We start from the raw sequence: 81,119 nt of genomic DNA on the forward strand, positions 1-81,119 counted from the left end.
ATGCCCGCGAAGTCGCTATCGCGGGCATGGCCCGCTCCTACGCTTAGAACTCTAGGGTGTATGACGCTCTTTCATCCACCATAAGGTCGCTGTGGGTGGATGGGTAAAGCGTCATCCACCCTACGCTTGCTCGCAGAGGCTCATGTAGCCCGGATGCAATCCGGGGATGAACCTTAACAACTCCCTGGCTTGCATCCGGGCTGCGACGCTGATTAATCCTGCCATGGCTCTGGTGCACCCAGCAGGCGGCCCATGGCACCGTATAGCCCCAACTCCTTGACCACGGCGAGTTCGCCCTCGGTTTCCACCATTTCGGCAATCAGCGGCAGGTCAATGCTGTTGGTGGCGCGGAAGACCGCTTCAATAAACATGCGCTTGTCGCTTTCTTGATCGATGGCGCGAATGTAGGTGCCGTCGAGTTTCAGGTATGCCAGTCCCAAATGGGTAAGGTTACCGATCAGGCTAAAGCGGCCACCGAAGTGTTGCAGGCCCATGCAGCAGCCGGTGTTGCGGATACTCTGGCTGAGCGCCTCCAGTTCGGCGGCGGGTGGCAAATGGCGTTCATCCACTTCGAGGGTCAGCAGGCGGGCTTGGAGCGGATGCTGCCTGAGTACCTCGATCATGCACTTGAGGGTGTCGCTGTTGCGCAAGGTGGCGGCTGACAAACTGAGGGCCAGCGGCGCCGGGTGCTGCGTGAGGTGCGTAAGGCTGTGTTCGAGCATGGCCAGGTCGAAGCGCTCAGTCCAGCCCAGACGTTCGATCCACGGTAGGAAACGGCCTGCGGCGATGGTGTCGCCCTCCGGATCAAGCAGGCGGGCGAGCACCTTGTGGTGCAGCAGTTGATCTTGTGCGGCGCACTGCAGCACCGGTTGGAAATACAGCTGCAGCTTGCCCTGGTTCAGCGCCGCATCGATCCAGCTGCGCCATGCGTGAAGATCCTGAGCCCGTTGTGCATTGAAATCATCCAGGCGCACCCATGCTCGGCTTGAGTCATTTTGCGCTTGGGCCAGAGCCTGATCGGCCCGGCTGATGACCTGGCTGGGTTCCTCGCCGGGACGAAAGGCACCTATGCCAATGTGGGCAACGGGCGTGCAGTCGCTGGCTCCGGTCTGGCGCAGGGTTTCCAGAGCGGCATGCAGCTCGTTGGCAAGCTGTTCCACTTCCTCGCTGCCGATGCCTGGCGCCAGTAGGCTGAACTCGCCGCCCCGGTTGCGTGAAGCCAGCCACTCGGCGCGGTTGCGTGAAGCCAGCCACTCGGCGCGGTTGGTTGGGCTAAGCAGGCGCTTGAGCAGCTCGCCGATGGCCGCGATCAAGGCGTCGGTGTGCGGGCCGCCGAGGCGTTGATTGAGCCCGCCGAGGTCGTTGATGCGCAGCAGTAGCAGGTAGCCTTCGGCGTTCTGTTCGTTGAGCGCCAGCTGGTGCGCCAGGTGGATATCAAATAAACGACGATTAGCCAGGCCGGTGATGCTGTCCTGATAGGCTTCTTCGCGGAGTTTTTCGCTGCGGGCAGCTTCTTCAGCGAACAGGGTTTTGAGTTTTTCCACCATTTGGTTCATAGCCGTGACCACGCGCTTGAGTTCAGGTGTGCGCGGCACGTTGGGCAGGGTGAGGAACTCCCGACGGCTAATGGCTTGGGCTTGTTGCACCATGGCGTCGAGTGGCCGCAGTTGGGTGCGCAGCAACCAGCCACCCAGGATTGCACTGACCAAACCGCAGAGCAATAGCCACAGCAGGCTGCCCACGGCACTGTCCCAGAGTTTGGCCAAAGCGAATTGTGGGTGGCTGAGCACTTCAACCCGTGCAGCTTGCTCCCAGCCACGCATGATCAGCGCATCGCCCGCTTGCGGCTGCAAATCCACCAGCGCGCTGAACCAGGCGGGCACGCTCTCGGCACTGGTAGTGGCGCTGAGCCGCTCGATCATCACGTGCTCATCGGCAATGCGTACCACACGAATGCGGGTGAAGTAGCCGCTGTCGAAAATCGAACTGACCATCAGCTCAACCATCGCGGGGTCGTCCACGTGTGGGGTCATCGACAAGCCCAGAGCCGTGGCTGCATCTTGAGCGTGAGAGCGTAACTGGCCGAGTAATTGTTCCCGCGAGCTTTCCACGCCGACAATAAAACTGCCGGTGAAGGCCACCACCAGAAACAGGCAGATGGCCAGAAACAGCTGTTTGAGCAAGGACATAGGTTCCTCCTAGCCTTCGCCGATGGCGAAGCCCTCAGCACGCATTTTTTTCAGCAGGTCCTGCCAGCGCGACAGTCGTTTGGAATCACTCTTTTTGCTGTTGGAACCCGGCAGGTAGAGCCCTTCAGCGTTGAAGGCATAAACCGGCAGCAGGTCGCGTCGTTGGGACGCGGGCTTGATCTGGTTGATCAGGTTGTCCAGCACCAGAGGCTCGGCGCTAGGCGTGGCGTAGTAGGTGAGTACCATGTGCGCCTGGTTGTAGTTGAGTGCCTTGACGTAGGTGATGCGCAGTTTTTCGCTGGGGATGCCCAGGCGGCGCAAGGTGAAATACTTGGCGATGGAGTAATCCTCACAGTCGCCTTCACCTTGAACCAGCATCTCAATGGGCGTGGCCCAGTAATCGTTTTGCCGCCAGATTTTAATGTCATCGGAGAAGCGGATTTGCCGGTTGAAGAAGCGATTGACCTCAATCAGCTTGTCTTCCTCGCTGCTGGTGCTGCTGGCCTTAATTTGCGCTTCCCAGGCCAGGATGCGCTTCTTGGCTGAGCCCAGTTGCCCATAGCGGCTTTCGGCTTTTTGCAGGATCGCAGCAAAATCCCAGTCGGCTAGAGCGCTGGTCAGCCCAATTAACAGGATGCAGCCGGCCAGCAAGCCTGCTGCGAGCCGTTTGAGGCATCCGTTGATGAGCTGACGGGGTTGCATGTACCGCGCCTCGGTCAGAGATGGGGGAAGTGTAGGAGCCGGTTTTGGCGTTTGCCGCGCTGAATATACCGAATGTATACCGGCTTTAGCGCCGGCTGGATTCGGTCGTGGCTTTGTTCAGGGTTTTCTGTTTGAGGATGTACACACTCACTAACACGGCGCTGGTCAGCATAAAGGCCCTGGCCCAGAACAACGGTACCAAGTAGGACGACACGCCAATGCTTAGCCACATCAGACTGATCGCGTACACCTTGGCTTTGAGCGGAATGCCTTCGCCTTGCAGGTAATCGACAATCCAGGGACCAAGGTGGCGGTGGTTGATCAGCCACAGGTAGAACCGCTTTGAGCTGCGCATAAAGCAGGCGGCTGCCAGCAGGAGGAAGGGCGTGGTGGGCAACACCGGCAGGAATATCCCGATAACCCCCAGGGCGACACTGAGCCAGCCAATGGCCAGCAGCGTAAAGCGGATGACCGGATTACGCTGTTCTCGAGTGGGCTGCACCACGGCGTGACTTAGTGGTGACGGGGTTTCAGTAGGGCGGGCTTTTCTTCCGGGGCGTTGCACAGCAAGAACAGTGCAGTCAGAAGTTCCGGGATCTGATCAACCATGCTGTCTACCAGGTCGCGATCACGGGCGATTTCGGCAAACTCGGGCTGCTCATCGAACAGACCGGACGCCACCATGATCGGCAGCAGCAGTTCGCTGACTTCATCTTCAGCGTCGTCAAACCACACCGCTTCGCGCAGGAAAACGCCTTCCATAAAGCCGATGCACCAGCCGCGCAGGTCGGAATCATCCGGCTCATCGCCCAGGTCAAGGTCGCACGGCACGTCCGGCTCGTCATCGCTGGCCAGTTGGCGAGCGATATGGCTTTGCAGCTGAATTAGAGTGGCCTCGATCTCTTCGCGTTCGGCATCACTGCGGTAATGCGGTGGCTCGGAGAACAGCGCATCAATCCACTCGCGCTCTGGCACCTGCTCGGGGCAGATCGACAGGGCGGTCAGGTAGCCGTGCGCGGCTATGTAGTCCAGTGCCTCTTCATGCAGCTCATCGGCATCGAGGAAGGCTTGCAGGCGGGAGAGTTGCTCGGCGAAGGACATCGGGGGCTACCTTGAGAGGAGTAAACGAGGCCAGATTTTAGCAGCCTGTGGCATTTAATGCTGGGTGAAAATCGGATCAAACGGCGTATCTGCGGCGCGTGTGCAGGCAGCACTTGCGTATAATGCGCTGCCTGTTTCGGAGACCCTTCATGCTCGAGCACGCGCAGCGCATCCTCAAAGACGTATTCGGTTACGACAGCTTTCGTGGTCGTCAGGGTGCCATTATCGAGCGCGTGGCCAATGGCGGTGATGCCTTGGTGCTGATGCCCACTGGCGGCGGCAAGTCGCTGTGCTTCCAAGTGCCGGCATTGTTGCGTGAAGGCTTGGCGGTGGTGGTTTCACCGCTGATTGCGTTGATGGATGACCAAGTGGCAACCCTCGACGAACTGGGTGTGGCGGCCGCGGCGCTGAACTCCACCTTGAGCGCCGACGCGCAGCGCGAGATTGCCGAGCGGATCAAGCGCGGCGAGATCAAGATGCTCTACCTGGCCCCCGAGCGGCTGGTGCAGCCGCGCATGCTGAGTTTTCTGCAGAATTTGGATATCGCCCTGTTTGCTATCGACGAGGCGCATTGCGTGTCGCAGTGGGGGCATGATTTCCGTCCGGAATACTTGCAACTGGGCCAACTGGCTGAGTTGTTCCCCAATGTCCCGCGTATTGCCCTGACCGCCACGGCAGACATGCGCACCCGCGAAGAAATCGTCCAGCGTTTGCACTTGCAGAATGCCGAACGCTTTCTGTCGAGTTTCGACCGGCCGAATATTTTCTACCGCATCGTACCCAAGGAGCAGCCGCGCAAGCAGTTGCTGAGCTTTCTCGGTGCGCGCAAAGGTGATGCCGGCATTGTCTATTGCCTCTCGCGCAAGAAAGTTGAAGAAGTGGCGGCGTTTCTCAGTGAGCAAGGTTTCCCGGCGCTGCCTTACCACGCCGGGTTAGCCAATGAGTTGCGGGCCTATCACCAAAAGCGCTTCCTCAATGAGGAAGGGCTGATCATGGTCGCGACCATCGCCTTCGGCATGGGCATCGATAAGCCCAACGTCCGTTTTGTGGCTCACCTCGATTTGCCCAAGTCGCTGGAAGCTTACTATCAGGAAACCGGCCGGGCAGGGCGTGATGGCCTGCCAGCAGATGCTTGGATGGCCTATGGCCTGCAGGATGTGATTTTCCTCAAGCAGATGCTCAACAACTCCGAAGGTGACGAGCGACACAAGCGCGTTGAGCAGCACAAACTCGATGCCATGCTGGCGCTGTGCGAGGAAACCCGCTGCCGGCGTCAGGCGTTGCTCGCCTATTTCGACGAAGAGATGCCGCAGCCCTGCGGGCACTGCGACAACTGCATCGACGGTGTGCAAACCTGGGATGCCACCGAGCCTGCGCGCCAGGCGCTCTCGGCCATTTATCGCACGGGGCAGCGCTACGGCGTGGGGCATTTGGTGGATGTGCTGCTGGGCCGTGACAACGATAAGATTCGTGCTGTAGGGCATCAACATCTAGCTGTATTCGGTATCGGCAAGGCCCTGAATGAAGGTGAATGGCGCTCGTTGTTTCGCCAGTTGGTGGCGCGTGGTTTGGCCGACGTCGACCTTGAAGGATTTGGCGGTTTGCGTTTGGCCGACAGTTGCCGGCCTTTGCTCAAAGGCGAAGTGAGCCTGCAACTGCGCCGCGATCTCAAACCGCAACAAAGCGCCAAAGCCTCCAGCAGCGCCGCCAGCCAGTTGGTGCGTGGTGAGGAACGCAGCCAGTGGGAAGCGCTGCGCACGCTACGGCGCAAGTTGGCGGAAGAGCATGGGGTGCCGCCTTATGTGATCTTCCCCGATGCTACCTTGCTGGAAATGCTGCGCAGCAAACCCAGTACCTTGGCAGAGATGGCGCGGGTCAGTGGGGTGGGGGCGCGTAAGCTGGATCGTTACGGCGAGGCTTTTCTGGACGTGCTGGGTGCTGCCGATGAAGCGCCGCGTGCTGTCCTTGATTTGCGCCACGAGTTGGTCAGCCTGGCGCGCGCCGGTATGACGCCTGCGCAAATAGCCGCACAGCTTAAATGCAGTGAAAAGAATGTCTACGGCATGTTGGCTGAAGCCATCACCCAGCAGCAATTGAGCCTGGAGCACGCGCTTGATCTGCCTGAGGCCTTGCTGGCGGAAATTCAGGATGCATTCCTCGATGGCGAGGGCGAACTGCCAACGGCGGCCGCGATTGGTGAGCAGTTTGCCGGGCGTGTTGAGTTGGGTGTGCTGCATTGCGTGCGTGCCGCGCTGCAGGCGGAATTTGAGACCTGAGATGCAGAGCGCTGCAGGTGAAAGCCTTCGGGCTGTCCTTGTGGCGCTGCTTTTCAGGGGCTAAGGTTTAACCAGCCATTCTGCTTTAGAGGTTTCTGTGTCCCTCCCCCCCGCGTGGCTTGATGATGTTCGCCCCAGCCCCTATGCAGACCAACTGGCTTTGGGCTTTCGCCTGTTGCGTTTCTCGCGCCCGTTGGAGCAGGAGTACCGCGACTACCTGCGCGATGACACTTTTGAACTCAAACGCATTGCCCTTGTGGTCGGTATTCTGGTTTGGCTGGCTTTCGCTGTTTTTGATTTTGTATTGATCAGTGGTCCAGAAGTCTGGTGGATGCTGGCCATCCGTCTCGCTGTCTTGCTGCTGCTGTGTGTGTTTGGCGTGCTGCTGATACAGGCTAAGCACACGCATTTATTGCAACCGCTGACTTTGGTCAGTTTGCTTGCCCTCGGCGCGGCGGCCTCTCTGGTGGTGGGCATCGCTCATCGTGTTGACCCCAGCTATCCCTATGAAGGCCTTCTGCTTGTGTGCATGGCGGCTTACTTCCTGGCGGGCCTGCGTCTACTGGAAGCGTTGGCTTGCTCGCTGCTGGTGTTGCTGGTTTATATCGCGGTGGAGTTGTTTGTGGCCCAACTGCCCAGTACACGCTTGATCAATAACGCCTTGTTTTTGCTGTTTGGCAATCTGATGGGAGCCGTTGGCTGCTACCTGTTGGAGTTCAAGTCTCGCGAGCATTTTCTGATCAGCCGACTGATGCGTGTATTGGCGGATCACGACAGCCTTACCGGGCTGCACAACCGGCGCAGTTTCAATCGGCATTTCGAGCGACTTTGGCGACAGGCCCAGCGCGAGAAGCGATGCTTAGGGTTACTGCTCTGCGATATCGACCATTTTAAAGCGTACAACGATCATTACGGCCATCAGGCCGGCGACAACGTGTTGCATCGAGTGGGCAGCGTCCTGCACGAGGCGGCCCGTCGACCTTTAGACATGGCGGTGCGCTTGGGGGGCGAAGAGTTTGCCGTGTTGCTTTACGACATCAGTGATCAAGAGGCCTTGCAACGTGCCGAGGCGCTGCGTTTGGCGCTGCAAAACCTAAAGATCGAACATGCCGGATCGAAAACCGCCAGCGTGCTGACCATGTCGATTGGCGTGGCCTGTATCCAACCGGATCAGGTCGATGCACTGGCTAAACTGTATGAACACGCTGACCGCGCCCTTTACGAAGCCAAGGCCTTTGGCCGCAATCAGGTGGTGGCTTAGCGTCTGTTGGTGTTTCGCGGCAACAGACTCCAGGGCGCGCTAAGCCGAGTCTAGACTAAGTAGCGCTGTTAAGTTGTGCGCTCTTGAGCTCAGCCTGCATATGAATGGCCGATTTTGCCGCTGAGCGTGGCGCGTGCGGTGAATGCTGGTGTTTACCCCTCGGTGCTAGCATCGAAGGCTTTCCATCCTGCGAATTGCCCACCCATGGACCGACTGATTCAGGCCAACGGCCAGCCACATTACGGCATCTTTCCCAGCGCGCCGGGGCTGATTAATTACCGCGACTTTGACTTTCGCTCACCCATGGGGCGCAAGCTCGGCGCGCTGGCCAAATGGCGGCGTTTTCACCAGTTTCAGTACTTTGGCTTGATCAGCGATGAGCTGATCGGCGGCTGCGCGCTGGCCAATCTAAGCCTACTGGGCGTGGGGTTTGTGTACCTGTTTCACCCAGCCAGCGGGCGGATGATCGCGCGTCAGTTCAAATTACCGCTGGGTTTTGGTAGCCATTTTTCGCAGGCGCCTGATCAGGGAGTGTGCGAACTGCGCGTTGGGCGCAATCTACTGCGCCTGGAAAATAGCGCCGCATCGAAGGAAAAACGCCTGCTGGTAGAGTTGGATGACGGCACGCGCATCGACGCTTCGTTTTCCGAAGCTGAACCGGCTTTTCAGCCGATGTACATCAATACGCCGACCGCCGTTAATGGTTGGGTCTATGCACAGAAGGTCGCCGGGGTGCGCTGTACGGGGCAGGTGCGCAGTGCTTTGGGGGATTTTGACCTGGCGCAGATTGCAGCGTTTGCCCATCACGATTGGTCGGCCGGTTATATGCGGCCTGAAACGCATTGGAACTGGGCGTGTCTGTCTGGTCAGGCCGGTGCACAGCGTGTGGGGTTGAACCTGTCTTGCGGGGTCAATGAAACCAGCTTTACCGAAAACTGCTTTTGGCTGGATGGCGAACTGCTCAAGGTCGATACGGTGCGTTTTGTCTTCGACCGCGATCAACCGCTGCAGCCTTGGACCATCACCTCTCATGATGGTCAGGTGCAATTGCAGTTTGCCGGGCATGGCCTGCACAAAGAGCGCTTGAACGTGGGTGTGTTGGCGAGCAACTTCAAGCAAATTTTCGGTCGCTTCAAGGGCGTCTTAAGGCCCTTTGGCCGGCCAGAAGTGCACATCGATAACCTGTGGGGCTTTGTTGAAGACCAATACGTAAAGTGGTGAAACGCTTGTGCCCGGCAGCAGGCTTGCCTCGATAAAGCGATTATGGTTAGCTGGCTAATAATTAGTTTTTTATAGTTAAGAGCCGCTGTCCATGTCGCATACCGATCAACACCGTTTTGCCATGCAAGTAGCCCAATTATCACGTGCCTGGCGCGCTGAACTGGATCGTCGTCTGGTCGAGCTTGGGCTTTCCCAGGCGCGCTGGCTGGTGCTGTTGCACCTGGGTCGTTTTGCCGAGTTGCCCACTCAGCGAGAGTTGGCGCAAAGCGTTGGGGTAGAAGGGCCGACCTTGGCGCGCTTGCTCGATAGCCTTGAAGCCCAAGGTCTGGTGACGCGGCAAGCTGTGCCTGAAGACCGCCGCGCCAAGAAAATTGCCTTATGTCCCGAGGCCAGGCCGCTGATTGAAAAAATTGAAGCCATTTCGGCTCAACTGCGCCAGGAGGTGTTCGCCGGTATCGACGAAGACGAACTGCGGCGTTGCCAGCAAGTGCATGCGCAAGTGCTGAGAAACCTGGAAAAAAGCTGATGGGTGTTGACCTGCAAGCATTGCAGCAACGCTTCGGCTCCCGCTACCCAGGGCTGCTGTTGGCATTGTTGATGGTGGCCAGCATGGCCATGATTTTGGCATCGACCAGCATCAATGTGGCCTTGCCGGCGATCATGCATGACTTTGCCATTGGCCGGCCGTTGGCTCAGTGGTTGTCCACCGGATTTCTCGCCGCCATGACCGCCGGGCTGCTGCTCTCGGCTTGGGCCCAGGCACGGTTTGGTGCCCGGCGCACGGTTCAGGTTGGCCTTCTATTTTTCATTATGACCTCGCTGCTGGCGCTGGTTGCTGGCGCCGCTTGGCAGCTCATTACGCTGCGTATTGTGCAAGGGTTGTGTGCCGGGATTATCCAGCCGTTAGCCATGGTGTTGATCTTCCGCGTTTATGCCGATGGCGGGCGTGGCATGGCACTGGGCATTTATGGCCTGGGGGTGATGCTGGCGCCTTCCCTGGGCCCAGCGGTGGGTGGTTATCTAGTCGACCATTTTGGTTGGGCGGCGATTTTCTGGATGCCGCTGCCGATGTGCCTGCTGGCGCTGGTGGTGGGGCAATGGCTGTTGCCTGATCAACGGGAACGCAGCACGCCGCGGTTGGATGTTCTGGCGTTTGTCTGGCTGTGCGTAGCAATCTTTGCCGCCCTTGGATTTCTTGCTGAAGCGCAGCGCTTTGCCTTGAATGCGCCTCGGGTTTGGCTCCCAGGGTGCGTTGCTGTTGTGGCTGGTGCGCTGTTTTTCCTGCATACACGTAAGGCCATTCAGCCTTTGTTGCCGCTTGCTCTTTGGCAGCATGCCGGATTTCGCAGTGCCAGTTGGGTTGCGCTCACCTTGGGCATCGGGCTTTATGGCTCCACCTACCTGATACCGTTGTACCTGCAAACGGTCGAGGGCTTTAGTGCCGGCCGTTCTGGCCTGCTGCTGCTACCTGCCGGACTGTTTATGGGGATGGCGGCGTTTATGGGCGGCTGGTTAAGTGACCGTTTATCAGCCGCTGTGCTGTTGAGTGTTGGGTTGCTGATCTTTGCGCTCTCCGCTGCCGGGCTGGGTTGGGTCGGCCAGGGCGCTTCGTTCTTGCTGCTGTGTTTCTGGGCCTGCGTGGGGCGAGTCGGGTTGGGTATTTTACTACCCGCGCTGAGCACCGGCTCGCTGGACATCCTTAACGCTGAAGAACTGGCCCAAGGCGCAGGTGCGATTACCTTTGTTCGCCAGCTAGGTGGCGCTTTTGGGGTCAATCTGCTGACATTCTTTCTGGAGTGGCGGCACCGTGCAGAAGGGACCAGCCAACTGGCCGAGTTGATTGCCTTCAAGCAGAGCTTCTGGCTGGTGGCGGTGATCTTCGCTCTCACCGTTGTGGCCGCAGTGGGCGTTAAGTCAACCAAGCGCTGAGCGCTCAGCGTTTTGATGGTTCATTTACCGCGACGCCATCTGTTTAGGCATGGGGCTGCGCATGAGCTCATTCACTTAATGGCTCGAGGTCAGGATGTGACGCGGTTGTCATTATATTGACTGTGGGCCTATGCTTAACCTCGGTAGCTTTTTAGCAAGCGGCGACTGTTTTACCTTCAACGCGCCGTCATTCTTATTGCCTGGCACCGGGTTGCACACGGAACGTACTCTCCCCAGGTATTTTTGCCACCTTCAACCACCATCACCAGCCCTTGATCGGGCGCAGTCAGGTGAGTGCAGGGTGTGTGTTTACCGGGAGCACTTTTTATGACCATTGTCCGTCAATTACTGATCGGTCTGGCTTCCAGCTCGGCGTTGTACTCCGGGCTGGTACCCGCTCTTGGCTTGGGTGAAATCAGCCTTAACTCGGCCTTGAGCCAACCGCTGGATGCTGAAATCAAACTGCTGGATGTGGGCAACCTCACCGATGCAGATGTGCGCGTTCGTCTGGCCCCGGCGGATGTGTTCAGTCGTTCGGGCGTTGAGCGCCTGTACTTCTTCAATGACCTGCGCTTTGAGCCGCTGTTGCGCGGTGACAGCAGCGTGATTCGTGTCCTGTCGACCCAGCCGGTACGCGAGCCTTACCTGAACTTTATCGTGGAAGTGGCAAGGCCAAGCGGGCGGTTGTATCGCGAGTACACCGTTTTGCTCGATCCGCCTGGCTCGGCCAGTCTTGTAACGGCAGCCAGTCCTGCTGCGCCAGCATTTGTGGCATCTGCGCGTCCTGTCGCGAGCGAGCGACCACGCCCGACTGCTATGCCCGCAGCTCAATTGGGCAATCGCTACAGCGTTGTGGGCGGCGATAGCTTGTGGAAAATCGCTACACGGCTGGCAGGCAATACCGGTTCATCGGTAACGGCCGCCGCGTTGGTGGATCACCTGTATGCGCTCAATCCTCAGGCATTTATCAATGGCGACGTGAGCCGCCTGCGAGTCGGCGCGCAGTTGTTACTGCCGGATCGCGTGGCACCTCTATCAACTGCGGGCACTGGCGCTTCTGCAAACCCAGCAGTTTTTTCCGTGGTGCAAGCCGAGGCCGTTGAGGCCCAAGCCCAGCCCGCAACTGCGCAGGCGGCGCTGGATCCTGCCGCAGAGCTGCAACGGCTGGAGCAGGCAAGGGTCGAGCGCGAGCTGGCCAGCCAGATCGCCGAAACCCTGCAATTGCAGCAGAGCCTTGCTGAGCTTGGCGTGCAGGTGCAGCAGTTGCAGCAACAGATGCAAGCACGTGATGAGCAGATTGCCGGCTTGCTGGCAGAGTTGGCCGCGCGCCGAACCGAAACTGATGCCACCCCAGTTGCAGCATCGTCCGCGGCTGTGAGCCCCGCAGCGGCTGCGGCCGAGCCGGGTAATCACTGGTTGGCTTGGATCACCGCCATGTTGGCCTTGTTATTGGCCGGTGTGGCTGGGTTGCTCTGGCGTGTCAGAAATCCCGGCGTGCCGCCTGTAGCCCTGGCGATTTCTCAACCGGAGCAACCCCCAGCAGCAGCGCTTGTCGCTGAGGCCTTGGCGCAGGTGGGGCCAGCAACACAGGCTCAAGCGAGCCCAGCAGTGCCGCGCACTGGCCCGGTTTGGCCGGCGGGTGATGAAGATGCCTTGCAAAGCGCCAATGTTTATATCGCGTATGGGCGCTTGAGTGAGGCGCTCGATACGCTGCGCAAGGCCTGGGACGCGCAGCCACAGCGTGGCGATATTGGCTTCCGTTTATTGGAAGTGCTGGCTTTGGCCGGTGATGCGCAGGGTTTTCTTGCACTGGAAGCGCCTGTGCGAGAATCGGGTTTTAGCCCAGTGCGCATTGACGAGCTCAAGGCGCGGCATGCCGATTTGCTCAATCAGTCGAATGCCAGCCTGTTAGACGAGGTGGTATTGGTGCTTGATGAGTCGCAAGTACCTCAGCCGCCGCAACCGTTAAACAGCGCGGCCAATGATGCCCAATTGAATCTGGATGACTTGTCGTTGGATGCCGACTGGGACTTGGTCAGCCCCTTTGCACCCGAAAAAAGGCCGAGCAAAACCGTTGTCAGTGAAACACTACCAGAGCTTGATGAGCCTGATTTTTTCCAGCGGTCTGATAACCACAACGTACGCAGCCCTTTTGCTGAAACCATGCTGGTTGAAGAAACGGATCACCCGGACTGGTCGGCGGGTGAGTTTCAGGTGTCTTTGTTGGATGACTTGGATGCCTTGGCCGGTGATCATGACAACCTGTCCAAATTGAATTTAGCCCTGGCTTACATTGAGCAGGGCAGCGTGGAAAGTGCCTGCCAGATTCTCAATCAGGTGTTGGTCGAGGGCGACGAGCAGCAAAAACAGGAAGCCCTGCAATTGCTCGCCAAAATCGCCTGACACGCTGGCCTTCTACCCGGCCGTGCCACTCTTGGCGCGGGCGCTTAGCCAAGGCAGCCCTTCGGCTGTCTGTGTCCAAACCCGGTAACGAGTGAATCCATGTCCCATGTCAAAGCCGAAGTGGTCATCACCTATTGCAGCCAATGCCAATGGTTGCTGCGCGCTGCCTGGTTGGCTCAGGAGTTACTTTCGACCTTCAGCGACGATCTAGCCCGCGTCAGTCTTGAACCGGGCACCGGTGGCGTGTTTCGGGTCACCTGCGACGGTGCGCAGATCTGGGAGCGTAAGGCCGATGGCGGCTTCCCCGAAGCCAAGGTGCTAAAGCAGCGCCTGCGCGATCAGATTGACCCACAGCGGGACTTGGGCCACAGCGATCGTCCGTCAGCCTGATTGACCTTTATCACCCGCTGTATCGAATGGCTTATCGAGCGCTGCGTGCCGAGATAAAAATCGCACACACAATCAGCGCGCCCCCGGCGAGCATGCGCAGGGTCGGCACTTCGCTGAACAGCAGCCAGGCGAAGGTGATGCCATAGATCGGTTCCAAGGCAAAAATCACCGCTGTGGTGCGTGCTTTGAGCACACGCAGGCTGGCGACAAACAGGCTGTGTGCCAGCCCGGTGCAGAAGATGCCGAGCATGGCCATCCACAACCAGTCTTGAGCCTGCACGCTGGGCAGCGTCGGCCAGGCCAGCGGCAGGAAGACCAATAGCACAGCAATATTCTGGTACAGCGCTGCCTGGATTGGCTCAATGCCACGGGTGCTGGCACGGTTTAGCAGGGACAACAGAGCAAACAACAGGCCCGACAACACCGCCCACAGCAAACCGCTGGTGGCCTCGCTGCCGAGGGTGAAATCCGGCGTGACGAGGATCAGCCCCAGGCACACCAGCACAACCATGGCGTATTCCATGGGCCGTGTGCGCTCACGGAACAGCACGCCTTCGAGCAGCACGGTAAAAGCCGGGAAGCTGGCAAAACCGAGGGTGGCAATGGCCACGCCTGAGAGCTGCACGGCTTCAAAAAAACTCCACCAATGCGCGCCAAGCAAGAGGCCGCCAAGGGCTAAGAGAGCGGTTTGCCGCAGGCTAAGCCGCACCAGGCGGGCGTTGCTGAACAACTGGGCGAATAGTAGTAATGCCGCAATGGCAAAAATCGCTCGTCCGGCGGAGATCATCTGCGGCGTGGTGTTGGCCAGTTTGCCGAAGATGCCAGAAAGACCGAACAGCAGCGCGCCCAGGTGAATGGCCCACAGTGCATTGCGCTGATTCATGAGTGTGACGCACCTGATCGATTGCGCTGCATAAGAGACTCCAAGGTTGCGCCGCGCAGTCTAGGCGTCATCGTGCGGTGTTGTCTGTCTTGGGAATCACCGATTTTGTCGTCAGGCTCGCATATGCTGTTGGCCTGTTAACGGTTGCGGCGCAGCTGCCTTGGGTTAACCCCAAAATGGCGCGAGAGGGCGGCGCTAAACGCGCTCTGCGAGCTGTAGCCGACCCGCGCGGCGATCTCACCAATGGCCAAGTTGCTGCCTTGTAACAGCTGACGCGCCAACTGCAAGCGGCGGCTGCGCACATAGTCCATGGGAGTTTGTCCGGTTTCATGCAGGAAGCGGGCATGGAAGCGCGCCACCGAAAGCCCACTCAGGCGCGCCAGGTCGCGGACCTGCAGCGGATAGGCCGCATGTTGGTCGATGTGTGCATCCAAAACCGTCAATGGCAGTGCCTTGTAGGCCGGAGCCGGGGCATCAACGCAGGCCAGGCTGGCCAACAACAGGGCCGAGCCTTGCTGAGCGATGACCGGGTCTGCAATCGGGCTGTTGGCCAGCCAGGCGACCAATTGGCTCTGGGCCGGTGTCAGGCTGAGGGTGGCGGGCTTTTCCAGCAATCGATGAGTGGCGTCCAGGTGTGGGCCCAGCTGCTGTTGTAACCAGGGCTGCGCAGGCACGTCGAGCACCAGGCACTGGCTGCCAGATTGGCTGGCGCAGGCATGCTGCGCAGTGCTGGGTACCACAGCCAAGGTTTGCCGGGTGATTAGCCTGCCTTGTCCGTTGATTTCGACATCCAGTTGGCCACTGATGCCAAACACTAACTGTGCATGATCATGGCTGTGGCTTAATCGTTCATGGCTGTAATGACGCAGCGAAAGCAGCGAAGACATGCTGGGCTCCTTGTTCAGGCGCTCAAGTCTACCTGCCTGCGGTGGTTTGGGTTGTCACCGAATTGCCATGCAGTTGTCATGCACGTTTCACCCCGGCTGCGCAGACTCAAGCAAACCCAGCCGGAGGTCGTCCATGACCAGCGCTCAGCTCGCCAAGCCCAGCCGCAAGCAACGTGTCCGTACCCTGTGGATTTCCGATGTTCATTTAGGTACGCGTGATTGTCAGGCCGAACACTTGGCGGCCTTTCTCAAGCGTTATCACACGGACAAGATCTATTTGGTCGGCGACATCATTGACGGCTGGAAGCTGCGCAGCGGGGTGTACTGGCCGCAATCGCACAGCAACGTGATTCGCCGTCTGCTGACCATGAGCAAGCGTGGCACCGAGGTGATTTATGTCACCGGCAACCATGATGAATTTTTGCGCCGCTACTCCAGCCTGATGCTGGGTAATTTGCAGTTGGTGGATGAGGCCGAGCACGTCACGGCCGATGGCCGCAGTTTGCTGGTGATTCACGGTGATCAGTTTGATGTGATCACTCGCTACCACCGTTGGCTGGCGTTCCTCGGTGACTCGGCCTACGAGTTCACCCTGACCCTCAACCGCTGGCTTAACTTCTGGCGCAGCCGTTATGGCTACGGTTATTGGTCGCTGTCTGCTTACCTCAAGCACAAGGTCAAGACAGCGGTTAATTTCATCAGCGACTTTGAAGAAGCCATCGTCCATGAGTGCGCCAAGCGTGGTTTCAATGGTGTGGTCTGCGGGCATATTCACCATGCTGAAATTCGTCCGATGGGCGATGTGGTGTACATGAACTGCGGCGATTGGGTGGAGTCCTGTACGGCGTTGATCGAACACCTGGATGGCAGCATCGAGTTGTATCGCCTGGCCGATGATCAGGCCCGTCAGGCGCAGCTCGAGCCGACGCCTGTGGTTGCTGCCGAGCCTGCGCTGTGAGAATCCTGATTGTTTCCGATGCCTGGACGCCACAGGTCAACGGCGTGGTCACCAGCCTGCAAGCCTTGATCAGCGAACTGCGAGGCTTGGGGCATCAGGTCAAACTGCTGTCGCCCGCCGTTTTTCGCGCCGTACCGTGCCCCAGTTATGCGGAAATTCCGCTGGTCTGGAACCTGTGGCGAGTAGGCCCGGCTATTCGCGCCTATCAACCGGATTGCGTGCATCTGGCCACTGAAGGCCCGCTGGGTTGGGCCGCGCGGCGCTGGTTGAGCGCGCGCGGGTTGGCTTTCTCCAGTGCCATCCACACGCGCTTTCCCGAATACGTACACACCCGCTGGCCCTGGGTGCCGTTGCGCTGGGGTTATGCCTTTTTGCGCGCGTTTCATCGGCCAAGCCAGGCGGTATTGGTGACCACTGAACGCATGCGTGATGAGTTTGCAGGGTGGGGCTTCAAGCGTCTGGTGCTGTGGCGCAAGGGCGTCGACACACGGTTATTTCGTCCATCGGCGACATCGCCCTGCCGGGTTGAACCGGTATTTCTGTATGTGGGGCGGATTGCCCCGGAAAAGAACATCGAAGCTTTCCTTACCCTTGATTTACCGGGGGAGAAGCGCGTGGTCGGCGATGGCCCGCAACGCGCCGCTTTGCAGGCTGCTTATCCGCAGGTGCGTTTTCTCGGCTATCAGCATGGTCAGGCGCTGGCCCAGGCTTTTCAACATGCCAGCGTGCTGGTGTTCCCCTCGCGCACTGATACCTATGGTTTGGTGATGCTGGAGGCCATGGCTTGCGGTACGCCGGTGGCTGCCTTTCCGGTGGCCGGGCCATTGGATGTGTTGCAGGCGGATGTAAGCGGGGTGATGGATGAGGATTTGCGCGCGGCCTGTCTGGCAGCCTTGGACTTGAACCGTGAGCGCTGCGCCACTGCCGCCGCGCAGCAATCCTGGCGAGCCTCGGCGCTGGAGTTTTTGGCGCAGCAGCCTTTGCTTGATGGTGAGCTATGCATGCCCGTCAGGCCATGTTCACAGCGCGCAACGGGCGAGCAGGCGCTTACATAATGACTTTGTCGCGCAGCTTGTTAGCGGCGTGATCAAGTGCCTGGATGACTTTTTCTTTGTCGAAGTTCTGGATGCCATTAGTGTCCAGATACATGGAAAAACCCGGCAACTCATGTTCGACATAGCTCGATGTCGCGCCCAAGTCACGGCGGAAGTCCACCACCTGATAAATCTGCACCGGACGGGTAAAACCTTTGACGGTGATCTGGCCTTTATCGCGGCACATGATCACGTCTTTGACCAGTGAGTAGGTCTCGTGAGAAATCAGGATTTCACCTGATTCCGCAGCGCTCTCCAAACGGCTGGCCAGGTTCACGTCGCGACCGATAATGGTGTAATCCATGCGCGTGTCAGCGCCGAAATTACCCACGGTGCAGTAACCGGTGTTCAGCCCCATGCGGATTTCCAGTGGCTTGGTGATGCCCTGGGCTCGCCACTGTTGGCGCAGTACTTTCATGTGTTTGCGCATGGCGATGGCCATGGAGACTGCATTCACCGCATCTTTCTTAGCGCCTTTGCTGCTCGGGTCGCCAAAGAAAACCATCACACAATCGCCGACGAACTTGTCGATGGTGCCGCCGTATTTCAGGCAGATCTTCGACATTTCGTTGAGGTAAGTGTTGAGCAAATCGGTCAGGGCTTCGGCTTCCAGTTCTTCAGAGAGTTCGGTAAAGCCCTTGATGTCGGAGAAGAACACCGTGAGTTTTTTGCGCTGGGTTTCCAAGCGCACACTCTTCTTGCCGGTGAAGATCGATTCCCATACTTGAGGTGACAAGTACTTAGCCAGGTTGCGTGCCAGGCGCGCGGCCTTTTCCTGTTCGCGACTGATCTCCGCCCGCACCTGCGCCAGGCGCAGCCCTTGCTGGTGGACGTAGTAGGCGGTGATGCAGATGTACAGTGTGGTGAACCCGATGCTAACCAAGGCAACCAGAGCGGGGGTGTGGATGTTGGGCGTGATACCCGTCAAGGCCAGGGTGAACACCGCGCTGCTTGCGGCGATCAGGCTGGCGAGCCCTAGGTAACGCAAGCCGCCAATCACCAGGGCGCTAAAGGCCATTATCAGCAGGGCCATTAGGCTCGGCACCACAGAAAAACCAAGTAAGGAAAGCGTGGCGCCGCAATGTAAAGCGTCGACAAATAACAGGCTGAGGGTGGTGCGTTGCGGGTGATCGCGCTTGAAGCGCAGGCTTAAATGATGAGCCAGATGCGGGTAGAGCAGGGCGTAGGGCACCATCCACAAAATCACATAGCTGAAGTGCTGGGTATAGGTGCCGGCCGCGATGCTGGCGGCCATGGCGATATAAGCGAGCACGCGTGTGTAGTATTCGCGCAGTGGCGGGGCGGGCAATTCAGAAAGACGCGGGGTGCTTTTAACGTTCATCCGGGTGAGCTGTCCCTACTGCTAGCAGATGCGCCGTTGGCCGAGCGCCGGGTTTGCAGACGCCATCTAGCCTGCAAAGAGCCGGGATCATAACCAAGCACAGGACAAGCGCCAAGGGTATCGGCTCAAAGGTGTGCGATCAGTGACGGTCGGCCAGCCCAACCTTTATTCGAGTATGCCGCGTAAGGCGTGCGCGCGGTTGTTAGAACTTGATTCGGCCGGTGAACGCATCCTTGAGCATCACCCAGTCCCCCAATAGTGAATAGAGCGGGTAATCGAAGGTTGCGGGGCGGTTCTTTTCAAAAACAAAGTGGCCGATCCAAGCAAATCCATAGCCAATCACGGGCAGGGCCAGCAGCCATAACCATTGTTGCGTCAGCAGGGTATAGGCCAGCACGCTGAGTACGAGCAGGCTACCTACATAATGCAGGCGACGGCAGGTGGCATTACTGTGCTCTTGCAGGTAATAAGGGTAAAACTCGGCAAAACTTTTGAAGCGGTCAGCAGGCGCGGTCATCGGTTGCCTCCGGTTTTATGCGAGTGGCTGCTGCGCGGTATTGCTTTGATGGCAGCTTGGTCTGAGTCTAGGTCGGCGGGCGCGCTAAGCCACTGACATTCGGTGCCAGTTTAGTATCCTTGGGCCGTCCTCCCTTTTGCCGACAATAAGAATAACCATGAGCGAACGAACCACTTCCTCCAGTTGGGCTTCTGGCATTGTCGCTGCGCTTGAGCTGGGCGGCGTTGATTGCCGCCAGTTGTTTGCCCAACTGGGTCTCGATTACGCGGCATTGACCAACCCTGATGCGCGCTTTGCGCAAGATGCCATGACCCGCTTGTGGCACCGGGCGGTTGAGGCTTCGGGTAATCCGGCCATTGGCTTGAACATGGCGAAGACGCTGCGTCCATCCTCGTTCAATGTGGTCGGTTATGCGGTGATGAGCAGCCGCAATCTGCAGGAGGGGTTTACCCGCCTGGTGCGCTACCAACGGATTATTGGTGAGGGCGCTGACCTGAGTTTTCAGCCAACGCCTGAAGGCTATGAAATGGTCCTGGCGATCCATGGTGACCGTTTGCCCTCGGCGCGGCAAAGTGCCGAAGCCTGCCTGGCTTATGCCCTGGCTTTTTGCCGTTGGCTCACGGGGACGCCCCTGCACCCACGGCTGGTTAGCCTGATGGGGCCGCCACCTGCTGACCTTGCACCCTATGAAGAGGTGTTTCAGTGCCCGTTGCAATTCAATGCCGAGCAATACGCTTTGCTGTTTGAACGGGCTGATCTAGATGCGCCGCTGCCCTCGGCGAATGAGGCGCTGGCGCAACTGCATGATCGCTTTGCGGGTGACTATCTGGCGCGGTTTTCCGGCACGCGGGTGACGCACCAGACCCGTCAGGTGATTTGCCGGTTGCTGCCGCAAGGTGAGCCTAAGCGTGAGGCGGTGGCTCAAGCGCTGCTGTTATCCGAACGCACCTTGCAGCGTCGTTTGCAGGACGAAGGCACACGCTACCAGCAATTGCTCGATGACACGCGACGCGAGTTGGCGGGCCAGTATTTGGCGCAGGCCAGCCTGACCTTGCTGGAAGTGTCCTATTTGCTGGGGTTTGCCGACCCCAGCAACTTCTACCGTGCCTTTCGCCGCTGGTTTGATACCACACCCAGCGAATACCGCACGCGGATGTTCAACCTCAGCTGAACGTGGCGGCGGCCGGGCGGCCTGTTAATGCCGCCAGAAGGCCGGCAGCATCAAGACCAGCACGGTCAAGATCTCCAGGCGGCCCAGCAGCATGCCGAATGTCAGCAGCCACTTGGCGGTGTCGGGCAGGCTGGAGAAATTGCCCGCCGGGCCGATGATCGGCCCCATGCCCGGTCCGACACCGGAAACGGTGCTGGCCGCACCGCTGAGTGCGGTGATCCAGTCCAGGCCGCACAGCGTCAGGCCCAAGGCCAGTAAGGCGATGGTGATGGTGAAAAAGAACGAGAAGGTCAGGATCGAGCGGACAATGTCTTCATCCAGGTTATGGCCGTTGTATTGCTGTTTGATCACTGCACGCGGATGCACCAGTTGCATCAAGTTGGCCTTGAGCAACACGTACGCCACTTGAAAACGGAAAATTTTCAGTCCGCCTGCGGTTGAGCCAGAGCAGCCGCCAATAAAACCCAGGTAGAAGAACAGCATGCCAGCAAAACCTCCCCAGAGCGTGTAGTCGCCCAAGGCAAAGCCGGTGGTGGTCATGATCGAGGTGGTGTTAAACGCTACGTGGCGAATGGCTTCCAGCCAATGTAACTCGGTGCTCAGGCAGTACCAGGTGCCCAAAACCAGCCAAATACTCAACAGAATCGCCAGAAAGCCCCGCACTTGCTGGTCCCTGATCAGGGCCATGTAATTGCCGCGTAGCATGGATGCCAACAGCACAAAGGGCACGCTGCCGAGGATCATCAGCACGATGATGACCCAGTGCACGGCCGGCTCGGTCCACTTACCCACCGATTGATCTGACGTGGAAAATCCGCCGGTGGAGATGGCCGACATGGTGTGGTTGATCGCATCAAAACCACCCATGCCAACGCTCCACAGGACCACGCAGCCAATGATGCTGATGCCCAGATAAGCCGCGATCATGTATTTAGCGACCATGTGTGAGCGCGGCATGATCTTTTCGGATCGATCCGACGATTCAGTCTGGAACAGGCGCATGCCACCGATGCGCAGCATGGGCAGAATCGCCACGGCCATGGCGATAAAACCAATACCGCCCAGCCAATGCAGCAACGAGCGCCAGATCAGAATCCCCGGTGACATGGTGTCGAGGCCGACGAGCACGGTGGCGCCTGTTGCAGTGATGCCGGACATGCTCTCAAAAACGGCGTCGGTCACCCCCAAATGCTGGGAAAACATAAATGGCAACGAGGCAAACAGCCCCACCAGTATCCAACTGGAGACCGTCAGCAGGTACATGTCGCGGGGGCGCAGCTGAATATCCTTGGGCTTGCCTTGAGCGATCATCGCCATCCCGGCGATAAAGGTGATCATGCTCGACCAGAGAAAAGCGTTGAGCTCATGGGCGAGATCGAACAGCACCAAGGTCAGCATGGGCACGGCCATGCTGATCGCCAGTGTCAGCAGGAAGATGCCATTGATGAAGGTGATGATGCGTAAGGTTGGCCAAGCCATCTACGTGGGTTCCATTTTGAGTAGACCTGCGGTCTAACAACTCTAGTCAGTGGCGCCAGAAGGCCCGCGTTACCAGCACTAAAACGGTGAGAATTTCCAGGCGACCCAGCAGCATGCCCAAGGTCAACAACCACTTTGCCGAATCGGGCAGGCTGGAGAAATTACCGGCCGGGCCAATAATGGGGCCAAGCCCGGGGCCAACGTTACACACCGCTGTAGCCGCCGCTGTGAGTGCCGTTACCCAGTCCAGGCCAATCAATGCGAGACCCAAAGCGATCAGACCGATGGTGATGGCAAAGAAAAAAGAGAAGGTGATCAGCGAGCGGACAATCTCTTCATCGAGATTGTGGTTGTTGTACTGCTGTTTGATCACTGCGCGTGGGTGAATCAGTTGCTGCAGGTTGGCCTTGAGCAACACATAAGCCACCTGGAAACGGAAGATTTTCAAGCCGCCGGCGGTCGAGCCAGAGCAGCCGCCGACAAACGTCAGGTAGAAAAACAGCAGCACGGCAAAGCTGCCCCAGGTGGTGTAGTCACCCAGTGCCACGCCCGTGGTTGTTACAATCGATGTGACGTTAACCGCGACGATGCGGAAGGCATCCAGCCAACTGTTGTCAGAGTTTAGCCACAGCCAAGTGCCGAAGATTAGCCATGTGATCAGCAAAAAACCGAGGAAACCACGAACCTGATGGTCCTTGAGTAGTGCGCGTCGATTGCCACGCAGGGTGGCTACATAGAGCGTGAAGGGAAGGCTGCCAAAAATCATCACAACAACTGCAATCCAGTGAATAGAGGGCTGGGGCCAGTTGGCAAGTGACATATCGGAAGTAGAGAAACCACCTGTAGAAATAAGCGACATGGCGTGATTTATTGCGTCGAATGGCGTCATGCCCGCTGCCCATAACGCCAAAAAACTAACAAGTGTCAGTCCGCTGTATATCAGTAGGATGTATTTGGCCGCCATGTGTGAGCGTGGCATGACCTTATCGCCCCAGTCCGATGATTCGGTCTGGAACAGGCGCATGCCCCCCACGCGCAGCAGCGGTAAAATCGCTACCGCCATGCCGATAAAGCCGATACCGCCGAGCCAGTGCAGCATCGAGCGCCAAATCAACAACCCAGGTGAGGCGTTATCGAGGCCGACCAGGACGGTGGAACCAGTGGTGGTGATGCCTGACATGGTTTCAAAGAACGCATCGGTGTAACTGATGTGGTGAATCAACACCATGGGCAGCGCAGCAAAGATGCACACCACCAACCAGCTGGCGGTGGTCAGCAGGTACATGTCGCGGGGGCGTAACTGCGCGTCCTTGGGCCTGCCTGGGATAACCATGGCGATACCGGCCACCGCAGTGGCCAGGCTTGACCACAGAAAAGCATCTAGGTCATCAGCGCGTGAATATGCCAATAGCGTCAGCATGGGAATGAGCATGCTGACAGCCAGGGTGATCAAAAATATGCCGAGAATAAAAGCGATGATGCGCAACGTCGACAATGACATGAATACCAGCTCGTGCTCACAAGCAAAGGGGCGTCATTCTACGCGCGCTGGTGCTGCTGTACAGCGTGCATAAAGGCCGCTTTACAAGCGCATGGCGCAGCATAGAATAGCCGCCAAGTGCCGTCCTTTGCCGGTTTCTGAGCCCTTCGATCATGTCTGATAGCAATCCCTGCTTAACCTGTGGCGCCTGCTGCGCGCACTTCCGTGTTTCTTTTTTTTGGGGTGAGTGCCAATCGGCGGGTGGTGTTGTGCCCGATGATCAGGTGGTGCTGATTACACCGCACCGGGTGGCGATGCGTGGCACGGATGCAAAACCTGCGCGTTGCATCGGGCTTGCCGGTGAAGTGGGTAAAGGCGTGAGTTGTTCGCTCTATGAGCAGCGCTCCAGTCCTTGTCGCGAGTTTGATGCCTCTTGGGTTAATGGCGAGCACAATCCCCGATGTGATACCGCGCGTCAGGCGCATGGGTTACCACCCTTGATGCCGCCTGCCTGAGCGCTCACCTGCGGCTGTTGCCTGTGCATGCCCCCTTCACCTAATGGGGCTAAAATGACGGACTTTTTACTGCTGCGAGGTGGCTGATGGACGCTTTAGATGCGCTGCTTAATCGTGTTTCCGCTCCGCGCTTGATCGCTCCTGCACCGGATGCTGCGCAGCGTGAGTTGCTGTTCCGTGCCGCCCTGCGCGCGCCCGACCATGCCCAGCTAAAGCCTTGGCGCTTTCTTACGGTGGAAGGCGAGGGGCTGAATCAGTTGGGTGAGTTGTTTGCCCGTGCACTGCCTGCCGACGCTGCGCCTGAAGCGCTTTCCAAAGCCCGTGCCATGCCATTACGAGCGCCGCTGCTGGTACTGGTGATCGCCCATGTGCAGGCCCACGCCAAGGTGCCGGAGTTGGAGCAAGTATTGGCAGCCGGTTGCGCCGCCCATGCAATTTTGCTGGCCGCTCATGCGCAAGGCATTGGTGCGGTATGGCGCACCGGTGATATGGCCTACAACGCCACGGTAGCGGCAGGTTTGGGCTTGGCTGACGGCGAGCAGTTGATCGCATACCTCTACCTGGGGACGCCTGAGCGTGAATTGCGCGCCGTGCCGCAGGTAACGGTGGCTGATTACGTCAGGGCCTGGCCGCTGGTTGATTAAGCGGTAAACGCAGGGCTGCAACAAAGCCGCCCTGTGCATGGTTGGCCAGTTCCAGCTGGCCGCCGTGGCGTTCTGCAGCGCGTCGCGCAATTGCCAGGCCAAGGCCATGACCGCTGCTGGTCTGACCTGGGGCACGGTAAAACGGTTCGCCCAGATGCTTGAGGTGTTCGTTCGCGACGCCGGGGCCGTGATCACGTACGCGGATAATCAGCTGATCGGCCTCTCGCTGGGCGCTGATTTCAATAGGCCGACCCGCCGGATTAAAGCGCAGCGCGTTTCGCAGCAGGTTGTCGAGCGCGCGCTGCAGCATGTCGGGCCAGCCGCTGAACTGCAGGCTGTCGTCCAGTTGGATCGAAATAGCCTGCTCTGGCGCGTCAAGGCGCGCATCGTCTTCCAGTTTGTATAGCAAGTCTTTTAGGTCAATGGGCTGCGCGGCTCCGGGCTCAGCGTCTAGCCTCGCCAAGGCGAGTATTTCGCTGATCAGCGCCTCTAGGCGGTCACACTCCTGATCCAGTCGCGGCCAGTATTTCTCACGCTCCTGCGCATCTGCCCGAGCTGTCAGCGCCAAGGCGATGCGCAGACGAGCCAGTGGCGAGCGTAGTTCGTGGGACACATCCCGCAGCAGTTGCCGTTGACTGCTGATCAGGCCTTGCACGCGCTCACCCATGCGGTTGAAGTCAGCGGCCAGAACGCCAAGCTCATCACGTCGGCGCGCCAGCTTTGCCAGGCTATTTTGCTGATAAGCGGTCTGCCCCAGATCATGGACCGCGCCGCGCAGTCGATTCAGCGGGCGGGTGATGGACAGCGTCAGCAGTAGGCTGATCAAACTCAACACCAGCATGGCAATGCCTAGCGCACTCAATGGCCAGAGCAGGCTATTGCGCTGCCAGGCGGCAATTTCAGGCAATGGCACGCGGTAGATCAGCAAGTAGGTGTCGCCGCTGGTTGGGCTGGTGTATTCGGTACTCAAGCGCCGCCAAGGCAGACGTTTGCCATGGCGGTGACGGGCTTCAAACTCCGCTGCGCGAGGTGGAAAGGTGCCTTTGATCACCGGCTGACCGCTTTCATCGAGCACTTGAATATCAATGTTAAAGCGTCGCTTGCGACGTTCCAGTAACGCTTGGGCTGCGTGTGGGCCCTGGGTTTCATAGTGCTGCGCCCATTTTTCGGCCAGATTTTCCAGGGCTGGGTGCTGGCTCAGTAGCCAGGCATCCTGATTAAGCATGCGTCCAAGCAGAATCGACAGGCCAGCCACCAAGGCTATCGCCAGCCAGAAGCTGGCAAAGATCCGCCAGAACAATGAACGCACGGGGTTTCCTCACAGAAAAACCGCCGAGCCTATGCGGCCCGGCGGTGGATGGTTAAGCCAGCTTGGATTTAGTTGGCCTGTTGGGCTTTCTCAGCCTTCCAGGCTTTGAATTCAGCCATTTCAGTTTGACGTTCCTGCATTTTTTTCAGCTGCTCGTCGAACGCTTTGTGTTGTTCGGGTTTGAGCAATGCGCGGATCGCGCTTTGCTGTTTGTCCTGCGCCGCCTTGATCTCGGCTTGCATGGCTTGTTTGTCACTGGCCGACAGTTTATCCAGGTAGCGCTGAGTGATTTCGTGGCGGCTCTTCATCTCACCGCCCATCAATTTACGGATTTCGCGATGCTGCTCTTTGCTCAAATCAAGCTCTTTGAACATCCGCGAGCCGTGTTCGCCGCGATGTTCGCCACCGTGACGCGGGCCGCCGTCTGGCATGGCCATCGCCAGGGTTGGCAGGGTTAAGGCCAGCAGTACAGCTGTCAGGGTCTTGCGCATGGTGTCTCTCCTCGTCTGAAACCGGTGGTTACCGGATGTGCCCAGTCTAGGGAGGTCAAGGTCAGGCGCCGTCAGGGCTAGGTAAAGCTTGGGTAAAGAGCGCGGTTGCACTGCTTTACATAGGGTGTTGCTGCCGTTATGTGTTGCAGCTGCGTTAAATAGCGGCTTGCTGCTAAAAGCTGCGAAGCTCAACAGTTCAAGTCTTCTCTTGGCGATTGTAAAAGCGTGCTGTACCCCAGGCGGTTTTAAACGCTGTAGTAATAACCGCGGCTGCGCAAAGCCAAAATGCGCTGGCGGCCATCGGCATGTGGGCCGAGTTTTTTGCGCAGGTTGCTGACGTGCATGTCCAGGCTGCGGTCGTAAAGGGTGAGTTTGCGGCCGAGGGCCAATTGCGCCAGTTCCTGTTTGTCCACCGGCTCGCCGGGGTTGTGCAGCAGGGCTTCTAAAATACGGCTTTCTGACAGGGTCAGGAGTACTTCTTGATCCCCCAGCGTTACCGTGCCGCGTGCCTGGCTGTAATGCAGGTCGCCAAGGTCGAACGGGCTGGTCGGGCTGGCAGGGTGGCTGCGCCTTAAAACGGCGCGTAGGCGTGCAGTCAGCTCGCGGGGATCGCATGGCTTGGCCAGGTAATCATCTGCGCCCAGTTCCAAGCCGAGAATTCGGTCCAGCGGCTCGCCGCGGGCTGAGAGCATCAGCACGGGTAATTCCGGGTGTTCGCTGCGCAGTTGCTTGAGCAGTTCCAGGCCGCTGCCATCGGGCAGCATCACATCCAGCACCACAGCGTCTGGGCTGCTCTGGCTTAGAGCCAGGCGAGCGCTGCTGCCATCGTGGCAGGCACTAACCAGAAAGCCTTCCTGGGTCAGCCAAGTGGTCAGCAGTTCGCAGAGTTCGACGTCGTCGTCGATTAACAGCAGGCTACTCATGGAATTAATTCAGCCACTCGCTTTGTGAGCGCCGGCCTCGGCGCAACAGCGCGCCGATGATCACGCCCAACAGACCCGCCCCAGCGCCGATGGCAAACCACATTTGCTGCTCACTGATAAAGGCGGGCGCAATGCTGGATTGGGCTTTCTTCAACTCCAGTTTAAGCCGCTGATTATCTTGGCGCAGGCGCAGGCGTTGCAGTTGCACGTTTTCACGTTCGCTGGCGCTGCTTTGTAACTCTGCGCCTAGGGCCTCGCGCTGCTGCTCGCTGATGGCCAGGCGTTGTTCCAACTCATCGATTTGCGCTTGCATAGAAGTAACCTCCGCCAATGGCTGAGGGGGCACTTCTTCGGCGAAGGCGAGGGGCGCTGTACACAGACTTAGGAGGAGGAACAATGGAGCTGCACGCATCGGAACTGTTCTCTTGTCGTTATTATTGGCTGTTCAGCGGATGAGCGAACCGTGTGAGTTAGGGCAAAACCCGCTTGAAGGGTTTTACCATAACATTGGCGTATACACCGGCCGCCCGGTAAGGGTCTGCGTTGGCCCATTGTTCAGCGGCGCGCAGGGATTCGAATTCGGCAACGATCAAACTGCCAGAAAACCCGGCCGGTCCCGGATCGTTGCTGTCGATGGCGGGATGTGGCCCCGCAAGAATCAGGCGGCCTTCGGTTTTCAATTGTTCCAGGCGAGCAAGGTGCGCAGGGCGCGCAGCAAGGCGGCTTTCCAGGGAATTTGCCACGTCGGTGGCCATGATCGCGTAGAGCATTTCAATCCTTAATTGGGTTGAGGGCGCGGGCTGCGGCTGCTGAGAAAAGCAGGCTATACAGCCGACGTCGAGGAAAAACCGGCGCAAGCCAGCAAGAATCCACATCTACCGGCATAATAACAAACATAAATGACTCGGAAAGTGCCACCTATGGACGTTGATTTACATTGCCACAGTACGGCTTCTGACGGCGCGCTTGCACCCGCAATGGTGGTGGCGCGGGCGTTTGAGCGCGGTGTGCGCGTCCTGGCGCTGACTGACCACGACACCCTTGATGGCCTGGGTGAAGCCAGCGAAGCCGCACGCGAACTGGGGATGCGGTTGATCAACGGCATCGAATTGTCCTGCACCTGGGGCGGGGCCACCATTCATGTGCTGGGTTATGCCTTTAATCGTGACGCGCCGGCATTGCAGCAGTCGATTGCCGAATTGCACGAGGGGCGCTGGCTGCGCGCCGTGGAAATTGGTAAACGCCTTGAGGCCAAAGGCATGCCTGGTGCGCTGGAGGGCGCGCGCGCTCTACAGCAAGCGTTGGGCGACAGCGGTAATGCGCCGGCGCGGCCCCATTTTGCCGACTTTCTGGTGCAGGCAGGCTACGTCAAAGACCGCGCCGAAGCGTTTCGTAAATGGCTTGGCTCGGGCAAACTGGGTGACGTCAAGCAGCATTGGCCGGAGCTGGCGCAGGCCGTTGATACGTTGCGTCGGGCCGGTGCGTGGGTCAGTTTGGCGCATCCTTGGCAATACGATTTCACCCGCACCAAACGGCGCAAGCTGGTGGCGGATTTTGTCGCGGCAGGCGGGCACTCGCTCGAGGTGGTCAATGGCATGCAGCCCGCCGAGCAGGTTGGCAGCTTGGCGATTCTGGCCCGCGAATTTGGCACATTCGTAACCGCCGGCAGTGATTTTCATGCGCCGGGCTTATGGTCAGAACTGGGCGTTTATCGTCCTATACCAGAAGATTTACCGCCCCTCTGGGCACGGTTTCAGCATGTCCAGCAGCCCACAACAGTGTGATCAGGATGTCAGTGTGAGCCAATTCTTCCAGATTCATCCGGAAAACCCGCAAGCGCGGCTGATCAAACAAGCTGCCGAGATCATTCGTAACGGCGGCGTTGTGGTGTACCCCACCGATTCCTCGTATGCCGTCGGCTGTCACCTGGGTGATAAAAGTGCAGTGGAGCGCATTCGCCGCCTGCGCCAGTTGGATGACAAACACAACTTCACCCTAGTCTGCCGTGACCTCTCGCAACTGAGCACCTTTGCCAAGGTTGATACCGCCGCCTTCCGCTTGCTCAAGAGCCACACGCCGGGGCCTTACACCTTTATTCTCAATGCCACCCGTGAAGTGCCGCGTATGGTGCTGCACGCCAAACGCCGCACCATTGGTCTGCGCGTGCCAAGCCAGCCGATTGCCCTGGCTCTGCTGGCCGAGTTGGATGAGCCGCTGATGAGCGTCAGCCTGATTATGCCCGGCGAGACGCTGCCCATGAGCGACCCCTATGAAATGCGCCAGATGCTTGAGCATCAGGTCGACCTGATTATTGATGGCGGCTTTGGTGGCATGGAAGCCTCCACGGTCGTCAGCTTGCTAGATGACCAGCCCGAGATCATCAGGGTCGGTTGCGGCGACCCTGCACCTTTTACCAGTAGCCGTTGAGCCTGGTTATAATCGTCGCCGATCTTCATGCTAATGCCGCCTATCGTGCGGCAGCCGCCCCTGTTCTGCATGATCGCGGCAGCGAACCTTGAGTATGTCCATGTCCAGCGCCCCTCAAGAACACCCCGACAGTCAGGCCAATGCCCAGCAGGAGCTGCCATTTGCCTTGGTCTATGGTCAGGCGGTCACCGAAATGCCGCTGGACCTGTATATCCCGCCGGATGCCCTTGAGGTGTTTCTCGAAGCCTTCGAAGGCCCGCTGGACCTGCTGCTGTACCTGATTCGCAAACAAAACATCGACGTGCTGGACATCCCCGTGGCGGAAATCACCCGTCAGTACATGGGCTATGTCGAGCTGATGCAGTCGGTGCGCCTGGAGTTGGCAGCGGAGTACCTGGTGATGGCCGCCATGCTCGCCGAGATTAAATCGCGCATGTTGTTGCCGCGCTCCAGTGAAGTTGAGGCTGAAGAAGACGACCCTCGCGCCGAGTTGATTCGCCGCTTGCAAGAGTACGAGCGCTACAAGGCGGCTGCAGAGGGCATTGATGGCTTGAGCCGGGTTGGGCGTGACCTGACGGTGCCACGGTTGGACGCGCCCGAAGCGCGGGCGCGCAAGCTGCTGCCGGATGTCAGTCTGGAAGAGGTGCTGCTGTCGATGGCCGAAGTGCTGCGCCGCGCTGATATGTTCGAGAGCCACCAGGTCACCCGCGAGGCGTTGTCGACTCGCGAACGAATGAGTGAGGTGCTGGAGCGACTCAAAGGCGGTGAGTTTGTGCCTTTTGTCAGCCTTTTTAGCGCCGATGAAGGCAGACTTGGGGTGGTGGTGACCTTTATGGCGGTACTGGAATTGATCAAGGAGTCATTGGTCGAGCTGGTACAAAATGAGGCTTTCGGGCCCATCCATGTGCGTGCGCGGGCTGAATAAGCATGAACCTTAACGAACCTCGTGAGCTGGCCAGCCTGCTCGAAGCCTTTCTGCTGGCATCCGGCAAACCTCAGTCGCTTGAACGACTGTACGAGCTGTTTGAAGAGGCAGAGCGGCCAGATCCGGCCGTTTTCAAAAAAGCCCTGAGCCACTTGAGTAAATCCTGTGAAGGGCGCGCCTTCGAGCTTATCGAGGTGGCCTCCGGCTTCCGTCTGCAGGTGCGCGAGCGTTTCGCCCCCTGGGTCGGCCGCCTGTGGGAAGAGCGTCCGCAGCGCTATTCGCGCGCTATGCTGGAAACCCTGGCGCTAATTGCCTACCGCCAACCCATCACCCGTGGTGAGATTGAAGACGTGCGCGGTGTGGCGGTTAACAGCCACATTGTTAAAACCCTGTTGGAGCGCGAGTGGATTCGTGTGGTGGGCCACCGCGATGTGCCGGGTAGGCCGGCGATGTTCGCCACCACCAAGGCTTTTCTTGATCACTTCAATTTGAAAAGTCTTGATGAATTACCGCCCTTGGCAGCCCTGCGTGAGCTGGAGCCTGAGCCGGTACTGGCCTTCGAGGATGACCTGGAAGCGCCGCAAAGCTTGCAGGCCCGTGCTGACCTGGCTTTGGCCGATGAGCCAGCGGTTGAGGCGAGCGAGGAAACCAGCTTTAGCAGCCTGTTGGCTGAACTGGACTCGATGGAGTTGGGTTTGAAAACCGACTTCGATGATTTGCCTGAGCAGGACGATGAGCTTGACGAAGCCGATGAGCCTCACGAAACCCTGGATAAAGAGCAGCTGCCTGACTGAGGGCGCGTAGGGCGCAGATGGGCGCTAACCCATCCATTCTTCGGCCAGCGATCGGTGGTAGCCCGGATAAGCCCTGGCGCAATCCGGGATAGCAGCTCCCCGGATTTCATCCGGGCTACGGTAACTGCGCGAAGCGCTGACTGTCAGCAAGGCTGACGACTGCTCGTCTGCCCGCGCGCCTCAATTCGTGCTAATAGGTTAGCTTTCGCGTATGCTCCGCGCCCCTTCGACGGCTTGAGTCGTCCAATCACTAAAGAAAACACCGGGAGGTGCCCAGATGAGTGAATCCGAAGAATACACCCCAGCAGGCGAAAAACTGCAGAAAGTCATGGCGCGCATGGGCCTGGCTTCACGCCGTGAAATCGAAGACTGGATTACCGCTGGCCGCGTTAAGGTCAATGGTGCAGTCGCCAGCCTTGGCGTGCGCGTCGACCTGCACGATGCGATTGCCGTCGATGGCAAAGTGATTCGCCGCGAAGAATCCGCCGAAAGCGTGCGCCGCGTGATCATTTACAACAAACCCGAAGGCGAGATCTGCACCCGTGACGACCCAGAAGGCCGTCCGACCGTGTTCGATCGCCTGCCACGGCCAAAAGACGGCCGCTGGATCAACATCGGTCGCCTCGACATCAACACCACCGGTTTGCTGATGTTCACCACCGATGGTGAGTTGGCCAACCGTTTGATGCACCCGTCCTACCAGATGGACCGCGAATACGCCGTGCGCGTGCGTGGCGAAGTCGACGAAGAGATGATTGAGCGCCTGAAAGCCGGCGTGATGCTCGAAGACGGCCCAGCCAAGTTCACCGACATCAAGGTCGCGCCGGGCGGCGTAGGTTTCAACCATTGGTACCACTGCGTGGTCATGGAAGGCCGCAACCGCGAAGTGCGTCGCCTGTGGGAATCCCAAGGCGTGGTGGTCAGCCGTCTGAAGCGCGTGCGTTTCGGCCCGGTGTTTATCACCTCGGACCTGACCATGGGCCGCTGGCGCGAAATGAGCCAGCGCGAAGTGGATATCCTCAGCGAAGAAGTCGGCCTCAAGCCCGTCGCTTTGCCGGATATGAAGGAAAAAGCCCGCGACAAAATTGACCGTCTGCAGCGCAAATCGGCCAAGCCGGTTGGCCGTGCTGCGCGCCCTGAGCGGACCCTGCGTCCGGCCCATGGTGGCGGTTCGGCAGCGGGTGGCGATCAGGGTCGTTCGCGTCCTGCGCGTGGTGAAGGTAGCGAGCGTCCGACACGCAGTCCGCGTGCTGATCAGGGTAAAGGTACGCCGGTGGCTGAGCGTCCAAGCGACGTCAACAAGAAGCGTCCGGCCAAGCCCGGTGCGCAGCGCCCTAGCGTTGAATTGACCGAGCGCCCCTCGCGCAAGCCTGCCGGTGCCCCGGTTAAGCGTCGCAGCCAGCCGGGCCGAGAAGGTCAGCGCCCTGGCTTTGGGCGTGATCGCAAGCCTGAATAAGGCTTGTGCTGGAGACAAAAAAGGCGACCTTCGTGTCGCCTTTTTGCTGCGTGATGATTTTAGCCCGCCATCGACAGACGGTTACGGCCTTCGCGCTTGGATACATAAAGCGCGCTGTCGGCGCGGCGCAGCAGGCTGTCCATCGACTCACCCGGCAGCAGGGTGGCGCAACCCAGGCTAACCGACATTTCAATGGCGCGGTTTTCCACCAGGTATTGAACGCCCAGTACGGCCATGCGCAGGCGTTCACCGACCATTGAGGCGGCTTCGCGGCTGGTGTTGGAGAGCAGCACGACAAACTCTTCGCCGCCATAACGAAACACCATGTCCACGTTACGCAGGCTGTCTTTTAATGCGTTGGCAACGGCGATCAGGGCTTGGTCGCCAATGATGTGGCCGTGGCTGTCATTGATGCGTTTGAAATGATCGATATCAACCATCAGTACAGACAGCGGTTGCAGGGTACGTTTGGCGATATCCACTTCACGCTTGAGCGTTTGCTGCAGGGCCACGCGGTTGCCGGTTGCAGTTAGTGGGTCGCGCAGCGCAGTTTGCAGGGCCGCACGGTAGAGTAGGGCGTTTCGCAGCGGGAACAGCAGGCTGGCCAGCAGCGATTCGAGCTGGGCCAGTTCTTCTTCGCTGAAGCGCTGGTTGCGCCGGAAGGTCAGTTCGCCGAGGAACTCGCCGTCGTGATTGAGGCGGTAACCGGCTGAGTGATTGCCGCGCTCGCCCAGGTCCAGGCGCAGATCGCACGAGGCCAATTGATAGCTCAGGGCGTTGAGTGGCACCAGGCGCTGCACTTCGCTGTAGAACAGTTCGAGGATCCGTTCGGCTTCCAGTGATGTTTGCAGGCGCAGACTCAGCTGCTGACGCAGTTGCGCCAGGCTCACGGGCTTGAGGGTCTTTTGAATGCGACCGGCATAGCCGAGGCGCTGCAGTTTGGCAGCGTCGAAATCAATGGTGTTGGATTGGTTGTGCGTGGCCATGAAGCTCTACCTCTAGCGCTGTACGCGTCGATGAGTAGGCTTCAGCGAAAACCATGCCAGTTTTCGTTTTTTGCTTAAATCGCTTTTATTTCAGTCACTTGGCGCTGTGTGCCGGTGCGGGGCGGCAAACCTTTGCCGGTTAACTGGCAGCGCTGCTGGCAATCTGATGCCAGTCAACTGCATCGCCGCCAGAAAACTGGCGGCGACGTGGGCTGGCTACTGCGCGTCAAAAGCCTGGCCATTAACGCCCTTGCTGTCCGGCCCCATGAGGTAGAGGTAGACCGGCATGATCGCTTCCGGCAGTGGGTTGTTGACTGGATTTTCACCGGGGTAGGCCTGGGCGCGCATGTCTGTGCGGGTGGCGCCGGGGTTGACGCTGTTGGCACGCACATTGGTAATGCCATCGACTTCGTCAGCCAGAACCTGCATCAAGCCTTCGGTGGCGAATTTTGACACCGCATATGCGCCCCAATAAGCACGACCCTTGCGGCCGACGCTGCTGGAGGTGAACACCACAGAGGCGTCGCTGGAGAGTTTAAGCAGCGGCAGCAAGGTGCTGGTCAGCATAAACATGGCGTTGACGTTGACCTGCATAACGCGGGCGAAATTGTCGCCCGACAGTTGCTCAATCGGCGTGCGCGGACCGATGATCGAGGCGTTGTGCAGCACCCCGTCAACGTGGCCGAACTCGGTTTCAATCATGGCGGCCAGTTCGTCGTACTGATGCGGCAGGGCTGTTTCCAGGTTGAACGGGATAACTGCTGGCTGCGCGTGACCCGCTGCTTCGATGGCGTCGTAGACGCGGCTGAGGTTTTCTTCGGTCTTGCCCAGCAGCAACACCGTGGCACCATGCGCGGCAAAGGTTTTAGCGGCCGTTGCACCAATGCCCCGGCCAGCGCCGGTCACCAGGATTACCCGGCCATTGAGCAGGTCGGGGCGTGCGGTGTAGTCAAACATGGAAACTCCTTGAGCGTGCGGCAGGCCTTGGCTGCTTGCATCTGATTAAAACGGGAATGGTACGCGGCCCATCGACTGGCTGCTTATCTCAGCAGTTGCACAGGGCGTTATCCAGCAGGGTGCGCAGTTGCAGCGGGTGATCCACCACGGCGTCAGCACCCCAGTTACGCGGGTTGTCCTGTGGGTGGATGTAGCCGTAGCTGACGGCGGCTGTTTTGCAGCCCGCTGCGCGGCCAGCTTCGATGTCGCGCTCGTCATCGCCAACAAACAACGTGGCGGCAGGCTCTACGCCGATTTTTGCGCAAGCCAGCAGGATCATCTCCGGGTCTGGTTTGCTGCGGCTTACGTGGTCGGGGCACACCAGCACTGCCGAGCGCTCGGCCAAGCCAAGCTGCTGCATGATCGGCTCGGCATAGCGCAGCGGCTTGTTGGTGGCCACGCCCCAGATCAGCTTGGCCTGTTCGATATCGCGCAGCAGTTCATCCATGCCCTCAAAGGGGCGTGTCAGCACGGCGCAGTGCTGTTGATAGCGTTCGAGAAACTCCAGGCGCAGCGCTTCAAATTCGGCGGCATCCGGGCTCATCGCAAAATTGGCCGCGACCATGGCGCGCGCGCCGCCACTGACCTGATCGCGGATCAGTTTGTCCGCAATCGGCGGCAAGTCGCGTACCGCGCGCATGGCCTGGCAGATGGCGATAAAGTCCGGCGCGCTGTCGAGCAGGGTGCCGTCCATGTCAAAAAGAACCGCGCGTAAACGCATGCGCCTTACTCCTCGCGCAGGGTCTGGATCATGTAATTGACCTCTACGTCCGCTTCCAGCTTGTAGCGTTTGCTCAGCGGGTTGTAGGTCAGGCCGATGATGTCTTTGACGGTCAGGTTGGTTTCACGGCACCAAGCGCCCAACTCGGAAGGTCGGATGAACTTCTTGAAGTCGTGGGTGCCGCGCGGCAGCAGGCGCAAAACGTACTCTGCGCCGATGATGGCAAACAGGTAGGCCTTGGGGTTGCGGTTGATGGTCGAGAAGAACACTTGGCCGCCGGGTTTGACCATGCGGTAACAGGCGCGAATCACCGAGGCGGGATCGGGGACGTGTTCAAGCATCTCAAGGCAGGTGATGACGTCGAACTGCTCGGGCATCTCGATGGCCAGAGCTTCGGCGGTAATTTGCCGGTACTCGACATTCACCCCCGATTCCAGCTGGTGCAGTTGAGCGACGGCCAAGGGCGCTTCACCCATGTCGATACCGGTCACGCTGGCGCCGCGCTGAGCCATGGACTCGCTAAGGATGCCGCCGCCACAGCCTACGTCGAGCACTTTTTTGCCGGCCAGGCTGATGCGCTCATCGATCCAGTTGACGCGCAACGGGTTGATGTCATGCAGGGGCTTGAACTCGCTCTCGCGGTCCCACCAGCGATGGGCGAGGGCTTCGAATTTGGCGATTTCAGCGTGGTCGACGTTGCTCATATAAATCCCTGAATCAGGCTGCGGCGAGAGTGGGCGGGCAATATGCCCATGTTGCCAGTTTCGCGGGGTGGATTGGACGACTGATGCACGGCCAATGTATGTCAGTTTGTCGCAGTATCTGCTGTGTAGCCCGGATGAAATCCGGGGTGGGCGTAACAGGTGCGCGGTTGTTCCCGGATTTCATCCGGGCTACCTATCATTTTGCAGCGATTTTCGCCCCCCAGTTGCGGGCGTTGCTGATGATGCGTTGTTCGTCCATGCGGGTCAGTTGTCCGGCGTTCAGCAGCTGTTTACCGCCGACCCACAGGTGCTCGACGCAGGCGCGTCCGCCGGCATAGAGCAGTTGAGAGACTGGGTCGTAGACGGGTTGTTGGGCCAGACCGTTGAGGTCGAAGGCGACGATGTCCGCAGCCTTACCCAGTTCCAGTGAGCCGATGTGCTCATCCATGCCCAGTGCGCGGGCTCCGTTGAGGGTGGCCATGCGCAGTGCGCGATGGGCATCGAGGGCGGTGGCTGACCCAGCAACGGCCTTGGCCAGCAACGCCGCAGTGCGGGTTTCGCCGAGCAGGTCGAGGTCGTTATTGCTGGCGGCGCCGTCGGTGCCGATGGCGACATTCACGCCGGCCTGCCAGAGTTTTTCCACCGGGCAAAAGCCGCTGGCCAGTTTCAGGTTGGATTCGGGGCAGTGGATCACGCTGCTGTTGCTCTGCACCAGCAGGGCGATGTCTTCATCATTAATTTGCGTCATGTGCACGGCCTGGAAGCGCGGGCCGAGCAAATCAAGGCGCGCCAGCCGGGCCAGTGGCCGTTCGCCGCGTTGCTCCAGGCTCTGTTCAACTTCAACCGCCGTTTCGTGCACGTGCATGTGAATGCCGGCGTCCAGCTCCTCGGCGAGCATGCGGATGTTTTCCAGTTTGTCGTCGCTCACGGTGTACGGTGCATGTGGGCCAAAGGCCACGCTGATGCGTGGGTGATGGCGCAGGTCATCAAGCAGCTCCAGCCCTTTGCGCAGCGACTCGTCGGCATCGCGTGCGCCAGGTACGGGGAAGTCCAGTACGGGGATGGTGATTTGCGCGCGGATGCCGCTGTCGTGCACGCGCTGACTGGCAATGTGCGGGTAAAAGTACATGTCCGAGAAGCAGCTGATGCCGCCTTTGAGCATTTCGGCGATGGCCAGTTCGGTGCCGTCCTCTACAAACTGCTCGTTAACCCACTTGGCCTCGGCTGGCCAGATGTGCTGTTCAAGCCAGGTCATCAGCGGTAAATCGTCGGCCAGGCCGCGAAACAAGGTCATGGCGGCGTGGCCGTGTGCATTCACTAGGCCGGGTGTCAGCAGTCGCCCTGGCAGTTCGCGAACCTCCAAGGCGGGGTGCTTAAGTGCTTCGGCGCGCGGGGCGATCAGGGCGATACGTCCGTCGCGGATGCCCAGACCATGCTCAAGCAGCACCACGCCCGCCGGTTCGACCGGGACCAACCAAGTGGGCAGCAGCAGCAGATCGAGCGGGGCGTGGGGCATGGTGATGCTTCCGGCATTAATAAAGCGGCGAGTTTATAGGGGAACGCCACGGGCTTGAAGCTGTAAGGCTTTGATCTGGCGCGTTGTGTCAGCCGCTGTGCGTATAATGTTCGGCTTTTTCCGGTGGAGGTGTGTCATGCGCGAGCAATTGCTGGCGGCAGAGCAGGTGAAGGCCATTGATTGGCGTGACGGTGCGCTCTACCTGCTTGATCAGCGCGCGCTGCCTTTTGCGCAAACCTGGCTGACCTACCATTGCGCCGTTGATGTGGCTGAGGCAATCCGCAGCATGGTGGTGCGCGGTGCTCCGGCTATCGGCATTGCCGCGGCTTACGGTGTTGCGCTGTCTGTGGCTAAACATTTGCCACTTGGAGGCGATTGGCGGGCTGCCGTGTTGGCTGATATGGACCTGCTGGCGAGCTCGAGGCCCACGGCGGTCAATTTGTTTTGGGCACTCAGCTGCATGCGTGAGCGCATGGAGCGGCTTAAAAAGACCGACGACGTCCTGCGTGTGCTTGAAGCCGAGGCCGTTGGCATTCATCAAAGTGATCGCGAAGCCAACCTAACAATGGCGCTGTTGGGTCTTGAGCTGATCAGCAAGCATCAGGGTCAACCGCAAAATCTTATGACTCACTGCAACGCCGGGGCGCTCGCCACCGGTGGCTTTGGCACGGCCCTGGGTGTGATTCGCGCCGCCTTTGCCGATGGCTTGGTGGAACGGGTGTATGCCGATGAAACCCGGCCCTGGCTGCAGGGCTCGCGCCTGACTGCCTGGGAGCTGGCGCAAGACGGCATTCCAGTGACGGTCAATGCCGATTCGGCCGCCGCCCATCTGATGAAAACCCGTGGTATTACCTGGGTAATCGTCGGTGCCGATCGGATTGCCGCCAATGGCGATGTGGCCAACAAAATCGGCACCTATCAATTGGCGGTCAACGCCATGCATCACGGCGTGCGCGTAATGGTGGTGGCCCCCAGCTCGACTATCGACATGGCCACCGAGCATGGCGATGACATTGTGCTGGAAGAGCGTGCGGCCAGTGAGTTGCTGGAGTTGGGTGGCGTACCCATGGCGGCGGGTGTGGAGGCGTGCAACCCAGTGTTTGATGTAACGCCTGCTGACTTGATCGACTTCCTTGTGACCGAAAAAGGTGTAATAGCCCGCCCGGACAGCGAAAAAATGGCGCAATTGATGTGCCGCAAACGGCTGCACTGAGTTTTTCTTGCGCAGCGCCGCAGTCAGTCGCCGAGCTGGCAGCGGGGATAGGTGCGCCGCAGTGATTGTGGTAAGCTCCGGCGGTTTTCAGGGATGCCCGTTACGGGGCTCTTACCTGCGCAGATACATGGCATAACTGATTGATTTGTCGTGAGTCGTTGTCAGCCTTGAGGCTCAGCGACAGGCTTCGCACCGCTCAGGACGAGTGAGGCGAAGTTTCACCAGAAAAAGGAACCAGGCTACTCATGGGCGAACTGGCCAAAGAAATCCTCCCGGTCAACATTGAAGACGAACTCAAGCAGTCCTACCTCGACTACGCGATGAGCGTAATTGTTGGGCGAGCGCTGCCGGATGCACGTGATGGCTTAAAGCCCGTGCACCGCCGTGTGCTGTTTGCCATGAGTGAGTTGGGCAACGACTGGAACAAGGCTTACAAGAAGTCCGCCCGTGTGGTCGGTGACGTGATCGGTAAGTATCACCCGCATGGTGATACGGCCGTTTACGACACCATCGTGCGTATGGCTCAGCCGTTCTCGCTGCGCTACCTGCTGGTTGATGGTCAGGGTAACTTCGGTTCGGTAGACGGCGACAACGCCGCCGCCATGCGATACACCGAAGTGCGCATGACCAAGCTGGCGCATGAGTTGCTGGCTGACCTGCACAAAGAAACCGTGGATTGGGTGCCGAACTACGACGGCACCGAAATGATCCCGGCGGTTATGCCGACCAAGATCCCCAACTTGCTGGTCAACGGTTCCAGCGGCATCGCCGTGGGCATGGCCACCAATATTCCGCCGCACAACCTCACGGAAGTGATCAACGGCTGTTTGGCGCTGATCGACAACGGTGAGCTGACGGTCGATGAGCTGATGGAGTTCATCCCTGGCCCGGATTTCCCGACAGCGGCGATTATCAACGGTCGTGCCGGCATCATTGAGGCCTACCGTACCGGTCGTGGTCGCATCTACATGCGTGCCCGCGCCATTATCGAGGACATCGATAAAGTCGGTGGTCGTCAGCAGATCATCGTCAGCGAGCTGCCGTATCAGCTGAATAAAGCGCGTTTGATCGAGAAGATCGCCGAGCTGGTTAAAGAGAAAAAGCTCGAAGGCATCACCGAGCTGCGCGATGAGTCCGACAAGGACGGCATGCGCATCGTGATTGAGCTGCGCCGTGGCGAAGTGGCCGAGGTTGTGCTGAACAACCTCTACGCGCAAACCCAGATGCAGTGCGTGTTCGGCATCAACGTGGTGGCGCTGATCGACGGCCAGCCGAAGGTCCTTAACCTCAAGGACATGCTCGAAGCCTTTATCCTGCACCGCCGTGAAGTCGTGACCCGCCGCACCGTGTTCGAGCTGCGTAAAGCGCGCGAACGTGGCCATATCCTTGAAGGTCAGGCGGTTGCCCTGTCCAACATCGACCCGGTTATCGCCCTGATCAAAGCCTCGCCGACCCCGGCCGAAGCCAAGTTGGCGCTGATTGCCACGCCGTGGGAATCCAGCGCCGTGGAAACCATGGTCGAGCGTGCCGGTGCCGACACCTGCCGCCCGGATGACCTTGATCCGCAATATGGTCTGCGTGACGGCAAGTACTTCCTTTCGCCGGAACAGGCTCAGGCCATCCTTGAGCTACGCCTGCACCGTCTGACCGGTCTTGAGCATGAAAAACTGCTGGCCGAGTACCAGGAAATCCTCACCCAGATCGGCGAGCTGATCCGCATCCTGACCAGCGCTGTGCGCCTGATGGAAGTGATTCGTGAGGAGCTGGAAGCGGTCAAGGCCGAGTTTGGCGACGCGCGTCGTACCGAAATCGTGGCGTCACGCATGGACTTGTCCATCGGCGACCTGATCACCGAGGAAGAGCGCGTCGTCACCATTTCCCACGGTGGCTATGCCAAGAGCCAGCCGCTGCATGCCTATCAGGCGCAGCGTCGCGGTGGTCGCGGCAAGTCTGCCACTGGCGTTAAAGACGAGGATTACATCGAACACCTGTTGGTAGCCAACAGCCACGCCACGCTGCTGCTGTTCTCCAGCAAAGGCAAAGTGTACTGGATGAAAACCTACGACATCCCCGAAGCGTCCCGCGCGGCCCGTGGCCGTCCACTGGTCAACTTGCTGCCGTTGGATGAGGGTGAGCGCATCACCGCGATGCTGCAGATTGACCTGGAAGCCTTGCAGCAAAGTGCTGGCGACGAAGAGCTGGATGACAGCGAAGGCGTGGTGCTCGAAGGTGAAGTGCTAGAGGCCGACATGGCTCAGGCCGAAGACGTTGACGCCGATGTGGCCGACGACGAGCAAGATGAACCGACCGGTGCCTACATCTTTATGGCCACCGCATTCGGTACCGTGAAGAAAACCCCGTTGGTGCAATTCAGCCGTCCGCGTACCAGCGGCCTGATTGCCCTGAAACTGGAAGAGGGTGACACCCTGATCGCCGCCGCTATCACCGATGGCGCGCGTGAAGTGATGATGTTCTCTGACGGCGGCAAGGTGATTCGCTTCAAAGAGAAGCACGTGCGCACCATGGGCCGAACCGCTCGTGGCGTGCGTGGCATGCGTTTGCCGAAAGAACAGCGGATTATCTCCATGCTGATCCCGGAAACTGAGGCGCAGATTCTCACCGCCTCCGAGCGTGGCTACGGCAAACGCACCGCGATGGCTGAGTTCCCGCGTCGCGGTCGTGGCGGTCAGGGCGTGATTGCCATGGTCAGCAACGAACGTAACGGTAAGCTGGTCGGTGCCGTACAAGTGCTTGAGGGTGAGGAAATCATGCTGATTTCCGACCAAGGCACACTGGTCCGTACCCGCGTCAGCGAGGTCTCCAGCCTGGGCCGCAACACCCAGGGTGTAACCCTGATCAAGCTGGCCAAGGATGAAACGCTGGTCGGTCTGGAGCGCGTGCAAGAGCCGTCTGCCGAAGACGACGATGAGCTGCTGGAAGGCGAAGAAGGCTTTGTCGAAGGGGGTGACGGTGCCGAAGACGCACCCGAGGCCGCTGCAGACGAAAGCCCGATCAGCGAAGAGTGATCTGTTGGGGTAAGTCCGTAGGGTGGGTTAGCCGAAGGCAGCCCGCCAGCCGGAACGGTGGTGGGTTACGCCGCTTCGCGGCTGACCCAGCCTACGCAGTCGCTATTAGTGCAGTGCATGGCGTCATCGCGCGGCGCGGTGGTGTTCAGTAATTCTGAGAGAGAGTGGATGTGAGCAAGCGAGCCTTTAACTTCTGCGCCGGCCCGGCCGCGCTTCCTGAAGCTGTTCTGCAACGCGCCCAAGCGGAGCTCCTCGACTGGCAGGGGAAAGGCCTGTCGGTGATGGAAATGAGCCACCGCAGCGACGAATACACCGCCATCGCGGAAAAGGCCGAGCAGGATCTGCGTGATCTGATGGAGATTCCATCCGACTACAAGGTGCTGTTCTTGCAGGGTGGTGCCAGCCAGCAGTTTGCCGAGATTCCGCTCAACCTGCTGCCCGAAGAGGGTGTGGCGGATTACATCGACACCGGTATCTGGTCGAAGAAAAGCATCGAAGAAGCCAGCCGCTACGGCCGCATCAACGTTGCCGCCAGCGCCAAGGCCTACGACTACTTTGCCATTCCCGGGCAAAACGAGTGGCACCTGTCGAAAGACGCCGCCTACCTGCACTACGCCAGTAACGAAACCATCGGCGGCCTGCAGTTCGACTGGATCCCCGACGTCGGTGACGTACCGCTGGTCGCGGACATGTCGTCCGACATCCTCTCGCGCCCTATTGATGTGTCGAAATTTGGCCTGATCTACGCCGGTGCGCAGAAAAACATCGGCCCCAGCGGCCTGGTGGTGACCATCGTCCGTGAAGACCTGCTCGGCCGTGCCCGCAGTTTCTGCCCGACCATGCTCAATTACAAAGTCGCTGCCGACAACGGCTCGATGTACAACACCCCGGCGACGTTCTCTTGGTACCTCTCCGGCTTGGTGTTTGAGTGGCTGAAAGAGCAGGGCGGTGTCGCCGCGATGGAGCGCATCAATCGCGCCAAGAAAGACCTGCTGTACAAAGCCATTGATGCGAGTGACTTCTACAGCAACCCGATTGCGCACAATGCGCGCTCGTGGATGAACGTTCCATTCCGCCTGGCCGACGAGAAGCTCGACAAAGCCTTCCTCGCCGGTGCTGATGCCCGTGGCCTGCTCAACCTAAAAGGCCATCGCTCGGTTGGTGGCATGCGTGCCTCTATCTATAACGCTGTCGGTATGGACGCCGTTGAAGCGCTGGTCGCCTACATGGCTGAGTTCGAGAAGGAGCACGGCTGATGGCAGACGCAATTTCCGAACAGGAACTGCAAGCCCTGCGCGTGCGTATCGATACGCTGGATGAGCGCATTCTTGAGCTGATCAGTGACCGCGCCCGCTGCGCCGAAGAAGTGGCGCGGGTGAAAATGAAGGCACTCAAAGAAGGCGAAACGCCGGTCTATTATCGTCCCGAGCGCGAAGCACAGGTGCTCAAACGCATCATGCAGCGCAACCAGGGGCCGCTGGGTAATGAGGAAATGGCGCGGTTGTTCCGCGAAATCATGTCTTCGTGCCTGGCCTTGGAAAACCCGCTGAAGGTGGCGTACCTCGGCCCTGAGGGTACGTTCTCGCAGGCCGCGGCCATGAAGCACTTTGGCCATGCCGTGATCAGCCAGCCGATGGCGGCCATCGATGAAGTATTCCGTGAAGTGGCAGCTGGTGCGGTGAACTTTGGTGTGGTGCCCGTGGAAAACTCCACTGAAGGTGCCGTCAACCACACCCTCGACAGCTTCCTCGAACACGACATGGTCATTTGTGGCGAAGTCGAACTGCGTATTCACCACCACCTGCTGGTTGGTGATACCACCAAGACCGATCGCATTACCCGCATTTACTCCCACGCGCAGTCCTTGGCGCAGTGCCGCAAGTGGCTCGACGCGCACTACCCGAGCGTTGAACGTGTGGCAGTTTCCAGCAACGCCGAAGCCGCCAAACGGGTGAAAAGCGAGTGGAACAGCGCGGCAATTGCTGGCGACATGGCAGCCAGCCTGTACGGTTTGAGCAAGCTGGCGGAGAAGATTGAAGATCGCCCGGATAACTCCACGCGTTTCTTGATCATTGGTAGCCAGGAAGTTCCACCGACCGGCGACGACAAAACCTCGGTCATTATTTCGATGCGTAACAAGCCGGGCGCGCTGCATGAACTGCTCGTGCCGTTCCACAACAACGGCATCGACCTGACCCGCATCGAAACTCGTCCGTCACGCAGCGGCAAGTGGACCTACGTGTTCTTTATCGACTTTGTCGGTCATCACCGTGACCCGCTGATCAAGGACGTGTTGGAAAAGATCAATCAGGAAGCTGTGGCGCTCAAAGTGCTGGGCTCCTACCCCAAAGCGGTACTTTAAAACTGCTGCGGCACGCCTCAGGTCTCAAGCTACACGCGCATCGACGCCGGGCTGTACTTGGGGCTTGCGGCTTTAAGCGTGAGGCCTTGCTATGACCGATTTCCTCGCCCTGGCCCAGCCAGGCGTACAGCAGCTGTCGCCCTATGTGCCGGGCAAGCCGGTGGATGAACTGGCCCGTGAGCTGGATCTGGATCCGGCCAGCATCGTCAAGCTGGCCAGCAACGAGAATCCGCTAGGTCCAAGCCCCAAGGCGCTGGAAGCGATTCGCGGCGAGTTGGCCGAGCTGACCCGTTACCCTGATGGCAATGGTTTTGAGCTGAAAAGTCGCCTGGCTTCTCGTTGTGGCGTACAGATCAATCAGGTCACCTTGGGTAATGGCTCCAACGACATTCTTGATTTGGTGGCGCGTGCTTATCTGGCACCGGACCTCAACGCGGTGTTCAGCCAATACGCGTTTGCCGTCTACCCGATTGCCACACAGGCGGTTGGTGCTCAGGGCAAGGCAGTGCCAGCGCAGGCCTATGGTCATGACCTAGAAGCCATGTTGGCGGCCATCGACGAAAACACCCGCGTGGTCTTTATCGCCAACCCGAACAATCCAACAGGTACCTGGTTTGGCCCTGATGCGCTGGAGCGCTTCCTTGCGCGCGTGCCGAGCAATGTGCTGGTGGTGCTGGATGAGGCCTACATCGAATACGCCGAAGGCGACGAGTTGCCGGACGGCCTCACGTACCTCGCCCGTTACGACAACCTGCTGGTCTCGCGCACCTTCTCCAAGGCCTATGGCCTGGCGGCGCTGCGTGTCGGTTACGCCATCTGTTCGGCGCAGATCGCCGATGTGCTCAATCGCGTGCGCCAGCCATTCAACGTCAACAGCCTGGCTCTGGCAGCGGCTTGCGCGGCGCTGGATGATGCCGAGTACCTGGTGCAAAGCCGTCAGGTCAACGATGCCGGTATGGCGCAACTGGAAGCCGGTTTGCGTGAGCTGGGCCTGAGCTGGATTGCTTCGAAAGGCAACTTTATTGCCGTCGACTTTGGCCGCGACACAGCTGCCATTAATCAGGCATTGCTGCACGAAGGTGTGATTGTGCGTCCGGTCGCAGGCTACGGTATGCCGAACTTTCTGCGCGTCTCGATTGGCTTGCCCGCCGAAAATGCACGTTTTCTTGCGGCATTGGGCAAGGTGCTAAGCGCGTGAGTGAGGCCAATACGCGTGTAACAACTGGGCCATCTGCAGCGCCTAAACTGGGTCGCCTGGTGGTGATCGGTTTGGGCTTGATTGGCGGCTCTTTTGCAAAAGGCCTGCGTGAGCGCGGCCTGTGCCGTGAAGTGATTGGCGTTGATCTTGACCCGGAATCGCGCCGTTTGGCGGTTGAACTTGGCGTGGTTGATCGCTGTGAAACGGATTTGGCGACTGCCTGTGCTGGTGCTGAGGTCATCCAGTTGGCGGTGCCGATTCTGGCCATGGAAAAGCTGCTGGCGGAACTGGCCAAGCTTGACCTGGGCCAAGCTGTGCTCACCGATGTAGGCAGCGCCAAAGGCAATGTAGTGCGTGCTGCACGTTTAGCCTTCAGTGGCCAAGACGTGCGCTTTGTGCCGGGCCATCCGATTGCCGGTTCCGAGCAGAGCGGGGTGGAGGCGGCCAATGCGCAGTTGTTCCGGCGGCATAAGGTCATTCTGACGCCCTCAGAGCAGAGTGATGAAGCGGCCCTGGCGTTGGTCGATGCGCTGTGGCGTGAGCTGGGTGCAGATGTGGAGCACATGGACGTCGAACATCACGACCAAGTGCTTGCCGCCACCAGCCATTTGCCGCATTTGTTGGCATTTACACTGGTTGACTCGCTGGCCAAGCGCAGCGAGAACCTGGAGATTTTTCGTTACGCCGCTGGCGGTTTTCGCGACTTTACGCGGATCGCTGGCAGTGACCCGGTGATGTGGCATGACATCTTTCTCGCCAACCGCGAGGCGGTGCTGCGCACGCTGGACGTATTTCGCGACGACCTCGACGCCTTGCGCGACGCGGTTGACGCAGGGGATGGGCATCAATTGTTGGGCGTCTTCACCCGCGCCCGCGTTGCCCGTGAGCATTTCGGCAAAATTTTGGCCCGCAGGGCTTATGTGGATGCTATGCACTCGAATGATCTGATTTTTGTGGCCAATCCTGGTGGCAGCCTGTCTGGGCGTATTCGCGTTCCGGGTGACAAATCCATTTCCCACCGCTCAATCATGCTCGGCTCACTGGCTGAAGGCACCACCCATGTGGAAGGCTTTCTCGAGGGTGAAGACGCCCTGGCCACCTTGCAGGCCTTTCGCGACATGGGCGTGGTCATCGAAGGTCCGCACCACGGTCGCGTGACCATTCACGGTGTCGGCCTCAATGGCCTTAAAGCACCGGCTGGCCCGCTGTACATGGGTAACTCCGGCACGTCCATGCGCTTGCTGTCCGGTTTGTTGGCCGCTCAGCCGTTTGATACCACTCTGACCGGTGATGCGTCGCTGTCCAAGCGCCCGATGAACCGCGTGGCCAAGCCGCTGCGTGAGATGGGCGCGATCATTGAAACTGCGCCGGAAGGCCGTCCACCGCTGACCATCAAAGGCGGTCAGCGCCTGACTGGCATGGATTACGAGATGCCCATGGCCAGCGCTCAGGTAAAATCCTGCCTGCTGCTGGCGGGCTTGTATGCCGCCGGTCGCACAGCTGTGACCGAACCGGCCCCCACCCGTGATCACACTGAACGCATGCTGCGTGGCTTCGGCTACCCGGTGACGGTGGATGGAAGCACCGCCAGTGTCGAGTCCGGGCATACCCTGACCGCGACCCATATTGAAGTACCTGCTGATATCTCCTCGGCGGCGTTCTTCCTCGTCGCAGGCAGCATTGCTGAGAATTCCGAGTTGGTCCTGGAGCATGTCGGCATCAACCCGACGCGTACCGGTGTCATCGATATCCTCAAGCTGATGGGCGGCGACATCACTCTGGAAAACCAGCGTGAAGTGGGCGGCGAGCCGGTGGCTGATATCCGTGTGCGCAGCGCCAAACTCAAGGGTATCGATATTCCGGAAGACCTCGTGCCGCTGGCCATCGACGAGTTCCCGGTGTTGTTCGTTGCCGCCTCTGTGGCGGAAGGGCACACTGTGTTGCGCGGTGCTGAAGAGTTGCGAGTTAAAGAATCCGACCGTATTCAAGTGATGGCCGACGGCCTGATTGCGCTGGGCGTCAAGGCAGAGCCAACGCCTGATGGCATCATCATCGACGGCGGGAACAGTTTGGGCGGCGGCGAAGTGTGGGCGCATGGCGATCACCGTATTGCGATGTCGTTCAGCGTGGCCTCTCTGCGCGCTACCGCGCCGATTCGCATCCACGATTGCGCCAACGTAGCCACCTCATTCCCCAACTTCCTCGCCCTGTCGGCGCAAGTGGGTATCCGCGTGGCCGAAGAGGGTAAATCATGATTCAGGCACCGGTCATCACCATCGACGGCCCAAGCGGCTCGGGTAAAGGCACCGTTGCCGGCCTGCTGGCTAAGCAGTTGGGCTGGAATCTGCTAGATTCCGGCGCGCTGTATCGCCTATTGGCATTTGCCGCGGGCAACCATGGCGTTGACCTGACCAACGAAGAATCGCTCAAACTGCTGGCCGCGCACCTGGATGTGCAATTTATCGCGTCCGGCAACGGTCAGGGGCAGCGCATCATCTTGGAAGGCGAAGAAGTCACTGATCTGATCCGCAATGAGCAGATCGGTGCTGGCGCTTCCCAGGTCGCCTCGTTGCCTGCGGTGCGTGACGCGTTGTTGCAGCGTCAGCAAGCTTTTCAGGAAATGCCAGGGCTGATCGCCGATGGTCGAGACATGGGCACCGTGGTGTTTCCCGATGCGCCGTTGAAGATTTTCCTCACGGCGAGTGCCGAGGAACGTGCCCGTCGTCGTTACTTGCAGTTGAAGGCCAAGGGTGATGATGTTAATCTCGCGAGTCTTCTTGATGAGATTCAAGCGCGCGATGAGCGCGATACCCAGCGTGCAGTAGCCCCGCTCAAGCCGGCAGCTGATGCAATCGTATTGGATTCCACTGAACTCTCAATCGAGAAAGTGCTTGAACGAATTCTCAGTGAAGTCGCCATTCGCGACCTCGCTGGATGACCAGAGCTACAGCTGCTTTAAGCTGACCAGCTCGCCAAGGAAACGCTCGGGAACCCAGTCCTTGACCCGAATGTTTCTTTTTACATAAACGTACCCACATTGTCTGGAGTGTGGTTTGGGCGGATTCCCTGCCCTGAATCAACAGGAATTAAAATGAGCGAAAGCTTTGCTGAACTGTTTGAAGAAAGCCTAAAAACCCTGAACCTTCAGGCTGGCTCGATCATCACCGCTATCATCGTCGACATCGATTACCAAGCTGGTTGGGTAACCGTTCACGCCGGTCTGAAGTCTGAAGGCCTCATCCCGCTTGAGCAGTTCTACAACGACGCTGGCGACCTGACCATTAAGGTTGGTGACGAAGTTCACGTTGCGCTGGACGCGGTTGAAGATGGCTTTGGTGAAACCAAGCTGTCCCGTGAAAAAGCCAAACGTGCTGAGTGCTGGATCGTTCTGGAAGCAGCTTTCGCCGCTGAGGAAGTGGTTACGGGCGTTATCAACGGTAAGGTTAAAGGCGGCTTCACAGTCGACGTTAACGGCATCCGTGCGTTCCTCCCAGGTTCCTTGGTCGATGTCCGTCCGGTGCGTGATACCACTCACCTGGAAGGCAAAGAGCTCGAATTCAAAGTTATCAAGCTGGACCAGAAGCGCAACAACGTTGTCGTTTCCCGCCGCAGCGTGCTGGAAGCCGAGAACAGCGCCGAGCGCGAAGCTCTGCTGGAATCCCTGCAGGAAGGTCAGCAAGTCAAAGGTATCGTCAAGAACCTCACCGACTACGGCGCGTTCGTGGATTTGGGTGGCGTCGACGGTCTGCTGCACATCACCGACATGGCTTGGAAGCGCATCAAGCATCCGTCGGAAATCGTCAACGTTGGCGATGAAATCGACGTTAAGATCCTCAAGTACGATCGCGAGCGCAACCGTGTTTCCCTCGGCCTCAAGCAGCTGGGCGAAGACCCATGGGTTGCCATCAAGGCGCGTTACCCGCAGGACACTCGTGTTACTGCGCGCGTAACCAACCTGACCGACTACGGCTGCTTCGCAGAGCTGGAAGAAGGCGTGGAAGGCCTGGTGCACGTATCCGAAATGGATTGGACCAACAAAAACATCCATCCTTCGAAAGTCGTTAACGTCGGCGACGAAGTGGAAGTTATGGTTCTGGATATCGACGAAGAGCGTCGTCGTATCTCCCTGGGTATCAAGCAGTGCAAAACTAACCCGTGGGAAGATTTCTCCGGTCAGTTCAACAAGGGCGACAAAATCTCCGGCACCATCAAGTCGATCACCGATTTCGGTATCTTCATTGGTCTGGATGGCGGCATCGACGGCCTCGTTCACCTGTCCGACATCTCCTGGAACGAAGTAGGCGAAGAAGCTGTACGCCGCTTCAAGAAAGGCGACGAGCTGGAAACCGTTATCCTCTCCGTTGATCCGGAGCGTGAGCGCATTTCCCTCGGCATCAAGCAACTGGAAGAAGATCCGTTCTCCGACTACGTTGCAGTCAACGACAAAGGCACTATCGTTCGCGGTACTGTGAAAGAAGTTGACGCCAAGGGCGCTGTAATCACCCTGGCTGATGGCATCGAAGCTACCCTGAAAGCCTCCGAAATCAGCCGTGATCGCGTTGAAGACGCGCGCAACGTCCTGAAAGAAGGCGAAGAAGTAGAAGCCAAGATCATCAGCGTTGACCGTAAGAGCCGCGTAATCAGCCTTTCGATCAAATCGAAAGACGTTGAAGACGAGAAGGAAGCTATCCAGACTCTGCGTAGCAAGCCTGAAAGCACCGAAAGCACCGGCCCGACCACCATTGGTGACCTGATCCGTGCACAAATGGAAAACCAGAACTAAGTTCCGGTAATCCAGAGAAAAAGGGCGACTTCGGTCGCCCTTTTTTGTGTCTGAAAAAGCACTGCTAGGCTGAGCTTAGTTCGTAGGTTGGGTTGAGTCGCGAAGTGCCGAAGCCCAACAGCTCATGCCCAAACCCGTTGGGCTTAGCTACGCTCCGCGCCAACCTGCGGCCTCTGCGGTATTCGTCCGTTATGTGGATATTCGTAGGTTGGGTTGAGACACGCAGCGCCGAAGCCCAACAGCTCATGCCAAAACCCGTTGGGCTTCGCTGCGCTCAACGCCAACCTACGGCCCCTGCGGCATTCGTCCGCTATATGGATATTCGTAGGTTGGGTTGAGAAGCGAAGCGCCGAAGCCCAACAGCTCATGCAAAACCCCGTTGGGCTTAGCTACGCATAGCGCTAACCTACGGGTTCTGCAAAAGGCTGTGGCGCCGCGACTTCCTTACACAGACTGTCGCCATCACTGCCTCTCGCAACCCTTTGATCTTTCTGCAAACGATCAACCAAATCGACACCCTTCGGGCTGTTCAAATCATGTTCAGCGTGCTAAAAACTAACCACCTAGTGATCTAGCCGCTTGAAAAAGAAGGGAAAACCATGACCAAGTCGGAGTTGATCGAACGCATTGTCAGTCACCAAGGCCAGCTCTCATCTAAGGATGTAGAACTGGCTATCAAGACCATGCTTGAGCAAATGTCCCAGGCATTGTCGACGGGCGATCGTATCGAAATCCGTGGTTTTGGCAGCTTCTCGCTGCACTACCGCGCACCGCGTGTAGGGCGTAACCCGAAAACCGGTGACTCGGTACGGCTTGACGGCAAGTTTGTACCTCACTTCAAACCTGGCAAGGAATTGCGAGATCGGGTGAATGAAGATGAGTAGGGCGCGTTCTGTATCACCTTTGCGAGTTTTTGCGTCACGCTAGGACTGCAGCAGTGGTCCGTAGTATTTTCAGCCAAAAATCCGCAGACGGAAAATATTTTCAAGACTTGTAATAACCTCAGTCGCTGGCACAATTGCGGCGCAATTACTGTTAGCGACATGGGTACAGCCCATTCATGCCATATGCTTTTGGCGGCGAATGGATAAGTAAGCCTATAGGTGGTCCGTTGGCAGGCAGTTGCCTCCTTTTTAAAGATGGATTTTGATCGTGAATGCAGCTTCCTCGGCGATGCAACAAGCCTCCAATGATGAAATCGATCTGGCGGCGCTTTTTCAAGCGCTCTGGGCGCAAAAGTTACTGATTACTCTGGTCACGCTGTCGGTTGGCATGTTGGCGCTGGCGTACGCGTTTCTTACAACCCCTGAGTATCAAGTGCAGAGTGTAGTGCGGCCTGCGGCGATTAAGGATCTGGACGCACTGAACCGCACAGGTGTCTATGAGCTTACGCCAGAGCAGGCTATGCAGCGTGTAGGCGCGAGCCTGGATTCTTATGACAGCCGATTGGGTTTTTTTCGCGCCAATCAGGGCCTCTTCGAGGCACTACGTCAGCCTAACCGTAGCCTTGAGCAGACCTTTGAAAACTTCAATAAACAAGCTTTCAAGATGCTCCAGCCCGACTCGAAAAAAACCGACAACCTCAGCGCCTACGTCGGCGTTCAGCTGACTTATCCGCAGGGTGTCGATGGTGTTGCATTGCTTAATGGCTTGGTTGGTTACGTGGTTCAACGCGAGCGCGAGCGCATTGCCGACGACTTTACGGTGGTAATCCAGAATCACCTGGCTCAGCTGGACTCCAAGATGGCGGCAGCCCGTGCCAGCTATGAAGCCATTAAGGAAGCCAGGATCGCCGAGTTATTGGAGGCCGATAACCTCAAGCGCGCCGAGTTGCAGGACGAGCTCAAGGCTTTGCGTCAGCAGCTCAAGACGCATCGCGATAATCGTATTGCGCAGTTGGATGAAGCGGTTCGTATCGCTAAGGCTCTGGACATCCTCAAGCCCACCACACCTTCTGCTTTGGCTGAGGTGGGACGGGTGTCCCAGGGCAGCGTAATCCGTACCGAGGTCAACAATCAGCAAATCCCTCTGTATTTTATGGGCAGCGAGGCCCTGGAAGCCGAGCGCGCTGCGCTGCGGCAACGTCGTTCGGATGACTTTACCGAGCCGCGTATCGCACAGATCGCCAAAGAGCTCAAACTGTTAGAAAACAACCGGCAGGTTGAGATACTGAATAAACGCGAAAACCAGGACCTTTTTCTCAAGGACTTGGCCATCTGGCGGGAAGAGGCAGCCCAGCTGCGCAGCCTTGCAATCGACGCCTCTAACCTGAAGCTGGTTTCCGTCGATCAAGTAGCCATTGAGCCTTTAAGCCCAATAAAGCCCAAGAAAGCGTTGATTCTGGCTCTTGGGCTGGTGCTTGGCGGCATGCTGGGTCTGTTTATTGCCCTGATACGTCATATGATGCGGCGCGAGCCGGCAGCGCTTAGCTTGAGCGCAGGTGCAATCAGCTAGAGGCCCGGTAGGTGAGTAGCGCATTGAGTGCGTAGAGTCCTCATAAGTCGAGCATTAAAGCGCTTACGGTGCCGCCGCTGGCGAGTGCAATGGTTAACGGATTAACACGGATTACTTGCATGGACTACCCCGACATCCTCCACCACGGCGCCAAAGATGGCGTGACTGGCTCCTGTCATCAACTACTGATGGATAGTCAGCACAGCCTGCTGATCGACTGCGGTTTGTTCCAGGGCGCGGAGACCTCGGCCGAAGGCAAGTCCGCCGCTGACCGGCTAGCCATCGAGTTTCCGCTGGATACCATCAAGGCACTGGTCGCCACCCACGTGCATATCGACCACGTCGGCCGCATTCCCTATTTGCTAGCCGCCGGGTTTAAAGGGCCGATTCTGTGCAGCGAACCCTCGGCCAAGCTGCTGCCCATCGTCCTGGAGGATGCCTTTAAGCTGGGTTTTAGTCGCGACCAGAAACAGGTCGAGCGTTACCTCAAACTGGTCGAGCAGCGCATCATCGCCTTGCCCTACAAAACCTGGTTCACCCTGTACGACAGCGAGAAGCTGATCTGCCGCATACGCCTGCAGCGCGCCGGGCATATCCTCGGTTCGGCCTATGTCGAGATCGACCTGCATTACCCCGAGACTGGCGAGAAAAAGCGCATCGTTTTTTCTGGCGACCTCGGCGCGCCGCATTCGCCCCTGCTGCCAGCCCCCAAGCCTCCGTACCGCGCCGACATCCTGGTGATCGAAAGCACCTACGGCGACCGCCTGCACGAAGACCGCCGCACCCGCCGCAAGCGCCTGGAAAGCGTCATCGAACAAGCCCTGGCCAACAACGGCACGGTCCTGATCCCCGCATTCAGCATCGGCCGCACCCAAGAGCTGCTCTACGAACTCGAAGACATCATCCACAGCAAAAAACTGCATTCCACTGGCGAAGGGCAGGCTGTTTTCCCCTCTCACTCCGGGAGAGGGGCTAGGGGTGAGGGTAAGAAGGTGCCGCGGGATCAAGATCAAGCCACGCAAACCATCAACTGGCCCACACTCCCCATCATCCTCGATTCCCCCTTGGCCAGCCGCTTTACCCAGGTATACCGCGAGCTGAAACCCTTCTGGGACAACGAAGCCCTGCAGCGCGTCAAACAAGGCCGCAACCCGCTGGCCTTCGAGCAGTTGATCACCGTTGATAGCCACCAAGCCCACTTGGCCATGGTGCGCCACCTCACCGCCAACGCTCGTCCGGCCATCGTCATCGCCGGGAACGGCATGTGCAGCAGTGGTCGAATTGTCAATTACCTGAAAGCCATGCTCCACGACCCTCGGCATGACGTACTCTTCATCGGCTACCAGGCGCAAGGCACACCCGGCCGCGCCATCCAGATGTATGGTGAGCGTGGTGGTTATGTCGACCTGGATGACGAGCGCTATAAGATTGGCGCCAAAATCAATACCATAGGCGGCTACTCAGCCCATGCGGATCAACAAGGCTTGCTGGGCTTCGTTACTCGCATGCGCCACTGGCCTAGCCAAGTGCGCATCGTCCATGGTGAAACCGGAGCCAAACACGAATACGGCGAGCGCCTCAAAGCGCTCTACAAAGAAAAACAGCGCCCCCTGGAACTAGTAATCCCCAGAGGCACAAACGATTCGTGACCGCTACGAATATCGCGGATTCTGAATTGATTACGGCAAATCGAGTGAAGTCTCTATCCCGACTAAGCAGCTGAGCTGCTTTAAGTTAACTAAAAAATGATGGTTCCAGCATTCTTATGAAAATTCTTGTTACCGGCGGTGCTGGTTTTATTGGATCAGCGGTCATACGCCACATCATCGACAGCACCGCTGGTAGCGTGGTCAATCTCGACAAGCTCACCTATGCCGGCAACCTAGAGTCCCTGCTCGACGTCAGCGACAGTGAGCGGTACGCCTTCGAGCAAGTCGACATCTGCGACAGGGTAGCGCTTCAGAGAGTGTTCCAAGAGCATCAACCAGATGCCGTGATGCACCTAGCTGCTGAGTCTCACGTAGACCGCTCCATCGATGGCCCTGCCACATTTATTGAAACCAATATCGTTGGTACTTACACGCTACTCGAGGCCACGCGTCAGTATTGGCAAGGGCTGGAAACAGCTCGTAAAGCAGCCTTCCGCTTTCATCACATTTCCACCGATGAAGTCTATGGCGATCTGGAAGACCCAGAAGCGCTGTTCACCGAAACCACCCCCTACGCTCCCAGTTCACCCTACTCGGCGAGTAAGGCCAGCTCAGACCATTTGGTGCGTGCGTGGAGTCGTACCTACGGGCTGCCGATGCTGATTACCAACTGCTCAAATAACTATGGCCCGTACCACTTCCCGGAAAAACTCATTCCGCTGATCATTCTTAACGCCCTTGAAGGCAAACCGCTGCCGGTCTATGGCAAAGGCAATCAAGTGCGCGACTGGCTGTATGTTGAAGATCATGCTCGTGCCCTATACAAGGTTGTGACCGAAGGCGTAGTGGGGGAGACCTACAACATTGGTGGCCACAATGAAAAACAGAACATCGAAGTTGTCCACGCCCTTTGCGAGCTGCTCGATGAACTCCGGCCGATGCAAACACCAGTAGGAGCGAGCTTGCTCGCGATCAACGATTTAGCTGACGCCCAGATCAAGCATCAGCCAATGCGCTCTTACAAAGAACTCATCACCCATGTCCAAGACCGCCCCGGCCATGACCTGCGTTACGCCATCGACGCCAGCAAGATCCAGCGCGAACTGAATTGGACGCCTGTCGAAACCTTCGAGTCAGGGATTCGCAAGACGGTTGAGTGGTATCTGAGTAACCAAGAGTGGTGCCGCCGCGTGCAAGATGGTAGCTATCAACGTGAGCGTTTGGGCGCGACAGCATAAAGGAAGCAATACATGAAAGGCATTCTTCTCGCCGGCGGTTCCGGCACACGGTTGTACCCGATCACTAAAGGTGTGTCCAAGCAACTGCTGCCCATTTACGACAAACCAATGATCTACTATCCCTTGTCCGTATTAATGTTGGCTGGTATCCGCGACATCCTACTGATAAGCACTCCGGAAGATATAAGCGGTTATCAGCGCCTACTGGGCGATGGTTCCGATTTTGGGATAACAATCAGCTATGCCGTACAACCCAGCCCGGATGGGCTAGCCCAAGCCTTTATTATTGGCGAAGAATTTATTGGCAAGGATAGTGTTTGCTTGGTTCTGGGAGATAACATCTTTTATGGCCAAGGTTTTGGCCCTATGTTGCGCGCAGCCGCAGCTCGCTGTAAGGGTGCTACCGTATTCGGTTACCAGGTCAAAGACCCAGAGCGCTTCGGTGTGGTTGAGTTTGATGAAAATAAGCGTGCCATATCGATTGAGGAAAAGCCGCAAAAGCCAAAATCTCACTATGCCGTCACGGGTCTGTATTTCTACGATAATGATGTGGTGCAGATAGCCAAGCAGGTAAAGCCTTCTCATCGAGGGGAGCTGGAAATCACCTGCATCAACCAAGTCTATATGCAGCGCGGGGATCTTAACGTCGAGTTGCTTGGTCGTGGCTTTGCCTGGCTCGATACAGGTACTCACGAAAGCCTGCTTGAGGCGGGTCTTTTCGTCGAAACTATTGAGAAGCGCCAAGGCTACAAAATCGCCTGCCTCGAAGAAATTGCTTTTACCAATGGCTGGTTAAGCAGCAATGATTTAAAACGCATAGGTCAGTCATTAAGCAAGAACAGTTATGGTCAGTATCTTCTATCCCTTTTGATACAGTAAAGAGGCTCGGCATGGCATATTTATCCAGAGAAGCTCTTGAGCAAATGGGTTTCAAGAGTCTTGGACTGAATGTTCACATCAGTGATAAAGCCAGTATCTACAATGCTGATCAGATTGAGATCGGCGATAACTCTAGAATTGATGATTTTTGCGTGGTATCAGGCAAGGTAAGAATTGGTAAATTTAACCATATTACTCCTATGTGTTTGATTGCCGGTGGAGAGCCCGGCGTATACTTTGAAGATTTTTGCACCCTAGCTTATGGTGCTAAAGTTTTTTCACAGTCAGACGACTACAGTGGCGAAACAATGACTAATTCGCTGGTGGGGAAAAAGTATAAAAAAGAACGGTTCGAAAGTATTTATATTGGTAAGCACGTCATCGTTGGGGCTGGCTCCATTGTATTTCCCGGTGTCAACCTCGCAGTGGGTTGCTCTGTGGGCGCAATGTCATTGGTCATCCGTAGTACCGATCCATGGGGGATCTATGTTGGAAGTCCCGCACGAAGGGTAAACGAGCGTAAAAAAGATTTGCTTGAACTTGAGCCTAAATTTTTAGAAGATTTCTACAAATGATCCCATTTAACAAGCCGCCCTATACCGGTAACGAAGATCAATATGTAATGTCTGCCATGCGCAGCAGCAAAATATCTGGCGACGGCCAGTTTACTCAGCTTTGCCATGAGTGGTTTGAAAAGAATACGGGCACCAAGAAAGCACTATTAACACCATCATGTACTCAAGCGCTGGAGATGGCTGCAATCCTGCTAGATATTCAGCCCGGCGATGAAGTTATTATGCCGAGTTACACCTTTGTCAGCACCGCTAATGCTTTTGTTCTGCGCGGTGCAAAGATTGTTTTTGTCGATATCCGTCCAGATACAATGAATATCGATGAGAATCTAATTGAAGCCGCCATCACGCCCAAAACCAGAGCTATCGTGCCCGTCCATTATGCTGGTGTTGCCTGCGAAATGGACACCATCATGGCCATCGCAGATAAGCACCAATTGTTTGTGATTGAAGATGCTGCACAAGGAATGATGGCCACTTACAAGGGCCGCGCGCTCGGCAGCATCGGGCATATGGGGGCCTATAGCTTCCATGAAACCAAGAACTACACCAGCGGTGGTGAAGGTGGCGTGCTGCTGATTAACGATGAACGCTTCACTGCTAGAGCCGAAATTATCAGAGAGAAAGGCACGAATCGCAGCCAGTTTTTTAGGGGTATGGTCGATAAATATACTTGGGTAGATATTGGAAGCAGTTACTTACCTTCAGAGTTACAGGCAGCCTATCTCTATGGACAACTTGAATGCGCAGAGGAGATAAATATCAATCGTCGAGCAACATGGGGGGCTTACATAAATGCCTTCTCCACTCTCACTGATAAGATAGCAACGCCTTACATTCCTTCTGGTTGTCAGCATAATGCACATATGTTTTACCTGAAACTTTCTGGTCTTGAGAGTCGAACCAAGTTCCTTGAGGTGATGAAAAATGAGTCGATAATGGCTGTGTTTCATTATGTACCGTTGCACTCGTCAATCGCAGGCAAGAAGCTTGGCATATTTTCAGGCGCTGACAACTTTACCACTAAAGAAAGTGAGCGCCTTGTACGGTTACCACTTTGGTACGGTTTAAGCGAACAGGATGTAACTCGTGTTTTAGACGTTGTGTCTAATGCTATTGCATGCAATTAATTTCATATGAGCGCTATTTACAGTGTTTTATTAACAGGCTCTGCCCATCTTTCAAAGATATTGGTGGGCTTTGTTCTTTTAAAATTAATTGCCCTCTATTTGGGCGCTGAGGGGGTTGGGGTTTTAGGGCATTTCATGAGTGCAGTAACTATTGTTACCCTGCTCGCAGGGGGGGGGGTTGTTAATGGTGTTATAAAATACGTGGCGGAATATCGGGGTGAGCCACGGAAAATGCTATTATTTATATCTTCTGCGGCTTTTTATTCACTAGCTTTTTGCGTAATAGTATTAGCTTTAGGTGTTTTTTTTTCAAAGAGCATATCAGTATTTTTATTTCGGTCCGAAGATTTTTACTGGGTTGTTATGCTACTGGCAGTCGCACAGCTAGGATTTGCGTTTACCAACTTAGTCACAGGGGTCTGTAATGGACTAGGAGATACTAAGGGTTTTGCAATAATACAAATAATTGGCAATCTCTTGGCGCTTCCGCTAGCTTGGTTTTTGATTTTTCACTATGAAATTGCTGGTGCTGCAATAGCAATAATAGCGGTTTTTTTTATGGGCGTTTTCCCTGGGTTTTATTTTTACTTTAAGTCTTCATTTTTTGGTCGAGTAAAATTTAGTGTAGTGACCAGGGTTGAGTTAAAGAAACTTTCTGCATTTACTGTCATGTTATTGGCTAGTGCTTTAACTTTTCCTTTAGTGGAAATGGTAGTGAGAGAATTTCTGATACATAACGGCGGGTATGCTGAGGCAGGTCTCTGGCAGGCTTCTATTAGATTATCTGCTGCATATCTTGGGTTTTTTGGTGTGTTTTTGGCGTATTATTTTATGCCTCTTATTTCGCCTATAGCTGATAAGAAAGTAATTGGTCAGTATGTGCGCAAATTCATGCTGCTAGTTATGGTTATATTTTTGATAGGTGCTTCGGTTTTTTATGTGGGGCGCAGTTTTTTTATTCCGGCATTATTGTCGAGTGATTTTTCTCGGCTTGAAGATTTGATAGTTTTCCAGTTGATTGGTGATTTTTTTAAGATATCTAGTTACGTTATAGGGTTTGTTGGTGTAGCTAAGGCAGCAACAAAGCTTTATGTAAGTGCAGAGCTTTTACAAGGGCTGTTGTTTTTAGGGGTGGCCTTACTGATTGGTAGCTTGTTGGGCGGTATCAAAGGAGTTCTTATCGGCTATATGCTGACCTATGTCATCTATTTTGTTTTGTGTACTTGTGCTTTCGTATTCTGGGCTCGGAGATAAAGTGTTTTTTGGGGCTAAAGGAGCGAAATTATGATCATGTTGCCAATTTATTTGAGTTTTATTGTTGTCTCTATACTCTGTGCATTTGAGCATTTTAGCAATGGGCGCTCTTACAAGATTATATACTACTGGATTGTTATGTTTTTTCTTGTGCTTCTGGCCTCATTTAGAAGTATTGGTGTTGGGAGCGATGATCAGGCATATATGTTTATATTTCATGGTATTCCCTCGCTTCTAGAATGCGAGAGTTTTTTGTGTGGCTACAGTTACTCGATTTATAATATAGAATTTGGTTTTTTTTGGTTTTTATCTCTGTTGTTAGTTTTTAGTTCTTCGCAGTATTGGCTATTTTTTTCTGTAGCTTTTGCATCGGTTTGTTTTAATCTCAAAAGTATTCGATATTTTTCCCCTTATGCTGGGGCTTCTGTAGTGGTGTATTTCACTCACTTTTTCTTGGCAAAAGAGCTGAATGCTATCCGTCTTGGGCTGGCTACAGCTATTCTTTTTTATGCCGCATGTTTTTTAACTAAATGTCGTTATTCAATGATGTTTTTCTTGTTCGCTATAGCGGTCTCGTTGCATGTTTCGTCAATAATTTTTTTGATGCCCGTAGTCGTTTACTTACTTTCGCCAAACAGATCAGTTTTTGTTTTTGCGGGGATTACTTCTTTATTGCTCGCTTGGCTTTTCGATTTGGGTTTATTATTTAATTCACTTGCAGGTTTTGGCTTTATTGGTGAAAAAATAAGTCTTTATTTGAGCGCTGAAGAATATAACTATGCATTGCCTATATTTGATGTTGTAAATATTAAAAACTTGCTGGTATGTTCTATTTCGTTGTTGTTTTGGAATCAACTTTTATCTCGATATGACTGGTTCAAGATTTCGTTTTGTTTTTTTTATAGTGCGACAATGTTTCGGATTTTATTCGGTGATTTTGCTATTCTTGCAGGGCGTGGATATTCCGTAATCTCAATGTTTGAATATGTTCTTATTCCTTGCCTTGCTTGTTTTTTTCTTGGGCGTGGGTTGGGGTATATAGTTGTTTTTATATATTCGTTTCTAACTCTTTGGCTTAATCTGACAATTAATGCTGGCTGGAGTGGCGGAGTAAATTATTTCCATGATTTTCTTTAACTACCTCAAAGGTGCTCTGTGAAGAAAGTTTTATTTGTTCTTGGTGGTTTGCATATGGGGGGGGTCGAGACCTATATTGTTCGGTTGGCTAAAGAGCTTAATGCGTGTGGCTGCGAGGTCGATGTTTTAATAATCTCAAAGCAATATGATAGTGGTTTGATTTCTGAAATTTCTAAGTTTACAAATATATTTATCCATGAAAATGCGTCTTTTTTAAAGGCTTCAAGCTGGATTAATGCTTTTCTTCCTTTGAAATGGGAGGGTGAAAGAGCGTGCTATGACGTGGTTCATGTTGTTGATCTTCTAACGCTTGGATTTGTTTTTTTAAATAGAAATGTTATTAAATTTAAGGCTCTTAGTATTGGTATTTACCACTCAATGGAGATGTATTGGTGGCGTAACAAAGGGGCTTATTTTAGGTCTAAGCTGCTTGAGTTATATGATAGCAATGTTAGCTTGACTCTTTTTCCTAGTGAGAGTGTTGCGATAATGGCCTCTGAGTTGACGGGGGTTGCTATAGATGATATGGATATTTTGCCTTTAGGTATTGAGCTTTCTAAATATAGTAATTGTGCTCCGTCCTTTAGCTCTAGAAAAATTGTTTCTGTTGGTAGATTGGTTGATTTTAAAGTTTATAATCGCCATTTAATTTCTCAACTTTCAGAGCTTCGTAAGCTTGCGGAATTTGAATACTATATTTATGGCGAGGGGCCTGAGCTAGATGCTCTCCAGAAGCATGCAGTCGAGTGTGATGTTGATAGATATGTGCACTTTATGGGTGGTGTTAAGTATAAGGATTTACCGAGTGTACTAGATGGTATATTTTGTTTTGTTGGTTCAGGCACTACTATCATCGAAGCCTCTGCTGCTGGAGTCCCTTCGCTTGTGGGTATTGAATCGATTAAACAACCGTTGACGTGTGGTTTATTTTCTGATGTGGAAGGTTATTCTTATAATGAAGAATCAGCAACAACTAGGAGGTTGTCGTTTGTTGATGCCGTAAATGAGATTTATCAATTGAATGAGTCCGAATATGCTTATTTAGCAAGGTGTCACCGCACAAAGTCATCTTGTTTCGATATTAAGATTACAGCAGTGGAGTTCTTGAAGAAGTCGAATAAGCTACCTAATTTTAGTTTTAAATTTAATAGATGGTTGGCGATTCTTTCGTTTGTTTATTCTGTTTTCCGTTTTGGCCCTAGGGCGCTTAAGTCAAGATTCGAGAGTGGGAAAGATTAGGGGATTAATAAATTGAGGATAGCTCTTGTTTCGCAGTATTTTTGGCCTGAGTCTTTTGTTATAAATGAACTTGTTAAATCTCTTGTTTCTCATGGGCATGTTGTAGAGGTTTTTACGGGGAAGCCTAATTATCCCGATGGTGAAGTTTATGAAGGCTATAATGCGGAAGGCTGCATGGATGAGCTTTTCGAGGGTGAAATAATGGTCCATCGTGCGCCGCTCCGGCCGCGTGGGAGTGGCGGTGCTAAAAAATTATTACTCAATTATTTTTCATTTGTACTAAACGGTCTCCTGTTTTTTCGACGGGCAGTCAAGAATCGTTCCTTTGACGTGATTTTTGTTTTCGTACCATCGCCAATAACCTCTGTTATCCCAGCAATTTATCTAAAATGGCGTCTCAAGGCGCATCTTGCAGTTTGGGTACAAGACATATGGCCAGAAAGCCTCAGTGCTACGGGGTTTATACGTAATCGCTTCGCTCTACGTATAGTCGGTTGGTTGGTACGGGGGATCTATGCATGCACAGATACGTTGCTCGTGCAGTCAAAGGCATTCATTACTCCGGTTGCACGTTATGCCCGACGCGACAAGATCGTTTATTACCCAAACTCTTATCAATACTCGCCTCCGGAGCCCGTAGCCTGTACTCAGGTACCTGCTGAGTTGCTGTCGCAGCTTGAGGATAATTTTTGCTTGGTTTTTGCGGGTAACCTTGGTAGGGCACAGTCTGTTGAGACTCTGATCCAGGCTGCGGAAAGTTTAAAGCATTTGTCTGAGTGTAAACTGGTGCTAGTAGGCAGCGGCAGCATGCTCGGTTGGGTGGAAGAGCAGAAGGCTCAAAAAGGCTTGGATAATTTGATCCTGACTGGGCGTTTCCCCCCTTCGGAAATGCCGCAATTTTTTAGCCGTGCAGCCGGATTGATAGTGACACTCAAGCGAGAGGAGATTTTTGCCTATACGATCCCTAGCAAGGTTCAAGCCTATCTCGCCGCAGGCCGTCCTGTGATCGCCGCGCTCGATGGTGAAGGGGCGCGTGTCATTGAGGAGGCGGGAGCTGGCTTGTCATGCCCCGCAGAAGACTCCGCAGGCTTGGCCCGCTGTATTGAGCAGCTCTTCAATATGCCGCCGGAAGCGCGCGAAAAGCTCGGGCAGTCTGGGCGAGAGTTTTTTGTGGCAAATTTTGAGATGGCGCGACAAAGCCAGCGTCTAGTGGAAATTCTTGAGAATAGAATCAGCGAAGGAAGAGGGATGTCGAAATGAATGTTCTGGTGTTGGGCGTGACCGGTATGTTGGGCAGTGCTGTTTTCAAACAGTTTTCCCTCGACCAGCGATACCAGGTATCGGGCACATTGCGCAATGCCGGGGGGCGGCGGCATTTTCCTGGACTACTTCATGCTCAATTGATTAGCAATGTCGATGTGCTCGATCAAGATGCGCTGATTAGTGTGTTGGAACGTGTTCGGCCAGATGTCGTCATCAACTGTGTTGGACTGATCAAGCAGTTAGCCGACGCCAAGGATCCGCTTTCGGCCTTGCCGATTAACGCCATGCTGCCACACCGGTTGGCGAAGCTTTGTGGCCTGACGGGGGCTCGGCTGATCCATGTTAGTACGGATTGTGTGTTCTCTGGTCGTAAGGGGATGTATGCCGAGGCTGACCTGTCGGACGCAGAGGATCTCTATGGCAAGTCGAAGTTCATTGGCGAACTGCATGAGGTGTCGCACGCGATTACGCTGCGTACGTCGATCATCGGTCATGAGCTAGGCACTCACTTCTCTTTGGTCGACTGGTTTCTTTCACAAAGCGGTCCGGTCAAGGGCTTTGCGAAAGCTATATTTTCCGGTTTGCCCACTGTCGAGCTGGCCCGGGTGATGAAGGACTATGTACTCCCGAATCCCGAACTTCATGGCCTTTATCACGTATCGGCCGAACCGATCGACAAGTTTTCACTGCTCAAACTAGTGGCCGAAGTCTACGGGCACAAGATTCAGATCACTTCAGATGAGCAGCTTTGTATAGACCGTTCGCTGGATTCGTCTCGCTTACGTCTAGCAACTGGCTATATACCACCGGCTTGGCCTGAGCTGATCAGAATGATGTACGACCAGCGTTAATTTTATTTTTTGAGTGTGGTGAGTGTTTATGTTTGATGACAAAGTTTTAATGATTACCGGTGGTACCGGCTCCTTTGGTAATACTGTGTTGAAGCGTTTCCTTGATACCAATGTCAAGGAAATTCGGGTGTTCAGCCGGGATGAGAAGAAGCAGGAGGATATGCGGATTGCCCTAGCGAACGATAAGGTCAAGTTCTATATCGGCGATGTGCGCGATTACGACAGCGTTTCTCAGGCCATGGTGGGAGTTGACTATATCTTCCATGCGGCAGCGTTGAAGCAGGTTCCTTCCTGCGAGTTCTATCCCATGGAGGCGGTGAAAACCAATGTCATGGGTACGGATAACGTGCTAAATGCTGCTATTGCCACTGGGGTCAAGCGTGTGGTGGTCCTCAGTACCGATAAGGCCGTGTACCCGATCAATGCCATGGGCATTTCCAAGGCGATGGCGGAAAAAATCATGGTCGCCAAGTCGCGGATGATTCCGGAGGTCGGCCCGGTTATCTGCGCGACCCGCTACGGCAACGTGATGGCTTCGCGTGGTTCGGTAATCCCGCTGTTTATAGGTCAGCTCAAGAACAACGAGTCGTTGACTGTCACCGATCCGAATATGACCCGCTTCCTAATGTCCCTGGAAGATTCGGTCGACCTGGTGCTGCATGCCTTCGAACATGCCGAGCAGGGCGACATCTTTGTGCAAAAGGCCCCGGCGTCAACGGTGGCGGATCTTGCGCAAGCCCTTAAAGAGTTATTTTGCCGTGATAATGCAGTCAAGGTTATTGGCACTCGGCATGGCGAGAAGCTGTATGAATCGCTGATTTCCCGTGAGGAAATGGCCAAGGCCGAAGACATGGATAGGTATTATCGCATTCCGGCGGACAACCGCGACCTCAACTACAAGAAGTTCTTCGTTGAGGGTGAGCAAAATATTTCGGAGCTGGATGACTATACCTCGCACAACACCAAACGCCTGAGTGTTGAGGGCATCAAGGATTTATTGCTGAAGCTGGATTACATTCAGGAGCAGCTCAATGCTTAAAGTGATGACGCTGGTCGGTACCCGCCCGGAACTGATCAAGATGAGCCGCGTGATCGCGGAACTGGACAAACAGGTTCAGCATATTCTGGTTCATTCGGGGCAGAACTATGACTTCGAGCTGAATCAGGTGTTTTTCGATGATCTGGAAATTCGTAAGCCTGATCATTTCCTCGGTGCTGCTGGTGATTCCGCGGCCAAGACCATTGCCGAAGTAATTGCCAAGGCTGACGAGGTGTTTGAGCTGGAGAAGCCCGACGCACTCTTGTTGTATGGTGATACCAACACCTGCTTGGCGATTATTGCGGCCAAGCGCCGCAAGATTCCTGTCTTCCATATGGAGGCAGGCAATCGTTGTTTCGACCAGCGCGTACCAGAGGAGCTGAACCGTAAAGTGCTCGACCATTTGAGCGATATCAATATGGTCCTGACCGAGCATGCGCGCCGCTACCTGATTGCCGAGGGCATTCGCCCGGAAACTATCATCAAGACCGGCTCGCACATGGAGGAAGTGCTGGATTATTACATGCCGCGTATCCAGGTCTCCGATGTGCTGCAGCGAGAAGGGTTGCACGAGGACAGGTTCTTTATCGTCAGTGCCCACCGAGAAGAGAACGTCGATACACCGGAAAACCTCCGCGATTTGTTGGCAACTCTGCGGGCGCTCGCCGACAAGTACGAGTATCCAATCATCGTGTCCACCCATCCGCGCACTCGAAAGCGTCTTGAAGCACTGGGCGAGTCGCTGGAGCATCCGCTGATTCGCTTCGCCAAACCATTCGGCTTGCTGGATTACATCAAACTGCAAATGTCGGCGTTTTGCGTGCTATCCGATAGCGGAACCATCACCGAAGAGGCTTCGCTGCTGAATTTGCCAGCGATCACGATCCGCAATGCCCATGAGCGGCCTGAGGGCATGGATGAGGGCACGCTGATCATGAGCGGCCTGAAACAAGAACGCGTACTGGATGCGGTACGTGTTGTGACCAGCCAGCATGAGCGTGACCGGCGGGTGATCCCCGTGGTGCGGGACTATCAGGCCGGACCGGTATCGAAGCAGGTCGTCAGGGTCGTGCTCAGCTACACCGACTACATCAATCGCACAGTCTGGTCGAAGCCCTGAGCATCCACGAGGTAAGTAAATGCGTGTTTTGTTGACCGGCGCCAGCGGCTTTGTCGGCCAGGGATTGTTGGAAAGGATGTCAGTACGGGTCGACCTAGAGTTGATTGCAGCGGTGCGTAGGCCGGTATCGGGCTTTCCAGAGTGCGTTAGTAGTCAGGTGGTCGGCGGGCTTGAGGCGGATACCGATTTGCGAAGTCTGTTGGATGGGGTGGGCGTTGTCATTCACAGCGCTGCCCGTGTTCATGTCATGAACGATACGTCATCTGACCCACTCACCGAATTCCGCAAGGTCAATGTCGACGGCACTTTGAACCTCGCCCGCCAGGCAGCGGCAGCGGGTGTACGGCGCTTTATCTTTATCAGCTCGATCAAGGTTAACGGTGAGGGCGCGTTAGTCGGTGCGCCTTACTTTGCCGATGCTCAGCCTGCTCCGATGGATCCTTATGGCATTTCCAAAATGGAGGCCGAGCAGGGCTTACGCGCCTTGGCGGCTGAAACCGGAATGGAAGTGGTGATTATCCGTCCGGTGCTAGTCTATGGGCCGGGTGTGAAAGCAAACTTCCTGAGCATGATGCGCTGGCTGCACAAAGGTGTGCCTTTGCCTTTTGGGGCTATCCACAACCGACGCAGTCTGGTCGCCTTGGATAATCTGGTGGACTTGATTGTGACCTGTATCGATCATCCGGCCGCCGCCAATCAGACCTTTCTGGTTAGCGATGGTGAGGATCTTTCAACTACCGAGTTGCTGCACAGAATGGGCACGGCCCTTGGTAAGCCAGCTCGACTTTTGCCGTTGCCGAGTCGGCTGATCGAAGTGGGCGCAGCGATGTTGGGTAAGCAGGCACTTGCTCAACGGCTGTGCGGCTCGCTGCAGGTCGACATCAGCAAAACATGTCAACTACTCAATTGGACGCCGCCAGTCAGCGTTGATGAAGCGTTGCGCAAGACAGCTAAGCATTTCATGGAACAGCACGCTAAATGAGTATCTGGTGGTTTTTGCCGGTTGTGGCCGGCGTCGCGCTTTTTTTGACTGGCGCGTTGCGCCGTTATGCCTTGGCTCGCAGCCTGATGGACATTCCCAACGCCCGCAGTTCGCATTCGGTGCCGACGCCGCGTGGTGGTGGGGTGGCTATCGTGGTGAGCTTTTTGTTGGCCTTGCCGTTGCTGGCGTGTATGGATTTGATCGCGTGGCCGATAGCTTGGGCGTTGCTGGGTGCAGGGGCGGGGATTGCCGTGTTGGGCTTTCTCGACGATCACGGTCATATCGCTGCGCGCTGGCGTTTGCTTGGGCATTTCGCCGCTGCCATTTGGGCGCTGTTCTGGCTCGGTGGTTTGCCGCCAGTGGTGATGTTCGGTTTCACCGTTGATCTGGGCTGGTTCGGCCATGCGCTGGCGGCGGTGTATCTGGTGTGGTTGCTTAACCTCTATAACTTCATGGACGGCATTGATGGCATTGCCAGTGTAGAAGCCATTTGTGTCTGTTTGGGTGGTGCGTTGCTGTATGGGTTTTTGGGCTTAGCGGGCTCAACCCAACCTACAGCTTGGATTGCGCCGGTGTTGCTGGCGGCTGCAGTTGCGGGGTTTCTGTTTTGGAATTTTCCGCCGGCACGGATCTTTATGGGCGATGCGGGCAGTGGTTTTCTCGGCATCACCTTGGGCGTGCTGTCGTTGCAGGCTGCGTGGGTCGCGCCACAGTTGTTATGCAGCTGGTTGATTCTGCTTGGGGTGTTTATCGTCGATGCCACCTTTACCTTGCTGCGCCGGCTGTTGAGGGGTGACAAGGTGTATGAAGCCCACCGTAGCCATGCTTATCAATATGCTTCGCGTCAGTATGGTCGTCATTTACCGGTGACCCTTGTTGTGGTTGGTATCAACATCCTGTGGCTGCTACCCATTGCGCTTTGGGTGGGGCTGGGCGGCATAGATGGCTTGTTGGGGCTGTTGATCGCTTATGTGCCGTTGTTGGCGTTGGCGCTGAAATACCATGCCGGTGAGCTGGAGCGGCGGGCGTGAGCGAGCTGACATTACTTATCATCGGTGCGGGCGGCCATGGTAAAGCTGTTGCAGAAGCGGCACTGCTCAGTGGTGAGTGGCAGCGAATCGCCTTCGCTGATGACCGTTGGCCTGAGTTGCGTGAAACCTTTGGCTGGCCGGTTGTGTCCGATGTGGCAGGGTTGGCTGTGCTGCAGGGTACGGCGGCGGGCGCTATTGCTGCGGTTGGCAATAATGCCGTGCGCGAACAGTGGGTAGAGGTCATTCGTGCCGCCGGCTTGCCCTTGGTAACGGTGGTGCATCCCCGCGCTTGCGTCAGTGCCTACGCTGTTATTGGTGCGGGAGCGGCGATTATGGCGCTGGCGATGGTGGGCGTTGATGCGCTGATTGGTGAGGGCGCTATCGTCAATGCCAATGTGACGGTCGATCACGATGCCAGCCTTGGTGATTTTGCCCACCTTGGCGTTGGTGTTCAGTTAGCCGGTGGCGTGAAGATTGGCGCGCGGGCTTGGCTGCAAGCGGGGTGTAGTGCGGGGTATCAGGTGGTGGTTGGTGATGGCGTGGTGTGTGCGCCTGGGACGGTGTTGCGGGCAGAAGGGGTGGTTGCTGGTTAGGTTGTGTGATGTTGTTGGTTTTGATCGTGGTGTGATGTTTTGATTTTGGGCGGACGTTTTCCGCTTTCGCGGGCATGGCCCGCTCCTACGCGCAGTGGTGTTGTACTTCGTGTTTTAGTTGGCGTGCATTTGGTGTTGGGCTTTTATCAATAGTAGGTTTTTATCCGGCGGAGGGCTTCACTTCGCTTGTTTTCATGTTCTAAGGATTGAGGTGTTTGTTGTGTTGAGACTTGCCGAAAAGTTGCGCAGCCGTTTGGTCAGCCTGCCACGGCGTCAAAAGCGACTGATTCAGGTGGCTATGGATGTGGTGCTGGTATGGGCTGCGCTGTGGCTGGCCTTTGTAGTGCGTCTTGGCGAAGCAAGTAGCATCGAGCCCTTGGGTGGGCATGCGTGGTTGTTTGTGCTGGCCCCGTTAATTTCGATTCCTTTGTTTATCCGCTTTGGCATGTACCGGGCGGTGATGCGTTATTTTGGTAATGATGCGTTAGTAGCAATTGCTAAGGCTGTGACGCTTTCGGCCTTGGTTTTGTCGTTGGCGGTTTACTGGTATCAGGGCGCGCCTAAGTTGATTCCCCGTTCTATGGTGCTCAACTACTGGTGGCTGAGCTTGGTCATGATTGGCGGCCTACGCCTGATGATGCGCCAGTATTTTATGGGTGATTGGTATTCTTCAGATAAGCCCTATCGCCTGCAGGGGCGCGATGAGGGCTTGCCGAAAGTTGCGATCTACGGCGCAGGAGCAGCTGGCAATCAGTTGCTTGCAGCACTTCGGCTCGGACGCGGGATGCGGCCAGTGGCTTTTATCGATGATGATTCGGGCATAGCCAGCCGTTCGATTGCCGGTTTACGCGTCTATAGCCCGAAGCACATCCAGCAGATGATTGATGAAACAGGTGCTGGCGAAATTCTTTTGGCTTTGCCCTCAGCTTCGCGTGGGCGGCGGCGTGAAATTCTTGAGACTTTAGAGTTGTTCCCGCTGCATGTCCGCAGTATTCCGGGTTTTATGGATCTGGCCAGCGGCCGGGTAAAAGTCGAGGATGTGCAGGAGGTCGATATTGCCGACTTGCTCGGTCGAGATGCCGTACCGCCCCAGCAAGATCTTTTTCAGCGCTGTATCCGCAACCAAATCGTTATGGTCACCGGGGCAGGCGGCTCTATCGGTTCTGAGCTTTGTCGGCAGATCGTTTCGAGCGGTGTGCGCACGCTGCTGCTGTTTGAGCACAGCGAATTTAATCTCTACAGCATCCACGGCGAACTCGAAGCACTTATCAAACGTGAGTCGTTGCCGTTGCGGTTGGTGCCCATTTTGGGTTCGATCCGCAATGCCGAAAGGTTGTTTGATGTGATTAATACCTGGAGGGTTAATACGGTTTATCACGCGGCGGCTTACAAGCATGTGCCGATTGTTGAGCACAATATTGCTGAGGGTGTGCTGAATAATCTGATTGGTACTCTCAATACAGCTCAAGCTGCTATCCGTGCCGGTGTGAGTAATTTTGTATTGATCTCCACCGATAAAGCTGTGCGGCCCACCAATGTTATGGGCAGTACCAAGCGCTTGGCAGAGATGGTGTTACAGGCCTTGAGCGCTCAGCCTGCTCCGCAGTTGTTTGGTGATAAGTCTGGGGTACGACAGCTGAATAACACGCGCTTTACCATGGTGCGTTTCGGCAATGTGCTGGGCTCATCAGGTTCAGTGATTCCGCTGTTCCATGAACAGATCCGCCGGGGTGGCCCGGTAACAGTTACTCATCCCAATATCACGCGTTACTTTATGACCATCCCTGAGGCCGCCCAGTTGGTCATCCAGGCGGGCGCAATGGGTGAAGGCGGAGATGTGTTCGTGCTGGATATGGGCGAGCCGGTGAAAATTGCTGAGCTGGCGGAAAAGATGATCCATCTCAGTGGTCTGAGTGTTCGCTCATCGAAGAGTCCTCAGGGCGATATTGCTATCGAGTTCACCGGCTTGCGCCCTGGTGAGAAGCTTTATGAAGAACTGCTGATCGGCGATAACGTTAGCCCCACTGAGCATCCGATGATCATGCGCGCCAGCGAGGAGCATTTGTCTTGGGAGGCTTTCAAGGTGGTGCTAGCGGATTTGCTGGCGGCGGTTGAGCGTGATGATTACGAGCGGGTGCGCCAGTTGTTGCGTGAGATTGTTTGCGGCTACAAGCCTGAGGGCGAGATTGTCGATTGGATCTATCAGCAGCGCAGGATTGACCCCAAGTAGTTCTTGCGAGCCTGTATAACGCTGCGTGTTTTTGTGCAGCGTTTTTGTCTGTACCAAAGCCTGCAAAGCAGCATTTTTAAGTTGCGATTTGACAGGTGCTGGGCAGCGTCTAGTTTTGAGAAAGCGTGGAGCAGGAAGTCCCACGCGGGACCTAAAACTAACGTAAGGACACACACCATGCTTAAAGCTCAAATCGCTGCTCTGCTGTTTGCTCTTCTCACTTCACTGTCTTTTATGGCCTCGGCCGCTGAAGTGAAATCTCCCTCGGGTGATGCGGTTAAAGCCGCTGAAGTGGCACCCGTCACCAAGATCAATCTCAATACGGCGGATGCGGCCACGCTGCAACGTGAGTTGCTGGGTATTGGCGAGGTCAAGGCTCAGGCCATTGTGGCCTACCGTTCTGAACATGGTGATTTTGCTTCGGTGGATGAATTACTTGAGGTAAAGGGGATTGGCGAGGCGACGCTTGCGAAGAACCGCGAGAAGCTCAGCATCAACTAACCCAGGTAGTGAATTAATAATGAGGCCGGTGATGAACCGGCCTTTTTGCTTTCTGCTGTTTGGTTTTGTGCGGTTGCTTGGGTATGTTGCCTGCACGAGTCAGGTGGCGTGAGGTGTTGCATGTTGGGGGTAGCGCTGGCTGCGGATGCCGTTGTGGTGGTGCATCTGCTGTTTATTGTGTTTGCGCTGCTGGGCGGTTTGCTGGTGTGGCGCTGGCCGTGGTTGGTTGTGCTGCATTTGCCGGCAGCTGGCTGGGGCGTTTTGGTTGAGTTGATGCGCTGGCCATGCCCGTTGACGCCGCTGGAGCAGCGCCTGCGTATGGTGGCGGGTGAGGCGGGTTATAGTGGTGGTTTTATCGAGCACTATGTGTTGCCGATTCTCTATCCGGCTGGATTAACGCCGCAGATTCAAATCGCGTTGGGATTGTTTGTGCTGGGTCTGAATCTTTTGATTTATGCCGGTCTGGTTAGACGGCGTTGGCGGCGTTTGTGACGGCAACTTAGGCACTCTTATTCAGATGAATGATGGTGCGCAGGCCTTGTCATTTCCCCGGCTACACTGGCCCCATTACTCACAGCAGCAAAGGCAGCGTACGTATGCAAAATCGCATGATGATCACCGGCGCAGGTTCGGGTTTGGGGCGTGAAATCGCGTTGCGTTGGGCGCGTGAGGGCTGGCAGTTGGCGCTCTCCGATGTCAACGAGCCTGGCTTGGTCGAAACCCTGCAGATGGTGCGTGAGGCCGGTGGTGATGGTTTTACTCAGCGCTGTGACGTGCGTGATTACAGCCAGCTCACGGCGTTGGCTCAAGCCTGTGAAGAGAAACTCGGCGGCGTGGATGTCATCGTCAACAACGCGGGTGTGGCCTCGGGTGGTTTCTTTAATGATTTGTCCCTAGAAGATTGGGATTGGCAAATCGCCATCAACCTGATGGGCGTGGTTAAGGGTTGTAAGGCGTTCCTGCCGCTGCTGGAAAAAAGCAAAGGCAAAATCGTCAACATTGCTTCCATGGCTGCCTTGATGCAGGGCCCGGCAATGAGCAACTACAACGTGGCCAAGGCCGGTGTGGTGGCGTTGTCGGAGAGCCTGCTGATCGAGTTGAAGATGCAGGAAGTTGGTGTGCATGTGGTCTGCCCTTCGTTCTTCCAGACCAATCTGCTGGACTCCTTCCGTGGCCCAACGCCGGCGATGAAAGCTGCCGTGGGCAAGCTGCTGGAAAGCTCGCCGATCAGTGCTGCAGATATTGCCGATTACATCTATCAGGAAATCGCCAAAGGCGAATTTATGATTCTGCCGCATGAGCAGGGCCGCATGGCCTGGGCGTTGAAGCAAAAGAATCCGCAACTGCTCTATGACGAAATGACCAGCATGGCCAATAAGATGCGTGCCCCGCGCACCAAATAGGCCTGCTGCGTGAGTCTGACGCCGTTGATTGACGGGGCGTCAGGCCACCGACGACAGGGCAGGGATAAACCTTTGGGTTTCCCTGCCCTTGTTTTTTCTGGATCAGCGCGAAGGGCCAGATGGGCTGCTACGTTGATTTAAGCCGCGACTGTGCTTGCCTGCTATAGGTGCTGACGATAGGGTCGAGCGCCGCTTATGGGCATCTCTATTGCCGCGAAACGGATGAGTAACCTGTGAAACCTTTCCCCCGGGCCCTGCTGTTACTGGCCCTTGTGCTGGCGGCGATTAATCTGCGCCCGGGCATTACTTCCTTGGCTCCGTTGATTGAGCGCATTGCGCTTGAGCTGTCGCTCAGTCGTGGCTTGATCAGCCTGACCACCGCGCTGCCGGTGTTGTGCATGGGTTTGCTCGCGCCATTTGCCCCGCGTTTTGCGCTGCGTCTGGGATTGGAACGCACCATTGCCTTGTGCATGGCGCTGATTGTGCTGGCATTGGCCCTGCGTATGGTGGGGCATGCCAGCGTCATCCTGATTGGCAGCGCCGTGCTGTTGGGCATGGCCATTGCGGTGGCCGGGCCGTTGCTGTCGGGTTTTATCAAGCGGCATTTCGCCGGGCGCATGGGCAGCGTGGTGGGTTGGTATTCGCTGAGCATGGCCATTGGCGGAGCAGGCGGTGCTGTGCTGACGGCCCCGGCGACTCAGTGGCTGTTTGATGACTGGAGTTACGGCCTGGCGATCTGGGCGGTGCCGGCATTGTTGGCGTTGCTCTTGTGGTTGTCCCTGCCGAATCACCCGGAAACGGACGGTGCGAGCAGCGGCTCGGGCCTGCCGTGGGGCAAGCCGCGTGCATGGTTGATCAGTGCGTTCTTTGCCATTCAGGCCGGGCTGTTTTATGCGCTGGCCACCTGGGCTGTGGCGCGTTATCAGGAAGCCGGTTTGAGCGTGATGCACAGCAACAGCTTGTTCAGCGTGTCGATGCTGATGGGCTTGCCCAGCTCGTTTTTGCTGCCGTGGTTGGCGCAGCGCTTTCAGAATCGCTACGTGCTGCTGATGGGCTGTGGCCTGCTGTCGACCCTCAGTTTGGCGATGATCACCTTTGCGCCAACGCTGTGGCCCGAGGTGTGGGCGGTGACCATTGGCTTTGGTTTGGGCGGCTCATTTGCCTTGTCGCTGGTACTGCCGTTGTATGAAGCCGGTTCGCCGATGGCCGTGAGCCGCTGGACGGCGATGATGCTGTGCACCGGTTACAGCCTGGCCTGCGTGACGCCGGTTCTGACCGGCCTGGCGCGCGATGCAGCCGGCAGTTACCTGCTGCCGTTCAGTGTGTTGACCGGCCTGGCCTTGCTGATGACGCTATTGGCCTGGCTGCTGCGGCGCGGGCCGCTCAAGCACGGCGCATAGGCCACTTTAGTACAGCGCTTTCGGCTTTATTGGCAGCCGTTCCTTCCTTGGTGTGGACGGCTGTGATAGAAGGCAGCCTTGATTTGTTGGAGTGGCTGCGTGGAGTCCGAATCCATCGTTTATGGTTGCATCCGTGACTGGCCGTCGGACTGCCCGACGCAAAGTCGTGCGCGTCGGGAAAGTAATCGGCAGGTGCTTGCTCAACTGCCCGCGGGTGATGGCTGGAGCTTGCTGGGGCAAGAGATGTTTGCCTGTTCTGAACAGCCCAGTGACGGCTTGTATCAAACTCAGGTGATCCACTTCGGTGCCAGCTACCGTACTGTGGAATACGAGTGGAGTCTGTGGATCAAACAGTTTGAGGCGCTACTCAAACGTCTGTATTGGGCCAGCGCTGTGGTGCATCTGGAAACCGAGCTGAATGGCACGCACACCTTCCGTTGGGAGTCGGACAACGGCTTCCACAGCCCGCATGAAGGCGAGCTGCGTGTACGTTGCGCCTGGGAGCGCGAGGGCAGCTTGCGCGGTTGATTGGTTGTCATGCTGCCGCGCCATGCACCTGTCGTCGCATGGCGCGGTGTGCTTTCAGTCTTCGGCTAACACCACCACGCGCTGACCGGCGCGCACTGCTGAGCCGGGCTGCACCCGCACCTCGCGAATCACCCCGGCGCGCGGCGCGAGCAGCGGAATCTCCATCTTCATCGACTCCAGAATCACCAACACATCACCGGCGTTGACCCGGTCGCCTTCGCTCACCTGAACCTGCCACAGGTTGCCGGCGATGTGGCTGTCGATACTGTGCAGACCGGCTGCCAAGGGTGCGTCTTCGCCCAGATCAGCGACCACTTCTTCGCTCTCGAAATGCGCCTGGCCTGAGGCGATCCAGCGTTTGCGTTCAGCGTCAAACCCCGCGCGTTGTTGCTGGCGAAAGGCCTCGATGCCCTCAGTTTCTTTGGTCAGGAAATCCTGGTAATCGGCCAGCTTCAATTCGCTGTCTTCGATGCGCAGTTCATAGCGGCCGAGCGGGAAATCGCGACGGATCTGCAGCAGTTCATCGGCGGATACCGGGTAGAAGCGAATCTGATCGAAAAAGCGCAGCAACCAAGGCTTGCCGTCGAACGCGGTGACTTCGCGGTAGCGGTTCCACATCTGCAGGGTGCGGCCAACAAACTGGTAACCGCCGGGGCCTTCCATGCCGTACACGCACATATAGGCGCCGCCGATGCCCACCGAGTTTTCTGCGGTCCAGGTGCGCGCCGGGTTGTACTTGGTGGTGACCAAGCGGTGGCGCGGGTCGAGCGGCGTGGCCACCGGCGCGCCGAGGTAGACGTCGCCCAAACCCATCACCAAGTAGCGGGCATCAAAGACCGTTTTGTACACCTCATCCAGATTCGGCAGGTCGTTGATGCGGCGGATAAATTCCAGGTTGCTCGGGCACCAAGGCGCGTCCTTGCGCACTGTGGTCATGTATTTGTCGATGGCCAACTGGCAGGCCGGGTCATCCCAGGACAGCGGCAGGTGAACGATGCGTGACGGTACTTTGAGGTCTTGTGCGGCGCACACCGCGTCCCACTCGCCGGCGACGATGCCGAGTAAATCGCTGAGGGCGAGGGTTTCCGGCTGGTAATGCACCTGCAGTGAGCGAATGCCGGGGGTAAGGTCGACCACACCATTCAGTTGCTTGGCTTCCAGTGCTTGCATCAGCGCATGGCCACGGAAACGCAGCACCAGATCCAACTCAGGCGCACCGATTTCTAGCAACAGGTGAGTGTCGCCGGATAGGCGCGCGACCAGGCGTTTATCGGCTTCGCCGATGTCGAGGACGATGGGGGAGGTGAAGTCGGCCACGGATAGGCCCCCTCTCCCTTTGGGAGAGGGTTGGGGGCGCCCGGCGTAGGGATAGGGGCTTTGGGCTTGCGCATCAGCCCTCTCCCCCGGCCCCTCTCCCGCAAGCGGGAGAGGGGAGACCAGCACGCACTCGATATTGCCGGCTTTCGCCAGATCCCGTGCAGCCTCGATGCTGACCGGCGCAAAGCGTACTTTATCCCCCGCTTTAAGTTGGCCCAGTTGCCAAAGATCGGCCTCGATGATGGTTACCGGGCAAACGAACCCCCCTAAACTTGGGCCGTCCGGGCCGAGGATCACCGGCATATCGCCGGTAAAGTCCACCGCGCCGATGGCGTAGGGGTTGTCGTGGATGTTGGAGGGGTGCAAACCCGCTTCGCCGCCGCTGTCGCGCACCCACTCCGGTTTTGGGCCGATCAGGCGCACGCCGGTGCGGCTGGAGTTGAAGTGCACTTCCCAGTCGGTGGCAAAAAACGTCTCGATATAGGCCGGGGTGAAGTATTCCGGCGCACCGTGCGGGCCATAGATCACGCGGATTTCGCGCACGGCGGGCAGCGCGCTGCACAGTTCAAGCTGCAGTTGTGCACCGGCTTCGCCATGGGTCAGGGCGGGGATATGCAACACATCGCCGGCTCGCAGCGCGCGGCCCGCGTGGCCGCCGAACTGGCCGAGGGTAAAGGTGCTTTTGCTGCCTAAATAGTCGGGCACCTGAATGCCGCCCTGTAGGCACAGGTAGCTGCGTGCGCCGGCCCCCTGAATAGTGCCCAGGCTCAGGGTGCTGCCGGCTTTGATCAGCAGCGTGGTATTGAGCGGCTGTTCGATGCCGTCCACCTGCAAGGGAATGACCGCGCCGGTAACTGCCACTAGGGCATCGGTGTTAAAGCGCAGGGTCGGGCCGCTCATGGTGATTTCCATGCCGGCCGCGTCCTCGGCGTTGCCCAACAGGCGATTACCCAAGCGCAGGGCGCGGCTGTCCATCGGCCCCGAAGGCGGCACGCCAACGGCCCAATAGCCGAGGCGGCCGGGATAATCCTGCACGGTGGTTTGCGTGCCTGCGCTTAGCACCTCGAAGGTGGTGGCGCTGTAAGTGAGGCCTTCCAGGCAGCGGGTCCAGGGGTGGCCGCTGGCGAATGGCGCGTCCGTGAGGATCTGCCGCAGGTAATCGCGGTTGGACGCCACGCCATACAGCACGGTTTCAGCCAGTGCTTGGCTGAGGGCGGCGCTGGCCGCATCGCGGCTATCGGCCCAAGTGATGACCTTGGCAATCATCGGATCGAAGTAGGGCGGGATCTCGCAGCCGGCTTCGACCCAGGTGTCGATACGCAGCGCTTTACCGTCAGCCTTGGGGAAGTCCACGGCGGTAAGCAGGCCGGGGCTGGGTTGAAAGTCACGACCCGGGTCTTCGGCATACAGACGCGCTTGAATGGCGTGGCCGCTGGGTTTCAGGGTGGTTGCCAATTCGCTGAGCGGGGGCAGATCGCCTGCCGCCAGCTCGATCATCCAGCGCACCAGGTCAACGCCCCACACCTGTTCGGTAACGCCGTGTTCGACCTGCAGGCGGGTGTTCACTTCGAGGAAATAGAAGCGCCCGGCATCACTGTCGTAGACGAATTCCACGGTGCCGGCGCTGCGGTAATTGACCGCCTTGGCCAGTTTGATCGCCGCTGCGCAGAGTTCATCGGCCATGCCGGCTGGCAGGTTGGGTGCCGGGGTTTCTTCCAGCACTTTTTGGTTACGCCGCTGCACCGAGCAGTCGCGCACGCCAAGGGCGAGGACTTCGCCGCGACCGTCGCCAAACACTTGCACTTCCAGATGGCGGGCGCGCTGGATGTACTTTTCGATAAACACACCGCTGTCGCTGAAGTTGTTTTGCCCCAGGCGTTTCACGGCTTCGAAGGCGTCACTTAGTTCGGCGGCACTGTGGCACACGCGCATGCCGATGCCGCCGCCGCCGGCAGTGCTTTTCAGCATCACCGGATAGCCGACCTCATCGCCTGCGACCAGCGCGGCGTCGAGGTTTTCCAGCAGTTCGGTGCCTTCCAGCATCGGCACGCCATGCTGTTTGGCCAGGGCGCGGGCGGTGTGCTTGAGGCCGAAGACGCGCAGTTGCTCGGGCGTGGGGCCGACAAAGGCGATACCAGCGGCTTCGCAGGCTTCGGCAAAGGCGGCGTTTTCCGAGAGAAAGCCATAGCCGGGGTGGATCGCGCGGGCTCCGGTTTGCTTGGCGATGGCGAGGATTTTCTCGACGACCAGATAGGTGTTGGCCGCCGGGCCTTCGCCCAGGCTATGCGCCTCATCGGCTTGCTGCAGGTGCAGGCTGGCGACGTCGGCCTCGGAGTAGACGGCCACGCCTTTTACGTCGAGTTGACGCAGGGTGCGCAGAATGCGACAGGCAATGGCGCCACGGTTGGCGATCAGTAATTTGCTGAACATTCGAGGTGTCCTCGAAAGGGCGGGCCGTCCCGCAGTATTCGGTCTGCACCCCGGTCGTCCGAGGTGGAAAGGCTTTTGCTCCCTCTCCCTTGGGGGAGAGGGTTGGGGAGAGGGGCTTGGGTTTATGCTGGTCAGCTTGCCCTCTCCCCCGGCCCCTCTCCCGCAAGCGGGAGAGGGGAGAAAATCAATCCCACACCAGCACTTCAGCCGGGGTTGGGTTGTAGCCGTTGCACGGGTTGTTCAGCTGCGGGCAGTTGGAGATCAGCACGATCACGTCCATGTGTGCGATCAGTTCAACGTATTTGCCGGCGGCGGAGATGCCGTCTTCAAAGGTCAGGCCACCTTCGGGCGTCACCGGCACGTTCATAAAGAAGTTGATGTTGGCGCTGATGTCGGCTTTGTTCAGGCGGCCGTCGTGCAGGCTGGCGCGCAGGAAATTATCGCGGCAGCTGTGCATATAGCGCTTGTCCAAGGCGTAGCGCACGGTGTTGCTTTCCTGGGCGCAGGCTCCGCCGAGGGTGTCGTGGCGCCCGCAGGTGTCGGCGCTGATGGTCAGCATCGGTTTACCCAGGTTGGAATACAGCACGCTGCCGGTGGTCAGGTAGACGCGGTTCTGTTTGCGCAGGGTGCGTTGCACGTCATAGCGCTCGCGCGGGTTGGCGGCGCTGTAGAACAGCGTATCGACCGCTTGATTGCCTTCCAGATCAAGCAGGCGCAGGGTTTGCCCGGCTTTGACTTCACAGAGAAACGGCTCGCCCGCGCCGATGGTGGCGCGGTACACGGCGGCTTCGGGGTGCTTGTTGCTTGCGGTAAGGGTCATGTGCGCCGGCCTCAGATATACAGACGTTCGGTGTTATGGAAGCCCCGCGCGTTTTCCGGGCGTGAGGTGCGGCACAGCACGCTGATGCCGTCGCTTTCCACCTTGTGCCAGCTCAGTTGCAGCGGCTTGGGCGCGTACTCGGGGTTGGGGTCCATGGGGTGCTGCAGGGCGGTGAGCACCACCAGCGTGTCCATCGGCGCGTACAGCTCGATGTAGTCACCGGCCTTGGCGTTGTTGGCGGCAAAGTGGAAGCAGCCGTCGCTGTCGACCGTGACCTTGCTGAACAGGTTGAGGCACATCAGCAGGTCTTGCAGATTAAGGTTCCACTTGCCCATTTCCACCAGCAGGTTGTCCACGCCATTGCGGAAGAAGCCGTTGCGCAGTTGTTGATAGTTGCCGCTGCCGTATTTCTCCTGCACCTCTTCGGCATTCAGCACGCCGCCGAAGCTGTCGTGCCAGCCGCAGGTATCGGCGGTGATCGCAGCCAGCACGCGGCCCATGTCCGAGTACAGGCAGTGGCCGGCGGTGAGCTTGGCGGTGTGTTGGCATTTGAGGCTGTCGGGCAGGTTCAGCCGTTCGCTTTTCTCGGCCGCGTTGAGCAGCAGCAGGCTGGCATTGGCACCGCCTTCGAGGTCGGTTAAGCGCAGTAGTTGGCCACGCTTGAGGACAAAGGAGGTGTGGCCGCCACCGGGGACGAGTTCCTCGTAGAGGGTGGGGCGCAGGCTTAATGAGGCAGTCATCGGGTGCTCCTACAGGGCCGGTTGCAGGTTGCCGCTGATATGCGCGGGCAACGCTTCGACGGCGGCGCGGGTGGCGCGGCGGTCACTGTTGAGGGGGATGTCGTAGGTGATGCGCGCGCCAAAAGCGTTCGGTGCGTGCGGGTCAATGCGGGTTTTATCGAACACCAGCAGGCGGGTGCCGAGGCTGAAGCCTTCGCTCAGGTCATGGGTGACCATGAATACCGTGAGCTGGGTTTCGTGCCACAACTCCAGCAGCAGGCTGTGCATGTCTTTGCGGATGCCGGGGTCGAGCGCACCGAAGGGTTCGTCGAGCAGCAGCACGCGCGGTTGCATGATCAGCGCCTGGGCAATCGCCAAACGCTGCTGCATACCGCCGGACAAGGCGCTGGGGTATTTGTCCAGCGCATGGCCGAGGCCGACTTTTTTCAGCATCACGGCGGCCTGTTCGCGGGCGTCGCGTTTGGCGCTGCCGAACAGCCGACCGAGTAGTTTTGAGCGCGGTAACTCTAGGCCGATGGCGACGTTATCCAGCACGCTCAGGTGCGGGAATACGGAATAGCGCTGGAATACCACGCCCCGGCTGGCGTCGGGCTCAGCGGCCAAGGGCTGGCCGCCGAGCAAAATCTCGCCACGGCTGGCGCGCTCTTGACCGAGCAGCAGGCGCAGGAAGGTCGACTTGCCGCAGCCGGATGCGCCAACCAAGGTGCAGAACTCGCCTTCGTTGATGCTCAGGTTCAGACGTTCCAAAACAACCTGATCGCCATACTCCTGCCAGACGTTATTGACCTGAATAAAGGCGCTGCTTTTTTTATCGCTCATGACTTAGCCCCTTCAAACCAGGGGAAGCACACCCGGGCCAACTGGCGCAGGCCCAGGTCCATTAGCCAAGCGAGCAGGGTGATCCACACCACGTAGGGCAGGATCACGTCCATGGCCATGTAGCGGCGTACCAGCGGCGTTTTGCAAGGTAGTTGTCGCGTCAGCCGTGTTTTTAAGCTGCTATTTTCACTGCCGGCTGCTCCCTCTCTGGGTTGAGTGTGACGGCGC

At 57.0% G+C, this 81,119-nt stretch carries 72 protein-coding genes and 1 pseudogene; 48 read left to right on the forward strand and 25 right to left on the reverse strand.

Annotated features, from left to right (window positions below):
- Window positions 1-212: 212 nt before the first annotated feature.
- The 4 genes from lapD to AUK77_RS04025 form a co-directional block, all read right to left on the reverse strand.
- Window positions 213-2,189, reverse strand: coding sequence for a cyclic di-GMP receptor LapD (gene lapD / locus AUK77_RS04010; RefSeq protein WP_296126407.1), 1,977 nt, complete (start codon window positions 2,187-2,189; stop codon window positions 213-215).
- A gap of 9 nt (window positions 2,190-2,198) precedes the next feature.
- Entirely contained in the window at window positions 2,199-2,891 is a 693-nt protein-coding gene (lapG, locus tag AUK77_RS04015) for a cysteine protease LapG (protein ID WP_296126410.1), read from the reverse strand.
- Window positions 2,892-2,976: 85 nt separating this feature from the next.
- The gene (locus AUK77_RS04020; protein ID WP_296126413.1) at window positions 2,977-3,396 is read right to left on the reverse strand and encodes a YbaN family protein; all 420 of its coding nucleotides are present in this window, start codon (window positions 3,394-3,396) and stop codon (window positions 2,977-2,979) included.
- An 8-nt stretch (window positions 3,397-3,404) separates the two neighbouring features.
- The gene (locus AUK77_RS04025) at window positions 3,405-3,992 is read right to left on the reverse strand and encodes a YecA family protein (RefSeq protein WP_296126416.1); all 588 of its coding nucleotides are present in this window, start codon (window positions 3,990-3,992) and stop codon (window positions 3,405-3,407) included.
- 149 nt (window positions 3,993-4,141) lie between these two features.
- Between AUK77_RS04025 and recQ the strand changes: the two genes are divergently transcribed.
- The 7 genes from recQ to AUK77_RS04060 all read left to right on the forward strand — a co-directional run bounded on the left by recQ (window position 4,142) and on the right by AUK77_RS04060 (window position 13,472).
- The gene (gene recQ, locus AUK77_RS04030; RefSeq protein WP_296126458.1) at window positions 4,142-6,268 is read left to right on the forward strand and encodes a DNA helicase RecQ; all 2,127 of its coding nucleotides are present in this window, start codon (window positions 4,142-4,144) and stop codon (window positions 6,266-6,268) included.
- 97 nt (window positions 6,269-6,365) lie between these two features.
- Window positions 6,366-7,529: a diguanylate cyclase gene (locus AUK77_RS04035; protein WP_296126461.1), complete on the forward strand. Its 1,164-nt coding sequence runs from the start codon at window positions 6,366-6,368 to the stop codon at window positions 7,527-7,529.
- Window positions 7,530-7,733: 204 nt separating this feature from the next.
- Window positions 7,734-8,750: a DUF2804 domain-containing protein gene (locus AUK77_RS04040; RefSeq protein WP_296126463.1), complete on the forward strand. Its 1,017-nt coding sequence runs from the start codon at window positions 7,734-7,736 to the stop codon at window positions 8,748-8,750.
- A 91-nt stretch (window positions 8,751-8,841) separates the two neighbouring features.
- Window positions 8,842-9,276: a MarR family transcriptional regulator gene (locus AUK77_RS04045; protein WP_296126467.1), complete on the forward strand. Its 435-nt coding sequence runs from the start codon at window positions 8,842-8,844 to the stop codon at window positions 9,274-9,276.
- Window positions 9,276-10,679 (forward strand): DHA2 family efflux MFS transporter permease subunit, encoded by a 1,404-nt coding sequence (locus tag AUK77_RS04050; protein WP_296126469.1) that lies wholly within the window; start codon window positions 9,276-9,278, stop codon window positions 10,677-10,679. The genes AUK77_RS04045 and AUK77_RS04050 overlap by 1 nt, the downstream gene beginning before the upstream one ends.
- A 327-nt stretch (window positions 10,680-11,006) precedes the next feature.
- Window positions 11,007-13,082, forward strand: coding sequence for a FimV/HubP family polar landmark protein (locus tag AUK77_RS04055; protein ID WP_296126472.1), 2,076 nt, complete (start codon window positions 11,007-11,009; stop codon window positions 13,080-13,082).
- Window positions 13,083-13,181: 99 nt separating this feature from the next.
- Entirely contained in the window at window positions 13,182-13,472 is a 291-nt protein-coding gene (locus AUK77_RS04060; protein WP_296126475.1) for a SelT/SelW/SelH family protein, read from the forward strand.
- 31 nt (window positions 13,473-13,503) lie between these two features.
- Here the strand turns inward: AUK77_RS04060 and AUK77_RS04065 are convergent, their stop codons facing one another.
- Both AUK77_RS04065 and AUK77_RS04070 read right to left on the reverse strand, forming a co-directional pair.
- Entirely contained in the window at window positions 13,504-14,355 is an 852-nt protein-coding gene (locus AUK77_RS04065) for a DMT family transporter (RefSeq protein WP_296126478.1), read from the reverse strand.
- A 137-nt stretch (window positions 14,356-14,492) separates the two neighbouring features.
- On the reverse strand, window positions 14,493-15,242 hold the full coding sequence (locus tag AUK77_RS04070) for an AraC family transcriptional regulator (RefSeq protein ID WP_296126481.1): 750 nt from the start codon (window positions 15,240-15,242) through the stop codon (window positions 14,493-14,495).
- A gap of 133 nt (window positions 15,243-15,375) precedes the next feature.
- Between AUK77_RS04070 and AUK77_RS04075 the strand changes: the two genes are divergently transcribed.
- Both AUK77_RS04075 and AUK77_RS04080 read left to right on the forward strand, forming a co-directional pair.
- On the forward strand, window positions 15,376-16,200 hold the full coding sequence (locus tag AUK77_RS04075) for a UDP-2,3-diacylglucosamine diphosphatase (RefSeq protein ID WP_296126484.1): 825 nt from the start codon (window positions 15,376-15,378) through the stop codon (window positions 16,198-16,200).
- Window positions 16,197-17,255 carry a glycosyltransferase family 1 protein gene (locus AUK77_RS04080; protein ID WP_296126487.1) on the forward strand — a complete coding sequence of 353 codons (1,059 nt, stop codon included), beginning with the start codon at window positions 16,197-16,199 and terminating at the stop codon, window positions 17,253-17,255. Before AUK77_RS04075 ends, AUK77_RS04080 begins: the two co-directional genes overlap by 4 nt.
- Here the strand turns inward: AUK77_RS04080 and AUK77_RS04085 are convergent.
- Together AUK77_RS04085 and AUK77_RS04090 are read right to left on the reverse strand one after the other, a co-directional pair.
- On the reverse strand, window positions 17,248-18,636 hold the full coding sequence (locus AUK77_RS04085) for an adenylate/guanylate cyclase domain-containing protein (protein ID WP_296126488.1): 1,389 nt from the start codon (window positions 18,634-18,636) through the stop codon (window positions 17,248-17,250). The genes AUK77_RS04080 and AUK77_RS04085 overlap by 8 nt on opposite strands.
- A 202-nt stretch (window positions 18,637-18,838) precedes the next feature.
- A complete protein-coding gene (locus AUK77_RS04090) occupies window positions 18,839-19,153 on the reverse strand; it encodes an Mpo1-like protein (protein WP_296126491.1) in 315 nt (104 codons plus the stop codon).
- Between the two features lie 157 nt (window positions 19,154-19,310).
- On the opposite strand from AUK77_RS04090, the gene AUK77_RS04095 reads away from it, so the two are divergent.
- Window positions 19,311-20,324 (forward strand): AraC family transcriptional regulator, encoded by a 1,014-nt coding sequence (locus AUK77_RS04095; RefSeq protein ID WP_296126493.1) that lies wholly within the window; start codon window positions 19,311-19,313, stop codon window positions 20,322-20,324.
- Window positions 20,325-20,348: 24 nt separating this feature from the next.
- Here the strand turns inward: AUK77_RS04095 and AUK77_RS04100 are convergent, their stop codons facing one another.
- Complete coding sequence (locus AUK77_RS04100; protein WP_296126496.1) at window positions 20,349-21,803, reverse strand: TrkH family potassium uptake protein; 1,455 nt, start codon at window positions 21,801-21,803, stop codon at window positions 20,349-20,351.
- A 46-nt stretch (window positions 21,804-21,849) separates the two neighbouring features.
- Window positions 21,850-23,304 (reverse strand): TrkH family potassium uptake protein, encoded by a 1,455-nt coding sequence (locus AUK77_RS04105; RefSeq protein WP_296126501.1) that lies wholly within the window; start codon window positions 23,302-23,304, stop codon window positions 21,850-21,852.
- Window positions 23,305-23,456: 152 nt separating this feature from the next.
- Between AUK77_RS04105 and AUK77_RS04110 the strand changes: the two genes are divergently transcribed.
- Entirely contained in the window at window positions 23,457-23,798 is a 342-nt protein-coding gene (locus AUK77_RS04110) for a YkgJ family cysteine cluster protein (RefSeq protein ID WP_296126504.1), read from the forward strand.
- 86 nt (window positions 23,799-23,884) lie between these two features.
- Window positions 23,885-24,442, forward strand: a complete 558-nt coding sequence (locus AUK77_RS04115) for a nitroreductase family protein (protein WP_296126508.1) — start codon at window positions 23,885-23,887, stop codon at window positions 24,440-24,442.
- Here the strand turns inward: AUK77_RS04115 and AUK77_RS04120 are convergent.
- The 5 genes from AUK77_RS04120 to AUK77_RS04140 all read right to left on the reverse strand — a co-directional run bounded on the left by AUK77_RS04120 (window position 24,417) and on the right by AUK77_RS04140 (window position 27,935).
- Window positions 24,417-25,751, reverse strand: coding sequence for a HAMP domain-containing sensor histidine kinase (locus AUK77_RS04120; RefSeq protein ID WP_296126510.1), 1,335 nt, complete (start codon window positions 25,749-25,751; stop codon window positions 24,417-24,419). The genes AUK77_RS04115 and AUK77_RS04120 overlap by 26 nt on opposite strands.
- Window positions 25,752-25,819: 68 nt before the next feature.
- Window positions 25,820-26,242, reverse strand: coding sequence for an LTXXQ domain protein (locus tag AUK77_RS04125; RefSeq protein WP_296126511.1), 423 nt, complete (start codon window positions 26,240-26,242; stop codon window positions 25,820-25,822).
- Window positions 26,243-26,487: 245 nt separating this feature from the next.
- Entirely contained in the window at window positions 26,488-27,165 is a 678-nt protein-coding gene (locus AUK77_RS04130; protein ID WP_296126514.1) for a response regulator transcription factor, read from the reverse strand.
- A 4-nt stretch (window positions 27,166-27,169) separates the two neighbouring features.
- Window positions 27,170-27,478: a translation initiation factor 2 gene (locus tag AUK77_RS04135; RefSeq protein ID WP_296126517.1), complete on the reverse strand. Its 309-nt coding sequence runs from the start codon at window positions 27,476-27,478 to the stop codon at window positions 27,170-27,172.
- Between the two features lie 157 nt (window positions 27,479-27,635).
- On the reverse strand, window positions 27,636-27,935 hold the full coding sequence (locus AUK77_RS04140; RefSeq protein WP_296126520.1) for a YciI family protein: 300 nt from the start codon (window positions 27,933-27,935) through the stop codon (window positions 27,636-27,638).
- A 150-nt stretch (window positions 27,936-28,085) separates the two neighbouring features.
- Here AUK77_RS04140 and AUK77_RS04145 point away from each other — a divergent pair, with 150 nt between their 5' ends.
- From AUK77_RS04145 to rluB, 5 genes are all read left to right on the forward strand, one after another.
- Window positions 28,086-28,949 carry a PHP domain-containing protein gene (locus AUK77_RS04145; RefSeq protein ID WP_296126523.1) on the forward strand — a complete coding sequence of 288 codons (864 nt, stop codon included), beginning with the start codon at window positions 28,086-28,088 and terminating at the stop codon, window positions 28,947-28,949.
- A 13-nt stretch (window positions 28,950-28,962) separates the two neighbouring features.
- Window positions 28,963-29,592 carry an L-threonylcarbamoyladenylate synthase gene (locus tag AUK77_RS04150; RefSeq protein ID WP_296126524.1) on the forward strand — a complete coding sequence of 210 codons (630 nt, stop codon included), beginning with the start codon at window positions 28,963-28,965 and terminating at the stop codon, window positions 29,590-29,592.
- A 193-nt stretch (window positions 29,593-29,785) separates the two neighbouring features.
- Window positions 29,786-30,517 carry a ScpA family protein gene (locus tag AUK77_RS04155; protein WP_296126617.1) on the forward strand — a complete coding sequence of 244 codons (732 nt, stop codon included), beginning with the start codon at window positions 29,786-29,788 and terminating at the stop codon, window positions 30,515-30,517.
- 2 nt (window positions 30,518-30,519) lie between these two features.
- Window positions 30,520-31,311: an SMC-Scp complex subunit ScpB gene (scpB, locus tag AUK77_RS04160; protein WP_296126526.1), complete on the forward strand. Its 792-nt coding sequence runs from the start codon at window positions 30,520-30,522 to the stop codon at window positions 31,309-31,311.
- Between the two features lie 277 nt (window positions 31,312-31,588).
- Window positions 31,589-32,767 (forward strand): 23S rRNA pseudouridine(2605) synthase RluB, encoded by a 1,179-nt coding sequence (gene rluB / locus AUK77_RS04165; RefSeq protein ID WP_296126529.1) that lies wholly within the window; start codon window positions 31,589-31,591, stop codon window positions 32,765-32,767.
- A gap of 59 nt (window positions 32,768-32,826) precedes the next feature.
- Here rluB and AUK77_RS04170 read toward each other — a convergent pair whose 3' ends face one another.
- The 5 genes from AUK77_RS04170 to AUK77_RS04190 form a co-directional block, all read right to left on the reverse strand.
- A complete protein-coding gene (locus AUK77_RS04170; RefSeq protein WP_296126532.1) occupies window positions 32,827-33,753 on the reverse strand; it encodes a GGDEF domain-containing protein in 927 nt (308 codons plus the stop codon).
- Window positions 33,754-33,969: 216 nt separating this feature from the next.
- The gene (locus AUK77_RS04175) at window positions 33,970-34,710 is read right to left on the reverse strand and encodes a YciK family oxidoreductase (RefSeq protein ID WP_296126535.1); all 741 of its coding nucleotides are present in this window, start codon (window positions 34,708-34,710) and stop codon (window positions 33,970-33,972) included.
- An 88-nt stretch (window positions 34,711-34,798) separates the two neighbouring features.
- Complete coding sequence (gene mupP / locus AUK77_RS04180; protein ID WP_296126537.1) at window positions 34,799-35,470, reverse strand: N-acetylmuramic acid 6-phosphate phosphatase MupP; 672 nt, start codon at window positions 35,468-35,470, stop codon at window positions 34,799-34,801.
- A 5-nt stretch (window positions 35,471-35,475) separates the two neighbouring features.
- Window positions 35,476-36,174: a bifunctional 2-polyprenyl-6-hydroxyphenol methylase/3-demethylubiquinol 3-O-methyltransferase UbiG gene (ubiG, locus tag AUK77_RS04185; RefSeq protein WP_296126541.1), complete on the reverse strand. Its 699-nt coding sequence runs from the start codon at window positions 36,172-36,174 to the stop codon at window positions 35,476-35,478.
- 196 nt (window positions 36,175-36,370) lie between these two features.
- Window positions 36,371-37,690 (reverse strand): TRZ/ATZ family hydrolase, encoded by a 1,320-nt coding sequence (locus AUK77_RS04190; protein ID WP_296126547.1) that lies wholly within the window; start codon window positions 37,688-37,690, stop codon window positions 36,371-36,373.
- A 136-nt stretch (window positions 37,691-37,826) separates the two neighbouring features.
- Here AUK77_RS04190 and mtnA point away from each other — a divergent pair, with 136 nt between their 5' ends.
- The 31 genes from mtnA (at window position 37,827) to AUK77_RS04345 (ending at window position 74,765) form a co-directional block, all read left to right on the forward strand.
- Window positions 37,827-38,903, forward strand: coding sequence for an S-methyl-5-thioribose-1-phosphate isomerase (gene mtnA / locus AUK77_RS04195; protein WP_296126549.1), 1,077 nt, complete (start codon window positions 37,827-37,829; stop codon window positions 38,901-38,903).
- Between the two features lie 245 nt (window positions 38,904-39,148).
- Window positions 39,149-41,929, forward strand: coding sequence for a DNA gyrase subunit A (gene gyrA, locus AUK77_RS04200; RefSeq protein ID WP_296126551.1), 2,781 nt, complete (start codon window positions 39,149-39,151; stop codon window positions 41,927-41,929).
- A gap of 170 nt (window positions 41,930-42,099) precedes the next feature.
- Window positions 42,100-43,185 carry a 3-phosphoserine/phosphohydroxythreonine transaminase gene (gene serC / locus AUK77_RS04205; protein WP_296126553.1) on the forward strand — a complete coding sequence of 362 codons (1,086 nt, stop codon included), beginning with the start codon at window positions 42,100-42,102 and terminating at the stop codon, window positions 43,183-43,185.
- On the forward strand, window positions 43,185-44,291 hold the full coding sequence (gene pheA, locus AUK77_RS04210; protein WP_296126555.1) for a prephenate dehydratase: 1,107 nt from the start codon (window positions 43,185-43,187) through the stop codon (window positions 44,289-44,291). Before serC ends, pheA begins: the two co-directional genes overlap by 1 nt.
- Window positions 44,292-44,382: 91 nt before the next feature.
- Window positions 44,383-45,489, forward strand: a complete 1,107-nt coding sequence (hisC, locus tag AUK77_RS04215) for a histidinol-phosphate transaminase (RefSeq protein ID WP_296126557.1) — start codon at window positions 44,383-44,385, stop codon at window positions 45,487-45,489.
- Window positions 45,486-47,744, forward strand: coding sequence for a bifunctional prephenate dehydrogenase/3-phosphoshikimate 1-carboxyvinyltransferase (locus tag AUK77_RS04220; protein ID WP_296126560.1), 2,259 nt, complete (start codon window positions 45,486-45,488; stop codon window positions 47,742-47,744). The genes hisC and AUK77_RS04220 overlap by 4 nt, the downstream gene beginning before the upstream one ends.
- Window positions 47,741-48,427 (forward strand): (d)CMP kinase, encoded by a 687-nt coding sequence (gene cmk, locus AUK77_RS04225; protein WP_296126562.1) that lies wholly within the window; start codon window positions 47,741-47,743, stop codon window positions 48,425-48,427. The genes AUK77_RS04220 and cmk overlap by 4 nt, the downstream gene beginning before the upstream one ends.
- Before the next feature lie 153 nt (window positions 48,428-48,580).
- Complete coding sequence (rpsA, locus tag AUK77_RS04230; protein ID WP_296126565.1) at window positions 48,581-50,272, forward strand: 30S ribosomal protein S1; 1,692 nt, start codon at window positions 48,581-48,583, stop codon at window positions 50,270-50,272.
- A 599-nt stretch (window positions 50,273-50,871) separates the two neighbouring features.
- The gene (gene ihfB / locus AUK77_RS04235; protein ID WP_296126567.1) at window positions 50,872-51,156 is read left to right on the forward strand and encodes an integration host factor subunit beta; all 285 of its coding nucleotides are present in this window, start codon (window positions 50,872-50,874) and stop codon (window positions 51,154-51,156) included.
- A 268-nt stretch (window positions 51,157-51,424) separates the two neighbouring features.
- Window positions 51,425-52,726 carry a Wzz/FepE/Etk N-terminal domain-containing protein gene (locus AUK77_RS04240; RefSeq protein ID WP_296126570.1) on the forward strand — a complete coding sequence of 434 codons (1,302 nt, stop codon included), beginning with the start codon at window positions 51,425-51,427 and terminating at the stop codon, window positions 52,724-52,726.
- Window positions 52,727-52,845: 119 nt separating this feature from the next.
- Window positions 52,846-54,375: an MBL fold metallo-hydrolase gene (locus AUK77_RS04245; RefSeq protein ID WP_296126571.1), complete on the forward strand. Its 1,530-nt coding sequence runs from the start codon at window positions 52,846-52,848 to the stop codon at window positions 54,373-54,375.
- Between the two features lie 116 nt (window positions 54,376-54,491).
- The gene (gene rfbB / locus AUK77_RS04250; RefSeq protein ID WP_296126573.1) at window positions 54,492-55,613 is read left to right on the forward strand and encodes a dTDP-glucose 4,6-dehydratase; all 1,122 of its coding nucleotides are present in this window, start codon (window positions 54,492-54,494) and stop codon (window positions 55,611-55,613) included.
- 12 nt (window positions 55,614-55,625) lie between these two features.
- Window positions 55,626-56,492, forward strand: a complete 867-nt coding sequence (gene rfbA / locus AUK77_RS04255; protein ID WP_296126577.1) for a glucose-1-phosphate thymidylyltransferase RfbA — start codon at window positions 55,626-55,628, stop codon at window positions 56,490-56,492.
- An 11-nt stretch (window positions 56,493-56,503) separates the two neighbouring features.
- Window positions 56,504-57,067 (forward strand): acyltransferase, encoded by a 564-nt coding sequence (locus AUK77_RS04260; protein WP_296126579.1) that lies wholly within the window; start codon window positions 56,504-56,506, stop codon window positions 57,065-57,067.
- Window positions 57,064-58,194 carry a dTDP-4-amino-4,6-dideoxygalactose transaminase gene (gene rffA, locus AUK77_RS04265; RefSeq protein WP_296126581.1) on the forward strand — a complete coding sequence of 377 codons (1,131 nt, stop codon included), beginning with the start codon at window positions 57,064-57,066 and terminating at the stop codon, window positions 58,192-58,194. The genes AUK77_RS04260 and rffA overlap by 4 nt, the downstream gene beginning before the upstream one ends.
- Before the next feature lie 6 nt (window positions 58,195-58,200).
- Window positions 58,201-59,448 carry an O-antigen translocase gene (locus AUK77_RS04270; protein ID WP_296126584.1) on the forward strand — a complete coding sequence of 416 codons (1,248 nt, stop codon included), beginning with the start codon at window positions 58,201-58,203 and terminating at the stop codon, window positions 59,446-59,448.
- A 30-nt stretch (window positions 59,449-59,478) separates the two neighbouring features.
- Complete coding sequence (locus AUK77_RS04275) at window positions 59,479-60,585, forward strand: EpsG family protein (protein WP_296126586.1); 1,107 nt, start codon at window positions 59,479-59,481, stop codon at window positions 60,583-60,585.
- An 18-nt stretch (window positions 60,586-60,603) separates the two neighbouring features.
- Entirely contained in the window at window positions 60,604-61,824 is a 1,221-nt protein-coding gene (locus AUK77_RS04280; protein ID WP_296126588.1) for a glycosyltransferase family 4 protein, read from the forward strand.
- Between the two features lie 12 nt (window positions 61,825-61,836).
- Window positions 61,837-63,084, forward strand: a complete 1,248-nt coding sequence (locus AUK77_RS04285) for a glycosyltransferase family 4 protein (protein ID WP_296126589.1) — start codon at window positions 61,837-61,839, stop codon at window positions 63,082-63,084.
- Entirely contained in the window at window positions 63,081-63,938 is an 858-nt protein-coding gene (locus AUK77_RS04290; RefSeq protein WP_296126591.1) for an SDR family oxidoreductase, read from the forward strand. The genes AUK77_RS04285 and AUK77_RS04290 overlap by 4 nt, the downstream gene beginning before the upstream one ends.
- A 28-nt stretch (window positions 63,939-63,966) precedes the next feature.
- Window positions 63,967-64,977: a polysaccharide biosynthesis protein gene (locus AUK77_RS04295; protein WP_296126593.1), complete on the forward strand. Its 1,011-nt coding sequence runs from the start codon at window positions 63,967-63,969 to the stop codon at window positions 64,975-64,977.
- The gene (gene wecB, locus AUK77_RS04300) at window positions 64,970-66,097 is read left to right on the forward strand and encodes a UDP-N-acetylglucosamine 2-epimerase (non-hydrolyzing) (protein WP_296126595.1); all 1,128 of its coding nucleotides are present in this window, start codon (window positions 64,970-64,972) and stop codon (window positions 66,095-66,097) included. The genes AUK77_RS04295 and wecB overlap by 8 nt, the downstream gene beginning before the upstream one ends.
- Window positions 66,098-66,116: 19 nt before the next feature.
- Window positions 66,117-67,079, forward strand: a complete 963-nt coding sequence (locus tag AUK77_RS04305) for an SDR family oxidoreductase (protein WP_296126597.1) — start codon at window positions 66,117-66,119, stop codon at window positions 67,077-67,079.
- On the forward strand, window positions 67,076-68,110 hold the full coding sequence (locus tag AUK77_RS04310; RefSeq protein ID WP_296126598.1) for a glycosyltransferase family 4 protein: 1,035 nt from the start codon (window positions 67,076-67,078) through the stop codon (window positions 68,108-68,110). The genes AUK77_RS04305 and AUK77_RS04310 overlap by 4 nt, the downstream gene beginning before the upstream one ends.
- Complete coding sequence (locus AUK77_RS04315) at window positions 68,107-68,703, forward strand: acetyltransferase (protein WP_296126600.1); 597 nt, start codon at window positions 68,107-68,109, stop codon at window positions 68,701-68,703. Before AUK77_RS04310 ends, AUK77_RS04315 begins: the two co-directional genes overlap by 4 nt.
- A gap of 220 nt (window positions 68,704-68,923) precedes the next feature.
- Window positions 68,924-70,933, forward strand: a complete 2,010-nt coding sequence (locus AUK77_RS04320) for a nucleoside-diphosphate sugar epimerase/dehydratase (RefSeq protein WP_296126602.1) — start codon at window positions 68,924-68,926, stop codon at window positions 70,931-70,933.
- Between the two features lie 177 nt (window positions 70,934-71,110).
- Window positions 71,111-71,434: a helix-hairpin-helix domain-containing protein gene (locus AUK77_RS04325; RefSeq protein ID WP_296126604.1), complete on the forward strand. Its 324-nt coding sequence runs from the start codon at window positions 71,111-71,113 to the stop codon at window positions 71,432-71,434.
- A 123-nt stretch (window positions 71,435-71,557) separates the two neighbouring features.
- Window positions 71,558-71,926, forward strand: coding sequence for a DUF2784 domain-containing protein (locus tag AUK77_RS04330; RefSeq protein ID WP_296126619.1), 369 nt, complete (start codon window positions 71,558-71,560; stop codon window positions 71,924-71,926).
- Window positions 71,927-72,030: 104 nt separating this feature from the next.
- Window positions 72,031-72,837, forward strand: coding sequence for an SDR family oxidoreductase (locus tag AUK77_RS04335; protein ID WP_296126606.1), 807 nt, complete (start codon window positions 72,031-72,033; stop codon window positions 72,835-72,837).
- A gap of 233 nt (window positions 72,838-73,070) precedes the next feature.
- A complete protein-coding gene (locus AUK77_RS04340; RefSeq protein WP_296126608.1) occupies window positions 73,071-74,237 on the forward strand; it encodes an MFS transporter in 1,167 nt (388 codons plus the stop codon).
- Window positions 74,238-74,336: 99 nt separating this feature from the next.
- Window positions 74,337-74,765, forward strand: coding sequence for a hypothetical protein (locus AUK77_RS04345; RefSeq protein ID WP_296126610.1), 429 nt, complete (start codon window positions 74,337-74,339; stop codon window positions 74,763-74,765).
- A 54-nt stretch (window positions 74,766-74,819) separates the two neighbouring features.
- Here AUK77_RS04345 and uca read toward each other — a convergent pair whose 3' ends face one another.
- From uca to AUK77_RS04370, 5 genes and pseudogenes are all read right to left on the reverse strand, one after another.
- Window positions 74,820-78,512 (reverse strand): urea carboxylase, encoded by a 3,693-nt coding sequence (gene uca, locus AUK77_RS04350; protein ID WP_296126612.1) that lies wholly within the window; start codon window positions 78,510-78,512, stop codon window positions 74,820-74,822.
- A 184-nt stretch (window positions 78,513-78,696) separates the two neighbouring features.
- Window positions 78,697-79,332: an urea amidolyase associated protein UAAP2 gene (locus tag AUK77_RS04355; protein ID WP_108490563.1), complete on the reverse strand. Its 636-nt coding sequence runs from the start codon at window positions 79,330-79,332 to the stop codon at window positions 78,697-78,699.
- An 11-nt stretch (window positions 79,333-79,343) separates the two neighbouring features.
- Window positions 79,344-80,072 (reverse strand): urea amidolyase associated protein UAAP1, encoded by a 729-nt coding sequence (locus AUK77_RS04360; protein WP_296126614.1) that lies wholly within the window; start codon window positions 80,070-80,072, stop codon window positions 79,344-79,346.
- Between the two features lie 9 nt (window positions 80,073-80,081).
- Complete coding sequence (locus AUK77_RS04365) at window positions 80,082-80,891, reverse strand: ABC transporter ATP-binding protein (protein ID WP_296126615.1); 810 nt, start codon at window positions 80,889-80,891, stop codon at window positions 80,082-80,084.
- A pseudogene (locus tag AUK77_RS04370) lies at window positions 80,888-81,119 on the reverse strand (hypothetical protein); the annotation flags it as partial. The pseudogene AUK77_RS04370 and the gene AUK77_RS04365, both read right to left, overlap by 4 nt.

It is taken from the genome of Pseudomonas sp. Ga0074129 (assembly GCA_001465025.1).
Lineage (GTDB): Bacteria > Pseudomonadota > Gammaproteobacteria > Pseudomonadales > Pseudomonadaceae > Aquipseudomonas.

Excerpts from the sequence above, each read along its gene's own strand:
- AUK77_RS04135 (WP_296126517.1), bottom strand. The coding sequence starts at position 27,478 with ATGCAAGCGCAAATCGATGAGTTGGAACAACGCCTGGCCATCAGCGAG.
- ihfB (WP_296126567.1), top strand. The coding sequence starts at position 50,872 with ATGACCAAGTCGGAGTTGATCGAACGCATTGTCAGTCACCAAGGCCAG.
- AUK77_RS04325 (WP_296126604.1), top strand. The coding sequence starts at position 71,111 with ATGCTTAAAGCTCAAATCGCTGCTCTGCTGTTTGCTCTTCTCACTTCA.
- AUK77_RS04175 (WP_296126535.1), bottom strand. The coding sequence starts at position 34,710 with ATGTTTGACTACACCGCACGCCCCGACCTGCTCAATGGCCGGGTAATC.
- scpB (WP_296126526.1), top strand. The coding sequence starts at position 30,520 with ATGAACCTTAACGAACCTCGTGAGCTGGCCAGCCTGCTCGAAGCCTTT.
- gyrA (WP_296126551.1), top strand. The coding sequence starts at position 39,149 with ATGGGCGAACTGGCCAAAGAAATCCTCCCGGTCAACATTGAAGACGAA.
- AUK77_RS04275 (WP_296126586.1), top strand. The coding sequence starts at position 59,479 with ATGATCATGTTGCCAATTTATTTGAGTTTTATTGTTGTCTCTATACTC.
- hisC (WP_296126557.1), top strand. The coding sequence starts at position 44,383 with ATGACCGATTTCCTCGCCCTGGCCCAGCCAGGCGTACAGCAGCTGTCG.
- uca (WP_296126612.1), bottom strand. The coding sequence starts at position 78,512 with ATGTTCAGCAAATTACTGATCGCCAACCGTGGCGCCATTGCCTGTCGC.
- cmk (WP_296126562.1), top strand. The coding sequence starts at position 47,741 with ATGATTCAGGCACCGGTCATCACCATCGACGGCCCAAGCGGCTCGGGT.
- AUK77_RS04140 (WP_296126520.1), bottom strand. The coding sequence starts at position 27,935 with ATGCTCTACGCGATCATGGCCACCGACGTGGCAAATTCCCTGGAAAGC.
- AUK77_RS04110 (WP_296126504.1), top strand. The coding sequence starts at position 23,457 with ATGTCTGATAGCAATCCCTGCTTAACCTGTGGCGCCTGCTGCGCGCAC.
- AUK77_RS04055 (WP_296126472.1), top strand. The coding sequence starts at position 11,007 with ATGACCATTGTCCGTCAATTACTGATCGGTCTGGCTTCCAGCTCGGCG.
- AUK77_RS04045 (WP_296126467.1), top strand. The coding sequence starts at position 8,842 with ATGTCGCATACCGATCAACACCGTTTTGCCATGCAAGTAGCCCAATTA.
- AUK77_RS04060 (WP_296126475.1), top strand. The coding sequence starts at position 13,182 with ATGTCCCATGTCAAAGCCGAAGTGGTCATCACCTATTGCAGCCAATGC.
- mtnA (WP_296126549.1), top strand. The coding sequence starts at position 37,827 with ATGCGCGAGCAATTGCTGGCGGCAGAGCAGGTGAAGGCCATTGATTGG.
- AUK77_RS04090 (WP_296126491.1), bottom strand. The coding sequence starts at position 19,153 with ATGACCGCGCCTGCTGACCGCTTCAAAAGTTTTGCCGAGTTTTACCCT.
- AUK77_RS04170 (WP_296126532.1), bottom strand. The coding sequence starts at position 33,753 with ATGGCCACGCACAACCAATCCAACACCATTGATTTCGACGCTGCCAAA.
- AUK77_RS04155 (WP_296126617.1), top strand. The coding sequence starts at position 29,786 with ATGCCGCTGGACCTGTATATCCCGCCGGATGCCCTTGAGGTGTTTCTC.
- lapG (WP_296126410.1), bottom strand. The coding sequence starts at position 2,891 with ATGCAACCCCGTCAGCTCATCAACGGATGCCTCAAACGGCTCGCAGCA.
- AUK77_RS04355 (WP_108490563.1), bottom strand. The coding sequence starts at position 79,332 with ATGACCCTTACCGCAAGCAACAAGCACCCCGAAGCCGCCGTGTACCGC.
- AUK77_RS04260 (WP_296126579.1), top strand. The coding sequence starts at position 56,504 with ATGGCATATTTATCCAGAGAAGCTCTTGAGCAAATGGGTTTCAAGAGT.
- AUK77_RS04115 (WP_296126508.1), top strand. The coding sequence starts at position 23,885 with ATGGACGCTTTAGATGCGCTGCTTAATCGTGTTTCCGCTCCGCGCTTG.
- rpsA (WP_296126565.1), top strand. The coding sequence starts at position 48,581 with ATGAGCGAAAGCTTTGCTGAACTGTTTGAAGAAAGCCTAAAAACCCTG.
- rluB (WP_296126529.1), top strand. The coding sequence starts at position 31,589 with ATGAGTGAATCCGAAGAATACACCCCAGCAGGCGAAAAACTGCAGAAA.
- AUK77_RS04075 (WP_296126484.1), top strand. The coding sequence starts at position 15,376 with ATGACCAGCGCTCAGCTCGCCAAGCCCAGCCGCAAGCAACGTGTCCGT.
- AUK77_RS04095 (WP_296126493.1), top strand. The coding sequence starts at position 19,311 with ATGAGCGAACGAACCACTTCCTCCAGTTGGGCTTCTGGCATTGTCGCT.
- rfbA (WP_296126577.1), top strand. The coding sequence starts at position 55,626 with ATGAAAGGCATTCTTCTCGCCGGCGGTTCCGGCACACGGTTGTACCCG.
- wecB (WP_296126595.1), top strand. The coding sequence starts at position 64,970 with ATGCTTAAAGTGATGACGCTGGTCGGTACCCGCCCGGAACTGATCAAG.
- AUK77_RS04290 (WP_296126591.1), top strand. The coding sequence starts at position 63,081 with ATGAATGTTCTGGTGTTGGGCGTGACCGGTATGTTGGGCAGTGCTGTT.
- AUK77_RS04145 (WP_296126523.1), top strand. The coding sequence starts at position 28,086 with ATGGACGTTGATTTACATTGCCACAGTACGGCTTCTGACGGCGCGCTT.
- AUK77_RS04130 (WP_296126514.1), bottom strand. The coding sequence starts at position 27,165 with ATGAGTAGCCTGCTGTTAATCGACGACGACGTCGAACTCTGCGAACTG.
- AUK77_RS04085 (WP_296126488.1), bottom strand. The coding sequence starts at position 18,636 with ATGAACGTTAAAAGCACCCCGCGTCTTTCTGAATTGCCCGCCCCGCCA.
- AUK77_RS04270 (WP_296126584.1), top strand. The coding sequence starts at position 58,201 with ATGAGCGCTATTTACAGTGTTTTATTAACAGGCTCTGCCCATCTTTCA.
- AUK77_RS04305 (WP_296126597.1), top strand. The coding sequence starts at position 66,117 with ATGCGTGTTTTGTTGACCGGCGCCAGCGGCTTTGTCGGCCAGGGATTG.
- AUK77_RS04040 (WP_296126463.1), top strand. The coding sequence starts at position 7,734 with ATGGACCGACTGATTCAGGCCAACGGCCAGCCACATTACGGCATCTTT.
- ubiG (WP_296126541.1), bottom strand. The coding sequence starts at position 36,174 with ATGAGCAACGTCGACCACGCTGAAATCGCCAAATTCGAAGCCCTCGCC.
- mupP (WP_296126537.1), bottom strand. The coding sequence starts at position 35,470 with ATGCGTTTACGCGCGGTTCTTTTTGACATGGACGGCACCCTGCTCGAC.
- pheA (WP_296126555.1), top strand. The coding sequence starts at position 43,185 with ATGGCAGACGCAATTTCCGAACAGGAACTGCAAGCCCTGCGCGTGCGT.
- AUK77_RS04065 (WP_296126478.1), bottom strand. The coding sequence starts at position 14,355 with ATGAATCAGCGCAATGCACTGTGGGCCATTCACCTGGGCGCGCTGCTG.
- AUK77_RS04245 (WP_296126571.1), top strand. The coding sequence starts at position 52,846 with ATGGACTACCCCGACATCCTCCACCACGGCGCCAAAGATGGCGTGACT.
- AUK77_RS04365 (WP_296126615.1), bottom strand. The coding sequence starts at position 80,891 with ATGAGCGATAAAAAAAGCAGCGCCTTTATTCAGGTCAATAACGTCTGG.
- AUK77_RS04105 (WP_296126501.1), bottom strand. The coding sequence starts at position 23,304 with ATGTCATTGTCGACGTTGCGCATCATCGCTTTTATTCTCGGCATATTT.
- AUK77_RS04025 (WP_296126416.1), bottom strand. The coding sequence starts at position 3,992 with ATGTCCTTCGCCGAGCAACTCTCCCGCCTGCAAGCCTTCCTCGATGCC.
- rffA (WP_296126581.1), top strand. The coding sequence starts at position 57,064 with ATGATCCCATTTAACAAGCCGCCCTATACCGGTAACGAAGATCAATAT.
- AUK77_RS04100 (WP_296126496.1), bottom strand. The coding sequence starts at position 21,803 with ATGGCTTGGCCAACCTTACGCATCATCACCTTCATCAATGGCATCTTC.
- AUK77_RS04125 (WP_296126511.1), bottom strand. The coding sequence starts at position 26,242 with ATGCGCAAGACCCTGACAGCTGTACTGCTGGCCTTAACCCTGCCAACC.
- AUK77_RS04335 (WP_296126606.1), top strand. The coding sequence starts at position 72,031 with ATGCAAAATCGCATGATGATCACCGGCGCAGGTTCGGGTTTGGGGCGT.
- AUK77_RS04070 (WP_296126481.1), bottom strand. The coding sequence starts at position 15,242 with ATGTCTTCGCTGCTTTCGCTGCGTCATTACAGCCATGAACGATTAAGC.
- AUK77_RS04295 (WP_296126593.1), top strand. The coding sequence starts at position 63,967 with ATGTTTGATGACAAAGTTTTAATGATTACCGGTGGTACCGGCTCCTTT.
- rfbB (WP_296126573.1), top strand. The coding sequence starts at position 54,492 with ATGAAAATTCTTGTTACCGGCGGTGCTGGTTTTATTGGATCAGCGGTC.
- AUK77_RS04050 (WP_296126469.1), top strand. The coding sequence starts at position 9,276 with ATGGGTGTTGACCTGCAAGCATTGCAGCAACGCTTCGGCTCCCGCTAC.
- AUK77_RS04190 (WP_296126547.1), bottom strand. The coding sequence starts at position 37,690 with ATGCCCCACGCCCCGCTCGATCTGCTGCTGCTGCCCACTTGGTTGGTC.
- AUK77_RS04360 (WP_296126614.1), bottom strand. The coding sequence starts at position 80,072 with ATGACTGCCTCATTAAGCCTGCGCCCCACCCTCTACGAGGAACTCGTC.
- recQ (WP_296126458.1), top strand. The coding sequence starts at position 4,142 with ATGCTCGAGCACGCGCAGCGCATCCTCAAAGACGTATTCGGTTACGAC.
- AUK77_RS04310 (WP_296126598.1), top strand. The coding sequence starts at position 67,076 with ATGAGTATCTGGTGGTTTTTGCCGGTTGTGGCCGGCGTCGCGCTTTTT.
- lapD (WP_296126407.1), bottom strand. The coding sequence starts at position 2,189 with ATGTCCTTGCTCAAACAGCTGTTTCTGGCCATCTGCCTGTTTCTGGTG.